This is a genomic window from Chitinasiproducens palmae, from assembly GCF_900095735.1.
GTDB classification, from domain to species: Bacteria; Pseudomonadota; Gammaproteobacteria; order Burkholderiales; family Burkholderiaceae; genus Chitinasiproducens; species Chitinasiproducens palmae.
This window is the reverse complement of the sequence record NZ_FNLO01000013.1, coordinates 112,319-197,748: the sequence shown is the minus strand read 5'-3', so window position 1 is coordinate 197,748 and position 85,430 is coordinate 112,319. Positions and strand designations below refer to the sequence as shown.

General features: G+C 63.6%; 66 protein-coding genes and 4 pseudogenes (1 of these 70 cut by a window edge). 48 read left to right on the top strand and 22 right to left on the bottom strand.

The genetic code is table 11. The annotated features are described in order from the left end of the window. Positions 1-1,087, top strand: a protein-coding gene (locus BLU54_RS19610) for an IS3 family transposase (RefSeq protein WP_091911778.1) whose coding sequence is annotated in 2 segments (ribosomal slippage) — positions 1-240 and positions 240-1,087 — 1,088 coding nt annotated over the 2 segments. Because the reading frame shifts where the segments join, the coding sequence is not laid out codon by codon here. This gene is flagged as partial in the annotation. Between the two features lie 46 nt (positions 1,088-1,133). Continuing rightward, positions 1,134-2,474: pseudogene (locus BLU54_RS19605) on the top strand (UvrD-helicase domain-containing protein); the annotation flags it as partial. 4 nt (positions 2,475-2,478) lie between these two features. Here the strand turns inward: BLU54_RS19605 and BLU54_RS23485 are convergent. The 3 genes from BLU54_RS23485 to BLU54_RS19595 form a co-directional block, all read right to left on the bottom strand. After that, positions 2,479-3,051 carry a hypothetical protein gene (locus tag BLU54_RS23485; RefSeq protein WP_139169772.1) on the bottom strand — a complete coding sequence of 191 codons (573 nt, stop codon included), beginning with the start codon at positions 3,049-3,051 and terminating at the stop codon, positions 2,479-2,481. Positions 3,052-3,153: 102 nt separating this feature from the next. Beyond that, on the bottom strand, positions 3,154-3,444 hold the full coding sequence (locus BLU54_RS23480) for a hypothetical protein (protein ID WP_139169771.1): 291 nt from the start codon (positions 3,442-3,444) through the stop codon (positions 3,154-3,156). A gap of 200 nt (positions 3,445-3,644) precedes the next feature. Next, a complete protein-coding gene (locus BLU54_RS19595; RefSeq protein WP_139169770.1) occupies positions 3,645-4,211 on the bottom strand; it encodes a hypothetical protein in 567 nt (188 codons plus the stop codon). A gap of 603 nt (positions 4,212-4,814) precedes the next feature. Between BLU54_RS19595 and BLU54_RS19590 the strand changes: the two genes are divergently transcribed. Then, positions 4,815-5,642 (top strand): DUF932 domain-containing protein, encoded by an 828-nt coding sequence (locus tag BLU54_RS19590; RefSeq protein WP_091912169.1) that lies wholly within the window; start codon positions 4,815-4,817, stop codon positions 5,640-5,642. A gap of 79 nt (positions 5,643-5,721) precedes the next feature. Then, positions 5,722-7,592 (top strand): annotated as a pseudogene (locus BLU54_RS19585) (ParB/RepB/Spo0J family partition protein); the annotation flags it as partial. 37 nt (positions 7,593-7,629) lie between these two features. Here the strand turns inward: BLU54_RS19585 and BLU54_RS19580 are convergent. Then, positions 7,630-8,717 (bottom strand): IS3 family transposase gene (locus BLU54_RS19580; RefSeq protein WP_091912166.1). Its coding sequence is split into 2 segments (ribosomal slippage): positions 7,630-8,456 and positions 8,456-8,717, totalling 1,089 coding nucleotides; the frame shifts between segments, so codons are not numbered across the junction. Positions 8,718-9,699: 982 nt separating this feature from the next. On the opposite strand from BLU54_RS19580, the pseudogene BLU54_RS19570 reads away from it, so the two are divergent. After that, a pseudogene (locus BLU54_RS19570) lies at positions 9,700-10,013 on the top strand (DUF736 domain-containing protein). A gap of 595 nt (positions 10,014-10,608) precedes the next feature. Here BLU54_RS19570 and BLU54_RS19565 read toward each other — a convergent pair. Continuing rightward, the gene (locus tag BLU54_RS19565; RefSeq protein WP_139169769.1) at positions 10,609-11,955 is read right to left on the bottom strand and encodes a hypothetical protein; all 1,347 of its coding nucleotides are present in this window, start codon (positions 11,953-11,955) and stop codon (positions 10,609-10,611) included. Between the two features lie 274 nt (positions 11,956-12,229). Then, positions 12,230-12,574 carry a helix-turn-helix domain-containing protein gene (locus BLU54_RS19560; protein ID WP_091912161.1) on the bottom strand — a complete coding sequence of 115 codons (345 nt, stop codon included), beginning with the start codon at positions 12,572-12,574 and terminating at the stop codon, positions 12,230-12,232. 214 nt (positions 12,575-12,788) lie between these two features. On the opposite strand from BLU54_RS19560, the pseudogene BLU54_RS19555 reads away from it, so the two are divergent. The 28 genes and pseudogenes from BLU54_RS19555 (at position 12,789) to BLU54_RS19410 (ending at position 46,773) form a co-directional block, all read left to right on the top strand. Further along, positions 12,789-13,138 (top strand): annotated as a pseudogene (locus BLU54_RS19555) (DUF2958 domain-containing protein). A gap of 336 nt (positions 13,139-13,474) precedes the next feature. After that, positions 13,475-14,272 (top strand): DUF2285 domain-containing protein, encoded by a 798-nt coding sequence (locus BLU54_RS19550; RefSeq protein ID WP_091912159.1) that lies wholly within the window; start codon positions 13,475-13,477, stop codon positions 14,270-14,272. Positions 14,273-14,347: 75 nt separating this feature from the next. Beyond that, on the top strand, positions 14,348-14,632 hold the full coding sequence (locus BLU54_RS19545; protein WP_091912157.1) for a helix-turn-helix domain-containing protein: 285 nt from the start codon (positions 14,348-14,350) through the stop codon (positions 14,630-14,632). Positions 14,633-14,646: 14 nt separating this feature from the next. After that, positions 14,647-15,516, top strand: a complete 870-nt coding sequence (locus tag BLU54_RS19540; RefSeq protein ID WP_091912205.1) for a replication initiator protein A — start codon at positions 14,647-14,649, stop codon at positions 15,514-15,516. 241 nt (positions 15,517-15,757) lie between these two features. Then, a complete protein-coding gene (parA, locus tag BLU54_RS19530) occupies positions 15,758-16,396 on the top strand; it encodes a ParA family partition ATPase (RefSeq protein WP_091912155.1) in 639 nt (212 codons plus the stop codon). After that, on the top strand, positions 16,393-16,656 hold the full coding sequence (locus BLU54_RS19525) for a chromosome partitioning protein ParB (protein ID WP_091912153.1): 264 nt from the start codon (positions 16,393-16,395) through the stop codon (positions 16,654-16,656). The genes parA and BLU54_RS19525 overlap by 4 nt, the downstream gene beginning before the upstream one ends. Then, positions 16,653-17,198 carry a DUF2840 domain-containing protein gene (locus BLU54_RS19520; protein ID WP_091912151.1) on the top strand — a complete coding sequence of 182 codons (546 nt, stop codon included), beginning with the start codon at positions 16,653-16,655 and terminating at the stop codon, positions 17,196-17,198. Before BLU54_RS19525 ends, BLU54_RS19520 begins: the two co-directional genes overlap by 4 nt. Further along, positions 17,195-17,794 carry a S26 family signal peptidase gene (locus BLU54_RS19515; RefSeq protein WP_091912149.1) on the top strand — a complete coding sequence of 200 codons (600 nt, stop codon included), beginning with the start codon at positions 17,195-17,197 and terminating at the stop codon, positions 17,792-17,794. The genes BLU54_RS19520 and BLU54_RS19515 overlap by 4 nt, the downstream gene beginning before the upstream one ends. A gap of 448 nt (positions 17,795-18,242) precedes the next feature. After that, positions 18,243-20,204: a relaxase/mobilization nuclease and DUF3363 domain-containing protein gene (locus tag BLU54_RS19505; protein ID WP_091912144.1), complete on the top strand. Its 1,962-nt coding sequence runs from the start codon at positions 18,243-18,245 to the stop codon at positions 20,202-20,204. 873 nt (positions 20,205-21,077) lie between these two features. Further along, positions 21,078-21,344 (top strand): hypothetical protein, encoded by a 267-nt coding sequence (locus BLU54_RS19500; RefSeq protein ID WP_139169768.1) that lies wholly within the window; start codon positions 21,078-21,080, stop codon positions 21,342-21,344. 211 nt (positions 21,345-21,555) lie between these two features. Then, positions 21,556-21,861, top strand: coding sequence for a hypothetical protein (locus BLU54_RS19495; RefSeq protein WP_091912140.1), 306 nt, complete (start codon positions 21,556-21,558; stop codon positions 21,859-21,861). 45 nt (positions 21,862-21,906) lie between these two features. After that, entirely contained in the window at positions 21,907-22,875 is a 969-nt protein-coding gene (locus BLU54_RS19490) for a LysR family transcriptional regulator (RefSeq protein WP_091912138.1), read from the top strand. 286 nt (positions 22,876-23,161) lie between these two features. Then, positions 23,162-25,165: a conjugal transfer protein TraG gene (locus BLU54_RS19485; protein ID WP_091912136.1), complete on the top strand. Its 2,004-nt coding sequence runs from the start codon at positions 23,162-23,164 to the stop codon at positions 25,163-25,165. Beyond that, positions 25,162-25,626, top strand: coding sequence for a CopG family transcriptional regulator (locus tag BLU54_RS19480; protein ID WP_091912134.1), 465 nt, complete (start codon positions 25,162-25,164; stop codon positions 25,624-25,626). Before BLU54_RS19485 ends, BLU54_RS19480 begins: the two co-directional genes overlap by 4 nt. Further along, positions 25,623-26,663, top strand: a complete 1,041-nt coding sequence (gene trbB / locus BLU54_RS19475; protein ID WP_091912132.1) for a P-type conjugative transfer ATPase TrbB — start codon at positions 25,623-25,625, stop codon at positions 26,661-26,663. The genes BLU54_RS19480 and trbB overlap by 4 nt, the downstream gene beginning before the upstream one ends. Further along, on the top strand, positions 26,660-27,043 hold the full coding sequence (locus BLU54_RS19470; protein WP_091912130.1) for a TrbC/VirB2 family type IV secretion system protein: 384 nt from the start codon (positions 26,660-26,662) through the stop codon (positions 27,041-27,043). Before trbB ends, BLU54_RS19470 begins: the two co-directional genes overlap by 4 nt. Further along, on the top strand, positions 27,040-27,309 hold the full coding sequence (locus BLU54_RS19465; RefSeq protein ID WP_091912128.1) for a VirB3 family type IV secretion system protein: 270 nt from the start codon (positions 27,040-27,042) through the stop codon (positions 27,307-27,309). Before BLU54_RS19470 ends, BLU54_RS19465 begins: the two co-directional genes overlap by 4 nt. A gap of 14 nt (positions 27,310-27,323) precedes the next feature. Beyond that, positions 27,324-29,786, top strand: a complete 2,463-nt coding sequence (trbE, locus tag BLU54_RS19460; RefSeq protein WP_091912126.1) for a conjugal transfer protein TrbE — start codon at positions 27,324-27,326, stop codon at positions 29,784-29,786. Next, positions 29,783-30,511, top strand: a complete 729-nt coding sequence (gene trbJ / locus BLU54_RS19455) for a P-type conjugative transfer protein TrbJ (RefSeq protein WP_091912123.1) — start codon at positions 29,783-29,785, stop codon at positions 30,509-30,511. Before trbE ends, trbJ begins: the two co-directional genes overlap by 4 nt. A 5-nt stretch (positions 30,512-30,516) precedes the next feature. Then, positions 30,517-30,807 (top strand): hypothetical protein, encoded by a 291-nt coding sequence (locus BLU54_RS19450; RefSeq protein WP_091912121.1) that lies wholly within the window; start codon positions 30,517-30,519, stop codon positions 30,805-30,807. Further along, positions 30,804-32,198, top strand: a complete 1,395-nt coding sequence (trbL, locus tag BLU54_RS19445) for a P-type conjugative transfer protein TrbL (protein ID WP_091912117.1) — start codon at positions 30,804-30,806, stop codon at positions 32,196-32,198. The genes BLU54_RS19450 and trbL overlap by 4 nt, the downstream gene beginning before the upstream one ends. A gap of 23 nt (positions 32,199-32,221) precedes the next feature. Further along, the gene (gene trbF / locus BLU54_RS19440) at positions 32,222-32,926 is read left to right on the top strand and encodes a conjugal transfer protein TrbF (RefSeq protein ID WP_091912114.1); all 705 of its coding nucleotides are present in this window, start codon (positions 32,222-32,224) and stop codon (positions 32,924-32,926) included. Further along, positions 32,923-33,921, top strand: coding sequence for a P-type conjugative transfer protein TrbG (gene trbG, locus BLU54_RS19435; protein WP_091912112.1), 999 nt, complete (start codon positions 32,923-32,925; stop codon positions 33,919-33,921). The genes trbF and trbG overlap by 4 nt, the downstream gene beginning before the upstream one ends. 2 nt (positions 33,922-33,923) lie before the next feature. After that, complete coding sequence (locus tag BLU54_RS19430) at positions 33,924-35,249, top strand: TraB/TrbI/VirB10 family type IV secretion system protein (RefSeq protein WP_091912110.1); 1,326 nt, start codon at positions 33,924-33,926, stop codon at positions 35,247-35,249. Then, on the top strand, positions 35,246-35,458 hold the full coding sequence (locus BLU54_RS19425) for a DUF2274 domain-containing protein (protein WP_091912108.1): 213 nt from the start codon (positions 35,246-35,248) through the stop codon (positions 35,456-35,458). Before BLU54_RS19430 ends, BLU54_RS19425 begins: the two co-directional genes overlap by 4 nt. A 293-nt stretch (positions 35,459-35,751) precedes the next feature. Further along, entirely contained in the window at positions 35,752-38,796 is a 3,045-nt protein-coding gene (locus BLU54_RS19420; RefSeq protein ID WP_139169767.1) for a hypothetical protein, read from the top strand. Positions 38,797-38,810: 14 nt separating this feature from the next. After that, the gene (locus BLU54_RS19415) at positions 38,811-45,110 is read left to right on the top strand and encodes a DEAD/DEAH box helicase (RefSeq protein WP_170845239.1); all 6,300 of its coding nucleotides are present in this window, start codon (positions 38,811-38,813) and stop codon (positions 45,108-45,110) included. Between the two features lies 1 nt (position 45,111). Beyond that, positions 45,112-46,773, top strand: a complete 1,662-nt coding sequence (locus BLU54_RS19410) for a nuclease-related domain-containing DEAD/DEAH box helicase (protein WP_091912101.1) — start codon at positions 45,112-45,114, stop codon at positions 46,771-46,773. A gap of 27 nt (positions 46,774-46,800) precedes the next feature. Here BLU54_RS19410 and BLU54_RS19405 read toward each other — a convergent pair whose 3' ends face one another. The 4 genes from BLU54_RS19405 to BLU54_RS19390 are packed head-to-tail and all read right to left on the bottom strand — an operon-like array spanning position 46,801 to position 52,231. After that, a complete protein-coding gene (locus BLU54_RS19405) occupies positions 46,801-47,739 on the bottom strand; it encodes an HNH endonuclease (protein WP_091912099.1) in 939 nt (312 codons plus the stop codon). Between the two features lie 11 nt (positions 47,740-47,750). Next, positions 47,751-50,864, bottom strand: a complete 3,114-nt coding sequence (locus tag BLU54_RS19400; RefSeq protein WP_091912098.1) for an N-6 DNA methylase — start codon at positions 50,862-50,864, stop codon at positions 47,751-47,753. 42 nt (positions 50,865-50,906) lie between these two features. Beyond that, entirely contained in the window at positions 50,907-52,001 is a 1,095-nt protein-coding gene (locus tag BLU54_RS19395; RefSeq protein WP_091912096.1) for a DNA cytosine methyltransferase, read from the bottom strand. A 14-nt stretch (positions 52,002-52,015) separates the two neighbouring features. After that, the gene (locus BLU54_RS19390; RefSeq protein WP_091912093.1) at positions 52,016-52,231 is read right to left on the bottom strand and encodes a hypothetical protein; all 216 of its coding nucleotides are present in this window, start codon (positions 52,229-52,231) and stop codon (positions 52,016-52,018) included. A 123-nt stretch (positions 52,232-52,354) separates the two neighbouring features. Here BLU54_RS19390 and BLU54_RS23870 point away from each other — a divergent pair, with 123 nt between their 5' ends. Then, complete coding sequence (locus BLU54_RS23870; protein WP_091912091.1) at positions 52,355-52,636, top strand: hypothetical protein; 282 nt, start codon at positions 52,355-52,357, stop codon at positions 52,634-52,636. A 75-nt stretch (positions 52,637-52,711) separates the two neighbouring features. Here the strand turns inward: BLU54_RS23870 and BLU54_RS19380 are convergent, their stop codons facing one another. The 4 genes from BLU54_RS19380 to BLU54_RS19365 are packed head-to-tail and all read right to left on the bottom strand — an operon-like array spanning position 52,712 to position 60,622. Next, positions 52,712-55,885, bottom strand: a complete 3,174-nt coding sequence (locus tag BLU54_RS19380; protein WP_091912203.1) for a helicase-related protein — start codon at positions 55,883-55,885, stop codon at positions 52,712-52,714. Beyond that, the gene (locus BLU54_RS19375) at positions 55,875-57,731 is read right to left on the bottom strand and encodes a phospholipase D family protein (protein ID WP_091912089.1); all 1,857 of its coding nucleotides are present in this window, start codon (positions 57,729-57,731) and stop codon (positions 55,875-55,877) included. Before BLU54_RS19375 ends, BLU54_RS19380 begins: the two co-directional genes overlap by 11 nt. Beyond that, positions 57,721-58,899, bottom strand: a complete 1,179-nt coding sequence (locus BLU54_RS19370) for a DUF6361 family protein (RefSeq protein ID WP_091912086.1) — start codon at positions 58,897-58,899, stop codon at positions 57,721-57,723. The genes BLU54_RS19375 and BLU54_RS19370 overlap by 11 nt, the downstream gene beginning before the upstream one ends. A 4-nt stretch (positions 58,900-58,903) precedes the next feature. After that, entirely contained in the window at positions 58,904-60,622 is a 1,719-nt protein-coding gene (locus BLU54_RS19365; protein ID WP_211435384.1) for a 3'-5' exonuclease, read from the bottom strand. 206 nt (positions 60,623-60,828) lie between these two features. Between BLU54_RS19365 and BLU54_RS19360 the strand changes: the two genes are divergently transcribed. The 3 genes from BLU54_RS19360 (at position 60,829) to yghX (ending at position 63,256) form a co-directional block, all read left to right on the top strand. Next, positions 60,829-61,320, top strand: a complete 492-nt coding sequence (locus BLU54_RS19360) for a helix-turn-helix domain-containing protein (protein ID WP_091912084.1) — start codon at positions 60,829-60,831, stop codon at positions 61,318-61,320. Further along, positions 61,317-61,973, top strand: coding sequence for a nucleotidyl transferase AbiEii/AbiGii toxin family protein (locus tag BLU54_RS19355; RefSeq protein WP_091912080.1), 657 nt, complete (start codon positions 61,317-61,319; stop codon positions 61,971-61,973). Before BLU54_RS19360 ends, BLU54_RS19355 begins: the two co-directional genes overlap by 4 nt. 395 nt (positions 61,974-62,368) lie before the next feature. Continuing rightward, positions 62,369-63,256, top strand: coding sequence for a YghX family hydrolase (gene yghX, locus BLU54_RS19350; protein ID WP_091912077.1), 888 nt, complete (start codon positions 62,369-62,371; stop codon positions 63,254-63,256). A gap of 226 nt (positions 63,257-63,482) precedes the next feature. Here yghX and BLU54_RS19345 read toward each other — a convergent pair whose 3' ends face one another. Further along, complete coding sequence (locus BLU54_RS19345) at positions 63,483-64,349, bottom strand: TauD/TfdA dioxygenase family protein (protein WP_091912074.1); 867 nt, start codon at positions 64,347-64,349, stop codon at positions 63,483-63,485. Positions 64,350-64,634: 285 nt separating this feature from the next. On the opposite strand from BLU54_RS19345, the gene BLU54_RS19340 reads away from it, so the two are divergent. The 4 genes from BLU54_RS19340 (at position 64,635) to BLU54_RS19325 (ending at position 68,317) form a co-directional block, all read left to right on the top strand. Next, entirely contained in the window at positions 64,635-65,447 is an 813-nt protein-coding gene (locus tag BLU54_RS19340) for a sulfurtransferase (protein WP_091912072.1), read from the top strand. An 8-nt stretch (positions 65,448-65,455) separates the two neighbouring features. Then, positions 65,456-66,292: an ABC transporter permease gene (locus BLU54_RS19335; RefSeq protein WP_091912069.1), complete on the top strand. Its 837-nt coding sequence runs from the start codon at positions 65,456-65,458 to the stop codon at positions 66,290-66,292. Positions 66,293-66,337: 45 nt separating this feature from the next. Next, positions 66,338-67,138, top strand: a complete 801-nt coding sequence (locus tag BLU54_RS19330; protein WP_211435383.1) for an ABC transporter ATP-binding protein — start codon at positions 66,338-66,340, stop codon at positions 67,136-67,138. Between the two features lie 165 nt (positions 67,139-67,303). After that, the gene (locus tag BLU54_RS19325; protein WP_091912066.1) at positions 67,304-68,317 is read left to right on the top strand and encodes an ABC transporter substrate-binding protein; all 1,014 of its coding nucleotides are present in this window, start codon (positions 67,304-67,306) and stop codon (positions 68,315-68,317) included. A gap of 212 nt (positions 68,318-68,529) precedes the next feature. Here the strand turns inward: BLU54_RS19325 and BLU54_RS19320 are convergent, their stop codons facing one another. The 5 genes from BLU54_RS19320 to BLU54_RS19300 form a co-directional block, all read right to left on the bottom strand. Further along, positions 68,530-70,329: an amidase gene (locus BLU54_RS19320; protein WP_091912064.1), complete on the bottom strand. Its 1,800-nt coding sequence runs from the start codon at positions 70,327-70,329 to the stop codon at positions 68,530-68,532. Positions 70,330-70,407: 78 nt separating this feature from the next. After that, positions 70,408-71,316, bottom strand: coding sequence for an ABC transporter permease (locus BLU54_RS19315; RefSeq protein ID WP_091912062.1), 909 nt, complete (start codon positions 71,314-71,316; stop codon positions 70,408-70,410). After that, positions 71,313-72,266 carry an ABC transporter permease gene (locus BLU54_RS19310; RefSeq protein ID WP_091912199.1) on the bottom strand — a complete coding sequence of 318 codons (954 nt, stop codon included), beginning with the start codon at positions 72,264-72,266 and terminating at the stop codon, positions 71,313-71,315. The genes BLU54_RS19315 and BLU54_RS19310 overlap by 4 nt, the downstream gene beginning before the upstream one ends. Before the next feature lie 7 nt (positions 72,267-72,273). Beyond that, entirely contained in the window at positions 72,274-73,257 is a 984-nt protein-coding gene (locus BLU54_RS19305) for an ABC transporter ATP-binding protein (protein ID WP_091912060.1), read from the bottom strand. Next, entirely contained in the window at positions 73,254-74,432 is a 1,179-nt protein-coding gene (locus BLU54_RS19300; protein ID WP_235838037.1) for an ABC transporter ATP-binding protein, read from the bottom strand. The genes BLU54_RS19305 and BLU54_RS19300 overlap by 4 nt, the downstream gene beginning before the upstream one ends. A 370-nt stretch (positions 74,433-74,802) precedes the next feature. On the opposite strand from BLU54_RS19300, the gene BLU54_RS19295 reads away from it, so the two are divergent. From BLU54_RS19295 to BLU54_RS19280, 4 genes are all read left to right on the top strand, one after another. After that, entirely contained in the window at positions 74,803-76,437 is a 1,635-nt protein-coding gene (locus BLU54_RS19295; protein WP_091912056.1) for an ABC transporter substrate-binding protein, read from the top strand. Between the two features lie 67 nt (positions 76,438-76,504). Beyond that, on the top strand, positions 76,505-77,848 hold the full coding sequence (locus BLU54_RS19290) for an amidase (protein WP_091912054.1): 1,344 nt from the start codon (positions 76,505-76,507) through the stop codon (positions 77,846-77,848). 5 nt (positions 77,849-77,853) lie between these two features. Further along, positions 77,854-79,326 carry an MFS transporter gene (locus tag BLU54_RS19285; protein ID WP_235838036.1) on the top strand — a complete coding sequence of 491 codons (1,473 nt, stop codon included), beginning with the start codon at positions 77,854-77,856 and terminating at the stop codon, positions 79,324-79,326. Between the two features lie 38 nt (positions 79,327-79,364). Continuing rightward, entirely contained in the window at positions 79,365-80,735 is a 1,371-nt protein-coding gene (locus BLU54_RS19280; protein WP_170845237.1) for an amidase, read from the top strand. A 43-nt stretch (positions 80,736-80,778) separates the two neighbouring features. On the opposite strand, the gene BLU54_RS23470 is transcribed toward BLU54_RS19280, so the two are convergent. Next, a complete protein-coding gene (locus tag BLU54_RS23470; protein WP_268874549.1) occupies positions 80,779-81,780 on the bottom strand; it encodes a GntR family transcriptional regulator in 1,002 nt (333 codons plus the stop codon). A 24-nt stretch (positions 81,781-81,804) separates the two neighbouring features. On the opposite strand from BLU54_RS23470, the gene BLU54_RS19270 reads away from it, so the two are divergent. The 3 genes from BLU54_RS19270 (at position 81,805) to BLU54_RS19255 (ending at position 84,945) form a co-directional block, all read left to right on the top strand. Next, positions 81,805-83,121: an amidase gene (locus BLU54_RS19270; protein WP_091912048.1), complete on the top strand. Its 1,317-nt coding sequence runs from the start codon at positions 81,805-81,807 to the stop codon at positions 83,119-83,121. A gap of 194 nt (positions 83,122-83,315) precedes the next feature. Further along, positions 83,316-84,722 carry an amidase gene (locus BLU54_RS19260; RefSeq protein ID WP_091912043.1) on the top strand — a complete coding sequence of 469 codons (1,407 nt, stop codon included), beginning with the start codon at positions 83,316-83,318 and terminating at the stop codon, positions 84,720-84,722. Between the two features lie 22 nt (positions 84,723-84,744). Next, complete coding sequence (locus BLU54_RS19255; protein WP_139169764.1) at positions 84,745-84,945, top strand: hypothetical protein; 201 nt, start codon at positions 84,745-84,747, stop codon at positions 84,943-84,945. A gap of 446 nt (positions 84,946-85,391) precedes the next feature. Here the strand turns inward: BLU54_RS19255 and BLU54_RS19250 are convergent, their stop codons facing one another. After that, a protein-coding gene (locus BLU54_RS19250; RefSeq protein WP_091912038.1) for an AraC family transcriptional regulator crosses the window boundary here: on the bottom strand, positions 85,392-85,430 show its end. It continues 789 nt past the right edge of the window; 39 of the gene's 828 nt are visible here — the last part of the coding sequence; the start codon falls outside the window, past its right edge; it ends in the stop codon at positions 85,392-85,394.

The following is an 85,430-nucleotide window of genomic DNA, read 5'->3' as shown; positions in this document are numbered from 1 at the left end:
GCGACGAGCAGATTGTGCGGATTTTGCGGGAGGCGGATACAGCACCGATCGCGGAGGTGGCCAAGCGTCACGGAGTGAGCGAGGCGTCGATCTACGCCTGGCGCAAGCGGTTTGGTGAGATGATGAGCGACGACGTGAAGCGGCTTAAAGCGCTGGAGTCGGAGAACGGGCGGCTCAAGAAGCTGTTGGCGGAGCGGGATCTCGAAATCGAAGTGATGAAGGAGATCAACGCAAAAAAATGGTAAGCGCACATGTACGTCGCGAGCAAGCTTGGCAGGCAATCCGCCGGGGCTTGAGTCAGCGGCGCGCGTGTGCGCTGATTGGGGCGAGCCGTTGCAACTTAGGCTATGAGCCGAAGATGCCTGCAAAGAATGGGATCGTGATCGACGGTATGCGCAGGCTGTCCGGCTGCTATCCGCGCTTTGGCGCACGACGTATACGCGTAATGCTAAGCCGCGAAGGCATCGTCGTTGGCAAGGAGCGTTGTGCGCGCTTGTGGGCGCAGGAAGGCTTGCAAGTGCCGCGCAAACGTCGTCGTCGCCGAATTGCTGCCAGAGTGCCACGCATCCACGCACCGACAGCACGCAACAGCGTTTGGAGCTACGACTTCGTGTACGACGCCTGCGCGAATGGGCAGCAGCTCAAATGCTTGACGGTAGTTGATGAATACACGCGAGAATGTTTGGCGATCGACGTCGCCGGTTCGATCCGGGCTGCCCGCGTAATCGACGTGCTCAGCCGGCTGATCAGCGTACACGGAGCGCCACGTTACATGCGCTCCGACAACGGCCCGGAATTCGTCAGCACGGCGCTGCTCAAGTGGGCTGTCAGCGAAGGTATCGAGACGGTCTTGATTGATCCTGGCAAGCCTTGGCAGAACGGCGCGAACGAAAGTTTCAACGGCAAGTTCCGAGATGAGTGCCTGGCGATGGAATGGTTTAGAAATCGGATTGAAGCGAAGATCGTGATCGAAGACTGGCGGGCGCACTACAACGACGTGCGGCCACATTCGAGTTTGCAGTACCTCACGCCGACCGCGTTTCGGCAGAGCATCGACGATTGTTTAACAACTGCCATTGATTCCTAGAGAAGACTGGTCTTAGAAACCGGGACAGGTCAGACGCGATGCTCTCAATCACAGCGAGGTCATCAAAATATCGGCGGATTTTCTGCAATCCAAGCCCGCCATGCAAAGCATCCTGGTGGGCCGCTACCCAATCTTGCTAATCGATGAGAGTCAGGACACCAACAGGCTTCTAATTGATGCTTTGTTCGTAGTCCAAGCCCATCACCGTGAACGTTTCGTGCTCGGTCTTCTTGGAGACATGATGCAGCGCATCTACAGCGACGGAAAGGAAGGGTTGGGTCAGGACCTGCCAAGTGACTGGGCCACACCAGGCAAGCGCCTGAATCACCGTTGCCCCAAGCGGGTGATCAGGTTGATCAACAAGATCCGGAAGGCGGTAGATGGTCAAGAACAGATTCCCCGCACGGACAGCGTTGAAGGCTGGGTCCAACTCTTCATTCTCCCAAGCGAAGTCGCTGATAAGCCCGCCGCCGAGCGGGCCGTAGCGAAGCGAATGGAGCAACTGACGAAGGACGACGGGTGGCGGCATGCCGAGACGTACAAAAGCCTGACTCTCGAACACAGGATGGCTGCGAGACGGATGGGCTTCCTGGAGATGTTCGCAGCAATCTATGAGGTGGAGAACTTCCGAACCGGCCTGCTCGACGGCAGTTTGCCTCTTGTGCGTTTTTTTTCGGAGCAGATACTGCCATTGGTGAACGCACAGCGAAGAAACGACCGCTTTGCCGTTGCGCGCATCGTTCGCACATCATCGCCACTACTCAGTAGTGACAGGCTCCGAGCGACAGAAGACCAAGCGATGCAGTTGCGTCACGCAACCGACGCAATCGACAGCCTGATGTCACTTTGGCAGGCCGACGCGGAACCGACTTTCGGTGACGTACTGCGTAACGTTGCAAGCAGTGGACTCTTTGCCGTGCCCGATGCCCTGCGGCCCCGCGCTGACCGCGATGCTTCGTCGGAGGTGCTGGACGACGACGGGGCAGGCGAAAATGTCGATCGCCAGACTAAGACGGCAGCAGCGATAGACGGGTTTCTAGCGGCACCGTTCTCTCAGATCGGCCCTTACGCTGCCTACGTCTCAGGAAATGCTCATTTCGATACGCACCAGGGTGTCAAGGGACTGGAGTTCCCGAGAGTTATGGTCATCATGGACGATGCCGAGGCTCGAGGCTTCCTTTTCAGCTATGCAAAGCTCTTTGGCGGTAGGCAAGCCGGCGATACGTCGGTCGAATCTACGAGGCGACTTTTTTATGTCACATGCAGCCGTGCGGAACGCAGCTTGGCACTGGTGGCCTATTCGATGCAGCCAGAGCAGGTTCGCCAGTTTGTTCTGGAAGAACAGTGGTTCGAACCCGGCGAGGTGGTGGTGGGCATTCCGGATTGATGCATCAGTTCCATCCGAAATGCGCTGCGATCTGCCTGCGGTAGGCGGTATCAACTTCGACAGGCGCGGTTCGAACATAGTCCTTCGCCCTTTCCAGTGCCGAAGCGTCGAGGCTGCGCAGGTGCGTGAGCACGTCTTCACCGGAGGGCATCTTACCTCGACTGCTCTTGAAGCCGCACGGCAAATTGGTCCAGACTACGCCATCGAGCTCACGTTCTGTCGCCCATGCCGCGATCGTGTCTGACTCCGCACCGTGCTGTTCGGCTGTCGAATGGTCCCACCACCCGATCGATCGGCTGATCCACTTTGGTGTCGCTTCAGCGTATTCGCGGCGCCCTAGGTTTTCTGCTGCAGCGGGCACGTCTGTCTGATTCAAGAGTACCCAGCGGGTCGGTACGCGCGCCGCCTGTGGACAAATTACCAGAGTGATGCGTCCGTCATTGGATTCGCGCGCAAATTCAACAGGCAGGCTTGGCCCATCGGCGAGCCATGCCCCGAGGGTTGTCAAACAGCCTGGATGCTCAATCAGAGATCCCCAGCCGATGCAAGCGATTCTTCGTTGTTCCTTCCCTGTCATTGGGCCTCCGTGTGACATTTTCCCGCCCGTCGGCTTAACAGTTTAAGCCGCAATGAAGCGCCCTGGCGCGCTGCACGTCAGGCTTGGCGTTCGGCCACTTCTTCATAGCATCTGTTCTTCGAGATGCTGGGCCATTTCGCCGAAGCCGGCGACCACGGTGCAGTCCAAGGACTTGTCCAGCCCGATCCGTTTATCGGACAAGAGATTCGCAAATTTCTGTCCGCGAAAAGTGCATGGGCGACGGGGAGGGCGGATGCCGCTATCAAGAAGTCGTTTAGGGGCTCCATTCTTGTATCGGCGATTCGGATCAAACCTCATCATTCCATACAGCGAACCGAGGATGCGGATTGTCGGTAATGCGCGTGAGGAAGGGGCTTGCTTCCAGTCGTCCATCGCGTTCAAAGCATCCAGGGTGATTTCTTAGTGCTCGAGTGCCATACCTTCATTGATGAGCCAGGCCCCGATGCTACCCTTCAACTCCAAGAAAATGCCTGTATTGAGATTCACAACCTCGGCCTGATGTTGTGCCTCGCCCTCATCGAGATCGGCAATTCCTCGCGAGTTGTCCCCTTTCTTACCCAGTGCATTGCCGGCTACATCCAACTGGATGGAAAACGGAAGCTCGTACAGCGCATAAAAAAAGCCTTATTGAACGTCGCTTCGCTCACCTGTGCCTTGACGAAGTTTGGCAACGAAATGGTCGGTACTGCCATCACTTCGACCGGGCTGCGCAAGAAACCTCTTTGCCCCTCGGCCTCACTAAGTCGATTCGTCCGCAGCATCTGCAACTCGGAGCCGATACGGCCATGGAAGGACGCGATGAAAATCCCTTGGGAAAGCTCGTCAACCAGTTTCTTGAACGCCTCGCGGGTGGTCGGATCGACCATCGAGTTCAACTCGAAATACGTGGGGATGCCGATAGGAAACGCGAAGCGTCCCGTTATCACGGCTCGTTTGGCGTTCGCGTCATATGTCTTCATCGCTTCAGTCAGGCTGGCCTTGTTCTGCCGGTAGTCCGCAACGCATTTCCAGGCCATCGTGTCGAGATAGAGTAGCTTGAACGAACTTGCCCGGACAGCTTTATCTCTGCGCCGCTGCTTGATGTGCTCGCGGAAGCTGACTCCAGCGTGCGCTCGATGCACTTCAATGTAATGGCTCAAACGAGTAGCGGATGCGCAATTAGCTGATTCGAGACATGGCAGCATGGATGGTCGAATTCTTCCCTGTTTGTTCGAGTGGGTGGCTTTCCATCAGATGCATTGAACCGGAATAGTAAATCGGGAAAGCCTGTGCGTCTCCGCTCCGCGGATTGCGCTGCTCCAGGTTCGCTACTCGCTCATCCCTAACGGGACTGGCTATCGCCAGCCTTCCATATCGCTGACGCCTCCGGCCCAGCTTCGGGCCTGCGCGCTTCGCTTGCGTGCGGTCTGCACATCAAGGCGGCCGTTGCCTTGTCCAGCCGTCTCCCCTGACTTCATCACCTTGTTCGCGACTGTAGCCCGCGGCCGTGTGCCGTCAAGGCGCGCAGGGCCGTGTCCTCGGCTGCGCCTGTGGGCCGCACCAACCCTGCGCTTGTCTCCTTGACGGCCCCCGTCCGCGCGCTCCTGACCGTCGCGGGCGATGAACTCAGGAAAGACGGTGGCAACAGGGCCAACCGGGTTCCTCGTGCCGACCGCACCGAACGGCCGAAAGGCTGGGCTCCGAATCTAAAAATCCGGTGTGCGGTTTGAACAGAAAACCCTTCTTTGTCAGGAGAACCAATCATGCAACTTGCATCCCGTTTTGCTTCCCGTTCCCCGTCGCTGCGCAGCGATCACCCGCTGTCCGACGACCAAATCCGCCGCGTGGCCCCGTCTATCTTCGCGGACGCCCCGCACGAAAGCCGTTCCGAGCGGTACGCCTATATCCCCACCGCTGCCGTGTTGACGGAGCTTCGCAAGGAAGGGTTCCAGCCCTTCATGGTGGCGCAGACACGCGTGCGCAGCGAAGACCGCGGCGACTTCACCAAGCACATGATCCGGCTGCGCCATGCCAACCAGATCAACGATGCAGAAGCCAACGAAATCGTCCTGCTGAACTCGCATGACGGCACCAGTAGCTATCAGTTATTGGCTGGCCTTCTGCGCTTTGTCTGTCAGAACGGATTGGTATTCGGCGACACCGTGGCCGATGTGCGCGTGCCCCACAAGGGGGACGTGGCCGGGCACCTCATCGAAGGCGCTTACGAGGTGTTGAGCGGCTTCGACCGGGTAAGGGAATCCCGCGATGCCATGCGCGCCATCGCCTTGAACGATGGCGAATCCGAAGTGTTCGCCCGCGCTGCGCTGGCCCTCAAGTACGACGATCCCGACAAGCCCGCGCCCATCACGGAATCGCAAATCCTGATGCCGCGCCGCTTTGATGACCGCCGCCCGGACTTGTGGAGCGTGTTCAACCGCACGCAAGAGAACCTGACCCAAGGCGGCCTCCGCGGGCGCAGCGCCAACGGACGCCGCCAGCAAACCCGCCCGGTGCAGGGCATCGACCAAAACATCCGCCTCAACCGTGCGCTTTGGCTGCTGGCCGATGGCATGCGCCAGTTGAAAGCCTGACCCCCCAACGCGGCAGGGGAGGGCAGCAGCCCTTGCCGCTTCTCGCGCCACTGCATGCCAACCGCTAGGAGTCATCTCCATGAACGCCGTTAACGAAACCGAACCCCGCGCCATCGAAACCGCCCCGCCCTTGGAAGTGGCCGACCCGAGCAAGAACCTGATTTTGGTTCCGCTCTCGCAGTTGCTGCCGCGCCGTTCCAAGCGCAACGCACGCGAGACCCCGCGCCGGTCCATTCCCGAACTGGCCGCGAGCATCGCCCGCATCGGCCTGCTGCAAAACCTTGTGGTCATCCTGTCGGCCGATGGCGAGCAATACGAAGTGGTGGCGGCGACTGCCGACTGACCGCGTTGAAGCTGCTGGCGAAGAAGAAGCGCATCCCCACCGACTACGAAGTGCCGTGCCTGCTGGTGTCCGACGCTTCGGCCCGTACCGTCAGCCTCGCGGAAAACCTGCTGCGCGAGCAGATGCACCCGGCCGACCAGTTCGAGGCGTTCGCCGCACTGGTCAAGGAAGGCCGCCCCATCGAAGACATTGCCGCCGACTTCGGCGTGTCCCCGCTGGTGGGGCAGCGCCGCTTGAAGCTGGCCAACGTCTCGCCGCGCCTGCTGGCCGACTACCGGGCCGGAGCCGTCACGCTGGAACAGTTGATGGCCTGGACCATCACTGACGACCACGCCGCGCAGGAAGCCGCGTTCTACGGTGCGCCCGAATAGCAGCGTGGCGCGTCCACGCTCCGCGAACGCCTGACCGAACGCGAAATCGACGCCACGCATCCGCTGGTGCACTTCGCCGGGCTGGACGCCTACACGGCGGCGGGCGGCGGCATCCGCCGCAACCTGTTCGCGGAAGGCGACGCCGGAACCTACCTAGCCGACGCCGCGTTGCTGGGAAGGCTGGTGCGCGGCAAGCTGGATGCGCTGGCCGGGGACGTGCGCGCCGAGGGTTGGGCGTGGGTGGAAGCCGTGCCGCACATGAGCTATGCCGAGCGGCAGGCGTTCCAGAACGCGCCGCGCCAGCGCCGCGAACCGAACGCCCGCGAAGCCCGCCGCATCGCCTCGCTGCAAACCCGCCTCGACAAGCTCGATGCCGAACTGGAAGAAGCCTACGATGCCGAGGACGAGGACAAGACCGAAGCGCTGCAACCGCGCCGCGAACAGGTTGCCGGGGAACTGCAAGCCATCGAGAAAGGCTTGCGCGACTACGCTCCGGACGTGCGCGCCGTGGCCGGTGCCATCGTCACGCTTGACCGCAACGGCGAGGCCGTGATTCATCGTGGCCTGCTGCGCGAGGCCGAGGCGAAGGCGCTGCGGACGCTCGAAAAGCTGCGGCAGGGTTTCGGCGCAGGCGACGGCGCGAGCGACGAGGAAGACCACGACGAAGGCGAAGCGCCCAAGCCCGCGAGCCTGTCCGACCGGCTGGCGCAGCGGTTGAGCGCCCACCGCACCGCCGCGCTGGTGCATGGCATGGTGCAGACCGTGTTGCAGACCGTGTTGCAGGCCGACGCCTATAGCGACGGCTTGCCGCTCGGCGTGAGCCTGAAAGTGCAAGACCGACTGGAAGGCGTGGCCCCGGACGTGCCGGAATCGTCCGCCGCCGTGGCGCTGCGCGAGTTGCAGGAAGTCGCGGGCGAAGCCTTGCCGCAGGACAGCGCTGAACTGTTCGCCGCGTTGCAGGCCAAGTCGCAAGACGAGCTGGTGCGCCTGCTGGCCGTGTGCGTGGCGTCCACGGTGGACGTGGTGACGCCTCGCGCCACGCAGCAGCAACCCGGCGCGGGACTGGCGCAGGCCGTAGGGCTGGACATGGCCGCATGGTGGAAGCCGACCGCCGAGGGCTACTTCCGCCACATCGCCAAGCCCGCGATTCTGGAAGCCGTGGGCGTGTTCGCGCCGTTGAACGTCACCCGGCTGTCAAAGTTGAGGAAGGGCGACATTGCCAGCGAAGCCGAACGGTAATCCCCCCATTTTTAACGCGGTTCAGAAGTAGAGGCTATGCGGCGACCATCAGCCGCTGTTTCGGTGTTATCCCGCCAAGGCCCATGTTGGGGCGCTCGTGATTGTATTGCCACGTCCATTCCGTTGCGAACTGTTGGACGTGTGCCAAGTCATCCCAGTAGTACTGCGACAGCCATTCATAACGTACAGTGCGGTTGAAACGCTCCACGTAGGCGTTCTGCTGCGGCTTGCCCGGCTGGATGTAGTTCAATGCGACGCCGCGTTGCGAGGCCCACTGCGTGATCGCGTCACTCAGGTACTCCGGGCCGTTGTCGCAACGTATCGCCATCGGCTTTCCACGCCACGCGATGATCTGCTCCAAGGCTCTTATGACACGGGCAGAGGGCAGCGAGAAATCGATCTCGATGCCCAATGCTTCCCGGTTGAAGTCGTCGATCACGTTGAGAAGCCGGATGCTGCGACCGTCCTTCAACTGGTCGTGCATAAAGTCGATCGACCATACCGCGTTCGCTGACACCGGTACCGCCAAGGGCTCCGGCGCCTGACGCACGAGCCGCTTACGCGGCTTGATGCGCAGATTCAGTTCGAGCTCGCAATAGATGCGGTAAATCCTCTTGTGGTTCCATCCGAAGCCCTTCACGTTGCGCAGATACAGGAAGCACAGCCCGAATCCCCAGTTACGGTGGTTATCGGTCAACTTCAGCAACCAGTCAGCGATCTGTTCATTCTCCGCATTGCACTTTCGCTCATAGCGATAGCAGGTCTGGCTCACGCCAAATGCCTCGCATGCAAGCCGTATCGATACCCCTCGGCGTGCTACTGCGTCGCTGGCCATCTCGCGGCGAGAAGATGGCCTCAGTCTTTTTTTGCCAGCGCCTCTGCGACGATCTCCGCCTTGATCCTCTCTTCGACGTACATCTTGCGCAGTCGTGCGTTCTCAGCCTCCAGCTCCTTCATCCGCGCCATCAGCGATACGTCCATGCCACCGTATTTGCCACGCCAGTTGTAGAACGTCGCCGTGCTGATACCCAACTCCCGGCAAATCTCCGGCACCGCCAGCCCAGATTCCGCCCGCTTGAGCACATCCATGATCTGGCTATCTGTGAACTTCGATTTCTTCATTGCGTAGAACTCCCTTTGCTGGAAATTCTACTTCCGGTCCCGCTTACTGGACGGGGGCATTACCGAACGACTGGCGGGCGGCACCGGCTGGATGCCGTCCGTGTTCCAGATCGACCACCACACCGAGCCGGAAGGCGTGCCGGTGATGGCGGACGAGGCCGACACCGACGCACCCGGACGATGTCGCCGAGGTGGAGGAAACGCACGCGCTGGCCGCGTGAGGTAGCAGCATGGCCCCGGCGCATCGCGCCGGGGTTTTCACCCGAACCGGCCGCGGCAAGTTTGCCGCGCCCGGTTTCAACGTCCACCCCAAAACCGCCGCGTCGCCGCCTTTGACCAGGCGGCGACGCGGCGGGCGCGCAATAGCCTTGCGCGCGGCACGGCGAATCGGTGCCCGCTGGCGCGGGCAAGAGTTTGATTACGCCCCGCCGCAAGGGGCGGGGCTTGTGGGGCTACGCCCCGGCTTGCTGCGGCAGGTTGTGCCAAAGCGTGCCGTCCTCGACGCTGACGGTTCGCCGCCTGTACGTCACGAAGGACGGTTCACCGACACGCCACCCGGCCTTGCTATGGAGCTTCCGGGCCACGCCTAAACCACGATAGCCGCCTGTTGGCGGCAAGGGACGTTCATGCCTTGTCGTTGGTGGTTGGCCTTGCCCGCGTCAGAGCACGAGCCGGTGAAGCCGTCACGCGGGGATGCCGAGGTCAGCCACATCTCCTTTCGGGAGCGGGCGGCCTGTGCGTCCTTGGCTTGTCGTGAATCCTGGCGAGGGAACGGCTGCGCCTTGGGCTTCATGGCCGCAACCTTCCAGCGAAAACAATTTCCCCTGCGCTGCGCGCATTCCTCGCGGGACAAATTCTTTTCGCTTCCAGGCTCTCCACGGTGTTGCGACCGCTGCGCGGTGCGGCCAGCCCATCCCCCGCCGGCCGGATCACAACAAGAACGCACTGGCGCGACCTTGTTCAACCCGAAAGGAGAAACATCATGGCTAACATCGGCACCTTCACCGCAGAGAAAGACGGCTTCACCGGCCAGCTCCGCAGCCTGACCCTGAACGTCAAGGCCAGGTGATTCCCAACGACAAGGGTGACACCGCGAACGCCCCCGACTTCCGCCTTCAGGCGGCCGGCCACAACATCGGCGCGGCATGGAAGAACACCAGCGAAGCCGGGCGGCCCTATGTGTCCGTGTCCCTCGACGATCCTTCGTTCCCGGCGACGGTCTATGCCCGCCTGATCGAGAACGAGGACGGCACGCACGACCTGATCTGGTCGCGCAACAAGCCCAAGGCGGCCTGACGGCCGCCCACCGCGCCCCGCCCATTGCGGCGGGGCGCGGTGCTGCTGATCGCAGCGCCGCGCGCACAGGGTTTCGGCGGTTGCCTTATGCCTAGCATGCCTCTGGACTGATCGCACTGGCGATGGTCGGATGGCTCGAAGCCCGTGGCAGCAGGAACGGCATGGCGTGTCGGCGCGCTGTGCCGCCGGACTTTCGGGCTGCGCCCCCGTGCCGACTTCGCCGTCACGGCCATGCAGGGTCAATCCCTCATGCCTGAGGCGCTGCGCGCTTTGCTTTCCTCCAGGGGAAAGCCCTACGGCCTACCTCTGCCGTGCTGCGCTTGACACTCCTTGAACATTGCCGAACCGGCTCGCGCCGGATCGGCCGGGCCAGCGCCCCGCCGAGAAGGACGGAGCGTTGGCTGATTCGGTAGTTATCGGCCAGGAGGCGACCTCCGTCCGGCGCGTCGCATGGACATTCTCAACGCCGCATTGCACCCGCAAGCAGTCATTCAATCGCTAGAGTCATTTTCGATTCATCGGCCATTGCCGTCTCTTGAGATGGGCAGAAACGGGAACGTGCGACGTTCGCTCGCACCCGCTGCCAAGGAAGTGCCTAGCTCGTCATAAGCGCCACTGCTTTGACATTGCTATTGGCGTCAAACGATACCGCCATGTGAAGTTTTCCGTCGTCTGTTTTCAGTCGCTCTATGCTCAGATCGATGCGATTCACGAATCCTTCGTAGGCAACCTGTTCCTGCATCGCCGAGACTTGCAAGCGCTCGGTCGCTTGGACAATTTCAGCACGCCTGGCGTCCAGCGTTTCCTTTTTGTTCCACAGCGCGTGCGAGAGCAGCGCATAAGCTTGATCGCGCAGCTTTACCGTCAATTCTCGGTAGCCTGCATCGATTACAACAAGACCGTCCGCCCAGAACTGCGGGACCCGTTCGGCGTCTCTGGGCACCAGATAGGCGTTGCAGACTTTCAGCAAAGCGATGACTCGAAGTAGGAGGTTGCGTTTGTCGAGAATGGTTTGCGCAGCTTCGGCATGTCGCTTCAACGCTTTGTGGGTCGCTTCTGTTCCACCAAACGTATCCTGGTCGAGTTCCTTCGCGATGCGCGCCGTGAGGGCTGCGCTTTCATCTTTGATTTGAGCAATCCATGCCGGTACTTCTCTCGAGATAGTTTCGAGCTCGCCCTGCTTTTCCTGACGGATCGTTTCAGGCGCGGCCATCTTCTGAATTTTCGCTACGACGCCGGTGAGATACTCGACAGTCCCCAGCAGGTTCGACTTATCCTTTGAATCGAAATATTTTCGGAGTGCCTCGACTTCGTCGGCAATGGCCTTCAGGTTCTTGCTGATGTCGTCCAGATGGGATTGTGCAACTGCGATGCTCAGCAACTGGAATGCGCCCGCAGCCAATTGTCTGACTCGACCGCCTTCGAGGACCCGCGCGTGCCCTGCGATTTGACCGGTCTCGACGTTTCGTGCCATTGCGCGGCTTCCATCGCCAATCGCATTTACGATCTCAAGCGTGCCATCTGCCAGGCCCTGTTGAATGTCAGGGGCGAAGACAATCTCGACCGTTTTGTTGGGGAGGCCCGCTGATCCCCTGAAGAGGTCGGCTGCCAGTTGCTTGGCACGCGAGATGGCGACGCCTTTGGCGTCCTCTAGATTGATGGCGTTGCGAGGTATGCGGTCGAGTACGCGCGTATGCAGAAGGATGTTGCCCGCCGAATCAAGAATGTCGAGCTCGGCGCCAAGCGCCATCTGGACGCGCGCCGACTCTGGTGCTTGAGACATTGGCAACGGCTCATACGTTGCAGACGCATTTTCGACCTCGGCTGTGGGTGCAGTTCTGGACTGCGACCGCCGCGTGCTCGCTTTCGCGAACCAGAAGCCGATACCTCCCGCGAGCACGGCGGACCCCGCAGCCGCTCCCAACCATAGAACTTGACTCATTGTTTCCTCTTTTTTGAACTCGCCAAGGCCGACAATCGAGCAGGGCCAATTTCCGTAACAAAGCAGCTATTGTATTTACTTCCTGAGTCGTCGCATCAGAGGATGAGCGGCGTAAGAATTTGCGTCGGCGAATGCCCAGTCAACGTCCGTCAACGGTCGTAAGTAGGGCAGCGGCGTGAACGACGGGGACGGGGTCGTTCTCCACCGTTGCCGCAGATGCTTTTTATCGCGACTTGGCACTAGCTTCTAGGAATACACCCCTGCCGCGCCTGACCTAGTCCTCTCGACGCCCAAAGCCACCTTGCGTCGGACGAGTCCGGCGCCGCGAATGCTTGGCCGCCGCTGCGAGCTGGCTTTCAGCCTCGCTCATCAGTACCGCCGTGCTGCATTCGAGCGCGCCGGAGATCTTGAAGATTAGCGCCAGCGTGGGCATGTGCTCGCCGAGCTCCATCTTGCCCATATGCGAACGCTCGACGCTGGCCAGGTGCGCCAGCGAATCCTGCGCGATGCCACGCTCCGTCCGCAGCGCAGGCACTGCCGCGCCGAAGGCGTGAGCCAACTCGGCGTCGCGTGTCGTGGTGCCCGCCGGTCGGCCAGGCTGGACGGAACGCTTCTGCACGAACAGTAGCGTCGGTTCTCGGCACAATTAAAGCCACGTGATATGTAACTCATCCATAGAAATCTCACTGTTTTGTGCTTCTACGGAAATCCGCATTAGCGGCTTTCCTCAAAGGCGTGAAATCACGGAACCTCAATCGTGTTCATGCCCAAATCCGCCGAGATGGCTTGCGCTTTCACGGTTCGGTGGATTTGCGCTGCCGAAGGGAATCGCCATGAATCCACTCATCACCGACGACAACTGCGCCCGCCTGCTGCCCCACGGCCAGGCCCGCGCCGCTGGCGAAGCCATCGATCCGCTGCCCGCGGTGCGTCTGTTCACGCCGGACACGCATGTGACCTGGCTGCTGGCCGCGCTCGACCCGGCCGATGGCGATACGGCATGGGGATTGATCGACGTGGGAATAGGCATGCGCCCGGCCTGTGCCATGTGAAGCTGTCCGATCTGGCGTCCATCGTCGGGCCGCGCAAGCAGCCGGTGATGCGCGATCGCTACGTCCAGCCGGTGCCGTTGCTGGCGGAGTACCTGCGGCTGGCCGAGGAAAACGGCTCGATCACCGACTGAGCAGTCCTAGCCAACGACGGCGCACTCTGACTATTTCAGTCTTGCCCAAGCCCTGCACAGTCTGAATCCGCACTGTTGCACCCAAGCGCTGCGTTCTGTTGCAAACAGTCATGATCTTTGGCGTGGGCTGCTACACGGTGCTCCATGCTGCGCGCCATTTTTGTAGCGGCGCAGCCGTCGCATTCAGCCGATTTCCGCAATGCCCCGCAGCCAATCGGTCTTGATACCAGCAGTTACGGCTGATCCCGATTTCGATGACGACTTGATGGCGACTCGATAGCTCCCGCACGCCGGAATCTGTGGCGACGTTCCTGCTGAACGACAGGAGGTTGCGTCATGGCCGACCCGAGCGCCGAACACTGGTATCCGACCGCCGCGTATCTCTACACGCTGCATCTCGACGGCCCCGCGCTGGCGTGGGAATACCTGCGTCGCCATCCCGACTACCGCCGCGACTGGCTGCGCCGGTGCCGCCGGCCAGAGGCCGCCGGGCGCTGGGGCCTGCGCCTGCTGGAAGATCCCGCCCTGGATGCGCGCGATGCACATCCGGCCTGGTTCCCTGACCACGATGCCGTTGTGCAGCTCTACTCGGACGCCGACCCGCCGCCCGGCGCGGTGGCCTTCGCGTTCTGGCGCATTCCCGGCGAGAAACGCCTGATCCACGACGGCAAGCGCCTGTTGCTGCTGACACGCTGGCCGGGCTGCTACCTGCGACTGGTGATCGCTCCCGGCCTGGCCGACGGCATGGCTTACGCCTATGCCATTCGCGCCTGCGCCGCATCCTGCGGACGCTATCAGGCGCTGGCGGCCGAACTGAACAAGCTGGCCGCCGCTGGCGATGCAGCGCCAGCCGGAACGGCGCGCTCGCGGCCGACACCCTCTGCGTTGCTGGAGTTGAACACGCTCCAGGCGCTCGACGGCACCCTCGCGGGCGCGTCCTTGCGCGACGTGGCTGAAGGGCTGTTCGGCGCCGATGCAGTCGCAGACGATTGGTACGCCGACAGCGCCTTGCGCGCCCGCGTGCGGCGACTGGTGCGCCGGGGCGATGCGCTGATGCGCGGTGGCTACCGCCGCCTTGCACAGCTTCCGCCCATTGCACAGGGACGCGCTGCATCCCCCGCAAAACGTCCCTGAGCAGGAAGCCTTGCTTTCTTGAAAGTGCCTCTATCCGGCCGCGTGGTGTGACCGGGCTTGATCGAGGACCATCCCATGCGACCCGCTCCCTTGCGGCCTGCCGCCGCCGCTGTCGCTGCGCCCGTGCGGCCCCAACGCTACCTGACCAACGACGAAGCCGCCGAATACCTGCGGCTGTCGCCGCGCACACTGGAGAAACAGCGCGTGATCGGCGGCGGCCCGAAGTTCCGCAAGTTCGGCCGCCGCGTCATGTACGCGGCGGCCGACCTCGATGCCTGGGCCGACCAGCGCAGCTACGAAACCACGTCCGATCCGGAATACGCCGAGCGTCACGCGGGCGACTACCGTGATGGCCGCTGATTGTGGGCTCGCCGGTGGCCATCGTCACGTCCAGCCCATCGCTACCGTCGGGGCAGCGATCGCAGCAGCGGAAACAGCTCGACCTGTTCCGCGCGCTGCCGGCCGACGGCATGGCGCCGCGCGACAGCCAGGACTTGATGGCCTTTCCGTTCTTCTCGCTGGCGAAGTCGCGGCGCACGGCGCCGATCGACTTCCGCAGCGGGAACATCGCCATCCGTGTGGAAGGCTCGGCCGAGCACGGCATCGCCACGATCTGGGATGCCGACGTTTTGATTTGGGCGGCCTCGCAGATCGTGGAGGCGCGCGACGCAGGCATTCGCGCGTCGCGCTGGATACACGCCACGCCCTATGAAATCCTGCGCTTCATCGGGCGCGGCACGTCCCTCAACGATTACCAGCGCCTGAAAGCCGCGCTCGACCGGCTGCAATCGACCAGCGTGGCGACCTCCATCCGCGAAACCATCGAGCGGCGCCTGCACCGCTTTTCGTGGGTGAACGAATGGCGCGAGTTGGCCGACGCCAGCGGCACGCCACTGGGCATCGAGCTGATCCTGCCGGACTGGTTCTATTCCGGCGTGCTGGACGCCGCCCTGGTGCTGACCATCGACCCGGCCTATTTCCGCTTGAAGGGCGGCATCGAGCGGTGGCTGTACCGCCTGGTACGCAAGCACGGCGGGCGGCAGGAACACGGCTGGCAATTCGACTTCCGGCACCTGCACCGCAAGTCCGGCAGCGCGGCGCGCTTCTCGGACTTCGCCTACGAACTGCGCGTGCTGGTGGCACGTCAGTCGCTGCCCGGCTACGTCCTGGGCATCGAGCCGATGCCGGGCGAAAGGCTGGAACTGCTGACTTTCCGGCCCGTGCCGTCCACGGCACGGGGATAACTGCGGGAAAGGGTGTGGACGGCCTCGTGCTATCAGGAGTACCGGGTATCGTGCTATCGGGAGTACGACCCTCGTGCTATCAGGAGTACGAAAACGCCGAGAAGCCCGTAACGGCAAGGGTTTGCGGCCCCTCTAACTTATCTAACTATAGATCTCTAACTTTTAGTAGAAGCGCGCCGTTTCGATGGACAACTCCAGAACGGCACGGCGGGCCCGGCTTTTCAGCAGGGAGGGCCGCGCCATGATCGTCGCGTTCCTCAACCAGAAAGGCGGTGTCGGCAAGACCACGCTCGCCACGCACATCGCGGGCGAGCTGGCGATGCGCGGCCTGCACGTCATCCTGCTGGATGCCGACCCGCAAGGTTCCTCGCTGGACTGGACGCAGCGCAGAAGCCAGCAGGGCTTGCCACGGTTGTTCAGCGCCGTGGGCCTAGCCCGTGAGACGCTGCATCAGGAAGCGCCGGAGCTGGCCCGCCGCGCCGATCACGTCATCATCGACGGCCCGCCGCGCATCGCCCCCTTGGCGCGCTCCGCGCTGCTGGCGGCCGAGCGCGTGCTGATTCCCGTGCAGCCCAGCCCGTATGACCTGTGGGCCAGCGCCGAGATGGTGGCGCTGATCCGCGAGGCACAGGTGTTCCGGCCTGCGCTGCGCGCGGCCTTCGTCATCAATCGGCGCGTCAGCACCACCATCATCGGCAGGGAAGCACGGCGATCGCTGGCCGAACAGCCGCTGCCGGCGCTGCGCAGCGACGTGCGCCAGCGCATCGTCTTCGCCGACAGCGTGGCCGCTGGCCGGCTCGCCCGCGAGACGGCGCCCGACAGCGCCGCCGCACGCGAGATCGCCGCGCTCGCCGATGAACTGCTGCGGTGGCCGACATGAGCAGCCCGCGCAGCAAGCGCGTCGGCATCGGCGCACGTCCACCCGCGAATTCGCATGCCGAGGCGTGGATTCGCCAGGGCGATGCCGATGCGCTCAACAAAGGCGACCTCTACACGGCTCGCCTGACGCTCGACGTGACGCCCGCGCTGCGCGCGCGCATCAAGATCGCCGCCTTCGGCCAGGGCGTCACCGTGGCCGAACTGCAGCGCGACCTGCTGGAGCGGGAGTTTCCCGACAACCGCACCGAGAACCTGCCATGAACGCATCTGCCTTGCCTGCCGCTCACGCGGCGACGGCTGCACCGGCTGCTGCGCCGCCGCCTTCGCTTTCGACGCTCGCCGGCCAGGCCGGCAACGTGCCGCTGACCTTCGTATCGCTCGCCTACATCGAACCGCGCTTCAAGCTGTATTTGCGTTTCGGCGAACCGGTGCGCACGCTGCGGCTCGACCGCTGGCGGCGCTGCGCGGTGTTCCTGCCGGGTGCAATGTTCTGCCGCGTGCGCTGGGAAGCAAACGACTACGGCACGATCCGCTGGCAGCTCATGGTGATGCAAGCCGCCACGCCGCTGGACGACATGCAGCGTATCCCTGGCGTGCGGCCCGGCGCACGCCTGCTGCTGCACGCTGAAGGCGAAAACGCGGTGCGTGCCGTGCTGGAACGCATCGACGGCATCGACGCGCAGGGCATCACCGCCATCGACGTGTCGCCCGCGTACTGGCGCACGCTGGGCAACCGTCTGGCGCTGCCCGAATACACCGCCGAGCGGCATGCCGCCTGGCTGGCTGGAAGGGCGCTGCCATGACGTTCCAATCCAACACCCTATGCACGCACGAAGTCGCGCCGCATCCTCGCTCGCACCTGCGCGTTCGCATCGTGCTGGCAGGCTTCGCCGCCGTCGGCCTCGCTGCGCTGGCCTGGGCGACTTTCGTGTCGCCGCTGCCGCGCCTGACCTACAACCCGTCCGACAGTGTTCCGGTCGGCTGGTATCGCATCGAACCGTTCGCCTCGCACACTGCCTCGCTGCCACGTCCGTTGTCCGTGGACAGCATCGTGCTGGTGCCGCTTTCGGCCACGGCCGCCACGCTCGCTGCGCAGCGCGGCTACCTGCCGACGCACGTTCCGCTGCTCAAACGTGTGGGTGCGGTCGCGCCGCAACACGTTTGCATCGTCGCCGGGCAGGTACGCATCGACGGCGTCCCTGCGGCCGCCGCGCTGCCTGCCGACCGGCTGGGCCGGCCACTGCCATCCTTGCAGCTTTGCCGCCGCCTCGAACCGGGCGAGCTGTTCCTGTTGAGCGTGACCAATCCGGCATCGTTCGACAGCCGGTATTTCGGCCCGGTCAGCGCATCCATCGTGATCGGCGTCGCGCATCCGCTCTGGTTGGAGACACGCCCATGACGGCCGCCGATTCGCTGCACGTTGTCGTGCTTCTCATTGTGCCATCGGACGTGTCGTTCCAGTGGCTGCTGTCGTGTCGTCGCGCGTGCAGCGCGAGCGCATTCGCGCCGCGCCTCGCGCAACATCGGGCGCAGCCGTCCAGTGTGCAGGCATCTTGCGTCGAACGCGCCCGGCCTGCGGCCATTGGCGCGTTCGCTGGCGGGTTGACTGCAAGCAGCGCAGCGCCGCCGGGCCGCCGACGCCCGGAGCGACAGCGAGGGGCAAAGGCGGAAGGCAAGATAAAAGGTCGCGGCACGTGGCCGCTTGGAAACGTTGTCTGCACATGGGGGTGGCGCGGCACGCGCCAGGGGGCGGTAGCGTGCCGCGAAGGTGTGCAACGCCGCATCGGCGTTGGCGAAACCGCGTGCTTCGTCCGCTGGACTGCGACGGTCTTGGATGGAACCGCGCCATGAGCAACCGTAACGACGACCGATTCCGCGTTCGGCCTGGTGCGCCGAAGCAGCGTGGCGACGCCTTCATCAATAAGGTGCTGCACCAGACCAACAAGGCCGGCGCCAAGCTCGGCAACGCGGCTGGCAAGGTCGGCCAGCGACCTGGTTCCCGGTTAGGGCGCGGCCACGTCGCTGCTCGCTTTGCTGCGCGTGGACTTGGGGCAAACGCCCGGCGCGTCACGATCAAGGCGAGGCTGGTCAATCTTGCAAAGGCAGGGCCGCGCTCCACTGCTGCGCACCTGCGCTACATCGAACGCGAGGGCGTCGACCGCCAGGGTGGGACAGGGCAGGCTTACGGGCCGACGACTGACGAGGCGGACACAAGGGCATTCGAGGAACGCGGGCGCGCGGATCGGCATCAGTTCCGGTTCATCGTCTCGCCGGAGGATGCCGAACAGCTCGACGACCTACGCACCTACACTAGGCACTTGATGGCGCGCATGGAGACCGACCTGGGCACGCGGCTCGAGTGGGTCGCGGTCGATCACTGGAATACCGATAAGCCGCACACGCATGTCGTCCTGCGCGGCAAGGACGACACCGGCAAAGACCTCGTCGTTTCCCGCGACTACATCGACGAGGGAATGCGCCAGCGAGCGTCGCAACTGGCGACCGAGTGGCTGGGGCCACGCTCTGAACGGGAGATCCGGCGTGCCATGCTGCGCGAAGTCGATCAGACGCGGTGGACCGGCCTGGATCGCACCTTACAGCGCGAGGCCGGCGACGACGGTCTGGTGCGTGTTGAACGCTTCAGCGCACCCTGGCTGCAACGCCAGCGGCAGGTGCTGATCAGCCGACTGCGACGTCTGCAGCATATGGGGCTGGCGACCGAGCTGCGGCGGGGCGCGTGGGCCATTGATGCCGACGCGGAGCCGACCTTGCGGGCGATGGGCGAGCGTGGCGACATCATCCGCACCATGCAACGCGCGATGAGTGGCCAGCAGCGCGAGCTGGCCGTGTTCCAGCCCGGCGTAGATGCCCGCGCCGTCACCGGCCGCGTCGTCGGCAAGGGACTGGCCGACGAGCTTTACGACAAGGGCTATCTGATCGTGGACGGCACCGACGGCAACGCGCATTACGTTGCGTTGCCGTTGCATGCCGACCTTAACCGCTATCCGACCGGGGCCGTGGTGGCGGTGAAAAGCGCAACGGACCTGCGTGCCGCCGACCGCAACATCGTCGCGCTGGCCGTCGGCGGCGTATACCGCACCGATCATCACCTGGCCGTCGCCCAAGGACAGGCCCGGTCCGACCGCGACCCGCGCGAGGTGGTCGCGGCGCATGTGCGTCGGCTCGAAGCCCTGCGCCGTGCCGGCATCGTGGCGCGCGAGGCGGAAGGCGTCTGGCGCGTCCCCGGCGACCTGGCCCAGCAGGGCCGTCGGTATGACGCGCATCGCCTTGGCGGCGGGGTGTCGGTGGAACTGAAATCGCATTTGTCGATCGAATGGCAGGTCAACGCCGTCGGCGCGACCTGGCTGGACCGCCAACTGCTCATGAGAAGTCTGGAATTCAGCAATGTCGGCTTCGGCGCGGCGGTGAAGGACGCGCTACGCGAGCGCGCCAGTTTCCTCGTCGAGCAGGGACTCGCCGAGCGCCGAGGGCAACGCGTCGCTTTCTGCCGTGATCTCTTGGCGACGCTGCGGGAGCGCGAGTTGATCCAGGCAGGCGAGCGCTTGGCGTCTGAGACTGGCTTGGTGCATCGTCCGGTGCCTGACGGACAGCGCGTAGCCGGTGTCTATCGGCGCTCCGTGATGCTAGTCAGCGGCCGCCATGTCATGCTCGAAGACGGTCTGGGTTTTTCACTGGTGCCGTGGAGGCCGGTCGTTGAACGGCGGCTGGGCCAGCAAGTGGCTGCGACAGTGCGCGGCGGTGCGGTCTCATGGGAAATTGGAAGGATGCGGGGCATATCGATCGGCTGAACATCGAGCGCGCCCTTTCGCACGCCGTGTTCAGGAGTGAGGTTGCCGGCCTCGTGTCATCGCTTGTCTTCTGCGCTGAAGCGGCGGAGCCTGTACCGTCTCCGCTGGACGCCAGCACGACCGACACGGCCCCCGTACCCGCGTCTCCCCTGCCGTCCGGTGTCCGATCTATCGAGGTCGAAAGCGGCACCCACTCGATCGTTGAATCGATTGCTTCGCTAAGCTGAATGAAGTTGCCGCGTTAGGAAAACCGATGTGGCAGCTCGGAGAGTGGTCGCTACGGCTCTGGGTCGGCAGAGATGCCATGTGTCGTGGGAGCCAAGCGCTCGAAATGCGGTACGATTCTTCTCATTCCCGGTCGGCGGACCTCAATGGTCGTAATCTGCAACTAATGGCCGTTGACTGCGGGTGCGCGTGCCATCTACTGTGAGGATGCCGCCTAGACACTGGCGGTAGGGGTTTGGAAGCCTCTGGTACATGGGTGCGCAACTGCTGTGACACAGCGGATGCGTGAAGCTTGGTGCTCCTTCTATGGCGGCCCGGGCGAGGAGGGCTTCGGCCCTGCCGGTTCCTATGTGCCGGTCTTCCAACCTCGTTCGGTGCCGCCACCCCGTTTGGAAGCGGGGATGCGGCGTTACACACCGTCACATGGGAGTGTCATCCGCATGGTTCCCCTCCGCTGTTTTCCCGATCCCCCGATTGCCTTCTCCCTGAGCGCCTCGCTGTTGCTGCGCCGATCACGTTCGCCATGACAGCGAGGCGGTCGGTGCCATCCCGCGCCGACGCAAAGCCTTTCCATTCCCGGCGCCGCAACGGTGAACCGATTTCGTTCGCGGCGCTTAATAAGCTCAGGAGAAACTCATGACCGCGCACTTGGCCGACCTGGCCCAAAACGACACCGATTGCATCGTGGACGACGCGATGTGCGCTTGTGACAACGCGCGCATTGGCTTCGAAGAAATATCGGCACTGCTGCGCGCGGTGCGCAAAGGGATGCCCGGTTTTTCGCACATCGCCGATGTCTTCACCTTGCTGAACGTCACCGAGCGTTTGGCTGAGAAGTATCTGTCCGACAGCTGTCTCGATCGATCCCGCTTCGAGAACGCGATGCTGGGACAGCCTAAAGCCGAAGCGGCGTAGTTCAACAGCGCCCGGCGCGATCGCGGTGATTGGCCGGGCCCATGCATCAATGCAAGGCGAACGCATTAACACAATGCGTTGCGGGGTGAGGTAAGTCCTTGCCCAGACCGACACGGCGGCTCAGGGAAACCAAGTTTAATACGCTTGCAAGCAGGCGCGGGCGACGTCCTGTTTATGGCTGCTGCTTCGGTCAATAGCCTACGGAGGCGAAATGGATGTAAACAAATGCATCTTGACTGGAACGGTGGTGCGCATTCGCGATCGAGGAATAATCGCCGGAGAGAAGGCATGCGAATTCGTATTGGCATTGCGCTTTGACACAGAGAAACGCACCGACTGCCTGCATATCCCGATCTTCGCGCGAGGATCTATTGGAGAACAATGCGCGCATGAATTGGATGTCGAAAGGCGGGTGGCGGTATTGGGGGAAATCAACGTGCGGCGCGGCCGTTTGCAGCGCATTGAGGCGATCTCCCTTCGGGTGGAGTCCGCCAGGAAGAAGACGAAGAGGAACTGATCCGGCCATTGGGACGGTCAATGCCCCATTCAATGGGGTGGCTGTATGAGATGCCCGCTGCAGAGTGCGCAATGCGGTTCATTGAGCGAGGCTAGCTTCCTCGGCAGGCATCTCACGCTTCGACAACTGCGCTGTTTCATCGCGGTCGCCGAGGAACTGCACTTTGGGCGCGCGGCGATGCGCTTGTGTGTCGACCAATCGCCGCTGTCCCGCACGATTCGGGAGCTGGAGGAAGAACTTGGCGCGAAGCTGTTCGTACGCACGACGCGTCGCACCGAATTGACGCTGGCCGGCGAACGACTTGTTGCCGCTGTTCCGCGTGTATTTCGTGCCATCGACCAAGCCCGGGACGCGGTGAGGGCGGCTGTCACCGGGCGTGAGGGAGAGCTGCGCGTGGGCTTGGCGGGCAGCGTACCCGCCGCACGACTCGCAGCGCTGATGGCTGCTTGCAGTCAGGAAGCGCCGCAAATCAAGCTCCTGTTCGTCGAGGTGTTGCCGGAGGACCTGCCGGGGCGCCTAGTCGACGGCGACTTCGACGTCGGCCTAAGCCAAGTGGTCCAGCCATGCGAGGCATTGCTCGTGCGGCCTGCGTGGGTCGAAGGCATCCATGTCGTGATGCGGATCGGTCATGCGCTGTCGATGCGGCGTCGGGTCGGCATTGAGGACCTGGCGCACCTCCCGATCGTGCTCGGCGATGGGCAATTACCCCCTGTGACAATGAACTCACTGGAGGCTGAGCTACGCACCGCGGCTGCCGATGCGTTGCAGCTTCAGCATGCCAAGACCTTCGAACTGTTGATTGCGTTGGTCGCCTCCGGTCACGCGGTCAGCCTGATGAACGCGTGTTGCGCCAAAACATACCGTTGCGAAGGCGTCGTGTCGCGGCCCGTGAACTGCACGCCGCGAACGATCACCACGTGGTTGGTCCGTCGGCGAGAGGACGCGTCCGAAGCGGTCGCTCGCTTCGAGCAGCATGTGCTTGCTCGTCGCTGTCGACATCCATCGCGCGGCTAGCACTGTGCGGCCGAGATGTCAGGCGGCGGTGGTACCACGCTACGAGGGCTTGCGACCCTTCGTGCTGCAAGCGTTTGCGTCATAGCTTGACCGAGGCGAGCGGGAACGTCCATCCGGTTTCGCCTGTCGACGCGCTAATCCGCCTGGCTGCGCTCGCGGCTGCTGCGCCGCGAACTTTGTCCCGATCGGTCACTTTTCTGGCTGCGACGGCCTTTGACCGGTCTGCGCATGCGGCAGATTCTCGCACCTGTGGCACACGACTGTGCCATCGGAGCGGGAGGCCGGAATGCAAATGCAGGGAATATCAGTCGGGCAACTTGGCACCGCGTTCGGCGTTGCCGGAGGTGGCATCTGGTTTGCCACGCAATGGACCGCAGCGGCGCTTGGCTATCAGGCGAGGCTGGGCGCGCCGTGGTTCGTCGTCCTCGATGCACCTGTGTATGTTCCGTGGCGGCTCTTCGAATGGTGGTTTGCCTATGGCGCGTATGCGCCGCACGTCTTCGATACTGGCGGTGCGATCGCGGCGTTGGGCGGGCTGGTCGCAGCGCTCAGTGCGGCTTTACTTTCGGTATGGCGCTCGCGGCAATCGAAGTGCGTCACGACCTACGGCTCGGCACGTTGGGCGACGCTCGCCGATCTGCGTCAGTCCGGTCTGATCACGGCGGCAGGCGTTTTTCTCGGGCTGTGGCACGGACGATATCTTCGGCATGACGGGCCGGAACACGTGCTTGCTTTCGCACCGACGCGTTCCGGCAAGGGTGTCGGCCTGGTCGTGCCCACGCTGCTGAGCTGGCCGGCCTCCGCCGTCATCCACGACATAAAAGGCGAGAACTGGCAGATCACGGCCGGTTGGCGCGCGCGCTTCTCGCATTGCTTGCTGTTCAACCCAACGGACCCGAACTCCGCCGCCTACAACCCGCTCCTTGAAGTACGCCGCGGTATGCACGAAGTGCGCGATGTACAGAACGTCGCGGACATCCTGGTCGATCCAGAAGGGGCGCTCGAACGCCGCAATCACTGGGAGAAGACCTCGCATGCGCTGTTGGTCGGCGCGATCCTGCATGTGCTCTATGCGTGCGAGGACAAGACGCTGTGCGGTGTCGCGAACTTCCTGTCCGACCCGGCGTGCCCGTTCGAGCTGACGTTGCACCGGATGATGACGACGCAACATCGAGGCGACCAACCTCATCCGGTGGTCGCATCGGCTGCGCGCGAGGTACTCAACAAGAGTGACAACGAACGCTCCGGCGTGCTGTCGACGGCCATGTCGTTCCTCGGTCTTTATCGCGATCCGACGGTGGCCAAGGTCACGTCACGTTGCGACTGGCGAATCGCCGACCTGATCGCATCGGATCATCCCATATCGCTGTATCTCGTCGTGCCGCCGTCCGACATCAGCCGCACGAAACCATTGGTGCGCCTGATCCTCAGCCAGATTGGCCGAAGGCTGACCGAATCGCTCGACGGCAGCGACGGCATTGCACGCCGCCACAAGCTGCTGCTGATGCTCGACGAGTTCCCCGCGCTGGGCCGGCTGGACTTCTTCGAGACGGCGCTGGCATTCATGGCCGGCTACGGCATCCGTAGCTTTCTCATCGCACAGTCGCTCAACCAGATCGACAAAGCCTACGGCCAGAACCATTCCATTCTCGACAATTGCCATGTGCGCGTGACGTTCGCCACCAACGACGAACGCACGGCCAAGCGCATTTCCGAAACGCTCGGCACCGCGACCGAGTCGCGCGCGCAGCGCAACTACGCCGGCCACCGGCTCGCGCCATGGCTCGGGCACCTGATGGTATCCCGCCAGGAAACCGCGCGCCCACTGTTGACGCCGGGCGAAGTGATGCAGCTTCCGGCCGACGACGCCGTGGTGATGGTGTCCGGCGTCGCGCCGATTCGCGCGAAGAAGCTGCGCTACTACACCGACGCCAACTTCAAGCGCCGCGTGTTACCGCCGCCGTCGCTCGCCGGCGATCGCTATGCCGACGCGCCGCCATCGCGTCCAGACGGCTGGAATGGCCTCGCGATTGCCACTGTGGCGGCAGCACCGACCGGGTCCGGCACCGCTGGCAACGACGCTGGCGCCGTGGACAAAGGCGGTCCAAGCCGACAACCGGATCTATCCGAAGGCGCCGAGTACGACCCCGAACAGCAGCCGGCCGCCAATGACTTGGCGTTGCTCGATGACGACGACTTGTCGTTGCTGCTTCCCCGTCAGTTCGATCCGGCGATGCAGCGCACGGTTCGGCAGGCGTCCCTCGACGAACAAGATGGGATCGAGCTATGAGTCGGTACCGCCTCAACCTGTTCATCTCGCCCGAACACGCCAGGCGCCTCGACGAGTTGGCGACCAAGAAGGGCGTGTCGAAGTCGTCCATCGTCGCGGCGGCATTGGCGTCGTGGCTGTCGCCGGACGCAGGCGACCAGCGCGAGGCCGCGATCGCCAAGCGCCTCGACCGGCTGACGCGTCAGTTCGAGCGACTGGAGCGCGACCAGAACATCGAGATCGAGGCACTGGCACTGTTCGTTCGCTATTTCCTCACGGTCAGCACGCCAGTTCCCCAGGCGCACCAGGAAGCGGCTCGCGCGCTTGGCAAGGCGCGCTTCGAGCAGTTCGTTGAGCAGCTCGGTCGTCATTTGATGCGCGGTCGCAGCTTCGTGCGCGATGTGGTGGAGGATTCACAGCCGGACCCGGCACGACTCGACGACGCCGCGGCGCTCGCCGAAGCACGGGAGCAAGCCAGATGAGTGCGATCGTCTCCACAGGCGCACAGTCCTTCGACACCACGGCACGCGATCGGCGCGTCCGCATGTTGCGTACGGCGATGGGTCCGTTGATCGCTACTGCGCTCGAAGACCCTGACGTGATTGAAATCATGCTCAACCCGGACCGCACGTTGTGGGTCGATCGCCTGTCGTCGGGGCGGGCGCCGATGGGCGCGGAGCTGCCGGAAGAAGACGGGGAACGCATCATCCGACTGGTTGCTGCCCACGTTGGCGCCGAGGTGCATCGAGGCCAGCCGTTACTGAGCGCCGAACTGCCGGAGACAGGTGAGCGATTCGAGGGCATCTTGCCACCGGCCTCGCCCGCGCCAGCATTCGCGCTGCGCAAGCGGGCGGCCGGCGTCATTCACCTGGCACGCTACATCACCGATGGGATGATGACCGCCGAACAGGCAGCGTTTCTGCGCGACGCCGTGCGAGAGCGGCGGAACATCCTGATCGCGGGCGGCACCAGCACGGGCAAGACGACGCTCGCCAATGCTTTGCTCGCGGAAATCGCCGCCACCGGCGACCGCGTGCTGGTGCTCGAAGACACGGTAGAGCTGCAATGCGCGGCACGCGATCACGTCCCGCTGCGCACGCGCGCAGGCGTCGTGTCGATGACCGAGCTGGTGCGCGCCACGATGCGCCTGCGCCCCGACCGCGTGATCGTCGGCGAGGTGCGCGGCGGCGAAGCGCTGGATCTCATCAAGGTATGGGGCACGGGCCACCCCGGCGGCATCGCGACGATCCACGCTGGCTCGGCCGTGGGTGCGCTGCTGCGCCTTGAACAACTGATTCTCGAAGTCGCGGTGAATCCGCCGCGCGCGCTCGTCGCCGAGGCCGTCAACGTCGTCATCTACATCGCCGGCCGCGGTCGCAAGCGCCGCATCGAGCGCATCGCCCGCGTCGTCGGTTTCGACGCCTCAGGCTATCGCCTCGCGGACGCGCTGGAATTGCTGCCGCATCCCGAATTGCCGCTGTCTTTCCCATCCGCTGACCTCGCTGGAGAACTGCCATGACGTCGGTACACACGCATCCGTTTCGCATTTCCGATCACCCCGTTCGGCGCCTCGCTGCTTTTCGTCTTTGGACAGGTGTGGCGCGCCGGGATTTGGCGCTTTCAGCGGTGATGCTGCTCACGGTCCGCACGGCGAGGGCCGCGGGTTCGTCAATGCCGTGGGAAACGCCGCTGCAATCGATACTGGATTCTGTCCAGGGGCCGGTCGCCAAGATCGTCGCGGTGCTGATCATCATCTCGACCGGCCTCGCGCTGGCGTTTGGAGATACGTCGGGCGGCTTTCGCAAGCTGATCCAGATCGTGTTCGGCCTGTCCATCGCGTTTGCGGCGTCCAGTTTCTTTCTATCGTTTTTCTCATTTTCCGGCGGGGCCGTCGTATGAGCACGGCCAACGATCTTCCAGGCTTCGAGGTGCCGCTGCATCGCTCGCTGACTGAGCCGATGCTGATGGGCGGCGCGCCGCGCACCGTGGCGATTGCCAACGGCACGCTGTCCGGTGCGGTCGGGCTGGGCCTGCAACTGTGGATTCCTGGCATCGCGCTCTGGATCGTCGGCCATTCGCTGGCCGTATGGGGCGCGCGCGCGGATGCGCAGTTCATGCAGGTGTTTGCGCGGCATCTCCGGCACAAGCCGCTGCTGGACGTGTAACGGGAGACGCCGCGATGCTGAACCTCGCCGAATACCGTCATCGTCCGGCCTTGCTCGCCGACTGGCTGCCGTGGGCGGGCCTCGTCGCGCCCGGCGTCGTACTCAACAAGGACGGTTCGTTCCAGCGCACGGTGCGCTTTCGTGGCCCCGACCTCGATAGTGCGACGCAAGGCGAACTGATTGCCACGACCGCGCGCCTGAACAACGCGCTGCGCCGGCTCGGTGCCGGCTGGGCGCTGTATGTCGAAGCTGAACGACGGACGGCGGCCGACTATCCGCACTCGGATTTTCCCGAGGCGTTGTCGTGGCTGGTGGACGAGGAGCGCCGCGCGACCTTCGAGGAATCGGGCAACCACTTCGAGAGCGGCTATCACCTCACGCTGCAATACCTGCCGCCGGAGGAGTCCCGTGCGCGCGCAGCCAAGTTGCTCTACGAGAACACGCCGGCTACCGGCGTGGACTGGCGCGAGCGCCTGATCGCGTTTGTCGCGGAAACCGCGCGTGTCTTCGATTTGCTCGATGGCGTGATGCCGGACATCGAATGGCTTGACGATGCCGAAACGCTGACGTACCTGCACGCAACCGTCTCGACGCGGCGCTACCGCGTAGGCGTACCGGAGGTGCCGTTCCATCTCGACGCGCTGCTGGCCGACATGCCGCTGCTCGGTGGTCTCGCGCCCATGCTCGGCGATGCGCATCTGCGCGTCGTCACCGTGCGCGGCTTTCCGACCTCGACCTGGCCGGGGATTCTGGACGACCTCAACCGGCTTGGTTTCGCGTACCGTTGGAGCACGCGCTTTCTGTGTCTGGACAAAGCCGAGGCCGAGAAGGAACTCGGGCGGCTGCGCCGGCAGTGGTTCGCCAAGCGCAAGAACGTCCTCGCGCTGCTGCGCGAAACCATCTTCCAGCAGGAAAGCCCGCTGGTCGATACCGACGCCAGCAACAAGTCGGCCGATGCGGACGCCGCGATGCAGGAACTCGGCAGCGATCAGGTCGCTTTCGGTTTCGTCACGGCGACCGTGACCGTGCTCGACGACGACGCCGACACGGCCGACGAGAAGCTGCGTCAGGTCGAGCGCGTGATTCAGGGGCGGGGCTTCGTGACGATTCCCGAAACCCTCAATTCGGTGGAGGCGTGGCTGTCGTCGGTGCCGGGCAATGCGTATGCGAATGTTCGCCAGCCCATCGTCTCGACGCTGGATCTCGCGCACCTGATGCCGGTGTCGGCGGTGTGGGCGGGGCCGGAGAAGAACGCGCACCTCGACGGCCCTCCCTTGGTCGTCACCCGCACCGAAGGTGCGACGCCATTTCGCCTCGTCACGCACGTCGGCGACGTGGGCCACACGCTGATTGCCGGTCCGACCGGCATGGGTAAATCCGTGCTGCTCGCCACGCTGGCGATGCAGTTCCGCCGCTATCCCGGCTCGCGCATTTTTGTCTTCGACATGGGCCGCTCGATGCGGGCGACGGTGCTGGGCCTGGGCGGCGAGCACTACGACCTTGGCGCCGATGGTGCGATCGCGTTCCAGCCGCTCGCGCGCATCGATCGGGAGGGCTATCGCACCTGGGCCGCCGAATGGGTCGGAGGCCGCCTGACGCACGAAGGGGCCGCGGTTGGCCCCGACGAGAAAGCCGCCATCTGGTCGGCCCTCGGCAGTCTCGCCGGTGCGCCGCTCGAACAACGCACGCTCACGGGCCTGTCGGTACTGCTGCAGTCGAACGCGCTGCGGCAGGCGCTTGCGCCTTACGTGCTCGGCGGCGCGCACGGCAAGCTGCTCGATGCCGAGCACGACCGGCTCGGTATGGCCGACGTGCAGTGCTTCGAGATGGAGGAGCTGATGCACAGCAAGGCCGCCGTGTTGGCCGTGCTCGGTTATTTGTTCGCGCGCCTCGACGAGCGATTCGATGGCGCACCGACGCTGCTGGTCCTCGACGAATCCTGGCTGTTCCTCGATGACCCGGTGTTCGCCGCGCGCATTCGGCAATGGCTCAAGACGCTGCGCAAGAAGAACGTCAGCGTGATCTTTGCCACGCAGTCGCTCGCGGACATCAAGGATTCGACCATTGCGCCGGCGATCATCGATAGCTGCGCGAGCCGCATCTTCCTGCCGAACCCGCAGGCGACCGAGCCACAGATTCGCACGATCTACGAGGGCTTCGGACTCAACAGCCGGCAAATCGAGATCGTCGCCACCGCGCAGCCGAAGCGCGACTACTACTACCAGTCCCGCGCCGGCAATCGCCTGTTCGACCTCGACCTGGGGCCGGTCGCGCTCGCGATCGCGGGCGCATCCACCCCGCAAGACCAGCGCGACATTGACCGCGTGCTGACCAACGCCGGAGTACCGGGTTTCGCCGGTGCGTGGCTGCGATATCGAGGCCTCGATTGGGCGGCCGACCTGTTGCCCGAGTTTCCCAAGCCGGCGCCATCCGCCGCGTCCTTCCTCGCTTCACAACTCCAGGAGCTTGCGCCATGAAGACCCGTCTTCTTGCCCTTGCTGTCGCGGCGTTCGTCGGGGTGATGCCGGCGGCGCACGCGCAATGGGCCGTCATCGACGCGACCAATCTCATGCAGAACACGCTGACCGCGGTTCGCACGATGCAGATGATCGAAAACCAGATCAACCAGCTCCAGAACGAAGCGCAGATGCTCGTCAATCAGGGGCGCAACCTGGCGAGCCTACCGTTCAACGTGGTCAGCCGCCTGCAATCGAATCTGGCGACTACGCAGCAGCTCATCACGCAGGCGCAGGGACTGGCGTTCCAGGTGCAGAACATGAATCAGCAGTTCGCGCAGTTGTACCCGCAGCAGTACGCTGCGACCGTGAGCGGCAACCAGATGGTCCAGGACGCGCACCAGCGTTGGCAGAACACGCTCACTGGCTTGCAGACCGCGATGCAGATGCAGGCGCAGGTATCGCAGAACGTGATCACTGATCAGCGCATGCTGACAGACCTCGTGAGCCAGAGTCAGTCCGCAACCGGCGCACTGCAAGCGCAGCAGGCGACCAACCAGCTTCTCGCGTTGCGGGCCAAGCAGTCGATCCAGGCGCAGCAGCTCCAGCTTACGCAGGGCCGGGCGTCGGCGCTCGAACTGGCGAGGCGAGCCGCCGCCGTCGAACAGGGCCGCGTCATCACGCAGCGGTTCCTCGGCACCGGCACGCCGTACACGCCGGAAACAGTGAGCTTCTACGGGAATTGACGGCCATGAACGGCATTTCCCTGCTGTTCGCCATCGCGTGCTTGCTGGCTGGTTGCGACCGGCCACAGGCGCTGTTGGTCGATACGCTGGCCGCCGACGCCGCGCGGTCGCACGCGCTGCACGGCCAGCGCGATGCTTCGTTCTGCGCGCAGATCGAACAGGCCAGCCTGCGGCGTTTCATCTCCGGGCGCGTCGGCCCCGGCGAGTACCAGACGCTCGTCGATCTAACTCCGATTCCGGCCAGCGTCGACGGGCCGAAACCAACGGCGGGCGAACCGACGGAGCAACGGTCATGAACGATGTTTCGATCATCGACCATTTCCTCAACGTCTTTTCCGCCTACATCGACTCGGGCTTTGGTCTGCTGCGCCCCGAGGTTGGATTCCTGAGCGCAACGCTGGGGGCCATCGACATCACGCTGGCGGGTCTTTACTGGTCGCTCGGCCATGCCACCGGCCAGGGCGAAGACGTGATGGCGAAGCTGATCCGCAAGGTGCTCTACGCCGGGGTCTTCGCCTACATCATCGGCAACTTCAACTGGCTGGCGAGTATCGTATTCCGCTCGTTCGCCCGACTGGGCCTGACGGCCAGCGGCGCGGCCGTGAGCATGGAAACATTCCTGCAACCGGGACGCCTCGCCAAGACCGGCATCGATGCCGGCACGCCGATCCTCGACCAGATCAGCGCCATGGCGGGCTTTCCCGAGGTGTTCATCAACATCACGCCCATCGTCGTGATGTTCCTCGCGTGGTTGACCGTCATCATCTGTTTCTTCGTGTTGGCGGTGCAGCTTTTCATCACCTTGATCGAGTTCAAGCTGACCACGCTGGCCGGCTTCGTGCTGGTGCCGTTCGCGCTCTGGAACAAAACCGCGTTCCTCGCCGAAAAAGTACTCGGCAACGTGGTGTCGGCGGGCATCAAGGTACTGGTACTGGCTGTCATCGTCGGCATCGGCATGGGCTTGTTTGCGCAATTCCCGGCGACGCCCAGCGCGCCGTCCATCGACTATGCGCTGGTCGTGATGCTGGCCTCGCTCGCCTTGCTCGCGCTCGGTATTTATGGGCCGCGCATTGCCACGGGTTTGGTAGCCGGCGCGCCGCAGCTCGGCGCGGGCGCAATGGCCGGCGCCGCCGTGGGCGCGGCGGGCACCGCAGTTGCCATCGGAGCGGCGGCCACCGGCGTCGGCGGCGCCATAGCGGCCGGGGCGCGCATGGCGCCGGCCGCCGCCAGCGCACTCGGCAAGGGCGCGCGCATGGCCGCGTCCACGGCCAGCAGTGCCGGCTCGGCATTCCAGGCTGGTTCCGCTGCCGCCCGTGGCGGCGCGAAAGGCGCGATGGCGGGCTTCGGCAACGTCGCCAAGACAGGCGCGCAGGCTGTCGGCCAGAACGCCGCCGCTGGCGCGCGTTCATTCGGGCATCGCGCTGTCGCGGCATTTCGTTCGGACAGCGCAGGCACCAGTGCGGATGCATCCGGCAGCGGCGACACGTCGCCCGGCGCGGCTGCATCCGGACAATCCGTCGCCAACTCCACTCACTCCGCCGCCGACCAGCCGCAGCCCGCATGGGCCAAGCGCCTGCACCGCCGCCAGCAGATCACCCATGCCGCGACCACCGCCGCGCACACGCTGCACGGCGGGGACGGCGGCGGCTCGGCGCAAGGCCCGAGCCTGGGCCAACCCGACGAATGAACGCCCCTGGAGGAGAACCCGTCATGCGATTCAAGCGACCGCAGGTGCGCTACGCCGACACGCCGCAGCCTGCCACGCCGTATCAAGCTGCCGCGCAGGTGTGGGACGAGCGCATCGGCTCGGCCCGCGTGCAGGCGAAGAACTGGCGACTGATGGCCTTCGGCTGTCTAGCGCTCGCTTTGCTGATGGTGGGCGGTCTGGTCTGGCGCTCGGCGCAGTCCATCGTCACGCCCTACGTGGTGGAGGTGGACAAGACCGGCCAGGTGCGCGCGGTCGGCGAAGCCGCCACGCTGTACCGGCCTCCGGATACGCAGATTGCCTACCACCTGGCGAACTTCATCACGCTGGTTCGCTCGCTCTCCATCGACCCGATCGTGGTGCGGCAGAACTGGCTCGATGCCTACGACTACACCACCGACCACGGAGCGGCCGTGCTCAACGACTACGCCAGCAAAAACGACCCGTTCGCTCGCGTCGGCAAGGAGTCGGTGACGGTGCAGATCACCAGCGTCACGCGCGCCAGCGATGCGTCGTTCAACGTGCGCTGGACAGAACAGCACTTTGCCAACGGCGCACCGACCGGCACCGAACGTTGGAACGCCGTGGTGTCCATCGTCCTGCAAACCCCGCGCACCGAACAGCGGCTGCGCAAGAACCCGCTCGGCATCTACGTCAACGGCCTGTCGTGGAGCCGCGAGCTGGATGCGTCCGAAGGAGCCAAGCCATGAACCTGCATTTCCGTATCTACGCTTTCGTGCTGACCGTGGCAGTCGCAGCGTCACTACTGGGCTGCGCCTCGCAGGGCAAGCCACCGCCGCACATCTCGCTCGACGAGCCGGTGCAGGCACAGAAGCAGCCCGATCCACCCAAGCCGGTCGAAGTGGTGGAGGTGCCGAAGGTGCTGCCGATGCCGGCGCAGATGAAGCCGCTGCCGGAGGCGGACGACGCCAGGCCTGCGCCGGAACCGGCCGACGAAAGCGTGCGCGTTTCGCGTGCGAATGCCGAGGCGCGCATGGCCCCTACGCGCGAGGGCTACGTCAACGCGATCCAGGTGTGGCCCTTCACCGACGGCGCGCTGTATCAGGTCTATGCGGCACCGGGTCACGTCACCGTGATTTCGCTCCAGGCCGGCGAGGAACTTGTGACAGTCGCTGCCGGCGACACCGTGCGGTGGATCGTCGGCGACACGTCCAGCGGCGCCGGCAACGATCTGCGCGTGAGCGTGCTGGTCAAGCCTATTCGTTCGAACCTGAAAACCAATCTGGTCATCACCACCAGTCGGCGCACCTACCTGATCGAGCTGACTTCGACCGACAAGGCGTGGATGGCGTCGGTGTCCTGGGAGTACCCGAAAGACCAGATGCTCGCGTTGCAGCGTCAGGATCGGGCCGCGCAAGCGGCTGCGCCAGTCGATATCGGCCTGTCGCTGGAGAAGATCCGCTTCCGCTACGCGGTCAGCGGCAGCGATCCGCCGTGGAAGCCGCTGCGCGCCTTCGACGATGGCGAGAAGGTCTATATCCAGTTCCCGCCCGGCATCGCCCAGGGAGAGCTGCCGCCACTGTTCGTGATCGGCGCGCAGGGCGACGGGCAACTGGTGAACTACCGCTTCCGCTCGCCGTACTACATCGTGGATCGGCTGTTCGGCGCGGCCGAACTTCGGTTGGGCGGCGAGAAGGGCGACGTCGTGCGTATCGAACGCACGGACGGGACGCGGGGGAACTGACCATGAGCCAGGACGAAACCCCGGACGTGCCGATTCCCGATGCCGCGCCCGAAGTCGCATCCAAGATTGCGCCGGAAAACGTGGCGCTGCGTGCGCAGCCGCGTCCGGTAACGCGCCTCAATCGCCGCACGCTCGCGCTGCTGGCCGGTGGCCTCGGCATTGCCGTGCTTGGCGCAACGATGTGGTCGTTGCAGCCGAAGCACTCGCGCAGTGGCAACGATTCGACCGAGCTTTATAACGTCGATCGCGTATCGAAATCTGAAGAACTCGGCCAGCTTCCCGCTGACTACTCGAAGCTGCCGCCGCAGCCAACATCGCTGCCGGCGAAAGTGCCGGAGCTGGGGCCGCCGCTGCCGGGCGATCTCGGCCCGGCTATCGTCCAGTCGCAGCAGCCGGCGGTGGCGAATTACGCGCCACCGAGTCAGGACGCGGCGGCGGCCGAGCGCGACGCGCTACACAAGGAGGCCGAAGCGGCGGCGGGCTCGTCGGTGTTTTTCCGTTCCAGCAACGCGCAGCGCGTCGCTGCCGCGACCGCTGCGCCTACGCAGACCGCTGCTGTGCCGGCGTCCGGTCTGGCGGGCTTCGACCCGCAGGCCGCAGGCCCGGCCTCTACGGCGGCACAGCCGGCCGATTCGACCGCCGTGCAGAACCGGCAAGACCAGAAAGAGGCGTTCCAAAAAGCCGGAACCACGCAAACCCGTAATTCCGGCAGTCTGCAAACGCCGGCCTCGCCGTATCAGGTGATGGCCGGCACCGTGATCTCGGCGGCGCTGGTAACGGGCATCAAATCCGACCTGCCGGGCGACGTGATCGGCACTGTGACGGCGCCCGTGTACGACACAGCGACGGGCCGCTATCTGCTGATTCCGCAGGGTTCGCGCATCCTTGGCAAATACAACAGCCACGTCGCCTACGGGCAGAGCCGCGTGCAGATCGTGTGGAACCGCATCATCCTGCCGGACACGTCTTCGCTCACGCTGGACAACCTGGCCGGTGCCGATCCGGCTGGCTATGCCGGTCTGGAGGATGGCGTCGATTGGCATTGGGGACGCATTCTGGCGGGTGCCGCGCTGTCCACCCTATTAGGCGTGGGTTCCGAGCTGGCCGTCTCGAACCAGGGCAATGCCAATGGCAATACCGTCATCGCGTTCCGGGACAGCGCGCAGGACACGGCCAATCGGGTCGGCCAGGAGTTCACGCGCCGCAACCTCAACATCCAGCCGACCTTGACCGAACGGCCGGGCTTGTCGGTCAGCATCATCGTCAACCGCGACATCGTGCTGCGGCCGTACCAGCCGCTGTTCTTCAATCGGGGGACTTCGCAATGAGCGCGACCGAGAAGCTGCGGCTGGGACCGCAGCTCAAGACCGGGAGCACCAAGCTGACCGTTGCGTGCCGGGCCAGCCTGAAAGCCGACCTCGACCGCTACGCCGCGCTGCACGCGCAGAGAAATCGCGAGACTGACGATGGTGTGACTCTGATCCCCTACATGTTGGAGACATATATCACGGGCGATAGAGGGTTTAAAGCGGACTAGGGGAACTACTCGCGTACTTTCAGCGGTGGTGCCATCGGAATGGCCTAGCTGGGCTCCAACCGTGCGCACAGCGGTGCGAGAGTGGACTTCTGCGGCGGACCGATTGTTGCGGCCCTGAATTATTTTTCTGAGGTAAAATATACAAAAATACAATTTGTAACAAATAGGAGACTGCATGTCATCGATCTGCGAACACATAAGTGCAGCGAGTCGCATCGAGCAGCTTCGTTCCATAGGCTGCTGGATGACTACTGCACCCTCGGCCATGGCGTGCTAGTAGCAAGGACAGAGCGATGTCTCGATTCGTCGCCTGGAACGATTTGTTGTTGTCGGAGTTTTTCTCCGCCGCTTCAGAAAATGAAGACGTATGGATCCGTGCGACACGTGCAGAATTGGACTCTTTTGGCTTGCACCTCGGGGGCGCCGAGGGGCTAATCGGCGCAGTCAGATCTGGTGCCCCTTGGCTACCGAGCCTTCCAAACTGCTCTGTCGCCGCCCGCATTTTGGTTGAGCAGCGCAGGGATCGTTTCCGAACGCGGTTGTACTTGGACCCTGGAGCGTTCAATCCTACGTACCTCGGCACTTTCGCACCGGCGTACCTTCCGATCCTTGCTCTCTGGGTACTGGCCGCCTCGGACGAGCAGGCGGACGGCGGTTTCTATACCTCAGTGCAGCGGTTGCTTGGGAAGCCTTTCAAGAACGAGGCGAAGGTCACCGAAGCGATGTCTGGGGCGTGGCATGACCTCGAAGCTTGGTCATCCAGGGAGTGTGATGGACGCTTCGGGAGTTTTCACTGCCGCGTGCTGGGAAAGCACCGGTTTGTGGGTATCCCGCGTTCGCAGGGCCTGATCAGCCGGCAGGACGGACGGAATCTGCCTAAGCTATTTTGGGATGCGCGGCTCCGGCCACGCCAGGTGCTGACAGATGCAATGCTTGCATCCCTGTTTGCGCGCGGTTGCGAATCTCCTTTCCTGACCAGGCCACTGCGCTCCGCTATGGCGAAGCCCGAATACCGACCTCCGCTCGCAGCACTTCTTCGAAAACTCCTCGGATCGTGGGATGGAAACCGACCGAAGGGAAGCCAAGCTGGCACCGATCAGCCCATCAATGGACCGCTGACCAAAGAACCCGTCGACGCGAAAACTTCAGTCACGCTTGTGCTTTTGCCTTCCCAGGAAGTGCCGAATGGATGGGACGTGTGTTGGAGCTTTCCGGCAGTGGTCGACGCGCTCCGCTGCAGTTTGGAGATTGGCGGGCAGCGCCTGCCCGCTGTCCTGCACCGCGCTAGTGCAAGCTTTCTAACGGACGTTTCGAAGCACCACGTCCGCCAATCGTTGGCAGCGCTTTCCGCCTCGGCGTCGACGCAGATTGAAGTACTGGTCCAGCTCGATGACGATAGCGCTGGCACATGTTGCGACCAATACCGCAAGGAACTGATCCGCCAGACTCCGCGCCGAATACTGGCTTGGAACTCGATTGATCCACGCTTTGGACAGCAGCTTATCGAGCGGGATATCCCTCTCTACGGTGTCTTCTACCTAATTTGCGCTCCGGTTGATTGGGCCAGGACCGACCCTTGGCTACGCCGGGAGCGGATCTCTTTCGAGCCAATGAAGGTGAGCGGCTTGCCAAGCGGGTGGCGCATGGCCTGTATCCAAAGAGCAGAGAGGCTCACTGCCGAGCATCGGCGGTATTTGGCTGATGCTTCCGAAGCCACCGACGTGCCGTCAGCCAGGCTGCAGATGGTTGGTGGGGGCCGGCTGCTTCGTGGTGGCGCACGTTTGTTTGCTTCATACGACCTGCCCGCAATTGAATTTGAAGGACCTCCTGAGGCGTTTCTTGATGCTCCTGGACTACAGCTTTCGGAGGTGCCTCAACGCCCCGCTAAGGAAGGGCAATCCGGAATCCGGCGTTTCCTGGTCGATTTGCTTGACGTGAAGAGCAGGAGCTTCGACATCAGGCTCGTGGCGGGCAGCACCGAACTGGCGAACATTCGTCTGCGGGTGGCCGATCCCGATGGGGAGGGCCGGGGGGCGGCCAGGAATTTTTCACTCGACCCTTTGGGATTCCCAATATCTACTACTGCGGGACTACACGGCAATCGCATTGGCGGCGCGCACCAGGATTCGACTAATGGAGTGTGGCACAACGAACAAATGCAAGAGGTTCGAACTACAGCCGCGTGGCCTGGCGAATCCTTCGCGGAGTCGGGCGCAGCACAGTTCCTGGATACGCTGGCCGCGCGAGGCTCGATATTCTACGGAGAGGCGAGGGATCAGATCTCCCGCCTCTCCGGAGGCAGCAATCCTATTTCCTTGCTGATGGACCTGCGGGCGCGGGGCTGTCTAGAGATTGAGACTGATGGAAAGGGGCACTTCGCTCGCATCCACGGTGTAGCTCCCTCGCTCTATGGGTTGCCCGCTACGCAAGATGGCCTCCCGCTGTTTGGCGTATCGGGCACCTTGAGGCTTGCCCAGTGGACTTTGCTGCAAGCCAACGAAAATTTCATGGTTATCGCTGCCGATCCCATGCCAGGGCACCTGCCAGCCTTGCGCGTGGCTGCAATTGACGGGCATTCCGTCCAGGCTGAGTGCTCCTCGATGGGCTTCCTGTTTGCGCTGTGTCCAGCGCGGGACGTAGCGCTCTGGGCGGGGACGCTCAGGCAGGCCAGGGAGGCTGCGGAATCGCTGGGTACGGAGACAGTTTCCGCTGAGCTGGGGCACCTACATCGCCTGAAGGCGGACTCGGCTCGGTTCGTACCAGTTGGTGAGCCACGCATGTCCATCGACCGGGAGTGCGGCGCTCAGCTTTTCCGTTTCGATGATCCGCAGGCCACAGCCATGCAGCTGTACGTCTTGGGCGTGCGCCGAGCAGATGGAACTTCGAGGTATTCGCACGTACCCGACTCGCGCTGGGGAGTTTGGATCTCACAGTTGGCCTTTGCGGAAATGCTCAAGGAGAAGCATGGCCGGGACGACGCATTTCCGTGGCCGCTCCACTACGACGCAGGATCACGCGATTTGTGGGTGCCCGCGCGGCTGCGTCCTCCTGCGGTGCTTGAGCGGGCCCTCGCGCTTTGCTCGGGCAATGGACCCGCGATCCATTTCCTTTCTTCCGCCGGCGATGCCGACGGCAGGGCGCCTGTTCTCGATAGCTACGCTGGACGTGTCGTGGGTGCTATCAGCCATGTGTACCGGGAGTTCGTTCCGGGGCATTGGCTCCGATACAGCTGGGTTCCTAAAGAGATTGCGCAGAAAGTCGCTACGTTGCTGGGATGCGCGTTGGAGCCATTCGCGAGCGTAAGCGCAGTCCGTGGCCCAGAAACTTTGAATGCTTGAAGGGGGCAGTAAGAGTGCAAGAAACCATAGGCGAAGATCCGATCGGTTCGTGGGAGCAGCTGAAGGGGCATCTGAAGCGGTACATCCAGTCTGCCTTTCGCACCGATTCGCCATCGTTTGAGGACGATCGCGAAAATCTCCTCAAGACTCCAGGGGTGCTATTCCAGGAGCCGTACCTTGAGCTACTGCCGTCCTATGTAAATGGCAAGGCGCTCAGTTCCCTAGACGGAATGGACTTGCCCGGCTTGGACGAAGCAGCACGGCAGGGATTCATTGCATTGGCAGGAGCCGGGCTCATGCCTGCTGGCGCGGATCTGTACGTGCACCAGCAACGGATGCTCCAGGCCGCAATGCAACGCAAGCATTGCGTGGTTGTGACAGGAACGGGTTCTGGCAAGACGGAATCCTTCCTGCTTCCTGTATTTGCGTCAATCGCGAGGGAAGCGCTGCGGCCATCCGGAGGTTGGGCCGCAGCAGCCTCTCCAGCGGCGTTGCCCTCTGAGTGGAAGAGCGCTCCGCAGTGGAGCTTCGGCAGGGCGCCCGCGCGGAGCGAGCAGCGGAAGCCCGCCGTTAGGGCCTTGCTCCTGTACCCAATGAACGCTCTGGTTGAGGACCAGATGTCCCGCTTGCGCCGCGCATTGGACTCTGATGATGCGCATGCTGCGTTTGATCTGCATTGGGGGGCTAACCGCGTTCGGTTTGGTCGCTATAACGGCACGACCCCTGTGCCAGGGCACCCATGGCGGCTGGACGGCCAAGGCCAGCGAGAACTGAATAAACCCAAGCACGACGAGCTCAAGGCGGCGTTGAAGCAGGCCATCGACCAGTATCAACAGCTGGCGACGGCGATACGGGCTGCCCAAGACCGCCTTCGGTCCTTAGATACTACCGGTGGCGACACCCGCGATGCAAAGCAACAACTTGCTGACCTTAGGGAGCAGCTGTCGTTTGTGCCGCGGATGTCGCCTAGCGCGGCCGAGATGTTCCATCGCTGGGAGATGCAGGCGGCGCCCCCTGACCTTTTGATTACGAACGTGAGCATGCTCTCCATCATGCTCATGCGCCAAGCTAGCCATGTCATAGCAGGGGACCGCGCCGATGCTGAGGTTTTCGAGACCACGCGTGAGTGGCTCGCAGAAGACCGTGACAACCACGTTTTCCAGCTTGTCCTCGACGAACTCCATCTTTACCGCGGAGCGTCAGGCACAGAAGTCGGGTACTTGCTACGGTTGCTGCTGGAACGCCTTGGCTTGGACCCGGGTAGTAGCCAGCTTCAAATCCTCGCCTCCAGTGCATCGTTGGACGGCGAGGCCGAGAGCACATACAAGTTTTTGGGCGAGTTCTTCGGGATGGGCCAGGAGGCCGCGCGCGATAGATTCCACGTAGAGGGAGGCGCCAGTGTGAATGGAGCTCCCGACGGCCCCGTAGAAATTCCGCCTTCGTTTGCGCAGGATTGCTTGGACGTTGCAAGGCAAGCTGATGGTGCCAAGTCCCTTGATCTACTAGCCGGGGAGTTTTCTTCCGGTGTAGGCGGTGCTATTCCTGCGAAACGTCTTGCAGACTCTTTTTGGAACAAGGAAGGTGGCCGCCATCGCGCAGTATCGCTTTCCCGGCATCTGGAAAGCCTGTTTCCCTACATGGCGGCAAGCGATGCTGGCGATGCGGCCCGCGGGCTGTTCTTAGCGGCGGGCAAGGCAGCGCAGCTGGCAGCGGTGGGGGCGATCTGCCCCGCCCATCCTTTGCCGCGGGTACGGTTCCATTGGATGGTCAAGAATATCGATGGACTATGGGCCACTGCTAAGCATGTTGACCAAGACCGGCGCCGTCGCGTTGGACGTTTGCTTGCCGAACCTCTAATGGACGTTGACGGAAACCGGGCGCTTGAAGTGTTGTACTGCGAGTGCTGCGGAACGCAGCTGCTCGCTGGCTACAAGACTTCTGCGTCGATCCCCGGAAGTGTCGACCGGTACGAATTGGCACCCATGCCACCGGCGATTGAAGGCTTGCCGGAGGCAACGCCCCAGACTAGGACCGACGCACAGCGCTATGACAAACTGGGCGTGGTCCACTTGCTCCCGGGCGACTGGGAGGGTGTTTCCGACGCATCAGAGCTCCAGTGGACACAAGGATCGGAGGAGCGGCGTGAGAACGATCGGAAGCCCGTGTACGACGCGCGTGCGGAGTGGCAGCGTGCTTCTATCGATCCTGTGACAGGCATTGTCGAGGTGGGCAAGGAACCTGTAGGTGATGGCATACCCTGCCTTTGGTTCCGACTGGAAACATTAGGCGATCTGCTGCCTGCGATGCCGCAGCGCTGCCCCTCGTGCAAGATCGACTATTCAGCCCGCAAGGGAGGACGGCCCGCCCCGATCCGGTCATTCGCAACTGGCTTGACCCAGACATCCTTGTTGCTGACGAAGCACCTTATGGGAGTTATGCCGGAAGGTGCTGGCCGGAAGCTCGTCGCGTTTTCTGACAGCCGGCAGTCCGCCGCCCGGTTGGCAAACGGGGTCGAGGCCGAACAATGGGAACATCTGCTGCGAGTCGCCGTGCTCCGCGAGATCCGAGAGAGGGCCACCGGAGGCGTCGAAGCAATCAAGCGGCAGCTTCTCGATTACTTGGAGGCTGGCGATGTGGCCCAAGCGCAAGCCATCTTGCGCGAGCGCAAAGGAGCGTTGCCACCAGCCCAGTTTCAAGCCCTGGCTGAATTCTGGCGAGACGCCAGGTCCGTGCGAGATGAGCCTGAGTTCGCTAGCGAAGAAGCAACATCGAACGTGGGCCGTCTGATGAACTGGCTGCCGGGGTTTGTGCGCTTCGACGAATTTCTTTCTCGGCCCAATCCAGCCAAGCTGGCGCTTCCTCCGCTTTGGAAGTACTTTGCGGCGCTTGGTGTCAATCCTGCAGGCCCGGGAATCGATTCAAAGCGTGTCGGTGAGAGGGAGGATTGGACGTCGTTCTTCGATTTCGAGTCTCCAGATGGTCCTAGGCTTTCGTCGACTGGGTTTCCGCAAGAGAAGGCCGACAGGCTTGAGCAGTTCGGCGACGCACTGCGCCGGCAGTCTTGGCGTGCTATTTCTGGACGATTGCTTTATGACCTCGAAGCGCAGGGCGTCGGTCATCTTTGCTTGCCGCCGTCGGCGGGGAAACTTCAACCCTCGAACATTGACGAAACGGTCTTCCGAGGAATCTGCGAGAGCGTTATCCGCATCCTTACCGAACAGAGGCGCACGAATCCATCGCAAAGGGATTGGCCGCCGGAGGCGTGGTCCCGGGATCAGCCACGGCGGGATCGCAGAGAGGGCGCCGACAAGACGCGGATTGGAAACTATATACATGCTTGTGCCAGCCTGCTCGGTATCGGCTGGGAAAGCCTTCGGGACAACGTGCGTGGTGCTTTAGCCCGGGTTGGGCACGGAACCGCAGACGCTTGGGGGGTTGTAGAGCTTTCTTCCCTTTGGGTAAAAGTCGCCGCGCGCTATTCCCGGCCGTGGGTGTGCGAGCGTTGCGGGCAGGTCCACTGGCAGCCATCGGGTGGCATCTGCTCCCGTTGTACGGGGCACTTGCCTTTGGCTCCGAATGGCCTGCGCTCAGCGGCAGAGATTGAGCAAGACCACTACTACGCATACCTTGCGGCCGATGCGGGATCGGGATTCCGTATCCACGCTGAAGAGCTTACGGGGCAGACAAACGACCAGGCTCAGCGCCAACGGCATTTTCGCGACGTTTTCTTCCCAGATGAATGTCTCGAGGATGTGGTGCGACGGGACGTAGTGCCCAAGGTAGACACGATCGACCTGCTGTCTGTCACAACAACGATGGAGGTCGGCGTAGACATCGGTGCGCTTCAATCTGTGTTCCAAGCCAACATGCCTCCCGAGCGCTTCAACTACCAGCAGCGCGCAGGCCGGGCCGGCCGTAAGGGGCAGGCGTTTTCGGTAGTCTTGACCTACTGTCGCGGCCAGACACACGACCGAATCCACTTCGACCATCCTGATGAGATGACAGGCGGTATTCCTCCGCAGCCAACGGTGTCGGCAACTGAGGACCAGCGGCTACTCGCTGAACGCCTGGTTGCCAAAGAGGTTCTGCGGCGGGCATTCCGGTCTGCCGGCTGTATGTGGCACGACTCAGGCAGGCCGGTGGATACGCATGGCGAGATGGGGCTCGTCGAGGAGTATTTCGGTCCACGCAAGTCATCTGTCGAGCAATGGTTCCTGGACAAGAGCGCAGAGATTGACGGTATAGCCGAAGTGGTCACAAGAGGTACGGAAATCGACCCCAAAACGCTTGCCATCGACGTCCAGAGTCTGCCGGCGCGTCTCGAGGAAGTTGCAAGCACTGCGTCTGACCCAAGCCAAGGACTTGCTACGGCTCTTGCTGAAGCGGGTGTGCTGCCGATGTATGGGATGCCTACGTCCGTGCGCAACCTGTACTTCCACCTTCCTCCCGAGCCATCGGGCCAATCGAGGGAGCCGAAGGTGCTTGACCGAACACTGGGCCATGCCATCACTGACTTTGCGCCAGGCTCGGAACGTGTCTGGGACAAGCGGCTGCTTTCGCCGATAGGCCTCGTGGGATCGATTTCCCATGACCGCAGCTACAAGTGGGAAACCATTGACCGGCCAATCGGGAGTGCGACTTGGCAGCTTTTCTGCCAGAGCTGCAGGAACTTCACCATATACCGTGCTGATCCCCGAACGTTGCGACCCACGCAGGCTATTGATGGATGGGACGAGTCCTGGATCAGGAATCCGCCTTCCCAACCTTGCCCTCGGTGCGGTGCTGTTGCCGACCTGTCCTTGGCGGTTGTTCCTAATGGCTTCTTGACTGACCTGAATATCGAGAAGCCAGTGATTTCGACGGAATCGACACGCAATGGCGGACCAAGGTCTTTTGTTGCATCGCCTTCGTTGCCCGCTATGGCGCAGCGACAGCTGGGGCGGGCCTTCCTGGCCTTGGATCATCAAGGGCAGGTCTACCGGATAGCCCAGGCTCCGGGTGGGAAACCGTTCGGTTTCAACCGGACTCTATCACTTCGCCAGCAGAGGGGGCAACAATGGTTGAACGGCGAGATCTGGAAGGCATCGTCCGACGAGGCAGAGATCTTCGCAAGCATTGCGTCTCCGAAGACGACGGACGTCTTGAGCGTCAGACTTCTCGATGGCAGTGGCTTAACTTTCTTTGACGACGCTAAAGAGTTGTGTGCGAGGCGGGCGGCTTGGTATTCCGCCGCGACCATCTTGCAGCGCGCGATCGCATTAGAACTTGACGTCGATTCGCTTGATATCGAGATTGCGTCAGTCCACAGGTATCTGGAGGACAGCAACGTGTCTGGCGCCGAGCTGTACCTTGCAGACGATCACCCCAATGGCGCGGGACTCGTCGACTGGGCCAGCCGCAACTGGGCTGCCCTGCTGGCCGGCTGCATAGAAGGTTCCGGCAAGTATGCACGACTCGGCTCAATGGTCCGGGAAGAGTGCAGGCGGGCAACGCAGAGTGGACAGGTGTGGCGCTCGCCGGACCTGCTGTTGCGCGGTTTCCGGAACCGGCAGCTTCATGGGCTGATCGATTGGCGGCTGGGACTTGAGCTGCTGCGCGTCATGCATGACTCTGCCTTCCGGCCTGGGCAGGACAAGTTCTTCGAGGAATGGGGCGTAGGCTTGCGCAGTTGGGAAGCGGTGGCATCGGAACTGGCAGACATCTATTGCGCGGCCTATGAGAAGGCGACCCCGTCCCGACAGCGTGGTCCCATGGGCGCACACGGTTGGTTAGGGCAGGGGAGAATCGCTGGTCAGGAATCAATGGCCCTTTATCTGGTCAGTCATCCGCTTTGGGCCGCTTCTGTGAGTGGCTCAGGACCAATCAATCAGGATCTAACTGAATGGGCCCGAAACATCGGCGCAACTGCGATCTACTTGGTCGATTCATTCAACTTATCGCGCCGGATGGCATGGGTACGCGGCAACCTGGATCTCTTCCCAAAAACAGATATCAGTACGGTTGGTTTTAATGCGAGCGGCGGGAAGCCACTGATACCAAAGGAATCCTGGATGCAGGAGCTGGTCGGATTGCAAGAAGGCGGCGTCTTGGCTCACGAGGGGTGGATTTGGACAAAAGTAGCCGGTGGTGACGGTTGGGCTGCTCAGCCAGGAGTGTGGCTCGCGGACGTCAACGGCCAGCCGGCCAAGGTGAACATTTCTAACTTCGCAGGAGCTGGATTGCGGGTCAAAGTGATTGGGGCTGCTTACCTCGACCGTCGATCTTGCCCCTCCCTCCCACTGATCGCATTCCGCTCTGGCGCTGGGAGCTCCTGACATGCCGAACGTCCTTGGACAGAACAGTATTGACCGTTGGGAGCGGGAGGTGCGCCGGCTGCTGGCGGACCAACTGCCCCAGGACTGGATAGTGGTGTGCAATGTCGCTTGGGCATTGCAGAACGAGCAAGGCCTAGTGCGGGACGGGCAGTGCGACTTCGTCGTGCTGGCCCCTGGACTTGGAATGGCCGTGCTTGAAGTGAAGGGCTCCCGCTCGGTCCGGGTAGGCGACGACGGAATCTGGTACCGGCAAGAAACCGATCGGCGTACGGGGCGTATCAGGGCTGAAGTTGCAATCGATGAGCCTCCACCCGAGCAGGCTTGCAGGAACATGCATACGCTGACCAAGGCTGTTTGCGACCGCTTGCCCCGGCAACGGTTTCCTGGCGCGTTTGCTTTCCTCGTTGCATATCCGAACGGCCGGGTTGAGGGGCCTTTGGCGCTCTACGACCCCAGCACGATAGTGCCCTCGCAAGACATGCACCGCTTGGAACGCAGGATACGGGGCGCCCTTGAGGCGCGTTTCCAGCAGGCGCAGGGTAGCGAGTTTACGGCGGATATGGCGGGTAGAGTAGCCACGATCCTTTCGAATGCATCGTTCCGCATTGCGCCGCGCGACGCGCCCCTTGATGCCGACGAGGATGCGGTCGATCTCGATGAGCTGACGAGGCAACAGTTTGCAGCCCTGCGAGGAGCGTTCGAGCTGCCTCGGGTCGCTATCGTTGGTCCGGCAGGATCGGGCAAGACTTTGCTCGCGCTTTGGAAGCTGGATTCGCTGCTCGAAGAGGGAAAGCGGGCCATGTACGTTTGCTTCAACAAAGCCCTGGCCGAGCACCTGAGGTTGGCTAACCCGGAGATGTCGGCGGCTATTACTTCCGTCGACCGGCATTTCTATCAGCTTGCCGGAGTACCTGACGGACGCAGAATCGGTGAAAATTTCTTCACGGAAGAACTTCCTTCACTCGTCCAGGACGTGGCGGCAGAACTACCGCTGCAGTCCAAGTACGAAGCGATCATCGTGGACGAGGGCCAAGACTTCGGAGAACTCCGCTTGCTTGCATTGCTCGACATGCTCACTCCGGCAGGCCAATGGCTATTTTTCGCTGACTGGGAACAGAACGTGTACAAGTCGGCCAAGCAGGATCCGATCGGTGCTGAGGTTACATTTAGGCTCTACCACAATTGCCGCAACACCCAGCTTGTGAACGCTGCAACCAATGGCTGCTGCGAACTTTCTGTCGTTCATATGCCGGGCGTTCCATTGGGTGCGGCCCCGCTTGTAAAGAAGGGGTGGGGCGCAACAGCTGCAGCCGCTGCGTGGACCGTTGCGCATGAGCTGGCCCCTGAGGGTGGGGCGATCTTCCTGTCGCCGTTCAAGCTGGAGAACTCCTGCCTGGCGTTGACCAGGCGTGGCCATAGCCTCGAGGTGACCGAAGACGTCGCCTTGCTCGGAAAACCTGGCTTCGTTTACTTCTCCACCATCAGGTCGTTCAAAGGGCTTGAGGGAAAGAACGTAGTCCTGCTGCATGCCGAGGTCCCTGGGCGGATTCCAGCACTTAGCCCCGATGATCTGTACGTCGCGTGCACGAGGGCGACTGGCCGCCTGGTCATCATGGCTGCTTCGGAGGAGGCGCTGCAGTGGTACTCGCGGCGAGCGGGTTAGCTCGACAGTGGGCCTCGCTCTGATCTGTCAGGGAACGAATATCTCGCTTCGGTGAAAGGCCAAGTACCGGTCATGATGGAACAATGGATACATGGCCCTGGCTCCTGACAGTGCAAGTCGGTCGACGTCTGTGACGGACAGAGTGCTGGATAGAACGGTTCTCCCACCTGGTTCAAATGTTAGCAGTCCCTTGTCAAACAAATGATCAAATGTGGGGGTGAGCAGTAGACCGTTTGCTGCGTCAAGGCGCTCAGTTGCTGTTTCACAGAGGCGCCAGGGCTTGATATGGCTGGCACGGAGCAGTCGTGGCTCTGCTACCCCTGTGATGGCGCACATACCGTCACGTGCCAGCAACGCAGTTCTGAACTTACCTTGTCCCCAACGCGCGGCGATGACGTTTACCCTTTCTGTGTCAGATAGCTCCAAGTCCTTATAAAGCCGCTGAACCTCAGCATCCTCAGCGAGCAAGACGACTGTTTCCGCGTCGCAAGCTGGGTCCGCTTTGGTCATTGGACCATTGGTGAGTTGAAGAACTTTCTGGTACAAGGCCTCGGTTATCTCCGCGAGGTAGGCCTTTTGATTGCCGAAACCGGTCTTTGGATTTATCGGCGAATACTTCGCGGGGAGAAGTGGTGCGATATGGTCAAGATAGTGTGCCGGCGTTGGCTCATGGATAACAGAGCTCCAACTAACTGGAAGTAGCCAACCATTGGCTGCCCAGTTTTCCCCGACTGAACCGAAGACGATCGGCTTTCGAGCTGTTGTTGCTTCGCTTGCGACGCGACCGACCGCCTTGATGCGCTTACCTGCATATGAAACCACCCCGTCGCCGGTGCGTGCGATGCGCATGTTCTCGTAGAACTGACTCCGCGCTCCGTTCGCTTCGCGCTTAGGAGACCATAGATAGCCTTCTGCACGTTCGTGTTCAAAGGTCTGATTATGATTAACCCACCAATACCTGGTCATGAAGCTCGCTATCAGATCTCAAGAAGTGTGCGAACTTGAGAATCCAAGAGTGCGAGGTCGCTCGGTTGGACGTTCCCAAATCGGTTCGTTAAGTCCCGCGCGATGGCACCGATGGCCGCCATTTGCCCATTGGTCTCGTCGAACTTCGGGATATTGAGGTACTCTGCAACGCTGGCGCCCAGGCTGAGCTGTGCCGCATATGCAGAAACTGCCTTGGCAATCGTTGGGGCGTTCAGGAAGCCCGTCAGATAGGCCGCCTCAGGCTCCGTTTCGACTGGGATGAAGTAGAGCTTGTGATCAGGCACAACGATCTTCTCTTCCGCATGCTCGATCGGCGCGCTGCCAATGTAGGCCGCGGCGAAGGTGTTGCCCATCTCGCGCCAGAGCACCTTGAACGGAGCGAAAGTGTAGGGGCCGGTGCTCCACAGGGAATAAAATGCTTGCCCCTTTTGGAACCTCTTCAGGCTGGACCGTTGTTCGAGGTGGCTTTTGAAACGGTTGAGGAACTTGTACGTGTGCGGACTTGCGGCTGGCAGGTCTGGGTCGCCATGCATGCCGCGCTGGGGAACCAGGATGCGGAGTTCCGCCTCTGGCGCGGCATTGAACGGTGCAACGCCACGGCCGCGCAAGAGCGGGAAGAGGTGTTCTGACTCTATCACCGCGGTGATCTTCGGAATCCCCTTCGTCTTGCCTATGTCTGCTGCGTTCTGCACTGTCACCAGGCCGGGTTCAGTAGTACCAGTGGTATGCACCCAGAAGATGCCATTACGGTCGGTCGTGATACCTTTCCGCGCCTTGTACTCAGGCTTTGGGCCCGCCGCAAAAACCTTGGAGAACACAGCTTGGTCTTGCGCAGACCCGACCAGCCATGGACGCGTTCCATCGCCGCCTGGTACTGGTATTGCGGTTCCGTCATTGCGTTTGGCAGCACGGCGGAATTGCTCCGCCGAAGCGTAAGCCCGCTGGCTGGCGCTGCCGTTCGGGTTTGCGGTCCATGAGTGGTAGGGAACAGGGAATGCAGTGGCTGCGTCCCGTTGAAGCATCAGGAACGTCGGGTGGTTGCTGACACCGTCGAACGGCTTGATGTCTTGGTAGTCTTCAACCAGAAGCACGCGGCACTGCAAACTGCCGTTGTCGATCGAGAAGCGCCTGAACCCGGCACTGGACTCGGTTGTGAATACGGATCCGGGTAGGAAGAAGCCCATGCGTCCATCGCGCGCTAGATAATGCTTCACGGCCTGGTAGGTGATTACAGTCGAGATGTCTGACTCGATGCCGCCTACCCATTTGTCGGTGCTGAATACGCCTAGCCCCCGGCAATGCTTTTGGATCGATTGGGCGTAGTCCTTTGGCAGGTTGCTCCATTTGACCCATGGCGGGTTGCCGCAGATGTGTGAGGATGGTGGAATTGCGCCTGCAGCAAAGCGGTCGGCTAGGATCGAACACCAGATGCCGTTCCATCCTTGGTCGTGGAGTTCAACCAGGTTGCCAACTGTCATGCTGACGACGGAAATATCTGATGCATCAAGCCCCATGGCTTGCAGGTCGGCAAGGATTGAACCGCAGATCTTCGCTGCCGAATAGTCCGCATCGATCAGCATCCGTACCTTCGCAAAGACGCGGAAGAAGTCTGGGTGTCCGATCATCTTCTTAGGGACGGAAAACTCCCTGGGGCCGACCTCCGTGTGTAGGACGTGGCTGTAGTTCGAAAAGAAGTCGACGGTCGCCGGGTGGACAGCATCCGCCAAGTACACCGGCAGCCGGACGGGATGCGCAGGGTCGAGGTGTGGCGAGAGGAAAACGGCAAGCGACCCTTTCGCTGCAAGGACGGCGAGGGGATTGAGGTCGATGCCATGGATGCCAGCAAGCAGAGATTGGGCTGTGGTTCTGCCGTTGGCCTTGCGCCGGCGCCGGACAGCTTCGAGCAAGAAAGTGCCCGACCCGCAAGTGGGATCGGTCAGCGAATCGGACGGTTGCCATTCGAGCAGATCCATGCCATGTTCAGCCAGCCAGTCCGGAGTGTAGAACTCACCCAGAGCATGCCTGACTTCCCGGGGGATGAACCGCTCATAGATGCCCTTGAACAGGTCCCGCGTCGTATCTGCGTGTTTTTTGGACACGGCGAAGTCGACGCCGGCCAGCCTTGCCAGCATGGCGCCGAGGGATGCGTGGTAGCGGGGCCAGTCGCTGTCGTCCAGGTACCAAGAGAAGAAGTCGCCGCTCAGCATGTTCAGGATGCCTGCATGCTCGAATAGCTCCCCCGTCTCCACCGCACGCAGTCGTTCTGATACTGGAACCCCCTGTTCCAGTACGTTTTGGCTAGCCCTTGGCAGTGCGCAGGCCGCTACGACCTTTGCAATGATGGCTATGTAGGTATTGAGGGCGAACAGGTAGGCGGCAGGGTTCTCCTGGTACGGCTGGTCGTGCGAGATTTCCTGCCGGGCAAGCAGTTTTTTCATGTGCGCAGGCTGGAATCCTACGACTTGGCTGAAGAGCCTGCGCCACTCCGAAAAGAGCATCTTGGTTTTCGTGATGGCTGCCGATTCATCCGCTCTGCAGATGCTGGCGTAAAGCTCCGGGATGAGCGCGGTTCCATACTTAGAATCTGGGCCGACCAGTGCCTGGAGGAGCTGGGGATGGACGAGTGGACGTCCATTGTTCTCCAATGCTTGGAGCAAGCGGCCAGCGGAGACTCCGTCGAACGCAACAAGGTTTTCCCATGCGGCGGCAGCGCCATCGAACCGACCGAATGTGATGTGTGCTCCATCCCAAGCGACCAGGACATACTCTTGGAGCGCACGCCCTTCCTCTGCAGAGATCAACTCCGCGTACTCTTCAGCTTGCTGCCGTGCGTGGTTCGCCTTCGCGCCAACGCGTCCGCCAAACGACTTCGGTGGCTCGTACTCGATGACTACTGCGCCGTGCGCGACATCGGCGAACTTCGTCGGTTTACCCTTGGCTTTGAGGGCGCGCTCGAGTTGGAATGGCGTCCAAGGAATTGATAGCTCCGAGCAAGCTTGCTCGAGCGCATTTTCCAGCTCGTGCCGCAGCTGCGCTTCGTTCCTGGAAATCTCCGCTGCGGATACGACAGCGCTAACGAGAGACGTGGTTGTCGCGCTGCTCACAGCGATCCTTGCGTATATTCCATGGGCCGGTGCATTTCAATCCTATGCGGTTTTGCGAGCGGTTGGAACGCTAAGAGTGATCAGGCCGGCCCCGGAGAAAAGGTGGCTGAATATGGCCTCAGCTAGCTTCGGCGGTACAGCATTTCCGATTTGGGTGAACTTGGACTCTGTATCGCCAACCGGAGTGAATTTGGCGTCAAAGGTCTGGATACGGGCGCACTCGCGCCACGACAGCCTGCGTGGCATTTCGAGCTTCTTGCGCTTCGGGTCGGCTTCTGTGTGTTCGTATTGGTCAGAAAAATCCCAGCGCTGTTTCCACCCGTCAGCAAGGTTGGACCAAGTCAGAGTCATCACCGGGCTAGCCGGATGCAGCGTAATGTGCCTCCAGTTGGCCACGACGGTGAATGCGGGATCCGCCCATTTGGCTTTTCGGTTCCTGGACATGTAGTACCACGAAAAGTTTCCGTCCGTATCGGGACGCTCGTAGAACTCGCCCTCCGGCCACAGAGGTAAGCCTTTGATAGCGTCCCCATGCGATGCGTACGGCAATAGCGGGCCTGAAGCCTTTGTCATTTTTCCGTGGGTTTCCTTTGGAAATTCGAAAACTTGGTTTAGGTCTTTCCTCACACCGACGATAAATAGCCGCTTGCGCGACTGCGGCACGCCATAATCCTTAGCATTCAAGACCTTGTAGGTGACGTTGTAGCCGGCCTTGTCGTAGGCTTCGAGTTGTTCCTTCAAGAAAGTTCCACTGCTCAACGCTTTGAGGCCAGAGACGTTCTCCGCGACGAAGTATTTGGGCAGGACAATGCCGATGACCCGCAGGAACTGCTTGTAAAGGTTGGTGCGCTCGTCCTTTTTAGGGTCGCGGTTACCTGCCATGGAAAAGGATTGGCATGGATAACCGCCCACGACGATATCAGCATCTGGGAAGGTCTGGATGCCGGCGATGTCTGCGTTACGGATATCCGCGCTGGGGAAATATTTCTTCAGCGTCTTGCAAGCATCCGCCAGGATGTCGTTCGAAAAGATCACATGGCCGCCAGCCGCTTCCACGCCGAAGTCCATGCCTCCGCAGCCCGAGAACAGGGATATCACCCTGATTTCTCCACCAGCTTGTTCAAATATCTCTTTCACGTTCTCTCGCTTCTCTACTGCGCATCTTCGGCATCGGTGCTCTGCGTGAGAAGGGGCCACCTAGATTTTAGATAGCCATCGATCGCGTCGCGCACGACCCAGGCAAGAGAAACCTTGTTCTCTGCCGCAATTCTTTCCAGGACTTGGTACTGCGCCTCCGGGAAGCTGATAGAAGCGCGGACTGTGCGCTCATGCGCGCCGCTGTCATGGCGTTTTTCTTGAAGCCGCATGGCCGTCCCCCGAGCTGAAGAGCTTAAGTCAATATATTACACCACAGTGGTGACCGTTGCACCACTGTGGTGAATGGCTGGAGGAGTGCTCTACGTCTTCGGGGGTGGAACTGCGGAGCCCGTGTGCAAGAACACCCGCAGACGCGCCTCGGTACGTTGCAGATCGCGGACTTCGCACTCCCACAACTTAAGAACCTTCCAGCCCGGTTCCAGCAGAGCGCTCCGGTTCCGATGGTCTCGACTTCGATTCGCTTCGATTTTTGGCGACCGCTGGCGCGTGAGGCAGTAGTTGCAAAAAATGCAACTACTGCGGGCGACGGTAAAACGTATCAGGTCGAGTTCTACAACCTGGCCGCCATCATCTCAGCAGAGCCCTTTAAACAAGCGGTTTTTGAGCCCCGTTGATGATCGAGTGGGCGGACGGGTTACAGCGTAGCTGAGCGAACTTTAGCGTAGTTAGCGGTGCCACTCTGAATCAGCTCACACGCTATTTTTGTTTGATTGGAGATCAGCGCTGAAAGTGTTTGAGGGCTCGAGCCGAATTTGGAGATCCTCAAGAGCCGTAATGTCCGAGCCATCCACCATGAGCGTGTGAAGGTATTCCAATAACTCGTCTTGTCTCGGCTGTCCGAATGCAAGTCGATATATAGCTAGACTACGTTTGAGCCACGCGAGTCGCGTGATTTCCCGGCTGAACGGCAGCATCGGCACGCGCCGCTCGACGCGCACGGAACCTTCGTAGATCCAATAGGGAATGAGATCGGTGTCCACTGCCGCCTCAGACCGCGCGTGCTCGAACATCAGTTTCCACGGATCGTCAGGGGTCTGCCCGTGCCCCCTGACCACCGCGGCCTGGCGCTCGGCCAGGTTGAGGCGGACGGCATGGCACTTGAAGCGGTGGACGCGGCCTTCGCGCTGTTCGAGGTCCACCGGGTTGCCCGGCAGGTTCCAGTGATATACACGATAGCAATAGGGATGGAAGTCCAGCCCTTCCTGGCCGACGGATGTAGTGGCGAGAACGAACGGGCGGAACGGTGAGTTGAACGCATCGCGCACGCCTCCTAGCCGCGCGACGGCGCCGTCTTCGTCCTTGTAGTCGGCGAGCCGCATCGCGAAGCGTCCGCGCATCTGGAACTTGCTGATGGCGAGGGACTCTCCATCGACCTGTACGTCATCGACGTCGATCTGCGACGGGCGGATGGCCAAGGCCTGAGCCATTGCGTGGGCAACACCGATTGCGCGATCTTCGGCTGGGCGGGCGCCGAGACCTTCGGCATCGACGAGGTAATGTGCGTATTCGTCCAGGACGGCCTGTAGATTGTGCTGGGCGCAATAGGCCAGCACGCGGCGCCAGTAGTGATCGTCGGTATCCCGTCGCAGCAAGGCGACCGCGTCATGCTGATTGAACAGCGCCCGGAACGACCAGGCGACTTCAGCCGCTGCGCTTAGCAAGCGTGGGTCATCCCACGCCAGCTCGGGCGCGATCCGCTTGAGGGCACGAAGAGCGCAGACGGCCGGACTGCCGAGCGCGACGTCAACCAGCAGATCCGAAAGATCGTCGGACGAAGCGCCGATGTCGCGCGTCTTCACCGCTGTCGCCAGTTCGGTGACATGATCGTGGAAGGCGTCTTCGCTCGCCAAGGCGCGCATGCCGTGCGGCGTTTCTAGCCAGGCTCGGGATCGCGTGCCCAGCAGGTCATCGATCACGGCTGGGGCGGCCCACTCGGCGCTGTGCGCGTCCTGATGCGATACCGCGCTTTCCTTCAAAGCACCGAGGGCGGGATTGAGGCGGTCGCCCACAGCGGAGCGCATTCCCTCCAGCGACAAGGCGGCCCCCGTTTCGCTGAACACCGCCAGCGGATCGGCCAGTTCGGCCAGTGCCGGCGAGGGATAGATCAGCAGCAGCGCGCGCAGACCCACGAGCCGGCCGTGGTCCTGCCGAAACTGCAAGGGACGCAGGCGATGCTGCTCGAAATAGTGCCGGCCGGATTCGCCGACGCCCATGCGCCGTTCGGCTTCGTAGGACAGCAGGGCTGCGATCGCATCGGGCACCATGGACCAGGACGAAAATATCAGCGCTTTGGTCAGCGGCGCCCCGGCTCGCGCCTCGCCGTAGTAGGGCATGGCAGCGGGTATCCAGAGGTTCTGTTCCAGGTGCTGGCCGAAGATGTCGTCCATGATCGCGCGCATGCGACCGTTAGCCGGGTCCAGCGGCGCATAGGCGTCGATGGCGTCGTGATCGAGCATGGTCGGTCGAGCTGCCTGGATTGCGGTGCGCAGCACGGCCGAAGGCGCGTCGATCTGGTTTTCCAGCAGCCGCTTCAGACTGTAGTGGCGCATGAAGTTGAGCAGATAGGGCGAAGACTTCCAGTATTCGATGATCTCCGGCGCATCGAGCGTGCGCGCCAAGTGAGAGACGGCGGATGCCTGCGCGAGGTCGGCGGGCGCGATCGAGACCGTGATGCGAGTCTCGATCATCATGGAGTCGCGCTCGACCGTGGATGCGACCCGCTCGGTTCGGGCGATCACATGGCGCAGGAGCCGTTCGATGGTCTGGCGGGTCTCGACCGCTGAGGCATGTGATTGTGGCAGGGCATGCAGGAGGCCGCGGAAGGTGCGCATTTCACGCGACAGCGAGGCTGCCACCTCCGGCCCCTTTTCCCGGCCGTAGAGGAAACTCAAGGTCTCGAGGAAGTCCTGATAGTGGTCGCCTTCGTCGGGCTCGTCGCCGGCGAGCGTGAGCATCCGGTAGGGTGTGGCGGAGAGCAGCAAGGTGCGGGCGGCGTGCCCGTCGCCTCCCGAGTAATCGAACAGTTCGCGCGCGAGGATCGCCGCGTCGCTGTCGTCATGCAGCAGATTCCGGAACCGCTGGAACTCGTCGATGATGATGAGGTCGGGTTGCAGCGCATCCACGCAGGCGTGGGACAGCTTGACGCGGAGCCTGGCGACCAAGCTGTTGCGGGGCTGTGCCATTTCTGCGCGATACGTGTCCCGGCGGCGCGGGAAGAGTTCGCAAATCCGTTCGAGTTCCTTGAAGAGGTCGCGATCCGCCTGCACATCGCGGCGGAAACGCTCGATGATGCGCTTGTCGACGCCTTCGAGGGTGAGGTTGTCCACGGCGCGGTTCCAACCCTCGACGCCGGCTGTGACCTGCAAAAGGTTGTGCAGGCCACGCGGGCGCGTAACTAGGTCGCGCAGGAGATGGAACAGCAAGGCGCGTTCCTGTGTCACGCCCGTCGCGGAGCGCAGATCGAAGGTCGTGCCCGGCGTCAGGCTAATGAAGTTCACCCTGCTGGCGTCGAGGCCCGCCTGATCGCGCAGTTGCAGGGGAACGAGCGTCATGCGGGTCGGCAAGGCCAGCTCGCGCCGCCCGAGGACGTTCAGCCGGTTGAGGTTCTGGGCGGCGATCGCCTGGTTCGAGCAGATGTATAGGATGTCGATCCGCTTGGTGCTGTCCCACAGGTGTTCGATCATGCGGGCGATGACCCCGCGCGCCACCATCGTTTTGCCGAGGCCGACTTCGTCGGCGACCAGGAACTGGCGGACAGGATCGTCCTGACCGTAGAGTCGATCAAAGACGTAGTCGACGGTGCGCCGCTGAAAGACCTTGAGGGGAGCGAGCGCTGCGTCGGCGCGAAACCGTTCATTCGGCATGAGCAGCATCCTGCGTGGCGAGCGCAATTCGGAATGTGTTCCAGAGTGCGCGGAACTCGGCCGGAATCGGATCGGTATCGTCACCGTCGCCGGTTTCCAGGCGTGCGATCAGCCGTTCGATGGCGCGAAGCTGGTCTCCACCCCGGCAGAAGGCCCGAACCATCTCCTCGAGGATGGGCGCGTCGTCGCTTGCCGCGCGCCAAGCGCCCTGACCTGACCCGTCCTGCGCCGCGAGGGCGGCGGCGAAGGGGTCGCCTAATTCGGAGAGGAGCAGGCGGAGATAGCGGAGGAAGGCGTCCTTGCTGTCGATCACGCAGCGCAGGATGGCGGCGTAGCGCTCCGCGGGCAGCCCTTCCATGATGAGCCCCGTGCTGAACAGGATCGAGAGGTCTTCCGTCTCGTCCGTCAGGTGACAGGCGAGGAACCGGGTAAGGTCGACCAAGGGCATTGCGCCAAGGTCGGCGGGCTGTCCCTGTCGGAGCGGCTTCAGCACATCGCGCGCATGTCCTTCGCCCCGCGTGATCGGCCAAACTCGCAGCGCACCGAGCTCGGTAAGGGGGAGCGGTTCGGACGGGATCAGCCAGACCCGCCAGAGCGGCGCGCCATCGGCGGTGTGCTCGCCGCGCTCGCAACGGAGCGTGAGGCCGCTGCGGCAAATCTCGCGCTGGGCCTGATGCAAACGAGCCTCGGCGGCTCGTTGCGCGGCATCGGCAGCTACCGTCTCGTCGCGGACGAACGGCCGCGTCAGCCGGCCAAACCCCTTGTCGCCGAGGATTTCCTCGACGCTGCCGACCCGCGATCGCTTCCCGATCAGGGTGATGAAGATCTCGACATTGCTGCCGGTCAGCAGCGCCGGCCGCGTGGCGTTTCCCGAGCCGACCGTGATCGCGGTGTCCCAGCCGCGTTCGGCGATGAACGCCTTGGCATGGAGCCCTTGCAGGGCCGCTGCGTCCTCTTCCTCGCCATCTTCCGTGGCCGCCATTTCGTCGAGCACGGCCACGCGGTCAAAGCCGTCGAGCGTGGCGCCGGGCACCTCGGCGAGTTCGTCGGATCGCCCGATGAAGATGGGCTTTTCGGCGCTGGCCAGGCCGGCGAGCATCGACAAGGTTTGATCGTCGCAGAAGGGCGACACCACGCCCAGCCGAACGCAGGGTTCCGGGCGCCATGGCGTTCCGCCGAGGCCGTTGACGGCGAAGGAGACGCTCTGGAACGGTTCGGGCAGGCTCCATTCGGCGCGGCGCATGTCTTCGGCCAGGTCATCGACAAGCGTCTTCGTTCCGTCGGGAACGCCGACGGTCGCGAGGTCGGGGAGCCGGCGAAGGAAGTCGGCGACCGGGCGATTGACGGCTTTGGGCTGCTTGGTGATCACGCCGTCGAGGGTGGCGGCAATGTCCCATGACCGATCGCGCGTCAGGTTTCTGGAGAGAATGAGCAGGCGCAGGCGGGCCGGGTCTTGAGGCCGCAGCGGCGTGAAGCGGAGCGCCCACATCTTGGGGTGGAAGGCCCCGCCTTGAGGGGCGGCGACCTCGACGATGATGCGTTCAAGCAACGAGCAAAGGCGGGAATGCGGCCGGGTGCTTGCCTGGATATGGCCGGCGTCGGTGAAGACGACGAGGCGGCCGGCGATGCGCTCGGCGCCTTCCAGCAGCGCCAGAGGATGAGTGAGAATGTCGTCGCGGTTCTCGGCGGCGAAGAGCGCAAGACTGACCGGCACGGCGAGCCCTGTCTCGAAGTCGAGCGAGAAGGTCGTGGCGACCGCCGCGTCGAAGACATAGCCCGCCGGCGGCTGAAGATTGGCGCCGTAGAGCGATCGGTGTTCGGGATCGAGGCTGTGCCTATTCAGCATGGGCGAGATCCCGCAGGTGGGATTTGGCCTGCGCCCAGCGGAAGCTGAGGCGGTCTGCGCCCGATGCGCCGGTCCAGCGGTCACGGACAGCGTGATTGGCGTAGCGGGACTGGCTGGTCTTGAGCCGACGTTCGCGCTCCTCGACGAGCCGCCGCGCCGCAGGCGCCGAGATTACCTGCTCCGTCCCGGCCAGAACCAGATCGCGCCACTCGCTTATGAACCGTTTGGCGGCCGGACGGACGGCGTGCGCCGGGTGCTCCACGACATTCCAGAAATCATCGAGCGACCACGCGCGGACGGCGCCGGTATCGAGTTCGTCGCTCCAGGCTCCAAGCCGAGCGCGATAGTCCTCGATCCAGTCGTCGCGCTGGCGCAGTTCGCTGAGCGCGAGGTTATAGAGCAGCGCGGCGCCGTGCATCACATGGGAGAAGATTTCCCCGTGCTGGACGAGGCGGCGCGCTGCGGATGGAAACGCCGACAGATGGGGGTGTGTCCAGATGTAGTCGCAGCCCGCGTCGATGCCTTCGCGCGCCAGCATCGTGAGCAGTGCGGTGGGCTGGCTGGCGATCAGGCGGTCGATGAGGAATTGCGCCTCGTCGGTGGTCAGGCGGAAGACGGCGTGCTCAAGCAGGTCGCCGGGCATCTGGGGCAAGGCTGGATTCCAGACGGCGGGCGTCTGGGCGCCGGCCAGAGCGTCTTCGCCGCTGGATGCGCCGCGCGACCGGCCACGGCCCCGCAAGGCGACGAACAGACTGTCGAGCGAGCCCGGAAAGACCCGGATGCCCCACGCGCCCAGGCCAGCCCAATAGACGGAACTCGGCAACCGCTGGAGCCGTGGTCCTGCATCCCGGCCGATGATGCCGTTGGACTCACCGCCGGCTTTCAGGGCGTCGGCAAGCCGGATTTCGGTGTCGCGCGCCTCGGTGCGGAGCTGCGCTTCAGGGACTTCGCGCTTTTCCAGCGCCCGATAGAGCCAGGGAATGAACAGCATGTATCGCAGGCGCGTCTGGATCGTGCTCGTGCCCGGAAAGAGGTGATCGGCGATGGAATCCCGGATCGCCCCCATCCCCAGCTCGTCGCGGGTCTCGCGCTCCTGAAAGAGCGCCATGATGCGCTGCGCGCGCTGCCGCTCGGCTTCATCGAAATCGATCCAGGCAAGAGACGACATGGGCTCAGGTCGCCTCACTCTCGGTCGGCTTCGTTGGCAGGACGGGAATGACCGCGCCGGAGGTCATCAGCACGATCAGTCCGCGCTCGGCGCCGGTCATGTCGAGATAGTCCCGCACCTGCGCGTGATAGTGATCGAGCGTTCCCGGCACCGGCGTCACATCGCTTTTCCAGTCCACGACGACGGCAGGGCGGCCTTCGGCCGTGAGGGTCAGGGCATCGGCGATCCCGGCCGTTGCGGATTCTACGCCGTCGGCCGCGTGTGCGGAATAGACGGGAAATTCGGCCAGAAGACCCGGCCGTAGGGCCGCGATGTCAGGCAGAGCCAGGGATCGGATCACACAGGTCGCCAGTTCCTGTGCCGACAGCCCCGTCGCCGGGTCGGCGACTGGAGACTGGCCGAGGGCGCGGATGAGGTGGCCAGCACGTTCGGTAAGGGCGGCTTCAGCTTCTGGGATTTCGCTGGTCAGCACCTCTTCCATGAGCTTGTGGAGGATCATCCCGCGCTCGCGGCCACCTTGCACGAGGGCGGCGGCTTCCAGCTCGGGGGGCTGATCGTCGGCCGATCCCGTCCATAGCGCGGCTTCTTCTTCCCGCAGCACGGTCCCGGCGGCGTTTTCGTCACGGCTGGGCGCGAGCCAGGTCAACCGCGTCTGCGCGGCCGCGATGGCTTCGGCTTCGGCGGCGAAGCTCGCGCGCGTCTGGGTGTTGCCCGCGCCCGCGCCTGCGGCCGCGAGACCGGCAGGCAGGTGAGAGACGTCCAGGCGGGGCAGGTCGGCGAGCGACAGATCGACGAGACCGATCCAGGCCAATTTCGACGGCGTGGCGTCGAGCCGGGGCAAGACGAGGAGTTCGCGGGCGCGGGTCGCCGCGACATACCAGAGCCGGATGCGTTCGTGGTCCAGCTCCTCCTTCTCCGCCTGGCGTGCGGTTTCATAGCCCTCGGGCACGACGCCCAGGACCGGGCAATAGAAGGTCTCGGTCTGGCGGCCGATCACGGCGCTCTCGGGCGCCATGACGCCGGTCATGGTGTTGACCGGAATGTCGATCGGCCATTCCAGCCCCTTGGCCGCGTGCATGGTGAAGAGCGCGACCGCTTCCTCCTGGGCGTCGGGTCGTCCTTCAACGGTGCGGGCCTCGTCGGACCACGCCGCTGTCATCGCCTCGGCGAAGGCGCGCAAACCGCGCACGGCGTAGCCGGTCGACAGGCTGAGATAGAGATCGACATTGGCGAGCGCGCGCTCGGCCTGGCCGCGATGGCGCTGGAGGAGGAGCGGACGGACGCGCAACACGTCCACGGCCTGCGAGAGCAGCTCGTGCGGGATCGTGCTGTTGCCGCGCCGGGAGAGCGATTGCAGCCGCTCGATGACTTCGCGCGCGAGCGGGTGCGCGATGACGGCGGGTTCGATGCTGAGATCCAGACGCGGAATCCGATCCGGCTGTTCCTCCGAGCGCGGAAGCCCCCAGATGCTGTCCAGCAGATCTTCTTCGGTGAGTCCGACCAGAGGCCCGCGCAGCAGCGCGCCGAGCGCCAGCGTGTCGCGGCGGTCGGCCAGAACGCGGGTCAATGCGATCAGATCCTGCACCTCCTGGCGGCGGAACAGCCCCTTGCCGGCTTGTGTTGCCACGGGGATGCCGCGGCGTTCTGCCAATTTGGCGAAGAGGACTACGTCGATCTTCGGCTCGGCAGCGACGGCCGAACCTTGCGGTTGTTTCTCGTCCATGGAATCCCCCGTAGTACCCCGCCGTAACATGCATTACGCCTATTACCCCCTGCCACGATGTTAGCGCTAGTTGTCAGACATTTCGGCAGGTAAGGGCCAGGGCAGCATGGGAGGTAGATCGGCCGACGGATCCGGTTCTTGCAGGTCAGGGCAGGCAGGGGTAGTATGTCAAAAATATCAGACATTTTAGTTGCTTGCTATCCGCCATGAACCTCATCGATATCGGCCATTCCGTGCGGGTCCGGCGCTCTGAACTGGGCTTGTCCCAAGCGCAGTTGGCTCACCTCAGCGGCCTGTCGCGTCAGACGCTGGTCGGCCTGGAGAACGGCGCTTTGAGCGATCTCGGTGTCAACCGGGTAGGGCAGGTCATGGCGGTGTTGGGCCTGGACAGTCCGAAGCCGGATACCCAGGCGCGGCGCAAGAAGCGCGGCCTGTGGATGGCGGCTAAGACCGCCAGTGTCAGCTATGCGCAAGAACTGGCGCCCGAGACGCTGGAGAAGGCCTTGGTGAGCGGTGTAGTGCCTGCTTCATTTGCTCCGCACCTGACGCATTTGCTGGATGAGGCGCCCGTGCCTGTCGTCGTGATGGCCGTGGAGGAGGCTGCCTCGCATGCACACCAGCCGCCAAAGCAAATCTGGCGCAATGTGGCGAAGTTGGCTGGATCGTTGTCCGTGCATCGTCGCACGCTGTGGGCATGAAGCCCGAAACACTGCCCAGCGGTCCTTGGGAGAAGTTGTTCCCGCGGGCGCTGGCGCTGATTGATGAGATCAGTCGGTATGGCGGCATCGCGGATCCGTTCTGGACGCTGGGCGGCGGAACGGTGCTGATGTTCCGTTACCGTCATCGGCTGAGCAAAGACATCGACATCATCGTGCCTGACCTGCAGTATCTCGGTTTTGTCTCGCCGCGATTGAGCGACACAGCCGCGGATTTGACGCAGAACTACACTGAACAACCGGGTGCCTTCGTCAGACTCCAGTTCGAGGAGGGTGAGGTCGATTTCGTCGCCTCTCCCAATCTTCTGGACGACGCTTGGGATACCTGGGATATCGGCGGTCGCGCAGTGAAAGTGGAGAAGGCCGCCGAAATTATCGCCAAGAAGATGTACCACCGCGGAGATCGGGTCACGGCACGGGATCTTTTCGACCTTCCTCTCGTAATTGAGAGCGAGCCGCAGCAGCTTCTGGCGGCAACGCCATTTCTCCTCCGGCACCGGGAAGCGTTCCTCTCCCAGATCCGGTCGCCGCATGTCAGTTTGCACGCCGCGTTCGACGCCATTGCAAAGCTGGAGTACACGCCCAGTTTCGATCATTGCGTAACTGTGGTCGAGGACTTTCTGGGCGAGCTGTAGTCGGTCGTATGTGGTCGGTCCCAGGCAAACGAGAGCGCGCTAAAATGCACTCCGATTGACAATAAGCCCGAAAGAATCGACGCCTCGCAAAAGACCTCCATCACCCGCGCCAGCGTTAAGCGCGTGATTTTGACGGTAGATGGCGACGGTATGGTTTGTGTCGATCAGAAAAATCCCTTTAATCACATTGGCTTACGAGGCCCGTTGATGACAGAGTGGGGGCCGGCACCTCCGGCGAAAAGAAGGCCCAAATCTCCGTAGGCTGCGATGGGCAGGCGTGACGCGGCGCGTGGCGATCGAGTTGCAAACGTGCGGACCGGGCAGAATGTGATTGGGATGCTGGCCGTGCTCGGACCGCGCTTCCCGTCCGCACTGGATCCGACCAGGAGAAAAGCATGAGCCGATTGACGGCGAAGGACTTCGACCCGCGCCTGCTTGAACTTTACGACTACTATGTGCACGGCAGGATAGGGAGGCGCGACTTCATCGAACGCGCCGCGGCGTTCGCGGCTGCCGGCACCAGCGCCAGTGCGCTTCTAGCGTCACTGATGCCGAATTACGCGATGGCGCAGCAAGTCGCGTTCACCGACCCGGACATTGCTGCCGAATACATCACCTATCCCTCGCCCCAAGGGCACGGCCAGGTGCGGGCTTATCGGGTCCGGCCAGCGAAGGTCAGCGGGCCGACGCCCAGTGTGGTCGTGGTGCACGAGAACCGCGGACTCAACCCGTATATCGAGGATGTCGCACGACGGTTGGCGAAGGCCGGCTTCGTCGCGCTCGCGCCCGACGGGCTGAGTTCGGTCGGTGGCTATCCGGGCAACGACGACAAAGGACGCGAGCTGCAGACGCAAGTCGATCCGCAAAAGTTGCTGCACGATTTCTTCGCGGCGGTCGATTACCTGATGGCGAGCAAGGCGACGACCAGCAAGGTTGGCATTACCGGCTTCTGCTATGGCGGCGGGGTTGCCAACGCGGCCGCCGTGGCCTATCCCGAGCTGAGCGCGGCGGTGCCGTTCTATGGCAGGCAGCCGCGCGCCGACGAGGTGTCCCGCATCCGCGCGCCGCTCCTGCTGCATTACGCGGCATTGGACACCCCGATCACGTCCGGCTGGCCCGCCTACGAGGCCGCGTTGAAGGCGTCGGGCAAGACTTACGAGGCGCATATCTATCCCGGCGTGAATCATGGCTTCCACAACGATTCGACGCCGCGCTACGACGAGGCCGCGGCGAAACTCGCGTGGGACCGCACGCTCGTCTGGTTCCGGCGCTATCTCGCCTGACGCGTCGCATGCCTGCCCGAGGCCGACGCTCACGGCCCGGGCTGCGTGACAGCGGCATGCCAGCCACGGACGTTGCCCGGGCCGTGCTGCCGCCGCGGCGCTGTCAACGCACGGGGCACAGCGTTGCTCGTCCGCGTCGCATCCTCGGTGAAGGCCTGGCCACGGCGCGACCGACGATCGCTGCGGCGAAGCTCAGGCCCTAGGCGTAGTGATCTGCGGACCGGATTCAACGGCGCACGCAGCCTCGGTAGAACACGCGGCGCTGGCCCGCAAAATCGCCAATGCCCCGATGCTGTACGACGCGGTTGTCCCACAGCACCGCCGCGCCCGGCTGCCACGTGAAGCGTGCTTCGACTTCGGGTTCCTTGATCGCTTCGAACAGAATGCCGAGCAGATGCTGGCTCGTGGTTCGGGAGACGTTCTTGATGTAGGTGGTGTACGACTCGTTGACGAACAGCTGCTTGCGGCCGGTTTCGGGATGCACGCGGACCAGTGGCGTTTCGATCGGTGCGTTGATCGCGCGTTGTCGTCCCGCCTCGGCCGGGTCGTCGAAACGGTCGGCGATGTGGCCGGTGGCGTCCCAATAATGCACGGCGGTGAGCGTCTCGATGTAGGCAGCGAAATGTGGATCCAGCCGCTCGTAGGCCAGCACCGCATTGCTGAACAGCGTGTCGCCGCCGAAGCTTGGCACCTCCTGGCCGTACAACGCCGTCAGGCTGGGCGGATCGGCGCGGAATGCCTGGTCGATGTGCCAGAGGAAGTTGCGCGCCTGCCGCTTGCTGCTCGAATCGACGATATTGACGTTTGCGTTATCCGCCGCCGTCGGCGTCTTCGGCCCCGCGTACAACGACACCTCGCCGAATTCGGCGAGCAGTGACGTGAAGCTTTGCGGGCCGAGCACGCCGGGCTCGAACACCAGCGCGCCGTAGTCGAGCAGAGCCCGCACCAGCGCGTCGCGCGCTCCCGAGCTCAGGCGGCCACTGTCGAGTTGCAACCCGGTCACCACTGCGCCAAGTGCCGGTTTCCACGGCTGGATGACAGGCAATCTCACCGAGGAGTCGGCGGGCGCTTCGACGTCGAGAAGTGATGACATGGCTTTCTTCCGGGGACGACAGATTCCGTCGCGGCCGGCGCTGCCCGCTTGACAGCGGGCAGCGATGAATGCCGGATCGCGAAGAAAGTCATTCTAGTGCGACCAGTGAACCACGCTAAGTGCGCGATCTTCACATCGTTATCGCGCTGCTGTCGAAAAGCAAATCACGCCGCAGCCGCTAAGCAGCGCACTTTTGCGCCTTTGGCATCGAATTGGCGCGCGCGTAAGCTCGTGCATTAAGTTGTCCCGCGACCTGAGGCGGGACTGCCAAACGCCCGATACATCATGTCAGTTGGCCTGCTTGTCGATGGCGACTGGGTCAAAGCCCACCGCCACGATCCCGATGTCGTTCTCCTCGACGTGCGTTCGCTGTCCGACTACTGGTCCGGACACCTGCCGGAGGCACGACCGTTCGACCCGATGACGCTGTCGCATTACGACACCTCGGCCTCCGGCCTTGCGACCCTCGCTGGGCAATACAGTTACATTTTCTCGCTGCTCGGCATCGATGGCAGCGAACGCGTCGTGGTCTACGAGAACCGCTCGGACGCGCGCGCGGCTCGCGCGGCCTGGTTGCTCGAATACCTCGGTCACCAGGCGGTTTCCATCCTTGATGGCGGCCTGGGCAGCGTGCGCGATCCCGCGTTGACTACCGAGGTGCCGCGCTATGCACCCAAGCAATTCGTCGCCCGCCAACGCGACGCGCTCGTGGCGAGTGCCGACGAGGTGCGCGCGCGTTTGGCCGAACCGGGCGTGCATTTCGTCGATACGCGACGCGCTGCGGAATACTATGGCGAGGAAAAGCGTGCCAAGCGCATCGGCGCGATACCGGGCGCGGTGCACCGCGACTACACGGACAACATCGACCGCCACGGCCGCTTCAAGCCTGCTTCGGATTTGCGCGCCGCCTACGAGGCGTTCGGGTTCAAGACCGGCGACGACGTGATCGCCTACTGCGGCGGCGGCGCGCGTGCCGCTCACACCTATTACGCGCTGAGGCTCGCCGGCTTCGCCGCGCCGCGCAACTACACCGGTTCATGGGGCGAGTGGGGCAACCGCGACGACCTGCCGGTCGAGCAGCCGGCGCGTTTGCGTTGAGGCCAGCCATGTCGACACGCGAAATCAACACGCTCAACCCTTCAATCGACGCTGCCGCTGCGACGGTGACTCGGCGGCGCAGCAGCGCGTCCTACGACGTGAAGGTCTTGATCGGACGCATCGTGTTCGCGCTTGCGGCGATCGGATTATGGGAGATCGCCGCGCGCTGGATACTCGATCCTTTCTGGATCGGGCAGCCGTCCACCGTGGCCGTACGCCTGCTCGAAATGGCCGAGTCTGGCGATCTGTGGTGGCACGCCGTGCCCACCGTCGGTCAGGCCGCCGCCGGCTTGGTGCTGAGCCTGGTGGTGGGCATTCCGATCGGGCTGCTGTTCGCGTCCAACCGTTACATCGAGCGGGTGCTCGAACCGTTTTTCCTCGGCCTTTACAGCATTCCGCGCATCGCGCTCGCGCCGCTTTTCATCCTGTGGTTCGGCATCGGTCCCTGGTCGAAGGTCGTGATGGCCTTCTCGATGGTGGTTTTCGTCGTCATCTTGAATACCTATGAGGGCATGCGTGCGATCGACCGCGAGTTGATCGACATGATGCGTGCGATGCGAGCGTCGCGCGGCTACATTCTGCGCAAGGTAGTCCTGCCCGGAATCGTGCCCTGGCTGTTCGCCTCGATACGTGTCGGTGTCGGTCTCGCGCTGATCGGCTCCGTCGTTGGCGAACTGCTTGGCTCGAACAGGGGGCTGGGCTGGTACGTCGAACGCTCCGCCGGTCGGATCGACATCGTCGGCGTCTTCACGGGCCTGGTGCTGCTGATGGTTCTCGGCATGCTACTCAATCAATGCGTGAAGCTGATCGAGCACCGGCTGCTGCGCAACCGTTATGGTGCCTGAGTGAACGAGTTCCTAGCGGCGACCGATCGTCCGACGGAGATGAAGATGGCAAGCAACGCGCTGCCGCGTGCGCCCGAGATCGAAATGCGGGGCGTCACGATGCATTACGGCGGCAGTGCGGCCGCATTGAGCCGGATCGACCTCGATGTGCGCGAGGGCGAGTTCCTGTCGATCGTAGGGCCCAGCGGATGTGGCAAGTCGACATTGCTGCGCTTGATCTCGGGACTGCAACGGCCCAGCGGCGGCAGCGTGCGCGTGCGTGGCGAGGTGGTCAGTGGAACGCCTCCGGAACTTGGCTTCATGTTCCAGCGCGACGCGCTTTTGCCGTGGGCCACGGTGCGCGAGAACATCGAAGTGGGCCTGGAATGCGGCGGCTACGCCAAGGCTGGCCGTGGCGAACGCCTCGACGAACTGCTCGCGATAACTGGACTGCGCGAATTCGGCGACGCGTTCCCCCATGCGCTTTCCGGTGGCATGCGGCAGCGCGTGGCGCTGGCCCGCATCCTGGCCTACGAGCCCGGCATTTTCCTGATGGACGAACCATTCGGCGCGCTCGACGCGCAAACCAAGGTTCTGATGGGCCAGGAGCTACTGGACATCTGGGGGCGTCACCGCAAGGCTGTCGTGTTCGTAACCCACGACATCGAGGAAGCCGTCAGCCTGTCGGACCGGGTAATCGTGATGACGGGCCGTCCGGGCCGCATCCGGTCAAATTACGAGATCGAACTGGCGAGGCCGCGAGACGCGCGCAAAATTCGCAGCGACGCGCGGTTTCGCGACTACGTTCACGCGATCTGGAACGACATCGTCAGCGAGGTCGGCGGCCCGGCCAGCCGTGCGCACTGACGGCCGTACCCTTGGCCAGCCGTGGTCGCCGATCTCTGCCAGGACGACGCGGGGCGGGGGGCAGCCGGTGGAACCTGGAAAACGGCGCGTCGCCGAGCCAGGCGACTCAGTTTATCGGGATGCGCGCGATAAGCCATCACCGCGCCCGCTCATCGAAGGAGATGCATGAAACACGCAACACGCACGGCTGCTGCCAGTACCGCCTTCCAACAACTGCGGCATTGGCTGAGCGGGCTGTCATTGCTGATTGCAGTGGCGATCGGTCTGACCCCCGCGGCCCACGCCGAGACGACGAAGATACGCATCGGTCTGATCGGGACCAATGAGTCGCAAATCCCCATTCTGCTCGCCATCGACAAGGGCTATTTCAAAACTGAAAACCTGGACGTCGAGCCGGTGCACTTCGCCGGGGGGGGCATCGCGGTACAGGCGTTCGTCGGCGGTTCGATCGAGTTGGCCTCGTTCGCCACCGACCACGTGCTGCGGCTGGACAACCGCGGCGGCGATGCGCGCTTCCTGATCGGCATCGACCGCTTCATCACGCACATCCTGGTCGTGCCCGCGGGCAAGGGCTACAAAAGCTTCGCCGATTTGAAGGGAAAGAAGATCGGTGTGACCGCGCCCGGCAGCTACTCGGATAACGTGTTGCGTTGGGAACTGGCCAAACGCGGCATCAATCCGGACCGGGACGTCACGATCATCGGTATCGGCGACGATAACGCTGCCACGGCAGGGCTTCAGTCCGGTCAGATCGACGCGTTGATCACCACGACTTCGAGTCTGATCCAGTATGGCATCGAGCAGCCGGGCAAGCTGCAGGTACTGTACGACTGGCGTTCCATCCCACATTCGGGACAGGCCGTGATCGGTCGGCAACGTTGGATCGACAGTCATCCGGAGGCAGCGCGCGGCGTCGCGCGTGCGGTGCTCAAGGCCGAGCAGACCATCCAGACGGATCCCGAGGCGGTGAAGAAGATCATTCGGCAGCAGTTTCCAGGGCGTAGCGAGGCATTCGTCGATCAATACGCGGCTGCCGCGAAGAACCTGCTGTCGAGGGACGGGCGGATTTCGCACGACGGTTTCTTGAAAATGACCGAAATCTTGCGTGGCGTCGAGCCGGGCTTGAAACCGATCGACCAAGCCAAGGTCGACCTGACCGACAAGCTGCTGGGTCGCTGAGTTGCAGGCTGCGTCCGTGCCATGCAACGTGAAAACGCTTCATGTCGGGATTAAAAGGCTGCACCCGCCGCGCTTGCCGCCAGTGGTAATCCGCGGGCCATCACGCAGTCAACGGATCAAGCGATGTCAGCGCCGCGCGGCACGCGCGTGCTCGCGACTCACGTGGGCAGTGTGCCGCGCCCGGCCGAACTGAGCGACCGATGAAGCGCGTCTCACGGCATCAGCGGCGTGAGCGGCGGCGCACTCGGCGATGTCGGCGCCGATGCGGCGAGGTGCGGCCAGCCAAGCGCGGGCGCCAGCGCGGCTGCCATCGCGAACAGGCGCGCCTCGCCGTAAGGGCGACCGATCAACTGCACGCCGATCGGCATGCCGTGGCTGTCCAGTCCGATCGGCATGTTCAGAACCGGGACACCGAGATAATTGAAGGCACGGGTCAGCCGCGTGAGCGCCGCGACCACGCCGAATACCTTGTCACGCGCTTCCATGTCGGCCGCCTCGCGCGTGGGGGTCGTCACTGGCGTAGTCGGACACACAAGCACGTCGCAATCGCCCATCGTCTCCTCGACGAATTCCCGCAGCAGCCGTGCCCTTACCGACAGCGCTTCGAGATAGCGCGCGGCTGGCACATGCAGTCCGATCTCGGTACGCGAGAATACCGCTTGCGAATACCGGTCGGCTTGCACGCTCATCCATTCGCGGTGCAAGGTCGCGCCCTCGACCTTTGCGAGCACGTCGCCCATCGCGTAGCACGTCTCCTGGGTGGCGAACGGTATGTCGCGCCGCAACGCATAGTGTTGCGCGACCTGCCGCAGGAACACGTCGAAGGCGGTCTGGACTTCCGCGTCGAGCCCGCCCACGGGCAGCAATGCGCCGACCCGTGCGCTGCGCGTGGACGGCGCACACAGCAGCGCCGCATAGTCAGGCACCGGCATCGCGCTTGAGCTGGGGTCAGCGGGATCGTGACCGGCGACCTCGCTGAGCAGCAGCGCACAGTCGCCTGCCGTGCGTGCCAGTGGTCCGATCGTATCGAGGGAAAATGCGCGGGGGAAGCTGCCAGCGCGGGACACCAAGCCATAGGTCGGCTTGATGCCGTACAGGCCATTCAGGGCGGCGGGCAGGCGGGTGGAACCGCCGGTGTCCGAGCCGAGGGCGCCATAGATGATGCCGGCTGCGACTGCGACGCCCGAGCCGCTGGACGAGCCACCCGAAATTCGGTTCGGATCCCATGCGTTTGCGCAGTCGCCAAAGCCGGGATTTTGTCCGGTCGGTCCGCAGACGAATTCGCTGAGGCTGAGCGTTCCGATGCTGACCGCGCCGGCCGCATCGAGTCTGTCCAGAACGTGTGCGGTGCGTTCGCCCGGCAGCGGCGCGCGCGTGACGCGCGCGCCCACGGTCATCGTTTGTCCTTCGCGGAAGAAGCAATCCTTGTGCGCGAGCGGGATGCCGTGCAGCGGACCGCGCCAGTGCCCGGCGCGAGCTTCGGCATCGCAGCGTTGTGCCTGCGCAAGTGCGTCTTCCGCACGGATCTCGACAAAGGCGTTCAGACGCGACGCACTGTGCCGCGCCAGCGCGAGCGCATGACGTGTCAGCGCGACCGAAGTGGTTTCGCCCCGGCGCAAGGCCGCGGCCGCGCTGGCGAGGCTATTGAACGGAAAGCGGTTGGCGCTTGGCGAGAAGCTGGCCGCGTCGTACTCGCCGTGCCAGCCGAAGCCGTGACGGCGATCGTCGGTGCGCTCGTCGAAGCGCAGCGCGTGTACCGGATCAGCGACCGCGCGCAGCGTTGCCGGGAAATCGGCCGGTTGCGCTCGATAATCGAGGTGAGCCCTGGCGCCATCGCGCACCTGCGCATTCAAGCGCAGCATCTCGCTGGCAACGGTGCCGGGGTCGGTCCGCGGCGTCACGCCATGCATCGCGATGGCCGTTGCTGCAACGCTCAGACGCAGGGTCTCGGCAGGTCGTTGCATGGCGTGCTCGCGGCTGACTTCGGTGGCCATGATGTCGGCTTCACGCATTTCGATGGTCCTCGTGCAATGCGCCGCCGGGCACGGCCGTGGTGTTGCGGGTCGGCAGGTTCGCGGGGCCGGCGACGCTCATCGTTTCAATTCCATCGCGGAGCGCAGTCCTTCGCTTAGCAGGTTGAAGCACACGCTGGTCACGAAGATGCACAGTCCGGGAAGCAATGCGATCATCGGCTGCAGGTAGACCGCCGTGCGCAGGGTGTTGAGCATCAGGCCCCACTCGGCGTCCGGCGGGCGCGATCCAAGGCCCAGGAAGGACAGACCGGACGCGAGGACCATCGATACGCTGACCAGACTCGTGCTGTACGTGAAGATGGTGCCGAGCACGTTGGGCAGGATCTGATGCCAGATATTCGCCCAGGCGGACGCACCGTTCGCGCGGGCCGACTCCACATAGTCGAGATTGCGCACCGCGGTGGTGGCGGTTTCCGCCACCCGGATGATCTGCGGCACGAACACCAGGCAGAGCGACAGGATGGCGTTGCCGATGCCCGGACCGAGCGCCCCGCTGATCGCTACCGCGAGCAGCACCGACGGGAACGCATAGAACACGTCCGTCGTGCGCATGATTACCATGTTCAGCCAGCCGCCCGCGAAGCCGGCCACGATGCCGAGGGCGCCGCCGACCACCATCGCAATCAGCACCGGCGTGATGCCGAGCAACCACGAGAGGCGACCGCCGTACAGCAGGCGGGTCAGCATGTCACGGCCGAGTTCGTCGGTACCGAGCAAATGCCCTGGCGTGCCGATCGGGCGTAGGCGCTGCAGCATGCTGCCTTGATAGGGATCGCCGGGTGCCAGCCAGGGTGCAGACAGGATGGCGAGCAGCATCAGCGCCAGCACCGCCGCACAGCACAACGTCAACCGGTCGCGCAGCAGGCGCCGACGGATGCCGAGCCAGAAACCTTCGCCCTGCACCAGCGAATCGTCAGCGGCGAGGGCGGCGGCGCGCCCGGTAACTACCGTGTCCGGTACATTCATGTGCGGCGTATCCGAGGATCGAGCAGGGTCTGGCATACGTCCACCAGCAGATTGAGGATCACGAAGACCAGCGCCAGCACCAGAATCGTGCCTTGCAGCATCGGCAGGTCACGTTGGAAGATCGCCTGGTTGAGCAGGTAGCCCGTTCCCGGCCACGCGAAGACGGTCTCGACCAGGATCGAGCCACCGATCAGGTAACCGAGTTGCAGGCCCATCACGGCGAGCACCGACGGCGCGGCGTTCTTCAGCATGTGGAAGGCGATGCGGCGGCCCTGCAGGCCTTTGGCGTGCAGGGTGACGACGAACTCCTGGTTCATCACCTCGATGAACGCGCCATGCACGGTACGCATTACGATGCCCATTGGGATGATGCTCAGCGTCAGCGCCGGCAGGACCAGGAAGCGCATGTGCGCCGCGTCCCACTGCCAGACGTTCGAATCGCTGCTGCCGGCGCCCATCGCCGGCAGCAGCTGCAGCTTTACGCTGAAGACCACCACCAGCAACATGCCGAGCCAATAGTGCGGAATCGAGACGCCTGCCGCGGCCACCGTGCTCAAGCACTTGTCCAGCATTGAGCCGCGAAACCAGGCCGCCAACAAGCCGAGAATCGTGCCGCCGACGAAACCGAGCAAGGCCGCGATCAACGACAGGCGCACCGTTGCGCCCATCGCGGCGAAGAGTTCGTTTGCGACCGGACGTCCAGTGGCAATGGATGTTCCCAGATCGCCGTGGCAGACCTTCACCAGCCACAGGCCGAATTGCACCGCCAGTGGGCGGTCCAAGCCGTACTGCGCGCGAATCTGCGCGATGATGGCCTCCGGTGTGTCGGGCGACACGATCGCGTTGATCGGGTCGCCTGGCGCGATATGCACGAGCATGAAGCAAACGAAGCCGACCGCCACCACGATGGGCACGGCATACAGCAGACGACGTATCAGATAACGAAGCATGCGGACCTCACCTTGCGCGTGGCGCTCGTTCATCGATGCGAATGCAGCGCGCGTCGTGCGTGGCACCGCGCGCGAAAGCCGGTACCTCCAACGAACACGCGGGGACGACGCGGCTACAGCGCGGCGAGAAGGCGCAGCCCGGTGGCGGGCGCTCCGGCCGCGGCGGCGCGCCGGGTATCGTCTCGAGGCGCGCGCCGGCGCTGCCGGGTAGCACGGTTGCCGCCATCAGACCCTGGGTATAGGGGTGCAACGGTTCATCCATGATGTCGTCGACCAGCCCGCGTTCGACCATCCGGCCCGCGTACATCACCATGACGCGATCGGCGATCTCCGCGGCTACCTCGAGGTCGTGCGTGACGAAGATCACGCCCATGCCCATCTCGGCCTGCAGCTCGCGCAGCAGTGTGAGAATCTGGATCTGCACGCTGGCATCGAGCGCCGTGGTGGGTTCGTCGGCGAGCAGCAGCTTGGGGCGGCATGACAATGCCATCGCGATCATCATCCGTTGTCGCAAGCCGCCGGAGAGTTCGTGCGGATAGGCCTGCATCCGGCGGCGCGCGGAAGGCACTTGCACACGTTCGATCAAGGACAGCGCGCGTGCCCGCGCCGTCTTCCAATTCACGCCTTCGTGGCGCACGATGGTCTCCGCGATCTGGTCTCCCACGGTGAAGACGGGATCAAGTGCCGTCATCGGTTCCTGGAAGATCATCGACACCGTCCCGCCGCGCATCGCGCGCAAGGCTCTGCCGCCGTCGGCAAGCGCATCGCGCCCGGCCACCTGCAGGGTGCCGGACAGGCGCGTTGTCGCGGCGGGATTCAGACCCATCAACGCGCGCAGCATGACGCTCTTGCCCGAACCGGATTCGCCGAGCAGGCACAGTGTTTCGCCGGCTTGCAGATCGACGTCGACGCCGCGGACCACATCGACCGTGCGTTCAGGCGATACGAAGCTCACGCGCAGGTCGCGCGCGTACACCAACGCGGGGTTCATTGCGTCACCTCGTCGACCGCGTGGACCGTCGTCGGCGCCACGGCGGCTGCCGGCTTCGGCGGCGGAGCGGCGCTGTGGCCGCTTTGCGGCAATTGGCGCAGGCACGCAGCGAGATGCGCGGGCATATCGGTCCGCAATGACGCGCGGCCCGGCGCGGCAGACGCAGCGGACGGCGCGCCGAGTCGGGCGACATCGACTGCGGTGACCGGCGTCAACGGCGGCACCGTCACCGCGCAGACGTCTTCGGCATGGGCACACCGCGTCCGAAACACACAGCCCGATGGGGGATTGATCGGATTCGGGGGATCGCCGCGCAACGGCGCCGTGCCGGTTGGCACCTGCGTGTGCGCCATCGCTGCGACATGCGCGTCCCCGCTCTGACTTCGCCTGCGCCGGGCAGTTGGCCGGCTGGCGAGCAATGCGGCGGTGTACGGATGAGCCGGATCGTCGAAGACATCCCGCGCATCACCGATTTCGGCCGGCTTGCCGAGATACATCACCAGGATGCGGTCTGCGATGTACTGGACGACATTCAGATCGTGGCTGATGAACATATACGTCAGCCCGAACTGCGACTTCAGGTCGACCAGCAGATTGAGCACCTGAGCCTCGACCGATTTGTCGAGCGCCGAAACCGGCTCGTCGAGAATCACGAGCCGGGGCTTGAGCGCCAGCGCGCGCGCAATGTTGATACGTTGCCGCTGGCCGCCCGACAGCTGATGCGGAAAACGTCGCGCGAACTGGGCGGGATGCAGTCCCACCGCATCGAGAAGGTCATGCGCGCGGGCCGTGGCGGTACGCCGGTCGATGCCGTGCACGCGCAGCGGGAAAGCAATCGAGTCCTCGATGCTCGCACGTGGATTGAGCGAGGCGTAGCTATCCTGGAAGACCATTTGCACCTGGCGCCGGTAGGCCTTGAGCGGCAGCGCGCGCGAGCCGACCAGCTCGCCATCGAAGATGATTTCGCCGGCTGTCGGTCGTTGCAGGGCCATCATCAATCGCGACGTGGTGGACTTGCCGCAGCCTGACTCGCCGACCACGCCGAGCGTCTCGCCCTTGAGAATTTCGAAGCTCAGCGCATCGACCGCGCGCACCGCGTCGGGTGCGCGACCAAGGGCGGCGTCGAGCCAGCTTGTGCGCTTGAGCGGGAAATATTTGGCGAGGTTGCGCACCATCAGCAGCGGTTGCGCGGGCCCCCCGACGTCGACGTTCGGCGCGAGTTCGGGCACCACGGTTTGTGGGCGCAAGGGAGTCGCTGCCAACCGTTGCGGGGCGATCACCTTCGGCTGTGTCTGATGTCCGTTCACGACCAAGTTCTCCATCCGAGCGCTCGCGCAAGTAGTACGGTCACATTGGAACCGCAAAAATAATGCATCGCAACAAGCCAATAAAATGCCGATCTCCGCGTGAACCGTAACGGGAAGTGATTGAATAATTTGTCCGTGCATATTTTTTTCTGTGCATAGAATGACGACGATTCCAACCGTCTCGCGCGCGTCGCCCTGTCGTTCTTCCCGGTCCTCTTCCATCGCGGAGCCCTGCACGATGTCGATCAACTCAAACCGCCGCCGTTTCGTGGGTGGCATGGCCGCCTCGGCCGCTGCCCTCTCGGCGGCCGCCTTTCGAATCAATCTCGCCCAGGCGCAGACTGTTTCCGGGACGCTGCGCGTTGGCATGACCGTGAGCGCGGTGCCGAGTTCCAACGGCGCGCCGGATCAAGGCGGTGAGGGACAGCGTTTCATGGGCGTGACGCTGTACGATCAGCTCGTCGAGTGGGACCTTTCGCATGCCGATCGACCTGCCACGTTGAAGCCGGGCTTGGCGACATCCTGGCAACCCGACGCGGCCAACAAGAAGCGATGGCACTTCACCTTGCGTGAGAACGTGAAATTTCACGATGGCCACGTCTTCGATGCGGACGACGTGGTCTTCACGCTTGATCGCGCGTTCAAGCGCGATGCTGCCGCGTTCGACCCGCGCGCGTACAGCCAGGTGCTGCCGCAAGTGCCGAACGTCGCCGCGTGGGGGAAGGAGGGTCCGAACAAGGTGTGGATCGAGACCAGCGTGCCCGACGGCACGCTGCCCTATGCGATGACCTGGCTGAATATCCTTCATCGCGGCGCGTGGGAGGCTGCGGGGAAGGACTGGAACAAATATATGAGTCAGGCGGTCGGCACCGGGCCATGGATGCTCCGCACCTTCAAGCCGCAAGAGCGCGCAGTGATGGTGCGTAATCCGAATTACTGGGATCCGGCCCGTATGCCGAAAAGTGCGCAACTGGTCTTGATGCCGATCCCGGATGCGAACACCCGCGTTGCCGCATTGCAATCGGGACAGGTGGACTTCATCGAGGCGCCCGCGCCCGACGCGGTCCCCGCACTGAAGGCGGGCGGTTTCCAAGTCGTGACGAATCAGTACCCGCACAACTGGATGTGGTTCCTGTCGCAGACGCCGAACTCGCCGTGGCGCGATCTGCGCATACGCAAGGCGGCCAATCTCGGCATCGATCGCGCAGGACTCAAGCAGTTGCTCGGCGGCCTGATGCTCGAGGGCGCCGGCGTGGTGCCGCCGGGCCATCCTTGGTACGGACATCCGACGTTCAAGCTGATTCACGACCGCGAAGCCGCCCGCAAGCTGATGGCCGAAGCGGGATACACGCCCGCCAAGCCACTTCGCACCAAGGTTGCGATTTCCAGCAGCGGCTCGGGCCAGATGCAGCCGGTGCCGATGAACGAGTTCATCCAGCAAAACCTGCGCGAGGTCGGCTTCGATATCCAGTTGGAAGTGTTCGAGTGGCAGTCGCTGATCGAGGCCTGGAAGGCGGGCGCCGGAACACCGGCGTCGCGGGGCTGCATGGCGATGAACATCTCCCAAGGGCCGTTCGACCCGTTTCGAGCGTTCGCGCGAATCCTGCAGACCAATATGGCCGCGCCGAACGGCGTGAACTGGAGCCGCTTCAGCGATCCCGCAATGGACAAGCAATTTGAGGCGGTCCAGCTGTCGACCGATACGAAGAAACAGGACGCGATGCTCGCCGCAATCCATGGCGAGGTGGTCGATCGCGCGTTGTTCCTGTTCGCCGCCCATGATCTGAACCCGCGTGCGTTAAGCAGCCGCGTGAAGGGTTTCGTACAGGCACAGTCCTGGTTCCAGGACCTGACGCCGATCCGCATGAGTTGAGCACCGACGCCCGGACCTTTCGCCTCGCGCGCCTCCGCTTCCACCCCTTTCGCTTACGCCGCAGCTCATGAAACTGATCGAACGTACTCGTCTATGCCTGGACGCAATCGCGCAACGCAACCCGGTGCTGCATGCGATGATCAGCGTCAACCCCGCGGCGCTGGAAGACGCCGCCGCCATTGAACAAGCCGGGCGCCGGGGTAACCTGCCGGGCGCCGGCCTGATCGTCAGCCTCAAGGACAACATCGACACGCGCGGACTGCGCACGACGATGGGCTCCGCGTTCTTCGCGGACAATGTGCCGAGTCGCGACGCGCCGGTTGTTTCGCGGCTGCGCCAGGCGGGCGCGCTGATCATCGGCAAGGCCAATTTGCACGAGTTCGCCTTCGGCGGCACCACGCAGAACCCGCATCATGGACTGGCCCGTAACGGTTGGCACGATGAGGCGGTACCCGGCGGCTCCAGCGGCGGCTCCGGTAGTTCGGTGGCCGCTGGTATGTGCGACGTTTCGCTGGGTACCGATACCGGCGGCTCCATTCGCATCCCCGCGGCGTTGAACGGCGTGGCTGGCCTGCGGCCGACGCACGGCGCCGTACCGAATACCGGCTGCTTCCCGGTCAGCGATGCGTTCGACACGATCGGGCCGCTTGCCCGGACCGTGGCCGAGGTCGCGAGGGTGTACGAGATCATCGCCGGCTACGACGCGGGCGACTCATGCAGCGGCGCCGAACCCATCCGCAGTTGGTCTCAGGCCTTCGCGCAGGGCGTGCGTCACTTGCGCATCGGTGTACCGCGGGATTGGTGTCTGGGCGACGATACCGATCCGGAAGTCGCGTCGCGTCTCGTCGACGCGCTCCATACGCTGCGCGAACTCGGCGCCGACGTGCGACACATTTCACTCCGGGAAGCGCCATTCGCGCAACAGCACCTGATGCCGGTGCTCGCCGCCGATGCGGCGGCCGTGCATGCGGCGCGCCTCGTCGAGACGCCGGAGGTGTTCGGGCCCGACGTGCTCGACCGCTTGCTGATCGGCAAGAACACCTCGAGCGAAACCTACGTCGGCGCGCTGCGTTTCAGGGAACGCTGGCTTCGCGAGCTGGACGCGACGTTCCGCGATCTCGACGTGATCATCACGCCGACCGTACCGATTACTGCGCCGCTCGCCCGTGACGCGGCGCAAATGCTGGCGACCACGCGCGCGCTTTCGCGTTTCACGTCGGCGTGGGCAATGGCCGGCGTGCCTGCGCTGTCGGTGCCGATCGGTTTCGCCGCGAACGGACTACCGGTCGGCATGCAACTTGTTGCGCCGCGTTGGCGGGATGCGACCGTGCTGGCGCTCGGTGCGCACTACCAACAGGCCACCGACCATCACCTGCGCCGTCCAGCAGGTTTTCCTTCCGCGTTGGGTTGATTCTGGTGGAGTCGCTCGACACCGCCGTGGCGCAGCGGCCGAACGCACAGCGCTCCGAACGCTACGCCTGGCGCGTGCTGTCCGTGACTACGTTGGGCGTGCTGCTGTGCTTCGTCAATGCCAGCACGCTCAACGTCGCGTTGCCGGTCCTGGTGCGCTCGCTGCATGCCTCGCCCGCGCAAGCCAGCTGGATTCTGCTCAGCTACATGCTCGTCACCACGGCGCTGATCCTGATTTTCGGTCGGCTGGCCGACCTGATCGGGCGCAGACGTCTGTACCTGCTCGGTCTGGCCGTTCTCGTCGTGGGCAGTGCCGGTTGCGCCGCGTCGCCCACCATCGAAGTCCTGCTCGCCTGCCGCTGCATACAGGCCGTCGGCGCCGCGGCGGTCATCACCAACACAACGGCGTTGCTCACCGACGCTTTTCCCACCCGGCAGCTCGGCCTTGCTCTTGGCTTGAATGCGACCGTTTCGGCCGCAGCGCAGGGCTTGGGTCCGATCTTTGGCGGACTGATCGTCACTCACTTCGATTGGCGAGCCATCTTCATCGTCAATCTGCCGCTCGGCGTTGTAGCGCTGGCGTGGGCCCGCAGGTCGCTGCGAGAAACGCGGCCTCGCAGCACGGAGCGTTTTGATTTCGCCGGCGCCGTCCTGTCGTGTCTCGCGCTGGGCGCCATTGTCTATGCGCTGTCGATGGGCGGGCCGCAAGGCTGGGGCAGCCGCCGCGTCGGCGTGGCCGGCGGCATCGGTCTGCTTGCGCTAGCTGCCTTTCTGATGCACCAGGCGCGCGAGCCGGAACCGCTCGTGGACCTGCGCCTGGTCCGCGATGGTGTGCGTGCCACCGCATACGCGCTGGTCACGATCGTCGCGTTCACGCAGATCTCCGGGATTCTGCTCACCACGCTGCTGCTGCAGGCGGCACACGGCAGCAGCCCGTCGGCGGCGGGCTTGGCGGTCGCACCTTCCCCAATCGGCATGATGCTCGCTTCGCCATTGGCCGCGCGGCTGACGAGCCGTTACCACGGTCTGACGATCTGCACGGTTGCGCTGGCCGTATGCATGACCGCGCTACTCGTGCTGGCCAGTTGCGCGGCGCGGGCCGACCCGTATGCTGGCTTGATGACTGGCATGTTCCTGTTGGGAGGGGGCGCAGGCCTGTTCCTGACGCCGAACACCCAGACGATCATGCACAGCGCACCGCCCAGCCAGCGGGGCATTGCGAATGGCATCCGGTCGACATTGCAGAACACCGGTTTCGCGACCGGCAGCGCGCTGGCCCTCAGCGTGGCGACAGCGCCGTTGACAGCGTCCCGCCAGCGCAGTGTGTATTCGGGACAGCTTTCCGCTCTCTCGGCACAGGATATCGCCGCGTTCATTGGCGGCTGCCGGGCCGCCTACGCGATGCTGGCCGGTGTGATCGTCATCGGGCTGATCATTGCGGGAATCAGTTGGCAGCGGCACGCACGGCATCGGTGTTGATGCCTCTTTCTCGGTATTCCTCAGCAGGGAGCGACCTTATGGACCTCTTCACGAACCAGACGCGCGCGCAGCTCGGCAACATGGCGCGATTCAACGACGCGCTGAATGCAATGATCCTGCCCACCCCGGATGCCGCGCTGCAAGACGCGGCGCGCGCGGATGCGGCGCTGGCGCGAGGCGAATGCCTCGGGCTGCTGCACGGTATGACCGTGTCCGTCAAAGACAATATCGATATGGCGGGCCTGCCGACCACCGCGGGCGCCCGGTTTCTGGCTGACAATATCGCGCAGACCGACGCACCGGTGGTCGCGCGGCTGCGCCGCGCGGGCGCGGTGATCGTCGGCAAGGCGAATATGGCCGAACTTGCCTTCGGGTCCAGATCGTTCAGCGCGGTGGGCGGGCAGTGCCGCAATCCATGGGACCGGGAGCGCATTCCAGGCGGGTCGAGCGGTGGTTCGGCCGTCAGCGTCGCGGCCGACTTCTGCACCGGCTCGCTTGGCACCGATACCGGCGGCTCGGTGCGCGGGCCTGCCTGCTATAACGGGTTGACGGGTCTGCGCGTAACGCATGGGCGGGTGCCGATCAACGGCGTGGTGCCGGTCAGCGAACACAATGATACGGTCGGGCCGATCGCGCGTGCCGCAACGGATGTCGCACGTCTGTTTGCGGTAATCGCCGGCTACGACGATGGCGATCCGAACGCGGTGCCGCCTAGTCGAGCGGCCAACGCGAGTATCGAGTCGCTGTTGCACAACTTCCTGCCAACTTTGAACGACGGCATTCGAGGCAAGCGTATCGGCATTGCGCAAAAGCCGTATTTCGAGCAGCTCGAAGCCGGCGTGGCCGATAAGGTGATGGCCGCCGCTGCGGAACTGGAACGGGCCGGCGCGGTGCTGATCGATGTCGACCTGCCACTCGCACCCGAGGTGCATGCGCATGCCAGCGCGAGCATCTTCTCGGACGTGTGCAGTGTCTTCTTCGAGCGGCTGAGTAATGCGCCGGAAACCATCACTGCCTCGGTGGTCGAGCGGATGCGGCATGGCTTGCAGGTAACTGGCGTGCGGTATGCGCAGGCTCAAGCCTTCCGCATCCGCTGGCGGCGCCAACTCGCGCAGCTATTCCACGGCGTCGATCTGCTGCTTTCGCCGACCTCGCCCGGCGGCGCCCCCTTGATCGACGACGGCGCCAATTTGCTCGAAGCGACGCGGCGCGCGACCGTCAATACCTATGCGGGTGCCTACGGTGGCATTCCCGGCATCTCGATTCCGTGCGGCTTCAGCGCGACTGGCATGCCCCTCGGCCTGCAACTGGAAGCGGCCTGGTGGAATGAGCCCTTGCTGCTGCAGGCGGCGGTAGCGTATCAAGCCGTCACGGACTTCCACACCCGTCGTGCGCCGATGTTGGCTTGATCCGAAACGGCAGCCTGTCGCACCAGGCTGTCGCGCCGGCTGTTCAACGGGGCAGGCTCCGCAATTTCATCGCGAAACGGAACTGATCGCTTGGGTAGATGTTGATCGACAGATTGATTGGTCGCCCCGACGGCAGCCGGTAGAGCCGCTCGACGTGGACGACCAGATCGCCATCGGCCAACGCGAGATGTTTTGCGACATCGCCGCGTACCGGCCGCACGAAGATGACTTGTTCGACTTCGCCGATGCGCTGTCCATACAGGTCGAAAATCAACTCGTACACGGGCCTCGGATGCTTGCCGATCAACCGTGCCACCTGCGCATAGTCAGGATGCAAAAACACTTCGGTCCACGATACCGAGACAGCGTGTGTGTCGCTTACGGCCGCACGCGTGTTGCGATCGCCACTGCCGAGCAGCCTTTCGTTGAGGCGACGCGCGCGGATGTGCAGCCATCTGGCGTCCGGTACGCTGTCGAGGCGGGCCGCGACGTCCGCGGTAATACGCGTCAGGCCATTGCTGACGATGTCCCACGGCGCACTGGTGTATTGCGCGAGCTCGGCGAACGAGCCCGTGTCGTGTACATAGGTTTGCGACGCGCCCGCATTGATGACGGTGGAGCCGGAGCCGCGGCGCGAAGCGATCAGGCCGTCGGCGCGCAATTCGCGCAGGGCCTCGCGCACCGTATGCCGGCTGATCTCGAAACGTTCGCACAGCGCATGTTCGGTCGGCAGCAAGCCACCGACTGGGTGCGCGCCGCTGAGAATTTCCGCGCGCAACGCCGCCACCACGCGCCGATACAGTGGCTGCCCAGCGGCGCTGGTTCGCAGATGGGCGCGTTTCGTGCCCTCTGCCCGGCGTGCGTGACCGGTTTTCGTCGTGGGCGTCGGTTCGCCGCGGCTGACGTTATCGCTCGTCGAGCGCGCAATACGCGTTTTTCTGTTTGTCTGCGTCACGGATGACTGATCTGTGCGTTGCGGGAGCGGTAGCGACGGAATGTCTGGCCGTTCGCACAACGCTGCTGGATGAAATTCTAACCTGTACATCATCGCGGTAGTCGAGGAGCAAAGATGGAAACGCATCGATTGAATGCAACGCAAGCCGTCTCCGCGATTCGCGACGGAATGCTCAGCGCGGAGACGCTCATGCGCGCCTGCCTGGACCGCATCGCCGAGCGCGATGACGCGGTGAAGGCCTGGCTGCACGTCGATCCGGCGCGTGCGATCGCCGCGGCGCGCGAGCAGGACAAGCGCGCGCGCAACGGGCAGCCGTGCGGGCCACTGCACGGCCTGCCGTTCGGCGTCAAGGACATGATCGATACGGCCGTCCTCCCCACGACCTACAATTCGCCCATTTATCCGGATCATCGTCCGGCGAAGGATGCCGCGTGCGTCGCGACCGCGCGTGCGAGCGGCGCGGTGCTGCTCGGCAAGACCGACACCGTCGAGTTCGCGGCATTCGGGCGCCGCGCCGCCACCTGCAACCCTCACAACCTCGCCCATACGGCAGGCGGGTCTTCGTCAGGATCAGGCGCCGCGGTGGCTGATTTTCAAGTTCCTTTCACGTTCGGCACCCAGACCGGCGGCTCGTTGATTCGGCCCGCGTCGTTCAATGGTACGTACGCGCTCAAGCCAAGTTGGAGCAGCGTCAGCACGGAAGGCGCGAAGCTGCTGTCGACGAGCCTGGACACCGTCGGTTGGTATGGACGCGCGGTCAGCGATCTGGCGCTGGTCGCAAGCGCATTCGCACTGTGCGCGGAGGATCTGGAGGAGGCGCTGTCGATGCACTCATCGTTGCGTCGGGTGCGTGTCGGAGTGTGCCGCACGCCGCAATGGGGCGCCATCGAGCCGGCTGGAGCACAGGCATTCGAGGCGGCCGCGCAACGCGTACGAGACGCGGGCGCCACGGTTGTCGATATCACGCTCGCGCCCGTGTTCGATCAAATGATGGCGGCGCACGATACGATCATCGTCGGAGAAGGCCAGAGCGCGTTCCGTCATCTGCAGTTGAGCCACGCGCATCTGATGCACCCCGAGATGGCGCGGCGTTTCGCCCCGGCCAATTTGCTGCCGCCGACCGCGCTTCGCGAAGCATACCGGCACGCGGCGCTGGGCCGTGCGGCGCTCGACGCACTGTTCGATACGGTCGATGTCCTGCTGGCGCCCGCCGCACCTGGCGAAGCGCCGAGAGACTTGCAGTCGACCGGCAGCGCAACCTTCAACTCGATCTGGACGCTGCTCCACGTGCCCTGCTTGGCGGTGCCGTGCACCACCGGTCCGCAAGGCTTGCCGGTCGGCGTGCAGTTGATTGGCGCGGAACGAGAGGATGCGAAGCTGTTGCGCGTCGCGGCGGCGCTCGCCCCGTTCATCGACGCCGAGCGGCAATGATCGCGCTGGGAGCGCACGCCGCGCTGGCGCACGTAAGCCTCCGCCTTGCCCTCCCGATCGTCCGGCGTCGGGCGCCCCTGCGCCGGGCCGCTGCGTGCCACTTTCCGCATCCGCATCCGCATCCGCATCCGCATCCGCGGCCCGAGCCGCAGCCGCATGTCCTCTTCCGACTTCTCGCTTCCTGAACCACCGCGATGATAGACACAGCGCTTTATTACCTGACGGTCGGCGACGCCGGTCGCGCAATCCGGCGGGGCGAGCTGTCCCCGGTCGATCTCGTTGACGCGTATCTTGCGCGGATCGAGTCGGTCGATGCCGCGCTGCACAGCTATCTGCTGGTCGCCGGCGACCGCGCGCGCGACGCGGCCAGGCTGGCCGAAGCGGAGCAGCACGCCGGCCGCAGCCGCGGACCAATGCATGGGATACCTTATGCGGCGAAGGACAACTACTATACGGCTGGCATTCGCACCTGCGCGGGATCGCGTCTGATGCTCGATCATGTGCCGTCCTACGATGCTGCGGCCATCGAACGAATGCGCGCCGCCGGCGCGATCCTGCTCGGCAAGCTGAACACCTGGGAGTACGGCACCGGCACCGGCGCGGTACATTTCGATCTACCGTATCCGCCAGCGCGCAATCCTTGGGACACGAACCGGTTCACGGGTGGCTCGTCGACCGGCTCCGGCGCATCGGTGGCCGCTGGCACCGCGATGATCGCGCTCGGCTCCGACACCGGCGGTTCGGTGCGGCTGCCCGCAGCTGCCTGCGGCCTGCAAGGGCTCAAGCCTACGTTTGGCCGGATCAGCCGGCACGGCATGCTGCCGAACTGCTACTCCGCTGACGTGCCGGGCGCGCTCGCGTGGACCGTCGAGGACAGCGCGCTGGTGCTCGAAGCGCTGGCGGGCCACGACGCTCGCGATCCGGCGAGCGCGGCGCAAGCGGTGCCGTCGTTCACGGCTCGCCTTGAGGACGGCGTCAAGGATCTGGTGATCGGCGTGGTACGCGACCTGGGCGAGGACGAGGCGCAACTCGATGCCGCGAATCGCGCCGGCATCGAGCAGATGAGCAGGCTACTGGGCGCGCAAGGCGCGCGGCTGATCGACATTGCACTGCCGGTGCCGCCGCGCGAATATCAGAAGGCGCTGCGGATCATGAATTGGACGGAGTCGCTGTCGATACACGAAGCGGATTTTCTCGGCCGTGCGCACGAAATGGGACAGGCTTTGCGCGACAAGATGATGTCAGGGTTCATGATTCGCGGCGTCGACTATCTGGCCGCGCAACGGCGCCGCAGGGAACTGACGACTGCCATCGATACCGTGCTGCGATCGCTGGACGCATTGATCCTGCCTGGCGCGTATCACGTTGCGCCGCCGTTCAGCGAGCCGGACCGCGTGCTTGCGTACACGAGCGATAGCGCCTGCCCGATGTTCAGCATTTCGGGGCATCCCGCGATGTCGGTCTGCACCGGGTTCGATGCCGACGGCATGCCGACCAATGCGCAGATCGCGGGCAAGTGGTTCGACGAAGCGACGGTGCTGAGAGTTGCACGCGCCTACGAACGCGAAACGGCATGGCGGGATCGCCGTCCTGCCTTGTGACACGTTAACCGAGGTGGATACCATGTCCGATTCAGAATGGACCCTGCAACAGGTCGCCGCTTACGCTGCCCGCTACGGCCTGTATTTCAGCGGGCCGCAGGCGGACGTGATGCTGGCCCGGCTGCACGAACTCGCCGTGGCCGGGCGCGCCGCGGCGAGCGCGCTGCCGCGCCCGACCAACAAGGCTAACGAGCCCGCTTGCATGTTCCGGGCGCCGCTCTAGACCTTCGCTGTCGATGCTGATGAAGGCAGACGGAGCGCATGCTCGGCATATGCACCGGCCCAGGTGTGCGCTGGTCGCTGAGCGCGCCGCAGCGGTGTCGATGTGTCGCGATGGCGAGCGCCCCGTGGTGGGCGGTACGCCATGCAAGCACCTCGCCAGACATTGGCTGTTCATGTCTGCACAGGGGATGGCGCGGCCGCCACCTACTTGTCTGGCGGCGCGTGCTTGGCCGGCCGCGGTGGCCGAAGCACCGACGTCTCGATGCCGCCGGCACGTGCGTCCTGCTTCTCGCCGGGAAATGAGGAAGCCTTGACCGTCCTTGCCAAAGTGCATGCTGCGGTCGCGCACTGGCGAGACGTTGCACTCAGCCTGGACGTTGGCGTGCCGCTTCGGCGAAACGTCGGCGCCGCACGCTCGGCGGCCGGCCGCAAGGCGCGCCGCCGACGCTACGGTGCGCTTGCCTCCCGATCAGCGCGTTCCCGCCG

Coding starts and splice junctions, on each gene's coding strand:
- BLU54_RS23485 (WP_139169772.1), bottom strand. CDS start 3,051: ATGACAGGGAAGGAACAACGAAGAATCGCTTGCATCGGCTGGGGATCT.
- BLU54_RS23480 (WP_139169771.1), bottom strand. CDS start 3,444: ATGGACGACTGGAAGCAAGCCCCTTCCTCACGCGCATTACCGACAATC.
- BLU54_RS19590 (WP_091912169.1), top strand. CDS start 4,815: ATGCAACTTGCATCCCGTTTTGCTTCCCGTTCCCCGTCGCTGCGCAGC.
- BLU54_RS19565 (WP_139169769.1), bottom strand. CDS start 11,955: ATGAGTCAAGTTCTATGGTTGGGAGCGGCTGCGGGGTCCGCCGTGCTC.
- BLU54_RS19550 (WP_091912159.1), top strand. CDS start 13,475: ATGGCCGACCCGAGCGCCGAACACTGGTATCCGACCGCCGCGTATCTC.
- BLU54_RS19545 (WP_091912157.1), top strand. CDS start 14,348: ATGCGACCCGCTCCCTTGCGGCCTGCCGCCGCCGCTGTCGCTGCGCCC.
- parA (WP_091912155.1), top strand. CDS start 15,758: ATGATCGTCGCGTTCCTCAACCAGAAAGGCGGTGTCGGCAAGACCACG.
- BLU54_RS19525 (WP_091912153.1), top strand. CDS start 16,393: ATGAGCAGCCCGCGCAGCAAGCGCGTCGGCATCGGCGCACGTCCACCC.
- BLU54_RS19520 (WP_091912151.1), top strand. CDS start 16,653: ATGAACGCATCTGCCTTGCCTGCCGCTCACGCGGCGACGGCTGCACCG.
- BLU54_RS19515 (WP_091912149.1), top strand. CDS start 17,195: ATGACGTTCCAATCCAACACCCTATGCACGCACGAAGTCGCGCCGCAT.
- BLU54_RS19505 (WP_091912144.1), top strand. CDS start 18,243: ATGAGCAACCGTAACGACGACCGATTCCGCGTTCGGCCTGGTGCGCCG.
- BLU54_RS19495 (WP_091912140.1), top strand. CDS start 21,556: ATGGATGTAAACAAATGCATCTTGACTGGAACGGTGGTGCGCATTCGC.
- BLU54_RS19490 (WP_091912138.1), top strand. CDS start 21,907: ATGAGATGCCCGCTGCAGAGTGCGCAATGCGGTTCATTGAGCGAGGCT.
- BLU54_RS19485 (WP_091912136.1), top strand. CDS start 23,162: ATGCAAATGCAGGGAATATCAGTCGGGCAACTTGGCACCGCGTTCGGC.
- BLU54_RS19480 (WP_091912134.1), top strand. CDS start 25,162: ATGAGTCGGTACCGCCTCAACCTGTTCATCTCGCCCGAACACGCCAGG.
- trbB (WP_091912132.1), top strand. CDS start 25,623: ATGAGTGCGATCGTCTCCACAGGCGCACAGTCCTTCGACACCACGGCA.
- BLU54_RS19470 (WP_091912130.1), top strand. CDS start 26,660: ATGACGTCGGTACACACGCATCCGTTTCGCATTTCCGATCACCCCGTT.
- BLU54_RS19465 (WP_091912128.1), top strand. CDS start 27,040: ATGAGCACGGCCAACGATCTTCCAGGCTTCGAGGTGCCGCTGCATCGC.
- trbE (WP_091912126.1), top strand. CDS start 27,324: ATGCTGAACCTCGCCGAATACCGTCATCGTCCGGCCTTGCTCGCCGAC.
- trbJ (WP_091912123.1), top strand. CDS start 29,783: ATGAAGACCCGTCTTCTTGCCCTTGCTGTCGCGGCGTTCGTCGGGGTG.
- BLU54_RS19450 (WP_091912121.1), top strand. CDS start 30,517: ATGAACGGCATTTCCCTGCTGTTCGCCATCGCGTGCTTGCTGGCTGGT.
- trbL (WP_091912117.1), top strand. CDS start 30,804: ATGAACGATGTTTCGATCATCGACCATTTCCTCAACGTCTTTTCCGCC.
- trbF (WP_091912114.1), top strand. CDS start 32,222: ATGCGATTCAAGCGACCGCAGGTGCGCTACGCCGACACGCCGCAGCCT.
- trbG (WP_091912112.1), top strand. CDS start 32,923: ATGAACCTGCATTTCCGTATCTACGCTTTCGTGCTGACCGTGGCAGTC.
- BLU54_RS19430 (WP_091912110.1), top strand. CDS start 33,924: ATGAGCCAGGACGAAACCCCGGACGTGCCGATTCCCGATGCCGCGCCC.
- BLU54_RS19425 (WP_091912108.1), top strand. CDS start 35,246: ATGAGCGCGACCGAGAAGCTGCGGCTGGGACCGCAGCTCAAGACCGGG.
- BLU54_RS19420 (WP_139169767.1), top strand. CDS start 35,752: ATGTCTCGATTCGTCGCCTGGAACGATTTGTTGTTGTCGGAGTTTTTC.
- BLU54_RS19410 (WP_091912101.1), top strand. CDS start 45,112: ATGCCGAACGTCCTTGGACAGAACAGTATTGACCGTTGGGAGCGGGAG.
- BLU54_RS19405 (WP_091912099.1), bottom strand. CDS start 47,739: ATGACCAGGTATTGGTGGGTTAATCATAATCAGACCTTTGAACACGAA.
- BLU54_RS19390 (WP_091912093.1), bottom strand. CDS start 52,231: ATGCGGCTTCAAGAAAAACGCCATGACAGCGGCGCGCATGAGCGCACA.
- BLU54_RS19380 (WP_091912203.1), bottom strand. CDS start 55,885: ATGCCGAATGAACGGTTTCGCGCCGACGCAGCGCTCGCTCCCCTCAAG.
- BLU54_RS19375 (WP_091912089.1), bottom strand. CDS start 57,731: ATGCTGAATAGGCACAGCCTCGATCCCGAACACCGATCGCTCTACGGC.
- BLU54_RS19370 (WP_091912086.1), bottom strand. CDS start 58,899: ATGTCGTCTCTTGCCTGGATCGATTTCGATGAAGCCGAGCGGCAGCGC.
- BLU54_RS19365 (WP_211435384.1), bottom strand. CDS start 60,622: ATGGACGAGAAACAACCGCAAGGTTCGGCCGTCGCTGCCGAGCCGAAG.
- BLU54_RS19360 (WP_091912084.1), top strand. CDS start 60,829: ATGAACCTCATCGATATCGGCCATTCCGTGCGGGTCCGGCGCTCTGAA.
- BLU54_RS19355 (WP_091912080.1), top strand. CDS start 61,317: ATGAAGCCCGAAACACTGCCCAGCGGTCCTTGGGAGAAGTTGTTCCCG.
- yghX (WP_091912077.1), top strand. CDS start 62,369: ATGAGCCGATTGACGGCGAAGGACTTCGACCCGCGCCTGCTTGAACTT.
- BLU54_RS19345 (WP_091912074.1), bottom strand. CDS start 64,349: ATGTCATCACTTCTCGACGTCGAAGCGCCCGCCGACTCCTCGGTGAGA.
- BLU54_RS19340 (WP_091912072.1), top strand. CDS start 64,635: ATGTCAGTTGGCCTGCTTGTCGATGGCGACTGGGTCAAAGCCCACCGC.
- BLU54_RS19335 (WP_091912069.1), top strand. CDS start 65,456: ATGTCGACACGCGAAATCAACACGCTCAACCCTTCAATCGACGCTGCC.
- BLU54_RS19330 (WP_211435383.1), top strand. CDS start 66,338: ATGGCAAGCAACGCGCTGCCGCGTGCGCCCGAGATCGAAATGCGGGGC.
- BLU54_RS19325 (WP_091912066.1), top strand. CDS start 67,304: ATGAAACACGCAACACGCACGGCTGCTGCCAGTACCGCCTTCCAACAA.
- BLU54_RS19320 (WP_091912064.1), bottom strand. CDS start 70,329: ATGCGTGAAGCCGACATCATGGCCACCGAAGTCAGCCGCGAGCACGCC.
- BLU54_RS19315 (WP_091912062.1), bottom strand. CDS start 71,316: ATGAATGTACCGGACACGGTAGTTACCGGGCGCGCCGCCGCCCTCGCC.
- BLU54_RS19310 (WP_091912199.1), bottom strand. CDS start 72,266: ATGCTTCGTTATCTGATACGTCGTCTGCTGTATGCCGTGCCCATCGTG.
- BLU54_RS19305 (WP_091912060.1), bottom strand. CDS start 73,257: ATGAACCCCGCGTTGGTGTACGCGCGCGACCTGCGCGTGAGCTTCGTA.
- BLU54_RS19300 (WP_235838037.1), bottom strand. CDS start 74,432: ATGGTGCGCAACCTCGCCAAATATTTCCCGCTCAAGCGCACAAGCTGG.
- BLU54_RS19295 (WP_091912056.1), top strand. CDS start 74,803: ATGTCGATCAACTCAAACCGCCGCCGTTTCGTGGGTGGCATGGCCGCC.
- BLU54_RS19290 (WP_091912054.1), top strand. CDS start 76,505: ATGAAACTGATCGAACGTACTCGTCTATGCCTGGACGCAATCGCGCAA.
- BLU54_RS19280 (WP_170845237.1), top strand. CDS start 79,365: ATGGACCTCTTCACGAACCAGACGCGCGCGCAGCTCGGCAACATGGCG.
- BLU54_RS23470 (WP_268874549.1), bottom strand. CDS start 81,780: ATGTACAGGTTAGAATTTCATCCAGCAGCGTTGTGCGAACGGCCAGAC.
- BLU54_RS19270 (WP_091912048.1), top strand. CDS start 81,805: ATGGAAACGCATCGATTGAATGCAACGCAAGCCGTCTCCGCGATTCGC.
- BLU54_RS19260 (WP_091912043.1), top strand. CDS start 83,316: ATGATAGACACAGCGCTTTATTACCTGACGGTCGGCGACGCCGGTCGC.
- BLU54_RS19255 (WP_139169764.1), top strand. CDS start 84,745: ATGTCCGATTCAGAATGGACCCTGCAACAGGTCGCCGCTTACGCTGCC.